Source organism: Dietzia sp. NPDC055343 (genome assembly GCF_053645265.1).
The window spans coordinates 1-86,203 of record NZ_JBSHMJ010000014.1 but is presented as its reverse complement, the minus strand read 5'-3'; the positions used below and the strand labels follow the sequence as shown (position 1 = coordinate 86,203).

Annotated in this window: 81 protein-coding genes, 3 tRNA genes and 1 pseudogene; 42 read left to right on the top strand and 43 right to left on the bottom strand. The window is 69.6% G+C overall.

Features of this window, described 5'->3' with window-relative positions:
- The 4 genes and pseudogenes from ACWIE7_RS08965 to ACWIE7_RS08950 form a co-directional block, all read left to right on the top strand.
- Nucleotides 1–193, top strand: a pseudogene (locus ACWIE7_RS08965) (MarR family transcriptional regulator); the annotation flags it as partial.
- Nucleotides 190–789, top strand: a complete 600-nt coding sequence (locus ACWIE7_RS08960; protein WP_454069061.1) for an SdpI family protein — start codon at nt 190–192, stop codon at nt 787–789. The pseudogene ACWIE7_RS08965 and the gene ACWIE7_RS08960, both read left to right, overlap by 4 nt.
- A 79-nt stretch (nt 790–868) precedes the next feature.
- Complete coding sequence (locus tag ACWIE7_RS08955) at nt 869–1,426, top strand: hemerythrin domain-containing protein (RefSeq protein WP_454069060.1); 558 nt, start codon at nt 869–871, stop codon at nt 1,424–1,426.
- A 39-nt stretch (nt 1,427–1,465) separates the two neighbouring features.
- Nucleotides 1,466–1,936 carry an SRPBCC family protein gene (locus tag ACWIE7_RS08950; RefSeq protein ID WP_454069059.1) on the top strand — a complete coding sequence of 157 codons (471 nt, stop codon included), beginning with the start codon at nt 1,466–1,468 and terminating at the stop codon, nt 1,934–1,936.
- 73 nt (nt 1,937–2,009) lie between these two features.
- Here ACWIE7_RS08950 and ACWIE7_RS08945 read toward each other — a convergent pair whose 3' ends face one another.
- Entirely contained in the window at nt 2,010–2,399 is a 390-nt protein-coding gene (locus tag ACWIE7_RS08945; RefSeq protein ID WP_452098274.1) for a DUF202 domain-containing protein, read from the bottom strand.
- The gene (locus ACWIE7_RS08940; RefSeq protein WP_452098275.1) at nt 2,396–2,779 is read right to left on the bottom strand and encodes a YidH family protein; all 384 of its coding nucleotides are present in this window, start codon (nt 2,777–2,779) and stop codon (nt 2,396–2,398) included. The genes ACWIE7_RS08945 and ACWIE7_RS08940 overlap by 4 nt, the downstream gene beginning before the upstream one ends.
- 91 nt (nt 2,780–2,870) lie before the next feature.
- On the opposite strand from ACWIE7_RS08940, the gene ACWIE7_RS08935 reads away from it, so the two are divergent.
- Entirely contained in the window at nt 2,871–3,860 is a 990-nt protein-coding gene (locus tag ACWIE7_RS08935) for a bile acid:sodium symporter family protein (protein ID WP_454069058.1), read from the top strand.
- A 3-nt stretch (nt 3,861–3,863) separates the two neighbouring features.
- Here the strand turns inward: ACWIE7_RS08935 and ACWIE7_RS08930 are convergent, their stop codons facing one another.
- Nucleotides 3,864–4,436: a VanZ family protein gene (locus tag ACWIE7_RS08930; RefSeq protein ID WP_452098277.1), complete on the bottom strand. Its 573-nt coding sequence runs from the start codon at nt 4,434–4,436 to the stop codon at nt 3,864–3,866.
- 98 nt (nt 4,437–4,534) lie between these two features.
- On the opposite strand from ACWIE7_RS08930, the gene ACWIE7_RS08925 reads away from it, so the two are divergent.
- From ACWIE7_RS08925 to ACWIE7_RS08910, 4 genes are all read left to right on the top strand, one after another.
- Entirely contained in the window at nt 4,535–5,104 is a 570-nt protein-coding gene (locus ACWIE7_RS08925; RefSeq protein ID WP_452098278.1) for a TetR/AcrR family transcriptional regulator, read from the top strand.
- On the top strand, nt 5,101–6,672 hold the full coding sequence (locus ACWIE7_RS08920) for an MFS transporter (protein WP_452098279.1): 1,572 nt from the start codon (nt 5,101–5,103) through the stop codon (nt 6,670–6,672). Before ACWIE7_RS08925 ends, ACWIE7_RS08920 begins: the two co-directional genes overlap by 4 nt.
- Before the next feature lie 895 nt (nt 6,673–7,567).
- Nucleotides 7,568–7,897, top strand: coding sequence for a hypothetical protein (locus ACWIE7_RS08915; protein ID WP_295648962.1), 330 nt, complete (start codon nt 7,568–7,570; stop codon nt 7,895–7,897).
- A gap of 74 nt (nt 7,898–7,971) precedes the next feature.
- Nucleotides 7,972–8,529: a GNAT family N-acetyltransferase gene (locus ACWIE7_RS08910; protein ID WP_454058017.1), complete on the top strand. Its 558-nt coding sequence runs from the start codon at nt 7,972–7,974 to the stop codon at nt 8,527–8,529.
- A 1-nt stretch (nt 8,530) separates the two neighbouring features.
- On the opposite strand, the gene ACWIE7_RS08905 is transcribed toward ACWIE7_RS08910, so the two are convergent.
- Nucleotides 8,531–8,983: a MarR family winged helix-turn-helix transcriptional regulator gene (locus ACWIE7_RS08905; protein ID WP_452098281.1), complete on the bottom strand. Its 453-nt coding sequence runs from the start codon at nt 8,981–8,983 to the stop codon at nt 8,531–8,533.
- 72 nt (nt 8,984–9,055) lie between these two features.
- Here ACWIE7_RS08905 and ACWIE7_RS08900 point away from each other — a divergent pair, with 72 nt between their 5' ends.
- Nucleotides 9,056–10,300, top strand: coding sequence for a cytochrome P450 (locus tag ACWIE7_RS08900; protein ID WP_452098282.1), 1,245 nt, complete (start codon nt 9,056–9,058; stop codon nt 10,298–10,300).
- Between the two features lie 21 nt (nt 10,301–10,321).
- On the opposite strand, the gene ACWIE7_RS08895 is transcribed toward ACWIE7_RS08900, so the two are convergent.
- Nucleotides 10,322–10,657: a branched-chain amino acid transporter permease gene (locus tag ACWIE7_RS08895; RefSeq protein ID WP_452098283.1), complete on the bottom strand. Its 336-nt coding sequence runs from the start codon at nt 10,655–10,657 to the stop codon at nt 10,322–10,324.
- Entirely contained in the window at nt 10,654–11,358 is a 705-nt protein-coding gene (locus ACWIE7_RS08890; protein WP_452098284.1) for an AzlC family ABC transporter permease, read from the bottom strand. Before ACWIE7_RS08890 ends, ACWIE7_RS08895 begins: the two co-directional genes overlap by 4 nt.
- Before the next feature lie 84 nt (nt 11,359–11,442).
- Between ACWIE7_RS08890 and ACWIE7_RS08885 the strand changes: the two genes are divergently transcribed.
- Nucleotides 11,443–11,862, top strand: a complete 420-nt coding sequence (locus tag ACWIE7_RS08885) for a VOC family protein (RefSeq protein ID WP_452098285.1) — start codon at nt 11,443–11,445, stop codon at nt 11,860–11,862.
- 14 nt (nt 11,863–11,876) lie between these two features.
- Here ACWIE7_RS08885 and ACWIE7_RS08880 read toward each other — a convergent pair whose 3' ends face one another.
- Complete coding sequence (locus tag ACWIE7_RS08880) at nt 11,877–13,142, bottom strand: MFS transporter (RefSeq protein ID WP_452098286.1); 1,266 nt, start codon at nt 13,140–13,142, stop codon at nt 11,877–11,879.
- 8 nt (nt 13,143–13,150) lie between these two features.
- A complete protein-coding gene (locus ACWIE7_RS08875) occupies nt 13,151–13,783 on the bottom strand; it encodes a YqgE/AlgH family protein (RefSeq protein WP_230929679.1) in 633 nt (210 codons plus the stop codon).
- 86 nt (nt 13,784–13,869) lie between these two features.
- On the opposite strand from ACWIE7_RS08875, the gene ACWIE7_RS08870 reads away from it, so the two are divergent.
- The gene (locus tag ACWIE7_RS08870) at nt 13,870–15,270 is read left to right on the top strand and encodes an MFS transporter (RefSeq protein WP_454058018.1); all 1,401 of its coding nucleotides are present in this window, start codon (nt 13,870–13,872) and stop codon (nt 15,268–15,270) included.
- On the opposite strand, the gene ACWIE7_RS08865 is transcribed toward ACWIE7_RS08870, so the two are convergent.
- From ACWIE7_RS08865 to ACWIE7_RS08855, 3 genes are all read right to left on the bottom strand, one after another.
- On the bottom strand, nt 15,226–16,380 hold the full coding sequence (locus ACWIE7_RS08865) for a hypothetical protein (RefSeq protein ID WP_454058019.1): 1,155 nt from the start codon (nt 16,378–16,380) through the stop codon (nt 15,226–15,228). The two genes, ACWIE7_RS08870 and ACWIE7_RS08865, sit on opposite strands and share 45 nt — an antisense overlap.
- 144 nt (nt 16,381–16,524) lie before the next feature.
- Complete coding sequence (locus ACWIE7_RS08860; protein ID WP_454069057.1) at nt 16,525–17,823, bottom strand: glycosyltransferase 87 family protein; 1,299 nt, start codon at nt 17,821–17,823, stop codon at nt 16,525–16,527.
- A complete protein-coding gene (locus ACWIE7_RS08855; protein ID WP_454058044.1) occupies nt 17,820–19,370 on the bottom strand; it encodes a CCA tRNA nucleotidyltransferase in 1,551 nt (516 codons plus the stop codon). Before ACWIE7_RS08855 ends, ACWIE7_RS08860 begins: the two co-directional genes overlap by 4 nt.
- Before the next feature lie 177 nt (nt 19,371–19,547).
- Between ACWIE7_RS08855 and ACWIE7_RS08850 the strand changes: the two genes are divergently transcribed.
- Nucleotides 19,548–20,612 carry a DUF3039 domain-containing protein gene (locus ACWIE7_RS08850; RefSeq protein ID WP_454069056.1) on the top strand — a complete coding sequence of 355 codons (1,065 nt, stop codon included), beginning with the start codon at nt 19,548–19,550 and terminating at the stop codon, nt 20,610–20,612.
- A 12-nt stretch (nt 20,613–20,624) separates the two neighbouring features.
- Here ACWIE7_RS08850 and ACWIE7_RS08845 read toward each other — a convergent pair whose 3' ends face one another.
- Nucleotides 20,625–21,047, bottom strand: coding sequence for a helix-turn-helix domain-containing protein (locus ACWIE7_RS08845; protein ID WP_452098291.1), 423 nt, complete (start codon nt 21,045–21,047; stop codon nt 20,625–20,627).
- A 66-nt stretch (nt 21,048–21,113) separates the two neighbouring features.
- Entirely contained in the window at nt 21,114–21,455 is a 342-nt protein-coding gene (locus ACWIE7_RS08840; protein WP_452098292.1) for a putative quinol monooxygenase, read from the bottom strand.
- A 99-nt stretch (nt 21,456–21,554) separates the two neighbouring features.
- Here ACWIE7_RS08840 and ACWIE7_RS08835 point away from each other — a divergent pair, with 99 nt between their 5' ends.
- The 9 genes from ACWIE7_RS08835 (at nt 21,555) to ACWIE7_RS08795 (ending at nt 34,088) form a co-directional block, all read left to right on the top strand.
- Nucleotides 21,555–22,619 carry an alpha/beta hydrolase gene (locus ACWIE7_RS08835; protein WP_452098293.1) on the top strand — a complete coding sequence of 355 codons (1,065 nt, stop codon included), beginning with the start codon at nt 21,555–21,557 and terminating at the stop codon, nt 22,617–22,619.
- A gap of 125 nt (nt 22,620–22,744) precedes the next feature.
- Nucleotides 22,745–24,124 carry an NUDIX hydrolase gene (locus tag ACWIE7_RS08830; RefSeq protein WP_454069055.1) on the top strand — a complete coding sequence of 460 codons (1,380 nt, stop codon included), beginning with the start codon at nt 22,745–22,747 and terminating at the stop codon, nt 24,122–24,124.
- Nucleotides 24,121–26,817, top strand: coding sequence for a hypothetical protein (locus tag ACWIE7_RS08825; RefSeq protein ID WP_452098295.1), 2,697 nt, complete (start codon nt 24,121–24,123; stop codon nt 26,815–26,817). The genes ACWIE7_RS08830 and ACWIE7_RS08825 overlap by 4 nt, the downstream gene beginning before the upstream one ends.
- Nucleotides 26,814–28,661 carry a murein biosynthesis integral membrane protein MurJ gene (gene murJ, locus ACWIE7_RS08820; RefSeq protein ID WP_454058025.1) on the top strand — a complete coding sequence of 616 codons (1,848 nt, stop codon included), beginning with the start codon at nt 26,814–26,816 and terminating at the stop codon, nt 28,659–28,661. The genes ACWIE7_RS08825 and murJ overlap by 4 nt, the downstream gene beginning before the upstream one ends.
- Before the next feature lie 89 nt (nt 28,662–28,750).
- Entirely contained in the window at nt 28,751–30,631 is a 1,881-nt protein-coding gene (locus ACWIE7_RS08815) for a protein kinase family protein (RefSeq protein ID WP_454069054.1), read from the top strand.
- 48 nt (nt 30,632–30,679) lie between these two features.
- Complete coding sequence (gene sigM, locus ACWIE7_RS08810; RefSeq protein ID WP_454058027.1) at nt 30,680–31,297, top strand: RNA polymerase sigma factor SigM; 618 nt, start codon at nt 30,680–30,682, stop codon at nt 31,295–31,297.
- A 148-nt stretch (nt 31,298–31,445) separates the two neighbouring features.
- Nucleotides 31,446–32,378, top strand: a complete 933-nt coding sequence (trxB, locus tag ACWIE7_RS08805; RefSeq protein ID WP_230929668.1) for a thioredoxin-disulfide reductase — start codon at nt 31,446–31,448, stop codon at nt 32,376–32,378.
- Nucleotides 32,379–32,410: 32 nt separating this feature from the next.
- Nucleotides 32,411–32,755, top strand: coding sequence for a thioredoxin (gene trxA / locus ACWIE7_RS08800; protein WP_454058028.1), 345 nt, complete (start codon nt 32,411–32,413; stop codon nt 32,753–32,755).
- Nucleotides 32,756–32,897: 142 nt separating this feature from the next.
- Nucleotides 32,898–34,088: a peptidoglycan-binding protein gene (locus ACWIE7_RS08795; protein WP_452098300.1), complete on the top strand. Its 1,191-nt coding sequence runs from the start codon at nt 32,898–32,900 to the stop codon at nt 34,086–34,088.
- Nucleotides 34,089–34,309: 221 nt separating this feature from the next.
- On the opposite strand, the gene ACWIE7_RS08790 is transcribed toward ACWIE7_RS08795, so the two are convergent.
- From ACWIE7_RS08790 to rpmH, 9 genes are all read right to left on the bottom strand, one after another.
- Nucleotides 34,310–34,981, bottom strand: a complete 672-nt coding sequence (locus tag ACWIE7_RS08790; RefSeq protein WP_452098301.1) for a hypothetical protein — start codon at nt 34,979–34,981, stop codon at nt 34,310–34,312.
- Nucleotides 34,978–36,075 carry a ParB/RepB/Spo0J family partition protein gene (locus ACWIE7_RS08785; RefSeq protein ID WP_454069053.1) on the bottom strand — a complete coding sequence of 366 codons (1,098 nt, stop codon included), beginning with the start codon at nt 36,073–36,075 and terminating at the stop codon, nt 34,978–34,980. The genes ACWIE7_RS08790 and ACWIE7_RS08785 overlap by 4 nt, the downstream gene beginning before the upstream one ends.
- The gene (locus ACWIE7_RS08780; protein ID WP_452098303.1) at nt 36,072–37,040 is read right to left on the bottom strand and encodes a ParA family protein; all 969 of its coding nucleotides are present in this window, start codon (nt 37,038–37,040) and stop codon (nt 36,072–36,074) included. Before ACWIE7_RS08780 ends, ACWIE7_RS08785 begins: the two co-directional genes overlap by 4 nt.
- A gap of 160 nt (nt 37,041–37,200) precedes the next feature.
- The gene (gene rsmG / locus ACWIE7_RS08775) at nt 37,201–37,950 is read right to left on the bottom strand and encodes a 16S rRNA (guanine(527)-N(7))-methyltransferase RsmG (protein WP_454069052.1); all 750 of its coding nucleotides are present in this window, start codon (nt 37,948–37,950) and stop codon (nt 37,201–37,203) included.
- Nucleotides 37,951–38,120: 170 nt separating this feature from the next.
- Nucleotides 38,121–38,609: a Jag family protein gene (locus ACWIE7_RS08770; RefSeq protein ID WP_454058032.1), complete on the bottom strand. Its 489-nt coding sequence runs from the start codon at nt 38,607–38,609 to the stop codon at nt 38,121–38,123.
- A gap of 129 nt (nt 38,610–38,738) precedes the next feature.
- Nucleotides 38,739–39,947 (bottom strand): membrane protein insertase YidC, encoded by a 1,209-nt coding sequence (gene yidC, locus ACWIE7_RS08765; RefSeq protein WP_452098306.1) that lies wholly within the window; start codon nt 39,945–39,947, stop codon nt 38,739–38,741.
- Between the two features lie 12 nt (nt 39,948–39,959).
- Nucleotides 39,960–40,256, bottom strand: coding sequence for a membrane protein insertion efficiency factor YidD (yidD, locus tag ACWIE7_RS08760; protein WP_344995606.1), 297 nt, complete (start codon nt 40,254–40,256; stop codon nt 39,960–39,962).
- Nucleotides 40,256–40,618, bottom strand: a complete 363-nt coding sequence (gene rnpA, locus ACWIE7_RS08755) for a ribonuclease P protein component (RefSeq protein ID WP_230929659.1) — start codon at nt 40,616–40,618, stop codon at nt 40,256–40,258. Before rnpA ends, yidD begins: the two co-directional genes overlap by 1 nt.
- Nucleotides 40,619–40,636: 18 nt before the next feature.
- A complete protein-coding gene (gene rpmH, locus ACWIE7_RS08750) occupies nt 40,637–40,780 on the bottom strand; it encodes a 50S ribosomal protein L34 (RefSeq protein ID WP_230929658.1) in 144 nt (47 codons plus the stop codon).
- A 547-nt stretch (nt 40,781–41,327) separates the two neighbouring features.
- On the opposite strand from rpmH, the gene dnaA reads away from it, so the two are divergent.
- The 6 genes from dnaA (at nt 41,328) to gyrB (ending at nt 49,767) form a co-directional block, all read left to right on the top strand.
- Nucleotides 41,328–42,833 carry a chromosomal replication initiator protein DnaA gene (gene dnaA / locus ACWIE7_RS08745; RefSeq protein WP_452098308.1) on the top strand — a complete coding sequence of 502 codons (1,506 nt, stop codon included), beginning with the start codon at nt 41,328–41,330 and terminating at the stop codon, nt 42,831–42,833.
- A gap of 124 nt (nt 42,834–42,957) precedes the next feature.
- The gene (locus ACWIE7_RS08740) at nt 42,958–44,061 is read left to right on the top strand and encodes an alpha/beta hydrolase (RefSeq protein WP_454069051.1); all 1,104 of its coding nucleotides are present in this window, start codon (nt 42,958–42,960) and stop codon (nt 44,059–44,061) included.
- 453 nt (nt 44,062–44,514) lie between these two features.
- Entirely contained in the window at nt 44,515–45,690 is a 1,176-nt protein-coding gene (gene dnaN / locus ACWIE7_RS08735) for a DNA polymerase III subunit beta (protein WP_452098310.1), read from the top strand.
- 18 nt (nt 45,691–45,708) lie between these two features.
- Entirely contained in the window at nt 45,709–47,007 is a 1,299-nt protein-coding gene (gene recF / locus ACWIE7_RS08730; RefSeq protein WP_452098311.1) for a DNA replication/repair protein RecF, read from the top strand.
- Entirely contained in the window at nt 47,004–47,558 is a 555-nt protein-coding gene (locus ACWIE7_RS08725; protein ID WP_344995625.1) for a DciA family protein, read from the top strand. Before recF ends, ACWIE7_RS08725 begins: the two co-directional genes overlap by 4 nt.
- 88 nt (nt 47,559–47,646) lie before the next feature.
- On the top strand, nt 47,647–49,767 hold the full coding sequence (gene gyrB / locus ACWIE7_RS08720; RefSeq protein ID WP_454069050.1) for a DNA topoisomerase (ATP-hydrolyzing) subunit B: 2,121 nt from the start codon (nt 47,647–47,649) through the stop codon (nt 49,765–49,767).
- A 57-nt stretch (nt 49,768–49,824) separates the two neighbouring features.
- On the opposite strand, the gene ACWIE7_RS08715 is transcribed toward gyrB, so the two are convergent.
- Complete coding sequence (locus ACWIE7_RS08715) at nt 49,825–51,171, bottom strand: alpha/beta fold hydrolase (protein WP_452098314.1); 1,347 nt, start codon at nt 51,169–51,171, stop codon at nt 49,825–49,827.
- 159 nt (nt 51,172–51,330) lie between these two features.
- Between ACWIE7_RS08715 and gyrA the strand changes: the two genes are divergently transcribed.
- The 5 genes from gyrA to ACWIE7_RS08690 all read left to right on the top strand — a co-directional run bounded on the left by gyrA (nt 51,331) and on the right by ACWIE7_RS08690 (nt 56,171).
- The gene (gyrA, locus tag ACWIE7_RS08710; protein WP_454069049.1) at nt 51,331–53,859 is read left to right on the top strand and encodes a DNA gyrase subunit A; all 2,529 of its coding nucleotides are present in this window, start codon (nt 51,331–51,333) and stop codon (nt 53,857–53,859) included.
- A 3-nt stretch (nt 53,860–53,862) separates the two neighbouring features.
- A complete protein-coding gene (locus tag ACWIE7_RS08705) occupies nt 53,863–54,552 on the top strand; it encodes a DUF3566 domain-containing protein (RefSeq protein ID WP_344995637.1) in 690 nt (229 codons plus the stop codon).
- Nucleotides 54,553–54,650: 98 nt separating this feature from the next.
- Nucleotides 54,651–54,724 (top strand) — tRNA-Ile (locus tag ACWIE7_RS08700).
- 83 nt (nt 54,725–54,807) lie between these two features.
- A tRNA-Ala gene (locus tag ACWIE7_RS08695) sits at nt 54,808–54,880 on the top strand.
- A gap of 79 nt (nt 54,881–54,959) precedes the next feature.
- Entirely contained in the window at nt 54,960–56,171 is a 1,212-nt protein-coding gene (locus tag ACWIE7_RS08690) for an MFS transporter (RefSeq protein ID WP_454069048.1), read from the top strand.
- 2 nt (nt 56,172–56,173) lie between these two features.
- Here the strand turns inward: ACWIE7_RS08690 and ACWIE7_RS08685 are convergent, their stop codons facing one another.
- From ACWIE7_RS08685 to ACWIE7_RS08675, 3 genes are all read right to left on the bottom strand, one after another.
- Nucleotides 56,174–57,859: an MFS transporter gene (locus ACWIE7_RS08685; RefSeq protein WP_454069047.1), complete on the bottom strand. Its 1,686-nt coding sequence runs from the start codon at nt 57,857–57,859 to the stop codon at nt 56,174–56,176.
- Between the two features lie 113 nt (nt 57,860–57,972).
- Nucleotides 57,973–58,440, bottom strand: a complete 468-nt coding sequence (locus ACWIE7_RS08680) for a hypothetical protein (protein ID WP_454069046.1) — start codon at nt 58,438–58,440, stop codon at nt 57,973–57,975.
- 10 nt (nt 58,441–58,450) lie between these two features.
- Complete coding sequence (locus ACWIE7_RS08675) at nt 58,451–59,005, bottom strand: nuclear transport factor 2 family protein (protein WP_454058039.1); 555 nt, start codon at nt 59,003–59,005, stop codon at nt 58,451–58,453.
- Nucleotides 59,006–59,058: 53 nt separating this feature from the next.
- Here ACWIE7_RS08675 and ACWIE7_RS08670 point away from each other — a divergent pair, with 53 nt between their 5' ends.
- From ACWIE7_RS08670 to ACWIE7_RS08660, 3 genes are read left to right on the top strand one after another with little or no spacing between them, the layout of a single operon-like run.
- Complete coding sequence (locus ACWIE7_RS08670) at nt 59,059–60,507, top strand: FAD-dependent oxidoreductase (protein WP_454069045.1); 1,449 nt, start codon at nt 59,059–59,061, stop codon at nt 60,505–60,507.
- A complete protein-coding gene (locus ACWIE7_RS08665; protein WP_344995655.1) occupies nt 60,498–61,232 on the top strand; it encodes a PaaI family thioesterase in 735 nt (244 codons plus the stop codon). Before ACWIE7_RS08670 ends, ACWIE7_RS08665 begins: the two co-directional genes overlap by 10 nt.
- 22 nt (nt 61,233–61,254) lie before the next feature.
- Nucleotides 61,255–61,950, top strand: coding sequence for a PaaI family thioesterase (locus ACWIE7_RS08660; protein WP_452098319.1), 696 nt, complete (start codon nt 61,255–61,257; stop codon nt 61,948–61,950).
- 149 nt (nt 61,951–62,099) lie between these two features.
- On the opposite strand, the gene ACWIE7_RS08655 is transcribed toward ACWIE7_RS08660, so the two are convergent.
- On the bottom strand, nt 62,100–62,918 hold the full coding sequence (locus tag ACWIE7_RS08655) for an SDR family NAD(P)-dependent oxidoreductase (RefSeq protein WP_344995661.1): 819 nt from the start codon (nt 62,916–62,918) through the stop codon (nt 62,100–62,102).
- Between the two features lie 11 nt (nt 62,919–62,929).
- Here ACWIE7_RS08655 and ACWIE7_RS08650 point away from each other — a divergent pair, with 11 nt between their 5' ends.
- A complete protein-coding gene (locus ACWIE7_RS08650; protein ID WP_454058842.1) occupies nt 62,930–63,691 on the top strand; it encodes a PaaI family thioesterase in 762 nt (253 codons plus the stop codon).
- A 3-nt stretch (nt 63,692–63,694) separates the two neighbouring features.
- On the opposite strand, the gene ACWIE7_RS08645 is transcribed toward ACWIE7_RS08650, so the two are convergent.
- The gene (locus ACWIE7_RS08645) at nt 63,695–64,330 is read right to left on the bottom strand and encodes a TetR/AcrR family transcriptional regulator (RefSeq protein WP_230929640.1); all 636 of its coding nucleotides are present in this window, start codon (nt 64,328–64,330) and stop codon (nt 63,695–63,697) included.
- A gap of 63 nt (nt 64,331–64,393) precedes the next feature.
- Nucleotides 64,394–65,998, bottom strand: coding sequence for a fatty acid desaturase (locus ACWIE7_RS08640; protein WP_454069044.1), 1,605 nt, complete (start codon nt 65,996–65,998; stop codon nt 64,394–64,396).
- A 244-nt stretch (nt 65,999–66,242) separates the two neighbouring features.
- On the opposite strand from ACWIE7_RS08640, the gene ACWIE7_RS08635 reads away from it, so the two are divergent.
- The gene (locus tag ACWIE7_RS08635; protein WP_454058849.1) at nt 66,243–68,108 is read left to right on the top strand and encodes an ABC transporter ATP-binding protein; all 1,866 of its coding nucleotides are present in this window, start codon (nt 66,243–66,245) and stop codon (nt 68,106–68,108) included.
- A 192-nt stretch (nt 68,109–68,300) separates the two neighbouring features.
- Here ACWIE7_RS08635 and ACWIE7_RS08630 read toward each other — a convergent pair whose 3' ends face one another.
- The 4 genes from ACWIE7_RS08630 to ACWIE7_RS08615 form a co-directional block, all read right to left on the bottom strand.
- Nucleotides 68,301–69,227 carry an SDR family oxidoreductase gene (locus ACWIE7_RS08630; protein WP_454069043.1) on the bottom strand — a complete coding sequence of 309 codons (927 nt, stop codon included), beginning with the start codon at nt 69,225–69,227 and terminating at the stop codon, nt 68,301–68,303.
- 81 nt (nt 69,228–69,308) lie between these two features.
- A complete protein-coding gene (locus ACWIE7_RS08625) occupies nt 69,309–70,631 on the bottom strand; it encodes a TrpB-like pyridoxal phosphate-dependent enzyme (protein WP_454069042.1) in 1,323 nt (440 codons plus the stop codon).
- Between the two features lie 39 nt (nt 70,632–70,670).
- Nucleotides 70,671–71,153, bottom strand: a complete 483-nt coding sequence (locus ACWIE7_RS08620) for a GNAT family N-acetyltransferase (protein ID WP_344995682.1) — start codon at nt 71,151–71,153, stop codon at nt 70,671–70,673.
- Entirely contained in the window at nt 71,150–71,836 is a 687-nt protein-coding gene (locus ACWIE7_RS08615) for a hypothetical protein (protein WP_454069041.1), read from the bottom strand. Before ACWIE7_RS08615 ends, ACWIE7_RS08620 begins: the two co-directional genes overlap by 4 nt.
- A 122-nt stretch (nt 71,837–71,958) precedes the next feature.
- Between ACWIE7_RS08615 and ACWIE7_RS08610 the strand changes: the two genes are divergently transcribed.
- Entirely contained in the window at nt 71,959–72,489 is a 531-nt protein-coding gene (locus ACWIE7_RS08610) for a peptidylprolyl isomerase (protein ID WP_344995688.1), read from the top strand.
- A 100-nt stretch (nt 72,490–72,589) separates the two neighbouring features.
- Nucleotides 72,590–73,336 (top strand): rhomboid family intramembrane serine protease, encoded by a 747-nt coding sequence (locus ACWIE7_RS08605; RefSeq protein ID WP_454069040.1) that lies wholly within the window; start codon nt 72,590–72,592, stop codon nt 73,334–73,336.
- Between the two features lie 33 nt (nt 73,337–73,369).
- On the opposite strand, the gene ACWIE7_RS08600 is transcribed toward ACWIE7_RS08605, so the two are convergent.
- Both ACWIE7_RS08600 and crgA read right to left on the bottom strand, forming a co-directional pair.
- Nucleotides 73,370–73,837 (bottom strand): PH domain-containing protein, encoded by a 468-nt coding sequence (locus tag ACWIE7_RS08600; RefSeq protein WP_452098323.1) that lies wholly within the window; start codon nt 73,835–73,837, stop codon nt 73,370–73,372.
- A 317-nt stretch (nt 73,838–74,154) separates the two neighbouring features.
- Nucleotides 74,155–74,421, bottom strand: a complete 267-nt coding sequence (gene crgA, locus ACWIE7_RS08595) for a cell division protein CrgA (protein WP_344995699.1) — start codon at nt 74,419–74,421, stop codon at nt 74,155–74,157.
- A 92-nt stretch (nt 74,422–74,513) separates the two neighbouring features.
- On the opposite strand from crgA, the gene ACWIE7_RS08590 reads away from it, so the two are divergent.
- Entirely contained in the window at nt 74,514–75,194 is a 681-nt protein-coding gene (locus ACWIE7_RS08590) for an aminodeoxychorismate/anthranilate synthase component II (protein WP_452098324.1), read from the top strand.
- A gap of 83 nt (nt 75,195–75,277) precedes the next feature.
- Here ACWIE7_RS08590 and pknB read toward each other — a convergent pair whose 3' ends face one another.
- The 7 genes from pknB to ACWIE7_RS08555 form a co-directional block, all read right to left on the bottom strand.
- Nucleotides 75,278–77,326, bottom strand: a complete 2,049-nt coding sequence (gene pknB / locus ACWIE7_RS08585; RefSeq protein ID WP_454058846.1) for a Stk1 family PASTA domain-containing Ser/Thr kinase — start codon at nt 77,324–77,326, stop codon at nt 75,278–75,280.
- Nucleotides 77,323–78,888 (bottom strand): protein kinase domain-containing protein, encoded by a 1,566-nt coding sequence (locus ACWIE7_RS08580; protein WP_454069039.1) that lies wholly within the window; start codon nt 78,886–78,888, stop codon nt 77,323–77,325. The genes pknB and ACWIE7_RS08580 overlap by 4 nt, the downstream gene beginning before the upstream one ends.
- The gene (locus ACWIE7_RS08575) at nt 78,885–80,357 is read right to left on the bottom strand and encodes a penicillin-binding transpeptidase domain-containing protein (protein WP_454069038.1); all 1,473 of its coding nucleotides are present in this window, start codon (nt 80,355–80,357) and stop codon (nt 78,885–78,887) included. The genes ACWIE7_RS08580 and ACWIE7_RS08575 overlap by 4 nt, the downstream gene beginning before the upstream one ends.
- A gap of 7 nt (nt 80,358–80,364) precedes the next feature.
- Nucleotides 80,365–81,825, bottom strand: a complete 1,461-nt coding sequence (locus ACWIE7_RS08570; RefSeq protein WP_452098328.1) for an FtsW/RodA/SpoVE family cell cycle protein — start codon at nt 81,823–81,825, stop codon at nt 80,365–80,367.
- Between the two features lie 2 nt (nt 81,826–81,827).
- Entirely contained in the window at nt 81,828–83,438 is a 1,611-nt protein-coding gene (locus tag ACWIE7_RS08565; protein ID WP_454069037.1) for a PP2C family protein-serine/threonine phosphatase, read from the bottom strand.
- A complete protein-coding gene (locus ACWIE7_RS08560) occupies nt 83,435–83,893 on the bottom strand; it encodes an FHA domain-containing protein FhaB/FipA (protein WP_452098330.1) in 459 nt (152 codons plus the stop codon). The genes ACWIE7_RS08565 and ACWIE7_RS08560 overlap by 4 nt, the downstream gene beginning before the upstream one ends.
- A gap of 89 nt (nt 83,894–83,982) precedes the next feature.
- Nucleotides 83,983–84,855, bottom strand: coding sequence for a DUF3662 and FHA domain-containing protein (locus ACWIE7_RS08555; protein ID WP_454058848.1), 873 nt, complete (start codon nt 84,853–84,855; stop codon nt 83,983–83,985).
- Between the two features lie 221 nt (nt 84,856–85,076).
- On the opposite strand from ACWIE7_RS08555, the gene ACWIE7_RS08550 reads away from it, so the two are divergent.
- Nucleotides 85,077–85,159, top strand: a tRNA-Leu gene (locus ACWIE7_RS08550).
- Between the two features lie 96 nt (nt 85,160–85,255).
- Here ACWIE7_RS08550 and ACWIE7_RS08545 read toward each other — a convergent pair.
- Nucleotides 85,256–86,203 (bottom strand): alpha-hydroxy acid oxidase (locus tag ACWIE7_RS08545; RefSeq protein ID WP_454069036.1); only part of this gene is annotated, 948 nt, incomplete at its 5' end.

Here is an 86,203-nt window from a genome sequence, read left to right as displayed (position 1 = left end):
CTTGCGCGAGATCGAGAAGGCCGCGCCGGACCACGTGCGAACCGTGCGGCGGGTCTTCCTGGATCGATTGGACGACGACGACAAGCGCGAACTCGGTCGAATCCTCGCACTGGTCGAGGGCAGCGGCGGGGGCACGCAGCAGGCTGACGCGACTCGGACTTCCGCGGCCACGGGCGTAACCTCTAAGGCGTGAACGCAGTGCTCGTGGTGGTCGTGGTGCTCCTCGCCGGGCTCGCCCTCCTGGTCGGGGGCACCGGCCTTCTCGCGCTGACCGGCAAGCTGCCCGGCAACGGCGTGCTGGGGGTCCGCACCCCGGAGACCCGGCGCTCGCTGGAGGCGTGGACGCTGGCCAACCGGGCCGCCGCACCCGCGTTCCTCGGCTCGGGCCTGACGCTCCTGCTCGGAACGCTCGCCCTGGGACTGATCGGCGGCTGGATCGGCGTTCTCGTCGTCGTCGTCGCACTCGTGGTCGCCCTCGCCCTGCTCAACGTGGCCGGCATGGCCGGGGCACGCGCGGCGGCCCTCTGGGAGGCCGACAACGGCGACGCGGGCGGCTGCGGTTGCGGCCCCGACGGCTGCGGCGGCCACTCCGACGCCTCGGAGGCCGGGGGCTGCTCCTCCGCCGGCGAGTCGGACGGCCCCGACGACTCCGGCTCGGGCGGCTGCTCCTCCGCCGCGACCGAAGGCCCGGACGGCGGCGCCGATCCCGCGGAGGACTGCGGCCTGACCGGCGGCTGCGGATCGTGCGCCCTGCAGGGCATGTGCGAAACGGAGTCCGCCGGCCGCTGAGGGGCCCTCCGGTGGCCGCCACCAGCGCGCGCCCCTACGGTGTGAATCCTCATCGCACCAGACCGTGAAGGAGTTCGCCATGGCCCAGAAGGACGTCGTTGACATCCTCACCGCCGACCACCGCGAGATGATCGGACTCCTCGAACTGATCGAGGAGACCACCGACCCCGCCGAACGGCGCGCACTCGCCGATGCCGCGACCGCCGAGATCGTGCGGCACTCCGTGGCCGAGGAGCTGTTCGTCTACCCCGTGTACACGCGGGAGGTCACCGGCGGCGCGGATGAGGTCGAGCACGACAAGGAAGAGCACCAGGAGCTCGAGGAGACGCTCGTCAAGCTCGAGGGCGTCGACTCGGAGGACGCTGACTTCCTGCGCCTGGTCCGCGAGCTCAAGGGCCAGCTCGACCACCACGTCGACGACGAGGAGTCCGACCAGTTCCCCAAGCTGCGGCGGGCCGTGTCCGCCGAGGAGCTGGTGGATCTGGGCCGCAAGGTGGAGGCCGCCAAGAAGGTCGCGCCGACCCGGCCGCACCCCGACTCACCCCACTCCGAGCTGTTCCACATGACGGTGGGCCTGGGCGTCGGGATGGTCGACCGGCTGCGGGACGCGCTGAGCGGTCGCATCGAGAACACCTGAGTGCGCGGTCGTGGGGCGTCCGCGCTGTAAAATCCCCGCATGAGCGCTGAGTTCTCGATCACCCGCACCGCCATCCTCGATGCCCCCGCGCCGGCCGTGTTCGCCCAGCTCGAGGACTTCCGCAAGTGGCGGAACTGGTCCTTCTGGGAGAAGACCGACCCGTCGATGGAGCGGACGTTCACCGGCGCCGAGCGGGGCGTCGGGGCGCGCTACGAGTGGTCGGGCAACGCCAAGGCCGGCGCGGGGTCCATGGAGATCACCGGGGCATCGGCGGGGCGGCGAGTCCTGATCGAGCTCCGGTTCCTCAAGCCGTTCAAGGCCACCAACCCCACGGTGATCACGCTCGAGCCGCTCGGGCCAGAGCGCACCGAGGTCACGTGGCAGATGACGGGGACCCGCGGCCCGGTGATGCGGGCGTTGACGCGCCTGGTGAAGATGGACGACGTGTTGGCGCGGCAGATCGACGAGGGGCTCGAGGCGCTGGGGCGCGCGGCCGCCGCGGAGGGCTAGACCGGCCCGGACTCCGGACGGCCTCGAGACCCAGCCCCCGGCCCGGCCCCGAGATCCAGCCCGGCACGGACTCTCAGCCCAGCGCCTGGACCAGCACCGCGGCGAGCCCACACGCGGAGATCACGATGATCATCGCCACCAGGCCCACGTTGTAGAGCGCCTGCGTCTGCTGGACCTCACCGGCACGGACGAACCGGCCCACGCGCCGCTCGTGCCCGCGCTGCACCCGGAGCAACGCGAGTAGCGGGACCACCGTGAGCAGGGAGAACGCCGACGCCCATAGCCACGAGAGCTCGCCCACCAGCTTGGCCACGAGCGTGATGTTGACCCCCACCACGGCCCAGGTACGGGCCCAGGACAGGCTGGTGCGCTCGGCCTGCAGGCCCGCATCCGGCGGGACCGCCGTGGGCGAGACACCGATCACCCGCGGGCGTCGGCGCGGCTGTGGCCGGGGGTCGGTCATGTGAACGTTCCGCTGAGGATCGCGACGATGAGGACCACGGCGCCGATCGAGATCCCCAGCGCCAGCAGGATCGACGCCTGGGGCATCGGCAACGGCTGCTTGTGCCGCATGGCGAACTCGATCCGGATCCAGCGGCGGAATGCCACGATCGCCAGCACCGCCGCCAGCACCAACAGGATGCAGGCGAGCGGGGTGCGGATGATCTCCGGGATCTCGTCGCCGGCGAACGCCTCGAGAGCCACCGCGCCGGCGGTCAGTCCGAGGCTCGTGCGGATCCAGGCCAGGAAGGTGCGCTCGTTGGCGAGCGTGAACCGTGGATCCGGCTCCTGACCATCTCTGAGTGCTCTGGGCCGCCAGCCCGACCCGCCATCGCCCGTCATGGGTCCGAGCCTATCGGGCGGGCCGAACCGGCCGCCCGATCCGGCCTCGGGCGAGCGACGACGGCGGGCGCCGAAGTGATGGAATGGGCGGATGGAGATTCTGCGCCGGCTGAGGATCGAACCGTTCATCTTGGCGATTCTGGCCGCGGTGGTCGTCGCCGCCTTCCTTCCCGCGACCGGCGGCGCCGCCACGACGCTGGGCTGGGTCACGACCATCGGCATCGCCGTGTTGTTCTTCCTCTACGGCGCCCGGCTCGAGCCGCGGGAGCTGCGGGCGGGCCTGCGGCACTGGCGGCTGCACTCGGTGGTGCTCGTGGCGACGTTCGTGGTGTTCCCGCTGCTCGGCCTGCTCGGCCAGTGGGTGCTGACCCCCGTGCTCGGCGCGTCTCTGGCCGCCGGCTTCCTCTTCACGACGCTGGTGCCCTCGACCGTGCAGTCGTCGATCACGTTCGTGGCGATCGCGCGCGGGCATGTCAGCGCCGCGGTGGTGTCGGCATCGGTATCGAATCTGCTGGGCGTGTTCCTCACGCCGCTGCTGGTGTTCGCGCTCATGACCACCGACGGCTCGGTGAAGATCACGTGGGATTCGGTCGGCACGATCGCACTGCAGCTGCTGCTGCCGTTCGTGCTGGGCCAGATCTTCCGGGACCGCATCCTGCCGATCACCAACAGGATCAAGCGTCTGGCCCTGTTCGACAAGACCGTGATCGTGCTCGTGGTCTACGCCGCGTTCTCCGAGGGCGTGGCCGAGGGGATCTGGACGATGGTCGGCGTGCCCCAGCTGGCGGGCCTGGTGGTGGCGTGCTGCGTCCTACTTGCTGTGGTCCTTGGTCTGACGGAGCTCGTCTCCCGCGCGCTCGGCTTCGAGGACCGGGACAAGCGCGTGGTGCAGTTCTGCGGCTCCAAGAAATCCCTGGCCACCGGCCTGCCGATGGCGGCGGTGCTGTTCGTGGGCCAGCCGCTCGGCCTGCTGGTGCTGCCGCTGATGATCTTCCACCAGATCCAGCTCATCGTCTGCGCGTGGCTGGCGGGCCGCTACGGCCGCGCCGAGGAGACCCCGGTCGCGCCGGCCGCCTCCTGAGTTCTACCCCGGCAACCCCATCGCCATGGACGTCTCCACGACCCTGTCCGGGTCGCCGAGCCGCGGGCCGAGGATCACCAGGACGGCGAACACGAGCGCGGCCGTCAACGCGAGCCCGATCCACACCGGGTACAGGCGCCGGCCTCCCAGCCGGGCGACCGTCGCGCCGACGAGGGCGCCGAGGACGTTGAACATCAGGTCGGAGACGTCCGAATGGCCCAGGGCGAAGACGTACTGGAGGGTCTCGACGGTGGCGCTGGTCAGCGCTCCGACGACGACGACGTGGGCCGTCGCCCGCCTGTGATGCTCCAGCACGATGAACAGCAGGACTCCGAGCGGGATGAAGAAGGCCATATTGCCGAGGTAGTCGAACAGCGGCCCGAACCAGGTCGTCGAGTTCCGATAGAGGGCGAACGGCTCCCATTCCATCGAGCGGTTCCGTTGCGCCTCGGGTCGCCACAGCATGCCGATCACGAAGAAGGCCTTGAGCATGGTCAGTGCCGCGACCACAGCCCCGTAGGCGACCAGCGCCACTGCCGCCCAGGCCCTGACCCGCGTACTCGTCGGTTCCGTCACGGGCACAGTCTTACCAGGTGATCGCGCCGATTCCGCGCTCGCATGGCGTTGTTGTACATTTGTACGCGTACGTTTGTACAGCAACGTGAGGAGCACCTGTGACGAGCGCCGGACGCACCCGCGATCCCGAGCAGCGGATCCGTGACATCGGGCAGGCCGCGGCCGAACTGATCGCCGAGGCCGGGCCCGCCGCGCTGACCCATCGTGCGGTCGCGGCGCGCGCCGGCGTCGCCGTCGGGACCACCACCCGGTACTTCTCGACGATCGACGACCTGCGCAGGCACGCGCTCGAGCACCTGGCCGCCGCGGTCGAGAGCGACCTGGACAAGATCCGGCGCGACCTCGCTGGCGCCCCCGACCCGATCGCCTACCTGGCCACCGCCGCGGCCGCCGGCTTCGAGGACCGGGGCGCGGTGCTCGCCGAATGCTCCCTCGCCTACGCGGGACTGTTTGAGGAGGACCTGCGCGAGCTGAGCCTGCGCTGGTTCACCGGACTCACCGAGATACTGTCCCCCTACTTCGGGAAGGTCCGCTCGGAAGTGCTGGCCATGTGCCTGGACGGGGCCGGCATCAACACCGCGCTCACAGGTACCGCACCCACCACCGCCCGACTCGAGGCCGTCATCCGGGCGATCTCGACCATGCCCGATGAGGACACCACCGCATGAGCGACACCACCGCACCCGCCCGGAGTGAGCTGCGGGCCGACCCGCACATCGTGGGCTCGTACGATCCGGCGCGCCGCTGGCTCGGTCTGGTCACGCTGACGTTCTCCCTGCTGGCCATCACCACGGACATGACGATCCTCAACGTGGCGATCCCGCAGATGTCGGCGGACCTGCAGCCCACCGCCTCCCAGCAGCTGTGGATCATCGATGCGTACTCGCTGGTCATGGCCGGACTGCTCATCTCCATGTCGTCGATCGCCGACCGCTGGGGCCGCAAACGAATGCTCATGCTGGGCTACATTCTCATCGCGCTCGCCTCGGTCCTCGTGCTCCTCGCGCACTCCCCCGGCTTCGTGATCGCGCTGCGCATCCTGCTCGGAATCGGCGCGGCGATGGTCATGCCGTCCACCCTGTCGCTGCTGCGGGTCACCTTCACCGACACCCGTGAGCGCGCGACCGCCCTGGCCGTGTGGGCCGCGGTCGCCGGCATCGGTGCGGCCGTCGGGCCACTGCTGGGCGGTTTCCTGCTCGAGACGTTCCACTGGCAGTCCGCGTTCCTGGTCAGCGTGCCGATGATGGTCATCGCGTTTGTCAGCGCCATCTTCACCGTTCCCGAGTCACGAGTGCCCGAGCCCGGGCCGTGGGACCCCTTCGCCGCCGCTCTCACGCTCGTCGGAATGTCGACAACCATCTGGGCCATCAAGAAGTTCAGCGAAGAGGCCTCGATGACCTACCTCCCGGCGTGGATCGCCTTCGTCGTGGGAGTGGCAGCCCTGGTCTGGTTCGTCCGGCGCTGCCTGAAGTCGACCTCTCCCCTGCTCGATGTGACGATGTTCCGCCACCGCATCTTCTCCGCGGGCGTCCTGGCCGCTCTCATCGCGAGCTTCTCCATGTCCGCCGGGCTGCTGTTGCTCGCGCAGTGGTTGCAGCTGGTCAACGGCGCGTCCGCGTTCGAGTCCGGGCTCCAGCTCATGCCGCTGGCGCTCGCCGCCGCCGTGACCTCTCTACTCGCGCCCGTCGCCTCGGAGCGGATCGGGATGCGCGCGACGATCTTCTTAGCGCTCTTCGTCGCCGGCGCCGGCATGCTCTTCCTGGGCATCCGGGGTGAGGATCTGGAGCTGACCTCGGTGTTCATCGCACTCGCCCTGATCGGCGCAGGCATCGGCGCGCTGGCCCTGGCCTCCTCGATGATCATGGGCGGCGTCCCGCGTTCCAAGGCCGGCAATGCGGCCGCCATGGAGGACACCTCGTATGAATTCGGCGCCGTGTTGGGTATCGCGATCCTGGGATCGTTGGCCTCGTTCCTCTACCGGCGGAACCTCGGCACCCCGGCCGAGGCGCTGATGCTGGGCGAGGAGGCCACGGAAGCGGCCCGCGACTCGCTCGGCGGGGCCATGGCGGTGGCCGACGCCGCGCAGCTTCCGGACCTGGCCGCGCGAGCCGGAGAGGCCTTCACCTCCGGCCTGGGCATGGCCGGACTGATCGGCGGGCTCATCCTGCTGGTGTTCGCGTTCGTGGTGTTCTACCTGACGCCGAAGGGCACGATGCTCGCTGACCTGGAGCACTGAACGGAAAGTGCATGGCCATCCGCTGCGATTCCGCGCGGCCCTACTGTGATCTAGCTCTCAGTAACCGCTGCACCTAATATATGTTCATTTGCACCTGATGTGACAGCAATTCACTTTGTCGACGCCCCTGCCTGTGCGTATCAGGAAATTATCATTCGGCGGCAATCAGCCCAGTTGAGAGCGGGTCTCGGCTATCGAATCCGTTAGCAACCCAAGCAATTGATGGGCCGCCCAAGGTTCCTTAATGTTCCCGCCGCACGGGCTGAGGCGGCCTGTGCAGGCGGGCACCGCGACGTGGCCCGACCGCAATGCACAGACCGGGAGGGGCAATCGTGGCCATAGATCGCACACGCCCATTTCTGTCGCCCATACGCGACGCCGGGTTCGCCGTCATCCTTCTCGCAGTAGTCGGTTTCGCGGGGGGCGCAAGTGTCGGCTGGTACTCCACTGACGCCAGCGGCGGAAGCCCGGACCAAGCGGATCGTTCCGCCCCAGTCCATCAGGCAGGGCTGACCCTCCCGCCGACCGCGGCATCTCCGGTCTCCACTTCACGGCCGGCTGGAGAGGTGGCGACATCAACCGCCCCGGTCAGCAGCGAGGTGCCGGCACCAAGGGAATCGACAGGTTCTTCCATCCGTGGATCAAACCCGGCCGCGGCGGCCGGGCAGCCCGGAGCCCGCGGACTTTCAGCGCCGGTTCCCCAACGTGTACCGGCTCCATACCGGCCCGCACCGGCGCCAGCTCCTGCTCCGGCTCCAGCCGTCGCGCCACTACCGGTCCCGCCACCAGCGATTGACATCCCGCTGATGCCCCTGAATCCAATATCGCCCATCCAACCCAAGCAGGTCACCATCGGCTGATGGCGACTACCTCGATACACCATCAAGGAGAAATCATGATCCCTGCCGCTTTCGTTGGCATCATCGGCACCCTCGCCGCCGCCATTACCGGCGGACTCGGCGTCCTTGGGCCCGGCGCTGCTTCTCTTGCCACCGCTGCAGGCGCTGCCAGCCCCGTGGCCGTGGTCGGAACGACCGCCGCCGCACTCGGGGGCGCGGGTGCTGTCGGTGCGCTGGGGTCCGGAGCAGCTGCTGCGGGTGCGAACCCGCATGTAGCAGGTGGCGTCAACAATGCCGGCGCAGCGATGTACAACGACGCAGTCGGCTCGGTCGCTGGTGCTGTCAACGACCTGAACATCCCCGGCATCCGTATCAACGTGAACTGACTCGGCCACTTGCACTCGAGCCCTCCCGCGCCGTAGGTCTTGGGCACGGGAGGGTTCGGTGCTTGAATAGCGCGATGACCAGCGTGACCTACCTGCAGCAGACCGCCGCCGACCAGCTCCGGCCCGCTGCCCCTGCAAATCTCACGATCAGCCGCGTCTTCCCCGCCGACCCCGCGTTCAACGCCCGGATGTACCGGGAGATCGGCGCCGACTGGAACTGGATCGACCGCCTCGCGTGGTCCGACGGGCACTGGGCGTCGTACGCCTCGGACCCGTGCATCAGCACCCTCCGGGCCGCGGTCGACGGTGAGGTCGTCGGATTCACCGAACTGCGTATGAGCCCCTGCGACCCGGCCGTCGACTCCTTCGCCACGGGCGCGAATGAGACCACGGACGACGGGGTCGACGTGGAGATCGTCTACTTCGGCATACTCCCCGAGTTCGCCGGCCATGGCCTGGGCGGATGGTTCCTGTCCGAGGTCTGCCGCATCGCCTGGAACGTGCCGGGCTGCCGCCGTGTCTGGCTACACACGTGTGATGACGACTCCCCTGCCGCGATCCCCAATTACGAGGCGCGCGGCTTCATGGAGTTCGCCCGCGAGAGCTCCGGTTGCGCCGCCTGTAGCGTCTGACTTACTGCTCGGGCAGCCGGACCAGGGAACGGCCACTCATCCGGGAGATGAGGCGTTCCGACATGGCTCCGAACGTCTGCAGCTCGTCGTCGTCGAGCCCCTCGAACAGCCACTCCGCCAGGGCGACGCGCGCCGACACCACCTCATCCACGATCCGACGCGACTCGGCGGTGAGATCGATCAGGCGAACCCGCCGGTCCTCCGGCGACATGGTGCGCTCCACGTGCCCACTCGCCTCCAGGCCATCCACGAGCGCGGTCACCTGGCGCGGGGAACAGTCCAGGTAGGCGGCCAATTCGACCTGCTTGCACTGGCCCTGCAGGCCCAGGACGAACAGCAGCTCCAGGCGAGGCACGGTGAGCCCGTAATTCGCCGCCGCGCGCTCGATCGAGCCGGACATCTCCTCCGACAGCATCAGAGCGCGGTCGAGAATCTCACTCGCAGATAGTGCCACGTGTATATAGTTACCACTATTCACGGTTTCAGTCCCGTCGGACCCGGCGGGCTACGAGGCGCAGGAGACACCATGGACGTGACCATCCCCGCGGGGTTCGACTTCACCGATCCCGAGCTCTTCGAGAAGCGACTCCCGCACGACGAGTGGCGCCAGCTGCGCCAATCCGAGCCGATCCGCCGCGTCGACAAGCGCCGCGGCATCGACGGGTTCGACGACGACCACTACTGGCTGGCCACCAAGCACGCGGACGTCAAGGAGATCTCCCGCGTCACGGGAGAGACCTTCTCCGCCGGCGAGAACACCATGATCCCGCGCTTCGCCGAGGGCACCGACCGCTCGATCATCGAGGCCCAGCGCGAAATGCTGGTCAACGAGGACGGCGAGATCCACAAGAAGCACCGCCGGATCATCTCGCGCGGATTCACCCCGCGCGGAGTGGCCGGCATGCGCGACGAACTCTCCGAACGCGCGCGCAAGATCGTCACCGAGGCCGCCGAGAACAACGCGGACGACTTCGTGACGGCCGTCGCCTCCGAGCTGCCGCTCCAGGCGATCGCCGATCTGCTGGGCGTGCCGCAGGAGGACCGGCACAAGATCTTCGAGTGGTCCAACACCATGACCAGCTACGACGCGCCCGGCGGCATGGACCTCGCCGCCGTGGCGTCCATGCAGCTCATCGAGTACTTCCACACGATGGCCGTGGACCGCGCCGAGAACCCGCAGGACGACATCGTCTCCAAGCTCGTCCAGGCCGACATCGACGGTGAACACCTCTCGCCCGAGGAGTTCGGCTGGTTCGTCACCCTGCTGGCCGTGGCCGGCAACGAGACCACCCGCAACGCCACCACCCACGGCATGGTCGCGATGCTCGAGAACCCTGACCAGTGGGAGTTGTTCAAGGCCGAGCGCCCGGAGACGGCCTACGACGAGATCCTGCGGTGGGCCTCGCCGATCACGCAGTTCCAGCGCACCGCCATGGAAGACGTGGAGATCGGGGGAGTCGCCATCCCCAAGGGAGACCGCGTGCTGCTCTGCTACGGCTCCGCGAACTTCGACGAGGAGGTGTTCGAGGACCCGTTCACCTTCAACATCCTGCGCGACCCGAACCCGCACGTGACCTTCGGTGGCCAGGGCCCGCACTACTGCATCGGCGCCAACCTGGCGAAGATGCAGCTGGAGCTGATCTTCAACGCGATCGCCGACCACCTGCCGGACCTCTCCTCGCTCGGCGACCCCAAGCGGCTGCGCTCGGGGTGGCTCAACGGGCTCACCGAGTGGAAGGTCGATCTGGGGACCTGTCCCGTCGCGAGCTGAGGCGGGAAGCTGGCACTCAGCTCAGCCCAGCCAGGCCTGCAGAAGCATGAATGCGGCGGTGCCCACCACGATGCTGATAGCCGCGCGTCGGAATGCCAGGTGCACGCCGAGGGTGAGTGCCAGCGCGGCCGAAGCCGGCACCCACGATCCGAACTCGGTCGTGGTGTCGCGCAGTGTGTAGACCACCAGCACCACCATCACGCCTGCGGGCATGGTGCGACCCAGGTAGCGGACCACCTGCGAGTCCCGAAGCCGGGTCAGGGCCACGAACGGAGCCGCACGCAGAGCGACCGTCACCAGGAACATCACGGCGAGTCCGGCCAGCAGGTAGCCGGTCGGCGGCACCGTGGCGCTCACGCCGCCTCCTGCCCGGATCGTGTTGCCCACGCGAACCGAACCAAGAGCAGCACCACGTAGGCCACGAGCCCCACCAGCAGCATCTGGTCGGGAGCCAGCCACGCCGCTGCCAGACCGCAGAGCAGCGCGATCACCGGCGCGGGCAGATCGCCGGAAGCGCGCCACGCGTCCACGGCGAGGACCGCGAACAGTGCGGTCAACGCGAACTGCAGCCCGTCCAGCCCGGGCGGCAGCGCGGCACCGATCAACCCACCGACGATTCCCGGCAGCACCCACAGCGACTGACACGTGACCGCGATGGTCATCGTGCGCGCGCCGGTCATCTCGCTGTGCCGCTTGGTCGCGGTGATCGCGTACACCTCGTCGGTCAATGCGTACACGGCGTACAGGCGGGCCAGGCGGGATCGGATCGACTCGATGGGAAAGCCGAGCCCGTAGAAGACGTGCCGGAAGTTCACCAGGAACGTCGCGGCCGCCAACGAGTACAGAGGGGAGACCGCGGTGAGCAGACCGATCGCCAGGAACTCCATCGACCCGGCATAGATCACGATCGAGAAGATCGGCGCCCACCACCAGTCGAACCCGGCCTGGGTGATCAGCACCCCGAACGCCAGGCCCAGCGGGATTAACCCGAGGCCCACCGGCGCGGCGTCGACGAGTCCCTTGCGGATCTCTGCGCTGGTGGAGGGGGCGGTCGACACGCCCGGCAGTCTATCCAGCGGCGACTCGCGATCACCCCCGTCAAGGGTCTTCCGTCGGCGGCCGTACCGGCGCACACTTGGTCAATGAGCGCACACGAAGTCGGCTCTCCACCCGTCCCGTCAGTCTGGCACTGTCTGCGGTGCTCGGACTCGCGCCGGGTGATCGACTGGCTGGTCGAGGCGCTGGGATTCGTCGAAACCGCCTGCCACACCGACGACGGGAGGATTGTCCACGCCGAGCTGCTCTGGCCCGAGGGCGGTGGGGTCATGCTCGGCGATTCCGGCCGCGGCTCCGCTGATCCGCACGCCGCGCCCCCGGGGTCGGGTCTGGCGTACGTGGTGACCGCGGACGCCGACGCCGTCTACGCGCGGGCGAACACCGCCGGCGCCGAGATCGTCATGGCCATGCACGACACGGACTACGGCGACCACACCTTCTCCGCCCGCGATCCGGAGGGCAACGTGTGGTCGGTGGGGCAGTACCGGGGCGAACCCGCTCCCTGACCACCGGGCGCCGGTCAGTCCCTGCGCTGGTCCGCACGCGGCACGAGCGGGATCGCCACCGCCGCGATCACGGCCGCGCCGGCGAACACCGGCCAGTAACCGAACGCCTCGATCACGGCAGCGATCAGGGGAGTCGCCAGCGACATCGTCACGAACTGCGAGGTGTTCTGCACCCCGAGCGCGCGCCCGGCCCACCGCGGCCCGGCGTACTCGGCCACGGCGGTGAAGGCCAGGCCGTTGTCCGAGACGGACAGGACGGTGGCCACCACGCCGAGCGTCACGGCCACCGCACCGGGCGCGCCGAGCGCCTCGGCCACGGCGAGCGCCGCAAGGCCGGCGGTCACCGAGATAGCCACGCCACGAATGGGTCTCATCCGTGATCCGACCCTGTCCGACACAGCTCCGGCCACGATCCGGGCGGCGGCCCCGAGGATCTGGCTCACGGTCACCACGACACCCGCGGACACCGCTGACCACCCGTGCCCGAGCACGAGCCACGCCAGCAGGAACGACTGCAGCATCCCCTGTGGCAACACCAGCAGCACCGAGACGCCGTGTACGCGCTGCAGGTAGTCCGCGCCGCGATAGGGCGAGCGGTCGGCCGTCGCGGTCGCACCACTCGCCGGGGCGCCCGATGCGCGGCCAGGCGACACCCCGGCGGGGTCGAGGTCGGTGGGCAGGCGAGGCGAGGTCGGGGCGGCAGGCGGGTCGGTGACGACGACGAAGGCCGCCACCGCCGAGACGACCGCCATCGCCAGGGGCATCGCGAAGGCCGCCGCCAGGCCGTACGACTGCGCCAGCAGCGGCATGGTCATCGCGGCGATGGCGGCCCCTACCGGCTGCGACATCTGCCGGATGCCCATGGCGAGCCCACGACGGTGCGGTGGGAACCACCCCACCACCAGACGTCCGCTCGCGGAGTTCCCGGAGGCGGTCGCCGCTCCGGCGAGCAGGAGGAAGACCGCCATCGCTCCGAACGAATGGGTGAACAGGAGAGCGGTGAGTGCCGCGGCGGCGGCGACCGAGCCGGAGACCAGCACCACTTTCTCACCGGCGCGGTCGACGAGCCAGCCCCACGCGATCAGCGCCAACGCCATGCCCACGGACGGCATCGCCACAAGCACGCCGGCCCGGGACAACGACATTCCCATGTCGGTGTTGAGGTGGGGGAGCAGGAAGCCGACGCCCACCACGAACGCCGACCCGGACGCGGCGACGAACGTCGCGACCGCCAGGATCAGCCAGGTCCGAGCCGTCACCGGCGCCGCTTCGGTGCTCACGGTCGCGTTCAGTTCACGTCTCCGTCGTCCACGTATGTCGCGTACAGCGGCAGCGGCATGTCCTGACGCCGGAGTACCGCGCCCCACACGTCGACCCGCGCGGGGGCCAGCAGGTCGCTGGGGAGACTGGGCGCCACGTACCAGTCACCGCGGTCGAGCTCGTCCTGCAGCTGTCCCGGTGCCCAGCCGGTGTAGCCGACGAACACGCGCATCCCGTCGATCCGATCGCGCAGCAGGTCGGGGTCGCTGTCCAGGTCCACCACGTGCACCCGACCCTCGATCTGTTGCAGCCCGGGGTTACGCGAGAGGTCGACGCCCGCGGAGAGCACGACCAGCGCGATCCCGGTGTCGGGTTTGACGGGCCCGCCGACGTGGAAGACCGGCGGCGCCGCGCACAGGTCGGCCCACCCGGGCAGGATCGTCTCGACATCGGTCTCGCTGGCCCGGGTGATCACCACGCCGAGCGAGCCGGAATGGTCGTGCTCGATCACGTAGATGATGGCCCGCCGGAAGTTGGGGTCGGGCATGTCGGGCGCGGCGATGAGCAGTGATCCGGCCATCGGGTCGCGTTTGTCCAGCGCGTCGTAGAGGCGGTCGCCGAAGAGGCCACCGCCGCCCAGATCGTCCGGTCCCGTGTCCATGCCCCCATGATGCCCCTGCGACCGCGCTCCCACACCCGCGTCCCCTCGAACGGGTCTCACCGCGGGTTCCTGGATACCGTGAGTGGGTGACCTCCCTGTCCGCCGATCCGGCCGAGCCCTCGGAATCGGTCGAGCCTCCGCGCGGCCGCCTGTCCGCAGCCCTTCGTGAATCCGACGGCCTGGGCCGGTTGTCCACCGCGCGGCTGGCCGCCCTGCTCAGCGAGGGAATCCACCAGGCCGCTCTCGGCGGGGTCGTGCTGTTCAGCCCGGAGGCCGCGACCACGCCGGCCGCGATCGCCGGCGGGTTCGCGGTGATGCTGCTGCCGTACTCGATCGTCGGCCCGTTCGCGGCCGCCGCCCTGGATCGATGGGACCGACGGGTGGTCGTGGCCGTCGCGGCCCTGGTCAGGACCCTGGCGATCGTCGCGACCATCGTCCTCATCGCCGCCGGAGCGGTGCGGACCGGCACGGGTCTCGCAGCACTGTTCGGACTCTCGCTGGTCGCGATCGGCCTCGGCCGCCTCATCAACACGGGGATGACCGCGGCCATGCCCAAGGTGGTGCCCGATCGCATTCTCGCCGCCACCAATTCGGTTCTGGTCACCGCGGGGTCGGTGATCACGGCGGTCGGTGCCGTCGCCGCGTTCGCCGTGCTCGCCGTACTGGGCGCCGGCGACGCCGCCGTGTCGTGGACACTGGCGCCGTCGGTGATCACGGCGCTGGTGGGGGTGTGGGCGATCCTGGCGCTGCCACGCCGCCACCTGGGACCCGACGACGACGAGATCGGCCGACACGACGATGCCCGCACGGCCCGCGATGCTGTCCGGGCATTCGGCGGCGGACTTGCCGAGGGCGTCCGGGCGGCGCGGTCCTCGCCGCTCGTGTGGGTGTCGTTGACCGGGGTGACACTCGGCCGGGCCGCGTTCGGTATCACCACGATGCTGGCGATCCTGCTCCTGCGTGACGTGGAATCCGCCAGCGCGGGTGGTGGCCCGGTCATCGCCGGAATGGGCGGCTTCGGACTGATGTCCGCCACGGTGGCGGCCGGAATGGGCGTGGCCGCGGCCGTGGCCCCGTGGGCCATGGCCCGCGCCCGCCGGATCCTCGTCGTGGCCGCAGGGGCCGTTCTGGCCGCCATCGCCCAGGCCGTGGTGGGCCCGACACTGAACCCCACCGCACTCGTGCTCGGCGCGATCGCGATCGGACTGGGGACGCAGGTGGTCAAGCTCGTCGCCGACAACGCGATGCAGACCGACGTGCCCGATACCCGGCGCGGCGGGATCTTCGCGTTGCAGGATGCGTTGTTCAACTCGGCGTTCGTCGTGGGAATGGTCGCGGTGCTGCCAGTGGTGCCGGCGGACGGGCGTTCGGTGTCGTTGATGCTGGTCCCGGCGGTGCTGTACGGGGTCTCCGCGACGATCGCGGTAGTGGTTGCCACGCGCTCAGAGGCCGAGCGATCCGGCGGCCAGCGAGCCACCGCCCACTGAACCGCCCCCGACAGAGCCGCCACCCACCGAGCCCACGCCCACGGATCCGCCGCCGACAGACCCTCCACCGACCGAGCCACCGGCAACAGAGCCGCCACCGACCGAGCCCGCACCCACTGAGCCGGCCGCAGCCGAGCCCGCAGCGGCGGAGCCGGCGGCAGCCGAACCGGCCGCGGCGGAACCCGCGACCGCACCGTGGTCGATGCCGCCGAGTGCGCCCGCGTCGAGGGAGCCCACCTCTACATGCGGGAGTTCGACGTGGGGGAGCTCGATGTTCGGCAGCTCCAGGGCGGGCGGATCGAAGGGCAGGGCCGCGTCGAGGAGGCCGTCGCCGTCGATGTCCGTCACCGACATCCAGCCGTCATCACTGTCCACGGTGATCGAGCCGTCGTCCTCGATGACCGGCTCAGCGGGCTCGGAGACCGTGCCTCCCTGGACCGGCGGCGGGGTGTGGGCCGCAGGGGGCGGGCCCGGCTCGGGCTCGACCACCGGGGGAGCGAACCAGCGGGACGAGTCGCCGATCGCCGCCGATCCGCTCTCCAATCCGCCGATCGCATCCGCGAGGAGTGATCCCCAGTCCGGCAGGTGCCCGAGCGACTCGGATCCCGTGGCCAGCGCGCCCTCGAAGCCGCCCCCTCCGGCATCGGCGAGTGCGGACCCGGCCGCCATCGAACCTGCTGCCAGCGAGCCGGCCCCCACCGAGCCCAGACCGACGGACCCGCCGCCCACGGACCCCACGCCGACCGAGCCACCACCTACCGAACCACCACCCACCGAGCCACCGCCGACAGAGCCGGCGCCCAGCGAACCCGCACCGGCAGAGCCGGCCCCGACCGAGCCCGCGGCGAGCGCACCGGCCCCGCCCGCGTAGGCGTTCCACACGCCCCGGCCGCCGTCATCGGCGTAGACCGCCTGGACCTCGGCGCCGACGTCCGTCACCACCCGATCGGCGATACCGTCGAGATCCGAATCCCACAGGGCATCGTCCGAGTGACCGTCGCCGTCGAAGTCCAACCACAGGGCGTCCGCGGCACCGGTGCCGAGGGTGAAGTCGGGCTCGCTCTGCCACTGCGTCGGCTCAGCGACGCCATCTCCGAAGAAGTAATCCATGTCCCGAATCGTGTCGCGGCCGCAAGCTCCGGACCAGCCCCGATTCTGGATCTGTGGAATGCGGAGCGGTTATCCACAGATGCGCGGCACCCCTTGACAGACGACCGGGCGGGGTCGGGACCGAGAGGATCGGTGCCCGGTGGGTCAGCGCGCGACGGCGTGGTCGAGCAGCGCCGACCTGGCGGGATCCCCGCCCAGGTCCGGCCGGCCGAGCCGGAACGCCCGGACGCCCATGACGACGAGCAGGATCAGCCCCCAGATCAGATACGAGTTGCCGATCAGATGCGCGATCGGACCCCAGCCGAGCTCGGCGTCGGCGTGGTTGGGGAACCACCACTGCGGGGTGGTCAGGAAGATCAGAAGCCCACTGATGCCCAACGCCAGCCAGATCCGCTCACCGTTGCGATCGCCGCCGTCCCCGGCACTACCGCGGGCCGCACGATCCGCCCACACCAGGGTGAGCACCACCGCCGGCACGGCCCACACCCAGTGGTGGCCCCACGACACCGGCGAGCAGAAGAGCGCCACGGTGCCCACCGCGATCGCCGCCGCGACCTCCTGGCCGGCCCGCAGCAACCGCCACGCGACCCACGCGATACCGAGCCCGATCACGCACGAGACTCCGAACCACACCACGGACGCAGCGGTGTCCTCGAGACCGATCCGGTGCACGAATCCGTTGACCGACTGGTTTGACGTGAACGCCAACCCGCCGATCCGGCCCGGATCGCGGATCGCGAACGTCCAGTAGCGGACCGAGTCGTCGGGGGCCAACAGGTGCCCGATGCCGGTGAACGCCAGCGCGGACACGATCGCGGTGGCCAGCCCCCGCCAGTCTCGCCGTAGGAAGAAATAGAGCAGGAAGACCGCCGGCGTGAGCTTGATGGCCATCGCCAACCCGACCAGCGTGCCTGACCACCAGCGCCCGCGGCCGCGGATCACGTCGACCAGCACCAGTGCCATCAGAAAGACGTTGACCTGCCCGAACCCGATGGTCTCGCGCACCGGTCCGAACCACATCGCGACCGCCATCACGGCGAGCGTGATCCACCACAGCTGGGCGACCGGCCGGTCGCAGGTGCGGGTGAGGACCAGTTGCACGACGAACGCCAGCACGATCAGCGTCGCGAGCGTGATGAGCACCGATGCCACGGGCAGCGGCACCAGCGTGAGCAGGGAGAAGATCTGCGCGGACAGCGGGGGATAGGTGAAGGGCAGGTGCGCGCCCTCGGCCAGCTGCGGCAGTTCGCCGTACAGGTCACCACCATCGCGGAAGACCTGCCCGCCGACGCGGTAGACGTCCAGGTCGATGCGGTAGGGCGGGAGTTTCTGCAGGCCCGGGATGCCGATGGTGTGCACGAAAGTGCCCAGGAGGGCGACGACGACGACGATCGCCCGCGCCACCGTCGACGAGAGGTAGCGGTCGACCGCGTTGCCGATCATTCCGAGTCACCCTTCTGACGGTCGGCGGCATCCGCCCCGCCCGCGTCTGCTCCGCCGTTCTGTTCCGCCCACCAGCGCAGGAGTTCGGCCTCGGCCTCGTCCCGGTCGAGCGGTCCGCGGTCCAGCCGCAGTTCCTTGAGGAACCCCCAGGCGCGGCCGACGTCCGGTCCCGGTCCCAGATCGAGGAGTTCCATGATCTCGTTGCCGTCGAGGTCCGGGCGCACCCTGGCCAGATCCTCCTTCTCCTCGATCTCCGAGATCCGGTTCTCCAGAGAGTCGTAGGTGGCCTGCAGCTTGGCCGCGCGCCGCTTGTTGCGCGTCGTGCAGTCGGCGCGCACGAGCCGGTGCAGGCGGGGAAGCAGATCGCCGGCATCCGAGACGTAGCGCCGCACCGCCGAGTCCGTCCACTGGCCGTCGCCGTAACCGTGGAACCGCAGGTGCAGAAACACCAGGCCGGAGACGTCCTCGACCATCTGCCGCGAGTACTTGAGCGTGCGCATCCGCTTGCGGACCATCTTGGCGCCCACCACCTCGTGGTGATGGAACGTCACGCCGCCGCCCGGCTTGGCCGCGCGGGTGGCCGGCTTTCCTATGTCATGCAGCAGGGCGGCCCAGCGCAACACCAGGTCCGGGCCCTCCGGCTCGAGGTCGATCGCCTGCTTGAGCACGGTCAGCGAATGCCAGTACACGTCCTTGTGCTGCATGTGCTCGTCGCGCTCGAGTTTCATACCAGGGACCTCGGGCAGCACATGGTCGGCCAGCCCGGTCTCGCACAGCATGTTGATCCCGTCGACCGGGTAGTCGCCGAGGATCATCTTGTCGAGCTCGACCCGCACCCGCTCGACGGTGATCCTGTCGATCTCCGCCGTCATCTCGGTCATGGCCCGGAAGACGCGCGGCGCGAGGGTGAAGCCCAGCTGGGAGACGAATCGACAGGCCCGCAGCATGCGCAGCGGGTCGTCGGCGAACGACTGCTCCGGGGTGGCCGGGGTGTCGAGCACACCCACCAGGAGGGCGTCCATCCCGCCCAGCGGGTCGACGAACTCGTGTCGCCCGTCGGGGAACAGCCGCACCGCCATGGCGTTGACCGTGAAGTCGCGCCGGACCAGGTCGCCCTCGAGCGTGTCACCGAACACGACCTCGGGATTGCGGCTCACGCCGTCATAGGTATCGGCACGGTAGGTGGTGATCTCGATCTGCTGCTCGATCCCGGACTCGTCCCGCTTCACCGCCGACAGGGTCCCGAACTCTATGCCGGTGTCCCAGACCGCGTCGGCGTACTCGTCGAGGATCGTGCGGACCACATCCGGACGGGCATCGGTGGTGAAGTCCAGGTCCGTGCCCAGCCGACCCAGCACCGCGTCCCGGACGCTGCCGCCGACCAGGTACAGGTCGTGCCCGGCCTCACCGAACGCCTTCGCGAGTGGCGACACCACGTCGGTCAGGTCATTGATCGTGCTCTGGGCACCGGCCAGGAGCCGCAGGCGGCGGGCCTCGAGCTCCTCCGCATTGGTGGGATCAGCCGCAGCACCCGGCCCGTCCTGCAAGCCCGAGAACACCGCGGCGTCATGTCGGTCGGAGAGGGCGCGGCGGTCGGGGGAAGGATCTCGGGCTGTCACAGCGCAGACTTTACCGAGTCACCCCGCCAGCTCCCGTTCCGTGCCTGAAGCAGCGGTAGTCGCATGGGTGCACTAGCCGCCATGGACAGTGGGTACCGTTTCTTTATGACCGAAGTTCGACCGACGCTCGAGGTGCTGAAAGAGCTGGAGAAGAGAGAGCTCCTTCCGCCGACCACGGCCAAGGCGCTGCGGCACGCCCGGAAGGTCGAGGACCCCGCAGCCAAGATGCGACTGTTGGCCGAGCTCGAATTGTCGTCCCTCGACATCCCGCTTCTGCGTGATGCACGGTCGCGGTTCTCCACCGGACGCCCCGACCGCCAAGACGAGATGACCGCCAAGGCCGGGCAGACGATCTACGAGGTCCGCGACCACAGCTCCGCGGGGTGGCGAGGTGCGGTGGTAGCTCCTGACGACGACTGCGCCTGGCTCGTCTACTTCGATGCCCATGACCGCTATCACAGCGCGGGGCCCACCACGATCAACACTAAGTCCAAGAACAATAAACTCGGGCCCAGCGCACTCGACCGCCGGATCCGCGGCCTCGAGCGCGATATCCGCCAGTCATCCCAGGCGCGCGCCGACCTGCTCGGCGCTCTCGTCGATTCACCGATCGCCTCGTCCCACACTACCGCCCGTGTGGTTGTCGAGACGCCGACCCGATTTGCCAGCGCACCCCTGTCTGTCCAGGTGACCGAGGCTCTGGACCCGGAGTGGGATCCCGTCGACGCCCATGAACAGGTGGGCGATCTCGTAGTGCGGATCGGGTTCGGATCGAGCGGGAGCGCCATCCGCGACGAGCTCATCCGGACCTGTGTGCCCTTTCTCCAGCCGGACAGTTCAATGCGGGAGTCAATCATCCGCGACGAGTTGATAGTCCAAATCCTCGTGACCCGGGCCAGCCTCATGCAGCTCCTTGCGACCGAGCGGCCACTACTCCCGGTCGAAGACCGCAAGCCACCCCCGCCGACGACACTGCATTACACGGCTAAGTGGAGCCTGACGGAAGCCTTTGTCACAGGACGGGCCGTCCGGGCGGTGTGCGGTCAGTGGTGGGTGCCTGTCGGTGACGAGTCCACCCACGCGGCCCTTCCGCTGTGCCCCGAGTGCGAGCAGGAAACCCCGTTCGCACAAACGGCACGGGATCTCATTCTCCGCCTCGGCAAGGACTAGAGATAGTCCAGATCAAAGCGCGTCCAGCTCCTCCTGCTCGGTCCCCGACAGCGGCAGGTCCTGCGCAACTCCGCCTCCACTGATCGCATTGGCGACGAGCTCCGCACCGGCCTCACGTGCAGCCATGAACTCTCGGAGATCCGTCATCTTGATCCGCCGGTGCGTTCCGACGCGGTAGAACCGCAGGTCCCCGCGATCCATGAACGACAACAGGTGCGGACGACTCATCTTGAGAAGCTCTGCCGCCTGATTGGGACTGAGTTCCGCATCGTCGGCCACCAAGCCGATGTCCGCCCCGCGCGCAGTCGCCGCGAGAACGTTCTGCAAGAACACCGACAGCGGAGAGTCCTGGTCGGCCGCGATGAACTTCTCCGCACGCCGACGATCGTCATCAGAGATCGAGGTGGCGGAAATGGTGGCAGCTGTCAGTGACATGAGGAACTCTCCAACGGTATTAAGTGTAATAACTGTAACTTCCGGGGGAAGGCCTGGCAAGTGTCCTCAGTCGGCGCCGCTCCCCGGCCCGGGCTCCTTGGACCACAGCGGCTCGACCGGCTCGACCTCCGGCGGCCCGCTCAACAGATGCCGGGACTCCTCGAGGTACCGAAGGTAGGCCGGGTTCCCGAGGAACTGCTGGGCCGCCGCGGCGTCCCGGTAGTGCTGGAAGATCAGCAGCTCGTCAGGATCCGAGTACGAGGCACACAGCACGTAGGCCACATGACCGTCGTTCTCGGTCACCGCCTCCGGCATGTTCCTGCGCCACGCCTCGATCAATTCGTTCCGCTTGCCCGAAATGGCGCGGTGGCGAAGGACCAGGGCGTGCGCCGGGGGAGCGGAACTCATACTTCGGACTCTAGCCGTACTGACCACGGACGTTGTGTCGCCGTTCGCCATGACGAGACGGGGTACGACCCCCAGGGGTCTGCAACTAGAGTGACGGGTGTGTCTCGTCGTCGTACTTCTCTCCTCCCGGTTCCCACCACCGTCGCGGTCACCGTGGCGGCGTCCCTCGCCCTGACCGGCGCAGGTCTGCCCGCCGCCGGCGCGCAGTCCGCCCGCGGCGTCGACACTTCGACGGCGCTCGGCTTCACCACCTCACCGCGCCCCACCGCGGCGCCGCCGGCCGACACCTCCCGGCCGCAGCTCCTGCGCGTCCAGCCGATCGAGGGCCGCAAGGTTCTCGCCGACGTGTGGTCGCCGTCCATGAACAAGGCCGTGCCCACCTTCCTGGTACTCCCGCCGAACCCCGGGCCGGCGCCGCTCCTGCTCCTACTCAACGGCGTCGGCGGCGGCGAGGATCACGTCGGCTGGGCCTATCACACGGATTACCAGGACTTCTTCGCCGACAAGCAGGTCCTCGTGGCCAGCCCCGAGGGCGGGCGCTTCAGCCTCTACACCGACTGGCAGCGGCCCGACCCGGTGCTCGGCGTGAACCGGTGGCACACCTTCCTCGACGACGAGCTGCCCGCCGCCCTCGCCAGCGGATACGCCCTGAACGGCACCCGCGGGGTGATCGGCGTGTCCATGTCGGGCGGGCCCGCGCTGACGCTCGCCGCGACCAGCCGGCACCACTACGCGGCGGCGGCCTCGCTCTCCGGGTTCCCGGAGGTCTCCACCCCGTTCGGCCGCGCCGCCATGACCGCGATGGTCGGCCGCGGCGGCGGCAACGTCCTCAACGCGTGGGGCCCGCCCGGCGACCCGGCGTGGGTGATCAACGACCCGTCCCACGACGTCGAACGACTCCGCGGCACCGCGCTGTACCTGGCGTCCGCGCCCGGTAACCCCGGCCCCAACGACCAGCCGGAGATCGGCTCGGCGACCTTCTCCATCGGCGCCGGGACCGAGCTCGCCTCCGACCTGGGGACCCGCCACATGGCCGAGGCGCTGCGGACGGGCGGCGTGCCGTTCACCTACGACCGATACGACAACGGCGCCCACACGTTCGCCCTGTTCAATCGGGAGCTGCGGGATTCGTGGCGGGTGGTCGGGCCGGCGCTGGGCGCCTGAGATCCCGGCCCGGGCCGCGGCCGAACCGGCGAGCGTATCGGGCATCCGCGCGCGCGGATGATGCGTTCGTGTGACCCACCGGCCGGGATTGCCGAACCTCAGACCGTGGCCGGTAGCATCGATGGGTGTCCGAAGCCGATCATCCCTCCGAACCGCGTGCCAACGCGTCGCGGCGGCGCCGTGCCCGTCGGCCCGCAGGTCCGGGAACGGGCGGCGGTAATTCCGCAGTTCAGCGCACCGATCGCGGCTCCGGTTCGGGCGGCGGGGGCCAGCGTCCGCACCAGGGCGAGAAGAAGAACCCGTCCGCACAGAACTCCTCCGGCGGTTCCGCGCAGCAGTCCGGCAAGGGTGACCAGCCGGGCAAGGGCGGCCAGTCCGGCCAGTCCGGCAAGGGCGCCTCGTCCGGCGCGGGCGCGGACGGACAGCCACGACAGGGGCGGCGGCGTCGGCGCGGCGGTCGGGGCCGTCGCGGTGGCCGCGGCCAGAACCGCCCGCTCGACACCCAGAAGCAGCAGGGTGGCGACAGTACCCACACGGTGAAATCCGGCGACGGCACCGCGGGCGCGACCTCCCGCCAGAGCGGCCGGCACCCCCGCAACTCCAACCGGCCCAAGGCTGGCTCGGGCTCGGGCTCAGCCCAAGCCGCCTCCGCCAGCACCACCCGGTCGGGTCCGCCCGCGCGCTCCGGCGCCAAGGCCGGCGCCAAGCCCGGTGGTAAGAACACCGGCAAGAATCCCCGCGGCGGGCGTGGGGGAGGGCGGCACCCGCGCAGCGGCCAGCGCCTGCGCACGGTCCTGGAGACCTCGGCCGGCGGCCTCGTCGTGCGCGGCCTCGCGCGGGCCGGGGGCGTCGAGCCCGATCCGGATCTGTCGCTGCTGGAGGTCGCGCTCATCGGTCGGCTCGACCGGCGCGGCCGCATGCTGTGGTCGATGCCCAAGGGGCATATCGAGCCGGACGAGACCGTGGCGGAGACTGCCCGGCGCGAGGTGCTCGAGGAGACGGGCGTTGACGGAACGGTCCTGGCTCCGCTCGGCACGATCGACTACTGGTTCGTGGCCGAGGGCCGCCGCATCCACAAGACGGTCCACCACCACCTCATCCGGTTCGACCACGGCGAGCTGTGCGACGAGGACCCGGAGATCACCGAGGTCGCGTGGGTGCCGTTCGAGGATCTGCCGCGGCGGCTGGCCTACCCGGACGAGCGTCGCCTGGTGGAGACCGCGCGGACGCTGCTGCCGGACCTCGCCCGCGCCGAACTCGCCGGGCGGAACCCCGGGGCCGGGGCCGCGCAGGTGGTCGATCCGTCGCGTCGCGCCGACGGACCCGAGCCGGTGCGGCACTCCGGACGCGGCCACGGCAGTCCCGCCGGCGCCCAGAACAACCGCAACAACGCCCGGCACGACGGCGGTGGCGGTGGCGGCGGCGGGCGCCGCGGTAAGCCGCACCCCCGGGTGCCCCGACCGTCCGCCTCCCGCGACGACGCGCCGGAGGAGTCGACGCCGTGACCCGCAGTCCGGGAGCGCGCGTCGTCCGGGCGCTCGTCCCGGTGACGCTCAGCGCCGCCCTGGCCGCGGCGCCCCTGTGGGGCGTGTCGCCGATCCCCTCCGCGCAGGCGATCACCCCGGAACAGGCGACGGCCGCGGGCTACATCCCCAACCCGGCCCCCGCGTTCGCGCGCATCGCGATCGACGAGATCACCCCGCGCGTGCTGGCCGGCAACACCTCCGGCGGCGGCATGGCGGCCGGCACGGAATCCGGCGTGCCGGTGGTGACGGTGTCCGGCACGGTGACCAATGTCGGTGACACTCCTCTCGAGGCCGTGGACGTGCGGCTCCAGCGTGGCCCCCGCGCCACCGACGCGTCGGCGGCGCGCGATGCGCTCGTGTGGTCCGAGCCGTCGTTCGGGGTGCGTGGCGAGTTCGAGCGGGTGTCGGAGTCGCTGGCCCCGGGGGAGTCGGTGCCGTTCTCCCTGTCCATGCCGGCCAGTGCCGTCCCGGGCGGAACAGACCCCGATCTGCAGCTCACGGAGCCGGGCGTCTATCCGCTTCTCGTCAATCTCAACGGCACACCGCAGGGCGCCGCCCCGGCGCGCCTCGACGACGCCCGCACCCTCCTCCCGGTGCTCGAGGCCCCACGTCCCTCGGGGCTGTCAGGGGTCGACGACGACGACGAGATCGCCCCCGCCCCACCCGCGGTGACTCCCGGACCGGCCCCCGCGTCGGTCCCGCTGACCCTCCTCTGGCCGCTGGCCTCGGCACCGACCCGGATCGCCGCGGTGCCGGGGGCGGACGGGCCGGACCCGGTGGTGATGCTCACCAACGGTTCGCTACTCGACGAGCTGTCCGACACGGGCCGGCTCACGGGTCTGGTCCGGGCGGCCGACGAGGCGTTCTCCGGGCCGGGCGGCCAGGAGCTCCGGCGCGCGACCTGCCTGGCGGTGGACCCGGACCTGGTGGGCACCGTGTCGCAGATCGCGGACGGGCGGACGGTACTGATCGACGACGGCAACGGACCCGTCGTGCCCGAGGAGGAGCGGTCCCGCTCCGGCAGGGAGGGCGAGCGCCGCCCCTCGACCCCGGCTGATCCCGGAACCGTCGCCGCCGACGCCGGGCGCTGGCTCGACGAGCTGCGGGCGCTCGCGGACGGCGGCTGCGTGGTGGCGCTGCCCACCGCGCAGGCCGATCTCGAGACCGTGGCGCAGGTCGGCTCGCCCGAGCTGACCCGGGCCGCTCTCGACCGCGGGGAGGTGATCGAACGGATCATCGGGGTAGAGCCCCTGTCGAACGTCGTGGTCCCGGCCTCGGGAACCCTCACGCCGGGGGCGGCCACCGCGCTGACGGGCCAGGGGTCCACCGCGATCGTGGCAGCGGCTTCGACCCGCACCGACACCGGGCTGATGCCGCCGCCGGGGATGGTCAGCCTGGCCGGGACGCCCGGGCAGCGGGCGTTGACGTACTCGGACACCGTCGGTTCGGCGCTGGCCGCGACCGGCGAGGTGCCGGAGAACCCCCGCTACTCGGATCCCACCACGCGGTACTGGCTGACCGCCGACTCCGCGCAGGCCCGCCTGCAGGACGCTCGCGCCAGCCTGTTGGCGCCGCTTGTGGACGTGGCCGATGCCACCCCGAGCGACGCCGGGTCCGCGGGGGACTCCGCCGCGAGCCCCGCCGGGACACTGGCCGACGCCGCCGGGGCCGCCCCGGCAGCCGGTGAGGATGCGTCGGACACCTCCGAGCCGACGACGTTCGTCCCCGGTACCCCCGCCGCCGAGGCGGTCGAGCAGGGGGTGCTGGCGGTGCCGCCGCAGGTGTGGTCGATCGACCGCGATTCCGCCGGCTCACTGCTGGAGACGCTCGGCGAGCAACTCAGCGCGGGCCGCATGCGCGCGACGCCACTGTCCGACCGGCTGAGCGGCCCCGTCACCGTGCCGGACGGCTCGCTGGCCCCGGACCCGACCGGCGCCACGGACCCCGGCGAGGTGGACCCGTTCGCCCAGGACCCGGGCGGATCGACCGCGCAGCGGCTGACCGCGGCGCTCGACGGGATCGGCACGCTGCGCTCGCTGGTCGACACCTCGGATCCCACCTCGTCGGGTGCCGCCGACCACCTCGACCCCCTCCTGGGCGACGCCCTGCGCGCGATCTCGGCGACGGGTCGGCGGGCCGGGGGAGACGGTGTGACCGTCGAATCCGGGACCGGCTCCGCCGCGCGGCTGCGTATCGTGAACCGGCTCGACCGGCTGCGCGACACCATCGACGCCTCGCTCGCCCGCGTGGACCTGCTGCCGCCGGGCAGCGTGTTCACCATGGCCAGCCCCAACAGCCCGCTGCTGCTGGTGATCCGCAACGGACTGCCGTTCCCGGTGCGAGTCGATGTCGACGTCGCCGCGCCGGAGGACCTGCACGTGGACCCCGTGGGCACGGTCCAGCTGCCGGCCGCCGGGTCGCGGACCCTCCAGGCGCCCACCCAGTCCGATGCCGGCGGTGGCGCCCGCCGCGCCGTGTCCTTCGCCCTCACCACCCCCGACGGCCGGCCGCTGTCGCAGCCGGTGGAGCTGTCCGTGCAGACCGGCGGCTACCCGGTGGCCCAGGGGTTCGCCCTCGCCGCGGCGACGCTCGCCCTCGTCCTCGGAGGCCGTCGGTACCTGCGCTACCGTCGGGGGATCCTCGATCCCGCGGATGAAGGGCACCGACCGTGAACGACGAGCAGGGTCCCCCCGAGCCCGGACTGCGCAGACCCGACCCCGGCCTCCGGGGCCGGCGGCGCGAGGCGGGCAGCAGTGTGGTGCCTTCGCGCCCCCTGGCCCCGCCGCCCGTCGCCGACTCGTTCTCCCCGGACGCCTTCTCGGCGCAACGAATGGCCCCGGCCCGCGAGGCCGCGGATCCCTCCGAGCCCCCCGGCGGCGGGATCGGCCGTCGGACACGCGACTCCTCCGACGCCTCCCTGATGCGGTCCACCGGCTCGATGGCCGTGGCCAACCTCGCCAGCCGCGTCACCGGCTTCGTGCGGATGATCCTCATCCTGACGGTGCTCGGCCCGGCCATCGCCTCGGCGTTCAACACCGCCAACACGCTTCCGAACATGATCACCGAGCTCGTCCTGGGCTCCGTGCTCACCGCCATGTTCATGCCGCTGCTGGCCAGATCCGCCCAGGAGGACCCGGACGGGGGAGTGTCGTTCATCAGACGACTACTCACCGTCACGTCGGTGTTGGCGCTGGTGGTGACGGTGATCGCGGTGGCGTGCGCGCCGCTGCTCACCGAACTGAACCTCGGCGACGGCGAGGTCAACACCTCCCTCGCCACCGCGTTCGCCTTCCTGCTGCTGCCGCAGATCTTCTTCTACGGCGTGTTCTCCGTGATGCTCGCGGTCCTCAACTACAACGGCGTGTTCAAGCCCGGGGCGTGGGCGCCGGTGTGGAACAACCTCGTGGCCATCGCCACGCTCGCCCTGTTCGCCGTGGTCGGCACCGGCATCGACGCGAACGCACCGGTGAACCTGCTCAGTGGGCCCATCCTGCTACTCGGTCTGGGCACCACCCTCGGTGTGGTCATCCAGGCCCTGGTGCTCGTCCCCGCCCTGCGCCGCGCGGGTGTCGACCTGCGTCCCCAGTGGGGCCTGGACCCCCGCATGAAGCAGTTCGGCGGGCACGCCCTGGCCGGCGTGACGTACGTGCTCGTCTCGCAGGTCGGTCTGGTCATGACCAACCGCATCGGGGCGGCCGCGGACGAGGCCGCCATCGCGATCTATCAGACCTACTGGCTCCTGCTGCAGGTGCCGTACGGGATCATCGGCGTCACCCTGCTCACCGCGATCAACCCGCGGCTCGCGGACAACGGCGTGGCCGGCCGCGACGACGCGGTGGTCCGGGACATCTCCCTCGGCACCCGCCTGTCCATGTTCGGTCTGCTGCCGATCATCGCGTTCATGACCGCGTTCGGTCCCGTCGTCGCCACCGGTTTGTTCCGCTACGGCAACTTCGACTCCCAGAGTGCCGACATCCTCGGCCTCACCCTGGCCTTCGGCGCGTTCACCCTCATCCCGTACGCGGTGGTCCTGCTGCAGCAACGCGTGTTCTACGCCCGCGAGGACTACTGGACGCCCACGATCATGATCCTGGCGATCACCGTCGTACGCGTGGTGCTGTCGTTGATCGTGCCGATGGTGGCCGACGAGCGCTCGCACGTCGTGGTCGGTCTGGCCCTGGCCAACGGCATCGGCTGGGTCGTGGGCGCGGCGGCGGGCTACATCCTGCTGCGCCGCGGCCTGGGCCCGCTGCGGGGCCGCGAGACCCTGCGCTCGGCGGCCTGGACGCTGGGCGCCTCGATCGCCGGTGCCCTGGTGGCGCTCCTGGTCGACCGGATACTGCCGATGGACGCCCTCACCGACGCGATGGGCAGCATCGGCTTCGTGATCCGCGCGGGGGTGGCCGGCGTGGTGACTCTGGTCGTGACCGGACTGATCCTGTCCCGCTCCCGACTTCCCGAGCTCGACACCGTCGCCCCCATCGTGCGCGGACTGGTGGGACGTCTGCGGCGATAGTCGATTAGGGGGCCGGGCGGTACGTACACTCGGGACGTCATAAGCGGTAGCGGCGGGCGGGCGGCCACGCCAGGCGAGGAGGGCTCCGGGTGGGCGAGAACACAGAGGGTCCGGCGCGCGGCACGCGCGGCGACGTCCCCACCCCGCCGCGACTGACGGTCGGGGGGCTCGTCGCGGGCGGCCGCTACGAGCTGCTGGAGCGCCACGGCGGGGTGGCCGGTCAGTCGTTCTGGAAGGCGCGGGACAAGCGCCTGGGCCGGACGGTCGCCCTGACGTTCGTCGATCCGCTGCCGGGGGAGACCCCGCCGGGCTCGGCGACCGGTGTGCTGGACCGGACAGTCGCGCTGACCGCCGTCTACTCCGATGGTCTCTCGCGGGTGCTCGACGTGATCCGCGGCCGCGCCGGGGGCATCGTGGTGACCGAGTGGATCCCCGGCACGAGCCTGGCCGCCGCCGTCGCGAACCCTGACCCCGGCTCCGCCGTCGGCGCGGTGTGGGGGCTGTCCGATGCCGCGACGCACACCGAGGAGGCGAACCTGGCCCTGGGCCTGGACTCCCCGGACCGGGTGCGCCTCACCGAGGACGGGCGCGCCGTCTTGGCCTTCCCCGGCGTGACCGCCGACGTCGACGCACGCAGCGACGTACGCGGATTGGGCGCCGTGCTGTACGCACTGCTCACCGGGGCGTGGCCCGCGGAACTTCCGGAGGGCACCGACGGGCACGAGCACGTCGACGGTCGGCCGGAGGCCGCCCCACGGGACGACGACGACGAGCTCGTCGACCCGACAGTCGTCAACCCGGATGTGCCGCCCGAGTCGGCGGTGCTGGCCATGCGCTCGCTCGACGGGTCGGCGGTGAGCTCGGCGGCCACCGTGCGGTCGATGGTCACCGACCGCACCGGCGGGCCGGTTCGGGCCCACCGCTCCGCGGCCGCCGGGGCCGCAGGTGTCGCCGGAGTCGCGAGTGTCGCGGGTGTCACTGGTGTCGCGGCCGGTGCGCGCGCCGCGGGCCTCGGGGGCCACGCCGGGGCGACGACGCCGGCCGCCACATCCGCATCCGCGTCCGGAGGGTCCGCGGGCGCGTACCCCGGGTCCTCGGCGGGTGCCGGGGGAGTGGGCGGGGACGCGGCGGCGGCCTCGTCGTCGTCGTCCTACCCCCCGGGGGCCGGATCCTCCTCGCCGCAGGATCCGGACCTGGGTTTCCCCGCGGACACCTCTGAGCGGTCCTGGTCCGACACGGCCGACGAGCCGGATCCGGATGTGCTGCGACGCCGCTGGCAGATCATGGCCGGTGCCGGCGCGGTGGCCGTGGTGGCCATCGTGCTGCTGTCGGTCTGGATGCTCGGCGCCCTCGGCAACGACCGGAACAACACGCCGCTCTCGCAGCAACTCGACGCGATCGAACGCGCCGCTCAGGCCAGCCGTTCCTCCGAGGCCGCGGCGCCGCCCGCCGAGGACGAGGGGACCGGTGGCTCCGGGGCCGACAGCGCCGAGAAGCAGGACGAGGCATCCCTGAGTCCCCTCCCGGTCACGACCGTCACCTCGTGGCAGCCGGCGTCATCCAACGGCACCGCGGAGAACTCGTCGAGCGCCCCGAACGTGATCGACGGCAACCCCTCGACCTCGTGGTCGACCGACACCTACCGCAACCAGTTCGGCAACTCGGCGTCGTCGTACAAGGCGGGCATCGGCCTGATGTTCACGCTCGACAGCGCCGAGAAGGTGCGGGAGCTCGAGATCTCCGCCGACGAGGACATCCGCTTCGAGATCCGGGCCGCCGAGAGCGCCTCGCCCACCTCCCTCGACGACACCACGCGCCTGGGCTCCGGCCGGGTCGAGGACGGGAAGGCGACCGTGACCATCGAGGACGCCGACGAGACCGAATACCTGCTCCTGTGGATCACCCGACTCGGGACCGTGGGACCGCAGGCGTACCAGGCCGCCGTCACCGAGGTCGACGTGCTGGGCTGACCGGCGGCGGGAACGTGACCTCCCCATACGCCGCGGGGGCGGAATATCGTGACGCCCGTGAACACTGGTGCCGTCGTCGCCCCTGGTGTGCGCACCACCCGCACCCCACTGGCCGCCGACTCCCCGCTGACCGACGCCGAGTTGCTGGACGCCCACGTCACCGGCGACCCGGACGCGTTCTCCGCCCTCGTCCGCCGACACTACGACTACCTGTGGCGGCTGGCGATCCGGACGTCCTTCAACCGCGATGACGCCGCGGAGGCACTGCAGGAGGCGCTCGTCTCGGCCTATCGCCGCGCCGACTCGTTCCGGCACGCCTGCCCGGTGCAGGGCTGGCTGTACCGGATCGTCGTCAACGCCTGCCTGGACAAGATGCGGGCCCAGCGGCTGCGCACCCACAGCCAGCTCACGCCGGCACTGCACGAGCAGGTCTCCCTGCGCGACCACTTCCATCAGGATCCGGCCTACGCGATCATCGTGGCCGAGGCACTCTCCGCGTTGCCGGGCGATCAGCGCGACGCCGTCGTCGTCGTCGACATGCTGCGGTGCTCCGTCGCCGAGGCCAGCCATCTCCTCAACGTCCCCCCAGGCACCGTCAAGAGCCGCTGCTCGCGGGGGCGCGCCAAGCTCAGCGTGCTCCTCGAGGGTGTCGCGGTCACGCGCTGAGCGCGAGGCACCGCCGCCGCCACCCCCGGCGGGAACAAGCCGAACGCGCCGGGTGTTATGCCGGGTGGAGTTCAGACGCGGTGATTCTGACTCCGACCGTCTGATCACCGTGCGCCCGACCGCCGCCCCGAAGGAGTCAGAAGAAGCAATGAGCGAGACCATCCACGACGTGATCATCGTCGGATCCGGCCCGGCCGGCTACACCGCCGCCATCTACTCCGCGCGCGCCGAGCTCAAGCCGCTGGTGTTCGAGGGTTCGCAGTTCGGTGGCGCGCTCATGACCACGACGGACGTCGAGAACTTCCCCGGTTTCGCCGAGGGCATGATGGGCCCCGACCTCATGATGCAGATGCGCGAGCAGGCCGAGAGGTTCGGCGCCGACCTGCGCATGGAGGACGTGACCGGCATGGACCTGGCCGGTGACGTCAAGATCGTGCGCGTGGGCGAGGACGAGTACCGCACCCGCTCCGTGATCCTCGCGATGGGCGCCGCCGCCCGCTACCTCGGCATCCCGGGGGAGCAGGAGTACCTCGGGCGCGGCGTCAGTTCCTGCGCCACGTGTGACGGCTTCTTCTTCCGCGACAAGCCGATCGTCGTGGTCGGTGGCGGAGACTCCGCGATGGAGGAGGCCACCTTCCTCACCAAGTTCGGCTCGTCGGTGACGATCGTCCACCGCCGCGAGGAGTTCCGCGCCTCCAAGATCATGCTCGAACGCGCCCGCGAGAACGAGAAGATCGACTTCATCCTCAACGCGGCCGTCGACGAGGTCATCGCGGGCCAGAACGGCTCGGTCGAGAAGCTGCGACTCCGCGACACCGTGACCGGCGAGACCCGTGAGCTGGAGACCGCCGCCATGTTCGTGGCCATTGGTCACGATCCGCGCTCCGAACTGGTCCGCGACCAGGTCGAGATCGACCAGGACGGCTACGTCCTCACCGGCGAGACCACCGTCACCTCCATCCCCGGCGTCTTCGCGTGTGGCGACCTCGTCGACCACCGCTACCGCCAGGCGATCACCGCAGCCGGCTCCGGCTGCTCCGCGTCCATCGACGCCGAGCGCTGGCTCGCCGAGCAGGCCTGACCACCCACCGCATCCCCGAAAGGACCACCACCATGGCCGCCACCCCCAACATCGTCGACGTGACCGAGACGGACTTCGCCGACTCCGTGCTCACCGCCAGCGGCTCCAAGCCCGTGCTGGTGGACTTCTGGGCGACCTGGTGCCGCCCGTGCACCATGATGGCGCCGGTTCTGGACGAGCTCGCCGGGGCCGAGGCCGACAAGCTGACGGTGGCCAAGGTGGACGTCGAGGCCAACCAGGAACTGGCCGCCGAGTATCAGATCACCGCCATCCCGGCGATGCTGCTCTTCTCCGGAGGCGAGGTCGTGAAGCGCATCACGGGCGCCAAGTCCAAGTCCGCTCTGCGCACCGAGCTCGGGGACGTTCTCGGTAGCTGATCAGCGCGTCTTTCGCGTCTGCGAGCACTTCGGGGCCGCATCGGCCGGGTGTCCCCACCCGACCGGTGCGGCCCCGGCATCCGGGCGCCTGAACCGGTAGGTTCGTCCTGGTACCCATCAGTAGACGTGCAGGAGGACCCCCATGGCGTGGCGACGTGGTGACCGCGGGCCCGAGGTGGCCGCTATCCGGGCCACGCTCGCGGGCATGGGACTGCTGCACAACATCGAATCCGTCGGCCTGACCGAGCCCGAGGCCGGCTCCGTCCTCGCCCGCACGGACGCCGTGTTCGACGCCGACCTGGAGGCCGCGGTCCTGGCCTTCCAGCAGGCCCGGGGCCTCATCTCCGACGGAATCGTCGGCCCCGCCACCCAGGCCGCACTCGCCGACGCCAGCTACGTCCTGGGCACCCGCGATCTCAGCTACATCGTCTCCAAGCCGATGGCCGGGGACGACGTCGCCCAGCTCCAGCGGCGGCTCGGTGAGCTCGGGTTCTACGCCGGGCTCGTCGACGGCACCTTCGGTGCCCTCACCCATGGGGCAGTCACCGACTTCCAGCGGGACTGTGGGCTGTCCGCGGACGGCGTCGTCGAGGTCGAGACCCTCGACACCCTCGGACGTTTCTCCACCCTGTTCAAGGGCGGCGACGTGGCATCGCTCGTGGAGAAGGAGCGGGCACGGACCTCCGGCCCCATGCTCGCCGGCAAGCGCATCGTCCTGGACCCCGGCCCGAGCGGTTCGGAGAACCCGATCCGGATCGACACCCCCTACGGGACCATCACCGACGCGGAACTGCTGTGGGACATCACCCAGCGGCTGTCGGAGCGGATGAACCAGGCGGGCGTCGAGGTGTTCCTCTCCCGCCCCGAGGCGATGATCCCCACCGATCCCGAGCGCGCCGAGATCGCCAACGCCTTCAACGCGGATCTCATCATCTCGCTGCGCCTGGACCGGCACCCGAATCCCGTCGGCAACGGCGTGGCCACGTTCTACTTCGGTAACTCACTCGGCTCCGAGTCGATGCTCGGTGAGGCACTGTCGGGTTTCGTGCAGCGGGAGATCGTGAGCCGGACAAGCCTGCGGGACTGCCGCACGCACGGCCGGAGCTGGCAACTGCTGAGGATGACCCGCATGCCGTCAGTGCAGATCTACCTCGGCTACGCCAACAGCGCCGGCGACCTGGAGATCCTCGGGGACCGGGCCGCGCAGGACACGATCATTGACTCGATCCTGGTGGGCGTCAAGCGCCTGTACCTCCTCGACGAGGACGATCACACGACCGGGTCGATGTCCGTCGACGACCTCATCAACTACGAGCAGGGCCAGCGGGGCTGACCGGCTCCTGCTCGCTCGTTCCGGCCGGTCCCGATCTCCAGGGCTGATCCGCTCCTGTTCACCTCGCCTGCCGGCTCTTCATCACCCGGAACCCGGATTGCCACGCGTATGGCCGCCCGGGCCGGCTCGCGCATAACAGGCCGGATTGGCTCGCTCCGGGCGTGAGCGCGCGGATCGGTGCCCGGGCTACCCCGGCGTCCTGCCGCTTCTCTGTGCGGCCCTCAGCGGCTCCGGATCATCGCCGAGGCACCGGAGAGGACTCCGAGCTCTCGGGTGACGATTCCGCGTTCGGCGAAGAGCTTGTCCAACGCGTGCTCGACGTCGGCCTTCCACTGATGCTCACTGTCGATGTCCAGGCGCAGTCGGGGGTACGTCTCGTGGTCGGCGACCACGGTGAACCCGTGCTCGACCAGGAAGCTCGCGGGTGGAACGCATGCGTCTGCGCCGCACCCGTCACGTGACGCTTCCGGGTCCGGGTTCTCGTTCGTGACCCCGAAGGCCTCGATCGCCTTGATTCCGCGACTGCGTAGGTCCACCACGACGGAATCCAGCAGGGCAGTGAGAGCACCCGCGGGCGCTCCGGACTCGACTGTCATTCCGGCCAGGAGAATGGCATCGGCGCCTACGGGCCCGGTGGGGAAGCAGGCCGCGCGGGGCACCATGCCCGGCGGCGCGTAGAAGACGGCGCCTGCCGCATGGTCCTCCTCGCTCGCGATCTGTCCGCACGCCCCCCATTCGAGACTGACATGGGAGATCCATGCCTCCTTCTCGAACTGCGGATCGCCGGGCGTCGCGGTGGCGTCGAGCCCGTCGGTCTGCCAGTAGACACAGCGTCGGCTCCTCGGCCCGAGTTGGTCCACTGCGGAGAGACTGAGTGTGCGGAGGGAGATCATCGCGAGGTTCCGGCCGACCCACCCTCGAGTAGTCCGAGGACGCGCTCGAGATCATCGGTGTCGCCCACGTCGATCGTGATCCGACCCTTCCGGCGACCCATCGAGACGGAGACCGTGGTCTCGAAGCGGTCCGAGAGCCGGCCGGCGACGGCCTCCAGCTCCGGATTCCGCTGACGACCCCGGGGCTCCGGACGGGGCTTCTTCTCCGAGCTGTCGCCCTCGCGGTTGGCGATCGTGACGATCTCTTCGGTGGCCCGGACAGAGAGCCCCTCGGCCACGATACGAGCCGCCAGCTCATCCTGCACTGCGGCTCCGGCCTCGAGCCCCAGAAGGGCACGCGCGTGGCCGGCAGAGAGGACCCCGGCTGCGACGCGACGCTGCACGGCGGTGGGGAGTTGCAGGAGCCGGATGCTGTTCGTGATCGCGGGACGCGACCGGCCGATCCTCGAAGCGAGCTCGGACTGCGTCACCTTGAACTCGTCGAGCAGCTGCTGATACGCCGCCGCCTCTTCGAGCGGGTTGAGCTGCACCCGGTGGATGTTCTCGAGAAGTGCATCCCGGAGGAGATCTTCGTCCTCGGTCTGGCGGACGATAGCGGGGATGGTGGGGAGTTCAGCCCGCTGGCTCGCTCGCCAACGTCGCTCACCCATGATGAGCTGATAGCGATCGTCGCCCAGTTCACGGACGACGATCGGCTGTAGCAGCCCGAACTCCTTGACCGAGTGGGACAGCTCGGCGAGCGCCTCCTCGTCAAAGTAGGTGCGCGGCTGCTTGGGGTTCGGCTCAATGGCTGCGGGAGAGATCTCTCGGTACACCGCACCCGGGTCGACGAGATCCGCTGTTTCACGTGAAACGCTCGACTCGGTCCCGGCATCGGTGGCAGAGCCCCGCTGGCCTGTCTTCGCCCGGGACTCCCCACGACCAGGAGACCCGCCTGCAGAACGCGGACGCGGGGGAGTGGTGCGCGGACCAGCGGACCGCGGTCCGAGAATGAGGTCCGCTGCGTCGTCCCCGAGTCGGGGGCCTTCGTCCGGGCCGGTGGGGATGAGCGCGGCAAGACCACGGCCCAGTCCGCCCTTACGCTGCTGACTCATCGGCCATCCTCCACGTTGCTCTCGCCGTCGCTCGCCGAAGCGACCGTAGCGTCCCGGTCAGGGTCGGCGTCCGGTGTCTGATCCTCGTCGCCCCCGAATCGTGGATCCCGACCATTGAGCTCTCGCGCCGCGTCGAGGTACGCGAGCGCTCCACGTGAGCCGGCGTCGTACTGGAGGATGGTCATTCCGAAGCCCGGGGCCTCCGACACCTTGACGCTTCGTGGGATCACGGTCTTGAGAACGCGGTCTCCGAAGTGGTTTCGAACCTCACCGGCAACCTGCTCCGCGAGCTTGGTGCGGCCGTCGTACATCGTCAGCATGATGGTGGAAATGTCGAGGCTCGGGTTGAGGTGCTGCTGAATCAGCTCGACGTTCCGAAGCAACTGACCGACGCCCTCGAGCGCGTAGTACTCACACTGAATAGGAATCAGCACCTCGTGGGCGGCCACCATGGCGTTGACGGTCAACAACCCGAGTGACGGGGGGCAGTCGATGAAGACGTAGTCGATCCCCAGGGACGCCAGGTCGTCCTTGTCCAGGACCTCGGCAAGCCGACGCTCACGGTAATCGAGACCGACGAGCTCGATCTCCGAGCCCGCCAGATCTATCGTGGCGGGAATGCAGAAGAGTCGCTCCGCGTGGGGGCTCTTCTGCATCAAGTCCTCCGCAGCCTGTTCCCACATGAGGAGCTCGTAGCTGGACGGCGTTCCCTCACGGTGATCTACGGCCAGAGCCGTGCTCGCGTTGCCCTGAGGATCCATATCGATCACCAGCACCCCCAGGCCACGCATCGCGAGAGCGGCCGCGAGATTGACGGTCGAGGTGGTCTTACCGACGCCGCCCTTCTGGTTGGCGATGGTGATGATCCTGGTCTCGGTCGGGCGCGGCAACGCAGGCGCGTCCCCGCGGAGCACCTCGCTCGCCTGCCTTGCGGCGGCGAAGATCGGGGTCTCGTGGTCGGACATCCGTCACCTTTCAAGTCTCTCAATCAGCGGGTGGTATTCCCGATCGTTTGGCCGCTCTGCGCCCCACCCGACTCGGCGAGCCCAGTGTTTCACGTGAAACCGACATTGTCTGGTCGGCAGGATTTCATTCGGGGCATGGTCCAACACGGCCGCGCCCAACTCACCGACGACGCTTGGCAGAGCCTCGCGAGCGAGCGTCCCGGCCCCCCATCTTAGTCCCCAGTGTGGCGATAACCAGCCTCGTCTCTTCGGCATCCGGAGCCGAGACGACTTCGACCCGGACGTCGGTGAAGCCCAACCGCGTCAGAGCGGCCCGGTCCCGTTCGATCTCCTCCACTGCCGAGGATCCCTTGAGCGCGACCATCCGGCCACCCACTCGGAGAAGCGGGGCGGACCAACCGGCAAGCTTGGCCAGCGGGGCAACAGCGCGAGAGGTCACGACGTCCGATTCTCCCGCTTCAGCAATGGCTACTTTCTCCTCAGCCCTGCCGCGGATCACCCGAACGTCAATACCAAGACTGCCGATGATCTCTTCCAAGAAGGTGACCCTCCGCAGTAGCGGCTCGACGAGCGTCATCTGAAGATCCGGCCGGGCCAGTGCGAGAGGAATGCCGGGCAGACCGGCACCGCTGCCGATATCGACCACCGACTCGCCGTCGGCGAGGTGGGACGCGGCGGCCGCACTGTTGAGTACGTGACGATCCCACAGCCGTGGCCGCTCGCGTGGACCCATCAGCCCCCGCTCGAGCCCGGCGGTGGAGAGGAAGTCGACGTACTGCTGTGCCAGACCCGACCTGTCGCCGAACACCGTCTCGACACTGGGTGGCGGGGGAGGGGTCGCGTCGTCGTCGCCGGGACCATTCGACTCGAAGCCGTCACGTGACGCTTCAGCACCTGTGGGTTCGGACATGGTCGATACGCCTCACAATCGGGTCGGGGGAGTGGTGTTTCACGTGAAACTCCACAGGGAATTACACAGCTGTGACTAACGGCCTAGTTCGCACCACAGCGCTGGATACCGGCCAAATAGCTCAGGGGTGCGGGTGTCACCCCGCACCCCCGGAACGCCATCGTCCATCGCTACGCCGGAAGAACGACGACCCGACGATTCGGCTCGACACCGGTCGAATCAGAGGAGACACCCTCGATCTCGGCGATCGCATCGTGGATGATCTTCCGCTCGAACGGACTCATCGGCTCCATCTCCTCGGAATCACCGGCCTCGAGAACACGTTGCGCCACCGCGCGGCCGGTTTCGGAGAGCGCCTCCCGCTTGTTCGCACGCCAGCCTGCGATATCCAGCATCAGACGGCTCCGGTCCCCGAGCTCCTGTTGCACGGCGAGTCGGGTCAACTCCTGAAGAGCATCGAGCACAGCGCCATCCGCACCGACGAGAGAGTCGAGATCCCCGCCGCCATCGATACTCACCATGGCGCGATCACCCTCGACGTCCAGATCGATGTCCCCATCGAAGTCCAGAATGTCGAGGAACTGTTCAAGGTAGTCGCCGGCGACCTCGCCCTCCTCGACCAAACGCTCCTCGGACACCTCGATGTTTCTCTTCGACATGGACCTGCCTCCGTCGTGAACGCCGATCGCCGCACATGCTCCGAGCGGCGAGTACCTACCCCAAGTATGGGACAAGGTCCCGGATGCCGGGGCATCGGGGACCTTGTCCGTGTGCGCAGTCCGTTCGGGTCAGCGCTTCTTCTTCTTTTTCTTGCTCTTCGGTTTGGAACCGGAGGCCTTCTGAGCCGGCCTGCTACGTTGCCCACCCGGCGCGTGCGGCTTCTGGCCGGGTCGGGGTTTGGCCCCCGGCGTCGACGCCGCGCCCGCAGGCGTCGCCTCCCCGTCGGCTGCGGAAGCCACATCGGTCTCCACATCGATCGTGGAGGTCGCGCCCTCCTGAGCACGCGACGCCGACCCCTGGGCGGATCCGGCCGGACGGGCGTTCTTGGCCTTGACCGGCTTGACACCGACCTTCGGCGCGAGCGACTTCTGCTCCTCGCGACGCTGCAGCGCAGCGGCGTCGTCCTCCTTGGCCATCTTCTCGTACAGGTAGTACTGCTGCGCGAGGGTCCACAGGTTGTTGGTGACCATGTAGACGAGGATCGCCATCGGCCAGAAAGCACCGGTCACCAGAATGCCGATGGGGAACGCCCACAGCATCAGCTGGTTCATGATCTTGGCCTGCGGATTGGCGGCGGCCTGCGGCGACTGGTGGGACAGCGACACTCGCGCGTTCAGGTGCGTGGTCACCGCCGAGACGACCATCAGCGGGATGGCCACGAGGAGGATGTTCCAGCGGGCGAAGTCAAGCATCGCCCCCGGCTCCACGAAGGCCTGGAACTGCTCGACCGGCTGCGAGATGAAGGACGAGAGCGGCGCACCGAACAGACGCGCGTCGAGGAAGCTCTGGACCTCGTCCGCACTGAAGACGTAGTTGCCGGTGTTACGGGTTTCCTCGGCCGTCATCCCCAGCGCGTTGAACTGGGTGCCCATCCGGTTGAACGACCGCAGCACGTGGAACAGCCCGAGGAACACGGGGATCTGGATGAACATCGGCAGGCAGCCGAGAAGCGGGTTGAACCCTTCGGACTTCTGCAGCTTGCGGGTCTCGACGGCCAGTTTCTCGCGGTCGTTCTTATACCGCTTCTGCAGCTCCTTCATCCTGGGCTGCATCTCCTGCATTTTGCGGGAGAAGCGGATCTGCTTGGCCGCCGGCCAGAACAGCATGATTCGCAGCGTGACGACGAGGAAGATCACCGACAGCGCCCAGATGATGCCGTTGGAGTCGGCGTTGTTCACCCACGGCAGGAGTCCGCCGAGGAACGCGAAGATCTTGTGCCAGAACCAGAGGATCCCGGAGATCGGGTAATAGACCAGAGGGTCCGTGATGAACGACATGGGTGGGGAGTCCTAGCTACGTTCGGAAGAAGTCGGATGCTCGGGGGGCGCGGAGCCGGGATCGGGCGCGCGTGGCTCGGGGACAGGATCCCAGCCGCCCGGGGTCCACGGGCCACAACGAAGGATGCGCCAGACCGAAAGCCATGTTCCGTACCAGGCACCGTGGACCCGGACCGCCTCCACCGCATAGCTGCTGCAGGACGGAACGAACCGACAACTCGGGGGCGTCAGCGGTGAGATGCCCTTCTGGTAGAAGTCCAGCATCCACAGAAGGACCCGGGCAACGGGTCCGGGGCGGGGTCCGGCCATCACCGCGAGCCTCTCGCCCGGGCGGACGCAGTCTCCAGGCCGGAGCGCAGATCGCGCACGAGATCCTCGTGCGTCGCGGTGGCCGATGCCGGGTTGGCGCGGATGACGACCATGAGATCGGGCTCGAGCCCGTCGATGAGATCGGCCGCGATATGACGAAGCCGCCGGCTGACGCGGTGACGGGTCACCGAGTCGCCGACGGCCTTACTCACGACGAGCCCGAAACGGGGACCGCCCACGCGGATCTCCGAGGAGTCCACGTGGGCGTGTACGACCATGGTCCGGCGGCCCTTCCTGGCACCCCGACGCACCACCGTCGCGAAATCAGCGGAACGGTGGAGCCGGTGCCGCCCGGGGAGCACCCGCCGACCCGGCCGGAATCAGGCCGTCAGCGCGGAACGGCCCTTGCGACGGCGAGCTGCGACGATGCCGCGACCGGCACGGGTCCGCATACGCAGACGGAAGCCGTGCACCTTGGCACGACGACGGTTGTTCGGCTGGAAGGTCCGCTTGCCCTTGGCCATGGTTGGCTCCTCACATTGATGTCGGCGCCGAAACCGGCACGCGATCGAGTTCGAGACGTCGTCGAAACACCGATGACGGCGGCACCACGACGCGCCGCACGCTCTTCAGGCGCGCGACAGACTGTTCAAGATTACGCGCAGTAGCCGCCCGCCACCAAACCGTGTGATCACATTCGTATCTCCCGTACCACTTCGCAGGCCATCGCGACACGCCAACGGCGATGATGCTTGACTTCCGGTCTCCACTTGATCTTGAGGGTTGCCCAGTCGTTCACAGTGTTGTTACCGTCGTTCATCATCGAGCCCTACAGGGCCGCGCAACCGAGAACTCAGGCGTCCCAGATCCCACCCCACCCGGTCGTCGACGAATCACAACCTCTGGCCCTGCAAGGGAGAGGTCTATTTACCCACAGCTGTGGACAACCGTGTGGATATCCCAGTGGACCTGGGATCACGCCTGTGGATAGAGTGTGGTTCCCGCACGAGACGGACAACGATCCGCCGGACCCGACGATCATCGACACCAAACGAGAGGAGACCGCTCACCGTGTCTCCTGAGCTCGAACACGTGTGGAGCGCCGTTCTCGACAGACTGACGGATCCGGACCTCGCGAGCGACGACAACCCGGCCCTGTCCCGCCAACAACAGGCCTGGCTCCGGCTGGTCCAGCCCATCGCCGTGGTCAACGGGTTCGCGATGCTCGCGGCACCGTCGGCATTCGCGCGCGACAACATCGAATCAGTGCTCCGCGGCCCCATCACCCGGGCGCTCAGCTCGCAGTTGGGCGAACCCGTCGATCTCGCGGTCAAGGTGGACACGTCGCTCGCCGGCGCCCAACAGCCGACGGATGACGCGGGCGAACCGGACATCGATGTGGACGAGATCCACCGCCCCGAGCCCGAGGACGAGGTGACCCCCTCGGCGCCGCGGCCCACCCGCATGACCGAGGAGCAGATCGCCGCCGAGCGGTTGCTCCACGGGAGCGATCGCGACGAGGCGCTGTCCGCCGCGACCGCTCCGGGCCTCAACGAGCGGTACACTTTCAGCGCGTTCGTCCAGGGCAACTCCAACCGGTTCGCCCGCGCGGCGGCCCTGGCCGTTGCCGAAGCGCCGGCCCGCGCGTACAACCCACTGTTCATCTGGGGCGAATCCGGGCTGGGCAAGACCCACCTGCTGCACGCAATCGGTCATTACTCCCTGCGGATGTACTCCGAACAGAAGGTCAAGTACGTCTCGACCGAGGAGTTCACGAACGATTTCATCAACTCCGTCCGTGACGGCCGCCAGAACATGTTCAAGAAGCGGTACCGCGAGGCGGACATCCTCCTGGTGGACGACATCCAGTTCCTCATCGGCAAGGAGCAGGTGCAGGAGGAGTTCTTCCACACCTTCAACACGATCCACAACGCCCAGAAGCAGATCGTCATCTCCTCGGACCGCCCGCCCAAGCAGCTGCAACCTCTCGAGGACCGGCTGCGCACGCGGTTCGAGTGGGGTCTGATCACCGACATCCAGCCACCCGAGCTCGAGACGCGGATCGCGATTCTCGACAAGAAGGCCAAATCCGAGGGGTACGAGGTTCCCCGCGATGTCCTCGAGCTGATCGCGACGCGTGTCCAGCGCAACATCCGCGAGCTCGAGGGCGCGCTGATCCGTGTGGTCGCATTCGCCTCGCTCAACGGTCACGAGATCGACGTCCCGCTCGCCGAGGTCGTCCTGCGTGACGTCGTCTCGGACGACGACTCGCTCCAGATCTCGGCCGCGACGATCATGGCGGTAACCGCGGAGTTCTTCTCGACGAGCATCGACGAGCTGTGCGGATCGTCCAAGACGCGGTCGCTGTCCCGGGCCCGTCAGATCGCGATGTACCTGTGCCGCGAGCTCACCGACCTGTCGTTGCCCAAGATCGGCGTGACGTTCGGCGGCAAGGACCACACCACCGTCATGTACGCCCAGCGCAAGATCCTCAAGGAGATCAAGGACGATCGGCGTACCTACGACCAGATCCAGGAACTGACCGCTCGCATCCGCGAACGCTCCCGCGCGATGTGAAGAAGTTTTTTCGCTAACCTCGACGGCATATGTTCCGCGCGGGGTGGCCCGCGCCCGTTCTTTCACCCGAGGGGGGAAGGGGTGTCAGGGCCGTGATCTCGGGCTCCGCGACTCCCCGGCAACAATGGTCATGGCCGATCGTCCAGAAGTTCAGACCGCGTCGCCGGCTGTCGCCGCGATCACGATGGTGGGTCTGGGTCAGAATCTCCTGACCGGACTCGCCCGCGTCCCGTTCGTCCGGCCGTGGCAGGGCCCGGGGAACATCGTCGACAACCTGGGCCAGTCCGTGACCCGCCAGACCATCCGGTCGTTCATGGGCTACTCACTCGGACTCCCGATCGAGGAGTTCCGGTCCATGGAGCAGGTGATCGACGGGATCTGTTCCGTCGTCCTGCCACCGTATGTCCGCGGGATCGACGGCGTGACGATCACCCGCGAGGTCATCGGGGGGGTCCCCGGCCTGTGGTGCCGCCGCAGCGCCGGCAAGAACGCGCAGGAACAGGTCGACGGCACCATCCTCTACCTGCACGGCGGTGGCTACATCGGAACCTCGCCCATGATGTACGCGGCCTTCGCCTCGGCCACCGCCAAGCGGGCCGGCTGCGACATCTTCATCGCCGACTACCGCATGGCCCCGGAATTCCCGTTCCCGGCCGGCGTCCTCGATGCCGCGAGCGTGTACGCGGCGCTCCTGGATCAGGGGATCAGGCCCGAGAACCTCATCATCGCCGGGGACTCCGGAGGCGGCGGGCTGGCCGCCTCCCTGATCTCGCACCTGAACGTCTCCGGCATGCCCGTGCCGGCGGCGCTCGCCCTGTTCTCCCCGGAGACAGATCTCGAACTGGACCAGCCATCCGTCTCGGACAACGCGCGGTACGACATCCTGCCGTGGAACGTGCCCACGGCCCCCTATCTGCAGGGAATCGCCCCGGGTGATCCACTGGTCTCGACCGTCAACGCGGCGCTGAGCCCTGACTGGTTCCCACCCACCTTCGTCACCTCGGGCGGGAACGAGATGTTCCGGGACGGGATCCGGGAGCTCGTGGCCCATCTGCGGGACGCGGACATCGAGGTCCACGCGATCGAGGCCGAGGGCATGTTCCACGTCTTCCCGATCCTCATGCCGTGGCTCGAGGTGTCCCGCCGGGTCTTCGAGGAACTGGACGAATTCGTCGACTCGCACGTCCGGTCACGGCGGTATATCGACATCGGCAGCGACGAGGACTGACTCACCCGCGCCCCGAATCACGCATTCTTGACCACCAACCACACCTTTCACAGCTGTGGACAAAGCTGTGGGATCTTGTGGACCAACGGTGGACAAGGGGTGGACCGGGTCTTGTGATTCCACCGGGGCTCCGAACCAAATCACAAGAATCAACGGATGCGTCCACACCACGAAATCGCGCTGGACCTGTAATGACAAGTCTCGGCTCACAATTTCACAGGACCTACTACTACCTCTTATCTCTTTAGATAGTTCTTGTTAGAAGTAGGGATGTGGAACGGCGAGTCCGCTTGACCGGGTTACACCCCTTCCGTGTGACCCGTGTCGGTGCGAGCGGTTACTCTCATGGAGACGTCTCGCCGCCCGGCGACGGGACGCGCCGCACGACCGCCCCACAAGACCACTCGTCCAGATACCCGAAGCGGTGTCAGCCCTGCCTGAAAGAGGTCATCGATGGAGATCACGGATCCGACGTTCCGCGTCACCCGCGAGGACTTCGCGGATTCCGTGGCCTGGGTGGCGCGAACGCTGCCGTCGCGCCCGTCGGTGCCGATCCTCGGCGGGGTGCTGCTCGAAGCAGATTCGGGACTGACCATCTCGGGGTTCGACTACGAGACGTCGGCCCAGGTCTCGGTTCCCGCCGAGGTCTCCGAGCCGGGTAGCACGCTCGTCTCCGGTCGACTGCTGGCCGACATCGCGCGGGCACTGCCGGATCGCCCTGTCGAGGTGACCGTGACCGCGCAGAAGATGTACATCACCTGCGGGTCCGCCAAGTTCACGCTGCCGACCATGCCGGTCGAGGACTACCCGCAGTTGCCGACCATGCCGGAGGTCACCGGTTCGGCGCAGGTCGACGCGTTCTCCGAAGCGGTCTCGCAGGTCGTCGTCGCGGCCGGCAAGGACGACACGCTGCCGATGCTGACCGGAATCCGGATGGAGATCGAGGGCCCGCGGGTCACGCTCATCGCCACCGACCGCTTTCGCCTCGCCATCCGCGAGTTCGAGTGGGAGCCGGCGCGCGATGACGTCGCGGTGGAGGTGCTCATCCCGGCCAAGGCGCTCTCGGAGGTCACGCGTTCGGCCGGTGCCGGCGGCCGCGTCGACCTGAGCCTGGGGGCCGGGTCCGAGGTGGGCGCCGAGGGAATCCTGGGGGTCCTGGTCTCGGGCCAGCGCACCACCACCCGCCTTCTCGACGCGGAGTTCCCCAAGGTCCGTCAGCTTCTGCCGCCGCAGCACAACTCGATCGCGGTGGTCGAGGTCGACGCCCTGATCCAGGCCATCAAGCGTGTCGCCCTGGTGGCGGACCGCGGTGTTCAGGTCCGGCTCGCGTTCAGCGAGGGTGAGCTCGCGCTCTCCGCCGGTGGCGACGACGCCGCGCAGGCCAACGAGACGCTCCCGGTCGACTTCGTCGGGGAGCCGCTGACCATCGCCTTCAACCCGGGCTACCTGCTCGACGGTCTGGGCAGCGTCCACTCCTCGCGCGTGGCGTTCGGGTTCACCCAGGCCAGCCGGCCGGCCGTTCTGCGCCCCGCGCCCGAGACGCTCCCGGAGCCCGACGCGGACGGTGCGATCGCCCCCGTCGACTCGAACCACACCTACCTCCTCATGCCCGTGCGCCTGCCGGGCTGACGTCAGCCGCGAGCCGGCATGCACCTGCGTCATCTGAGACTTCTGGATTTCCGCTCCTGGCCGCTGCTCGAGCTCGAGTTGGAGCCGGGGGTGACCACCCTCATCGGGCGCAACGGACACGGCAAGACCAACGTCCTCGAGGCGATCGGCGTGCTGGCCACCCTGCGTTCGCACCGGGTCGCCGCCGACGCGCCGATGATCAGGACGGGAGCGGAGACCGCCCTCGTCGGGGCACTGGCCCACAATGCCGGACGCGAGCTCACCGTCGAGCTCGCGCTCAATTCGGGCAAGGCCAACCGTGCGCGTCTGAACACGTCGCCGTGCCGGCGGCTCGGTGACATCCTCGGCGTGGTCCAGTCCGTGCTGTTCGCACCGGAGGACCTCGCCCTGGTCCGGGGCGAGCCCGCCGAACGTCGGAGGCTGCTCGACGAGCTGATGTCCCAGCGCCGGCCCGCACTCGGCGGCGATCTCGCGGACTACGCCTCGGTGCTCCGCCAGCGCACGGCTCTTCTCAAGTCGGCGTCGAGCGCACTTCGCCGGGGCCGACCGGAGGAATCCGCCGCCGCCCTGGACACTCTCGACGTGTGGGACGGCCGTCTGGCGGGGCTGGGGGCGCAGATCGTCGCCGGGCGGGTGACTCTCCTCGAGCAGCTGCGTCCCCTCGCCGTCGACGCCTATCGGACCCTCGCACCGGAGTCCCGCCCGGCCGCTCTCGCCTACCGGTTCCGGGTCGCGTCGCCCCCCGCGGAGTCGGAGCTGACCGATCCCGAGTTCGTCGAGGCGCTCCTGCTGAGCGAACTCGGGCGGCGCCGCCGTGAGGAGATCGAGCGCGGCCAGTCACTCGTCGGACCGCACCGGGACGACCTGATCCTCACCCTCGGCGAGGAGCCGGCGAAGGGCTTCGCGAGCCACGGCGAGACGTGGTCGTTCGCGCTCGCGCTACGCCTCGGATCGCTCGAACTGTTCCGTGCCGACGGCATCGAACCGGTCCTCCTACTCGACGACGTGTTCGCCGAACTCGACCGTCACCGCCGCGCCGCACTGGCTGATGTGGCGGCCGGCGTGGAGCAGGTTCTCATCACCGCGGCGGTCGGCGAGGACGTGCCGAGCGGGCTCCGCGGGGTGCGTCATGACGTCGTGATGACGGGCGAGGGAGCCGATCGTCACTCCGGGATGACACTGTCACAACGGCGGGACGACGACGTGGGTGGCCGGGACGGTGGCCCGGGTGATGAGGTGGGCGGCCCGGGCGCCGACGGGTATGACGACGACGGCGAGAGCCGCGACACCGATACCGGAAGTGGGGTTTCGCTGTGACGAACAGGCCGGGTGGGGATTCGGTAACACCGTCTGACCCGCCACAACGTGGTTATGACATCGCCAAGCAGGCGCTCGAGGAGGCGCGGGCCCGGGCGCGTGCCGAGGGCAAGCAGGTCGGTCGTGGCCGCTCCGCTCCGGTGGGCACCGGCCGACGTCTGCGCAAGCGCGGGTGGACAGGGTCCGGCGCCGACCCGTGGGATCCGCAGCCCCTCGGCAAGCTCTTCGGTCAGATCGCCAAGAAGCGCGGCTGGGACGACAAGGTCACGACCGGCCGGCTCTTCGCGGAGTGGGGGCGCATCGTCGGCGAGGACGTCTCGGCGCACGCGACGCCCGACCGGTTGGAGGAGGGGATCCTCTACGTCCGGGCCTCGAGCACCGCGTGGGCCACGCAGCTGCGACTGATGTCCGCGGACATCCTGCGCAAGATCGCGGCGGCGATGGGACCGGGGCACGTGCGCCGGCTCAAGATCGAGGGGCCGGAGAAGCCGAGCTGGCGCAAGGGGCCGTTGCACGTGTCCGGACGCGGTCCGCGCGATACGTACGGATAGGCCCCCGGGCGTGCCTGTGGGCCGTCCCGCGGTTCCCGCAGGTAGACTGGCACGGTCCCAGACCCGACGAGACGCGAGGAGTTCGCACGTGGCGGACGCCAAGAGCAAGAGCCCCAGTGAATACGGTGCATCCTCGATCACCGTCCTCGAGGGGCTCGAGGCCGTCCGGATGCGTCCGGGCATGTACATCGGCTCGACCGGCCCCCGGGGTCTGCACCACCTGATCTGGGAGGTCGTCGACAACTCGATCGACGAGGCCATGGCGGGCTACGCGAGCGGCGTCCAGGTCACGCTGCTCGAGGACGGCGGCGTCGAGGTCATCGACGACGGCCGCGGCATCCCCGTGGAGATGCACGAGCAGGGCATGCCGACCGTCCAGGTGGTCATGACCCAGCTGCACGCGGGCGGCAAGTTCGACTCGGACTCCTACGCGGTCTCCGGTGGTCTGCACGGTGTCGGCATCTCCGTGGTCAACGCGCTGTCGACCCGCGTCGAGGTGCAGGTCAAGCGCGACGGACGGCTGTGGCTCCAGGACTTCGATATGGCGGTGCCGGCGGAGATCGTCGACGCCGGCCCGGCGGAGGGCACAGGGACGCGCGTCCGTTTCTGGGCGGACCCGTCGATCTTCGAGACCACGGAGTACGACTTCGACGTGGTGGCCCGTCGCCTCCAGGAGATGGCGTTCCTCAACAAGGGCCTGACCATCACGCTCATCGACCGGCGCGCCCGTGCCCAGCGGGCGGCGGAACTCGACGCCATCGCGGACAGCGAGGGCGCCGGGGGCGACTCGGGTCCGGGCTCGGACGAGGCGTCGGATGTCGAGAACGCGGTCGACGCGGAGAAGGCGTTCAATGAGGGCGCCGAGGCGGCTGCTGCGGACGAGGCGGAGGTCGAGGTCGAGCCCGCCAAGGTCCGCGAGCGCAAGCGCACCTTCCACTACCCGGACGGGCTGAAGGACTACGTCACCGCGATCAACAAGTCCAAGACCTCGATCCACCCGACGATCCTCTACTTCGAGGGCAAGGGCACCGGCCACGAGGTCGAGGTCGCGATGCAGTGGAACTCCGGCTACTCGGAGTCGGTCCACACGTTCGCCAACACCATCAACACCCACGAGGGCGGCACCCACGAGGAGGGTTTCCGAGCGGCGCTGACCTCCCTGGTCAACAAGTATGCCCGCGACAAGAAGCTGCTCAAGGAGAAGGACCCCAACCTCACGGGTGACGACATCCGTGAGGGCCTGGCCGCGGTGCTGTCCGCCAAGATCGCCGACCCGCAGTTCGAGGGGCAGACCAAGACCAAGCTCGGCAACACCGAGGTCAAGGGGTTCGTGCAGCGCCAGGTCGCCGAGCACGTGGGGCACTGGTTCGAGGCCAACCCGGCGGAGGCCAAGACGATCGTCAACAAGGCGATCGCCTCGAGTCAGGCTCGCGTCGCCGCGCGCAAGGCCCGTGAGATGGTGCGCCGCAAGTCCGCCACCGATATCGGCGGTCTGCCCGGCAAGCTCGCCGACTGCCGCTCCAAGGATCCGTCCAAGTCCGAGCTGTACATCGTGGAGGGCGACTCCGCCGGCGGCTCGGCCAAGTCGGGCCGGGACTCGATGTTCCAGGCGATCCTGCCGCTGCGCGGAAAGATCATCAACGTCGAGAAGTCGCGAATCGACAAGGTCCTCAAGAACGCCGAGGTCCAGGCCATCATCACGGCCCTGGGCACCGGCATCCACGAGGAATTCGACATCGAGAAGCTGCGCTATCACAAGATCGTGCTCATGGCCGACGCCGACGTCGACGGCCAGCACATCGCGACGCTGCTGCTCACCCTGATCTTCCGGTTCATGAAGCCGCTCGTCGAGAACGGTCACGTCTACCTGGCGCGGCCGCCGCTGTACAAGCTCAAGTGGGGCAAGGGCGAGCCGGACTTCGCCTACTCGGACCGCGAGCGCGACGAGCTGCTCAAGATCGGCCTCGAGAACAAGCGCAAGATCAACGTCGACGACGGCATCCAGCGCTACAAGGGTCTCGGCGAGATGAACCCCAAGGAGCTGTGGGAAACCACCATGGATCCGACGGTCCGCACGCTGAGCCTGGTCACGCTCGACGACGCCGCTGCCGCGGACGAACTGTTCTCGATTCTCATGGGCGAGGATGTGGACGCGCGACGCAGCTTCATCACCCGCAACGCCCGCGACGTGCGCTTCCTGGACGTCTGACGCCGCGACCCCCGGGCAGGTCCACCGTGTCGGCGTGGGCCGATCCGGGGGTGTGGGTCAGAAGGCGCCGCAGTCGTCCGGGGCGGGGAGCCCGGCGAGCCGGTCATGGACGAACTGCAGCGCCAACGGGAAGTTGGTCACCGCCGCGGCGGCGTGGGTGACCCCCGCGACCGGCGGCGTCGTCTCGTGGTGGAAGTGCACGGTCGCACCCTTCGCACACCAGTCGCGACCCAACTGCTCGACCTGGCCGACGGGGATGATGTCGTCATTGACCCCGCCCGCCAGCATCACCGGGACCGAGGGCGCCGCGTTGCCGATGCGCTGGTGATCGAGTACGGCCAGCGCGGCCGGCTCCTCACGGATGACCTCGCCCAGGCGGCGTCCCGTGGACGTCCACTCGTCGGTGGTCCGGCCAGCGTAGGTCGACCGCAGATCGAGGGTGCACAGCCCGGAGATGTCGTCCAGTGCCGCGCGGCCGCTGTCGTTGATGTTGCGCTCGATCACGTCGCGCAGTGACGGGTAGCGGTCCACCATCCCGTTGATCGCGAATCCGATCGCGCCGGTGAGGGTGGAGCCGTCGATGTGATCGAGTACCGCGAGCAGGTCCGCCGGCGGCGCCGAGGCGTAGGCCGCCCGCAGATCGACGTCCGGGGCGTAGTCCGGCGCGAGTTCGGCGGCCGCGGCCGAAGCACCGCCGCCCTGGGAGTGGCCCCAGAACAGCACGGGTGCCTCACCCGCCAGGGATCGTGCCGCGCGGGCGCCGTCGAGCATGGCGTGTGCCTGCTCCACACGGTCGGAGTACGTGTGGACCCCCGGCGTGCCGAGACCGATGTAGTCGATGACCATCACCCGGAACCCCTGGGACGCGAGCGCGAGAGCGAACGCCTCCTCATACGACGGGACCGCACCACCGGTCTGCGGGTTGACGCCCACCGCGGATTTGATGTTCCGGGACGGCGCGCATGCGTCGCCCTGGCCCTGGGTCCCCGGCCCGATCACCACCGTCGGCCGCGGCCCGGCGCCCGTCCACGGGCCGGTGGAGTCGTACAGCGCCGCCGAGGTCGCGACGGGCGCGCCGTGGACGTCCGCGGTCTGGTAGATCAGCCGCTGGGCGCCGGCCGGTAGCGGCGAGGCCAGCGGTGGGAGCCCGGGGACCTCGACGGCCAGCGGCAACGAGGTGGGTTCAGTGCGCAGGACCGTGCCGGGTTCGGCGGCGGGCAGTCCGGAGGTGTCGTAGAAGCCGCCGGGCTGATCGAACCGCTCTCCGGGCGTGGCAGCGGCCGCTGCCGACGTTGTCGTCGTCGTCATCACGGCGGGCATGGCCGTCGCGCACAGGGTGAGGGACGCCGCCACGGCGACCCCCGCGCGGCGCCGTCGGCGGACCGGATTCGAGTGCTGGCTCATGCCCGGATGCTAGGACCGTCAACACCGCGCGGCAGGAGATCGAGGATATAGAGGACAGTGCCGCGTGCCCGTACGTGCTGTTTCCGCAGGACCTATAGACTGGACCGGTCGAAGTGACGCTTCCAGGCGCCGCTTCGAAAGCGAGACGAAGAGGAGCCCATGACGGACACCACGCTGCCGCCCGAAGCCGGGGGACACGACCGCATCGAGCCGGTCGACATCCAGGCCGAGATGCAGAGAAGCTACATCGACTACTCGATGAGCGTCATCGTCGGGCGCGCGTTGCCGGACGTTCGGGACGGCCTCAAGCCCGTGCACCGCCGCATCCTCTACGCGATGTGGGACAACGGCTACCGCCCGGACCGCAGTTACGTGAAGTCGGCCAAGCCGGTCGCCGACACGATGGGTAACTTCCACCCGCACGGCGACAAGGCGATCTACGACACGCTGGTGCGCCTGGCCCAGCCGTGGGCGATGCGCTATCCGATGGTCGACGGCCAGGGCAACTTCGGTTCCCGCGGCAACGACGGCGCGGCCGCCATGCGTTACACCGAGTGCAAGATGACCCCGCTCGCCATGGAGATGGTGCGGGACATCGAGAAGAACACGGTCGACTTCCAGCCGAACTACGACGGCAAGACGCAGGAGCCCGTGGTCCTGCCGTCCCGTGTTCCGAGCCTGTTGATCAACGGCTCGAGCGGTATCGCCGTGGGTATGGCCACCAAGATGCCGCCGCACAACCTGCGCGAGGTCGCGGAAGCGGTCTACTGGGTGCTCGAGCATCCTGACGCGACCGAGGAGGAGTCGCTCGAGGCGTGCATGGCACGCATCAAGGGCCCGGACTTCCCGACCGCCGGGTTCATCGTGGGTGACCAGGGGATCAAGGACGCCTACCGCACCGGACGCGGCTCGATCCGCATGCGGGGCAAGACCTCCATCGAGGAGGAGGGCAGCCGCACGGTCATCGTGATCACCGAGCTGCCGTACGAGGTCAACCCGGACAACATGATCCTGTCGATCGCGGAGCAGCTGCGCGACGGCAAGATCGCCGGCATCTCCAAGATCGACGACGAGTCCTCGGACCGCGTCGGCCTGCGCATCGTCATCACGCTCAAGCGGGACGCCGTCGCGAAGGTCGTCCTCAACAACCTGTACAAGCATTCGCAGCTGCAGACATCGTTCGGCGCCAACATGCTCTCGATCGTCGAGGGCGTCCCGCGGACCCTGCCCATCGACCAGCTGGTGCGCCTGTACGTCACGCACCAGATCGAAGTGATCGTCCGCCGCACCCAGTACCTGCTGGACGAGGCCGAGAAGCGCGCCCACATCCTGCGCGGTCTGGTCAAGGCACTCGACGCGCTGGACGAGGTGATCGCGCTGATCCGCCGGTCCGAGACCGTCGACATCGCGCGCCAGGGCCTCAAGGACCTCCTGGACATCGACGACGACCAGGCACAGGCGATCCTCGACATGCAGCTGCGGCGCCTCGCGGCGCTCGAGCGGCAGAAGATCATCGACCAGCTCGCATCCATCGAGCTCGAGATCGCGGACTACAAGGACATCCTCGCCCGGCCCGAGCGCCAGCGCGCGATCGTCGGCGACGAGCTCCGCGAGATCGTCGAGAAGTACGGCGACGACCGCCGTACGGTCATCATCCCGGCCGACGGCGACGTACGCGACGAGGACCTCATCGCCCGCGAGGACGTGGTGGTCACGATCACCGAGACCGGGTACGCCAAGCGGACCCGCACCGACCTGTACCGCGCCCAGAAGCGCGGCGGCAAGGGCGTGCGCGGTGCGGAGCTGAAGCAGGACGACATCGTCCGCCACTTCTTCGTCTCCTCGACACACGACTGGTTGCTGTTCTTCACCACCAAGGGCCGCGTCTACCGGATCAAGGCGTACGAGCTGCCGGAGGCCAACCGCACCGCGCGCGGCCAGCACGTGGCCAACCTGCTGGCGTTCCAGCCGGAGGAGCGGATCGCCAGCGTCATCCGGATCAAGGGCTACCAGGACGCCCCGTACCTGGTCCTGTCCACGCGGAACGGTCTGGTCAAGAAGTCGCGTCTCGAGGACTATGACTCCCCGCGTTCGGGCGGCCTCATCGCCGTCAACCTGCGTGATGGCGACGAGCTCGTCGGCGCGGCACTCGCCGGCCCCGACGACGACCTGCTGCTGGTCTCGGAGAAGGGCCAGTCGATCCGCTTCCACGCCAACGACGACACGCTACGCCCGATGGGCCGCGCCACGTCCGGTGTCATGGGCATGCGGTTCAACGACGGCGATGCACTGCTGAGCATGTCCGTCGTGCGGGCCGACACCTCGGACCAGGAGAAGTACTTCCTCCTGGTGGCCACCGAGCGCGGCTACTCCAAGCGCACCGCGCTGAACGAGTACACGGCGCAGGGACGCGGCGGCAAGGGCGTGCTCACGCTCATGTTCGATCCCAAGCGCGGCAAGCTCGTCGGTGCGACGATCGTGGAGTTGCAGGACGAGCTGTACGCCATCACCTCCAGCGGTGGCGTGATCCGTACGTTCGCCAAGCAGGTCCGCAAGGCGGGTCGCCAGACCAAGGGCGTGCGCCTGATGAACCTGGCCGAGGGCGACGCGTTGCTGGCCATCGCCCGTAACGCCGACGAGCCCGACGAAGAGGACCGGTCCGAGGCCGAGTCCGTCGAGGAGGCGTAAGCCATGACCGAGCCGACCGATCCGGCCGCCAGCGGCCCCACACCGAAGGGGTCCGCCCCGGCGCCCGGTTACGGCGCCTCGGGGGACACCTCCGCCACCGCGTCATCGGCCGGGTCGACGGCCTCGACGCCGGCGTTTTCGTCGTCGTCGGACCCGTCACCGGGCGCACCGGCGGTCGCCCCGACCGACACGACCCCGAGCAGTGCGGAAACCACCCGGTTCCCCGCCGCCACCCAGCACCGCGCCGAGGGCGGGTTCGGCGGGGTCTCCACGGCTCCCTCCGGCGGCGCCGCCGGACGCGCCGCACCGATCATCTCCCCGACGGACCGCCGCGGTCCGCTCGAGTCGGTCCTGGTGCTGCGCCGGATCGATCCGTGGTCCGCGTTCACCACGGTCCTGGGCCTGATGTTCGCGCTCTATCTCGTGTGGATGGTCGCGATCGGCGTGACGTACCTGCTGCTGTCCGGCATGGGCGTCTGGGATCGCCTCGGTGGGCTCCTGTCCGGCGTGGCGGGTGACGAGTCGGCGTCTGTCATCGGGCCGTCGACGATCTTCCTCTACAGCGGTGGAGTCGGCCTGCTCAACGTGCTGCTGTTGTCGATCCTGTGCACGCTGGCCGTGTTCATCTACAACCTCGCCGCCGGCCTGACCGGCGGAGGCGTGCAGGTGACGCTCGCCGACCGGCGAAACTGACCGTCTCGGATCGCGACTCCGGACCGCCGAAACGATGCAGGTCGGCGGCCGATTTGGGGTAATGCGAGGGCGTCGGGTAGATTAATCCATCGGTACGAGGGCCTATAGCTCAGGTGGTTAGAGCGCCAAACTGATAATTTGGAGGTCGGAGGTTCAAGTCCTCCTAGGCCCACTCCGACAGGCAGACGCCGGATCCGCAAAGCCGGGTCCGGCGTTTATGCTTGGAGGTACGCATCGGCCACCTCGCCGATGTGCGGGGCCTTAGCTCAGTTGGTAGAGCGCTGCCTTTGCAAGGCAGATGTCAGGGGTTCGAATCCCCTAGGCTCCACTGAAATCAGACGCGTCGCCCATGCCCCATGCCAGGCACGCAGTTCGCACGCCGCCCCCTTTCGGCGGAGAGGCAGACCGTGGAAACGACCCCTCGACCCTCGTGGCGCCCCTTCGTCCTGATCGCCCTCGTGGTGACCGTGGCGCTGGCCTCCAGCGCGACCCCCACCCCGCTCTACGTCGACTATCAACAGGCGTGGGGTACCAGCGGCACCATGATCACGGTCGTCTACGCCGTGTACGCCCTGGCCGTGCTGATCCCGCTGCTGTTTCTCGGCAGGCTCTCCGACGCGGTCGGGCGCCGGCCGGTCATCCTCGCCGGGCTCGTACTGCTGGCGGTGAGCATGGCGGTCCTCGCCGCCGCGCCGAACGTGGGCTGGCTCATCGCGGCCCGCATCACGCAGGGCGTGTCGGTCGGGCTGATCACCGGCCCCGCCGCGGCAGCGCTGATCGAGCTCCACCCACGCCGTGATTCCCGGATCGGCGCGCTCACCAGCAGCTCAACCACGAACTTCGGCATCGCCGGCGGTGTTCTCCTCTCGGGCGCGGTGGCCACGGTGTCGTCGTCGCCCCTGACCCTCCCGTACCAGGTGATCGCGGCGGCGACCCTGGCCCTGCTCGCCGCGGTGTGGGCGTGCGTGCCGGAGACCGCCGGCGGTTCCTCGACCGTGCGCGAGTCGTTGCGGCTGCGGCCGCCGACCGTGCCCGCGCGGATGAGGTCGACGTTCGCGCTGGCGGCGATCTGCGTGATCGTCTCGTGGTCGGTCGGCGGAGTGTTCCTGGGACTCGGCGGGGCCATAGCGCGCGATCTGCTGGGCCGATCCGATTACCTGGTCACCGGCCTGGTCGTGGCGGCGCTCCAGGGCGCCGCGGGCGTCGCGCAGTTGGTGTGGAACCTGCGCGCGGGGCCGGACCAGTGGCGGCGCGGCATGAGCGTCGGGGTGGCGCTGCTGCTGCCGGGGCTCGTCGTGGCCTCGTTCTCGCTGGAGTGGCGCACGGTGCCGGGATTCCTGCTCGCGGCCCTTCTCACCGGACTGGGGATGGGCCTGCTGTTCCTCATCGGCACCACGCTCGTGGCACAGAGCGCTCCCGCCGAGGCCCGGGGGCAGGTGTTCGCCGCGCTGTACCTCGTGGCGTACACCGCGCTTGGGGTGCCCGCCGTGCTCGCGGCGCTGGCCGCCGAGCGGATCGGACTGATCCCGGCGTATCACCTGTTGGCGGCGATCGTCGGTACGACCGGTCTCGTGGCACTGGCGGTGGTGGCTGTACGAGGTCGCGGGCGCGAGCGCTGACGCTACTGCGCGACGGGGGTCGCGGAGGCGCGTCGTAGGAAGGCGGCTCCGAGGAAGCCCAGGGCGAGGAACGCCGCGGCCACCAGCATCGCCCACCGGCTGGCGTCGGCGAACCCGTGGGCCAGTGCGTCCACGGCCGCGGCCGTGTGGTCCCCGAGCGGGCCGGCGTCACCGTGGTCGCGGAGCACACCGATGGTGCTGCCGGCGGACTGACGAGTCGACTCCGCGAGCTGATCGGCCGGGCCGCCGGCGAGGCCCGCGTTCTCGAGGGCCGCGGGCAGCGTTCGCGCCAACGAGATGGACAAGGCGGCGCCCGCGAAGGCGGTGCCGAGCGCCGAGCCGATCTGCCGGACCGTGCTCTGGGTGGCCGAGCCCTGCCCGGAGATGGCCACCGGCACGTCACGGAGCACCGTGCCCGTGAGTTGGGCGGAGGTCAGGCCCAGGCCCAGGCCGTACACGGTCAGCGGGATCGCGACCAGCCAGGCGTGGGTGTCGTCGCGGATGAGCAGGACCAGGGCCAGGACGCCGATCAGTTCCAGTCCCAGCCCGATGAGCACCGTCCCCGGGGAGCCGAACCTGGCGGCCAGATGGCGGGCCGAGGCACCGGACAGGAATGCGCCGAACGCCATCGCGGCCAGCACCAGGCCCGCGCTGATCACCTCGAGACCGAGCACGTTGACGAGGTAGAGCGGCAGGATGAACAGGAGTGCGAACTCGCCGACGGCCACCGTGCCGGCGGTGAGGTTGCCCCACGAGAAGGTGCGGAGAGAGAACAGCGACAGATCTAGTAGGGCCGACCGGTGGACCTTCTCGCGGTGGCGTTCCCACAGGACGAACAGTGTCAGGGCCACCGCGGCTATCGCGAGGGCGATCGGGGTCGCCGAGACAGGCGCGTCGGCCGGCCAGGTGAGGCCGAACAGGGACAGATCGGCCGTCGGCGTCCACCAGCCCAGGTCGGGGCCCTCGATGACGGCGAACACCAGGGCGCCGAACCCGATTGCGCTGAGCAGTGCGCCGTCGACGTCCACCCCGGGGCGGGCTTTCTCCCCGCGCGTCTCGGGAACCGTGAAGATCACCGCGACGAATAGGATCGCGCCCAACGGGAGGTTGACGAGGAAGATCCAGTGCCACGAGGCCCACTGGGTCAGCGCGCCGCCGAGCAGCGGCCCGATCGCCGCGGCGCCCGAGATCACCGCCCCCCACACCCCGAACGCCGCGGCCCGGTACCGGCCGCGGAAAAGCGTGTTCACCGATGAGAGGGTGGCGGGCATGATGAACGCGGCGCCGACCGCCTGCACCGCGCGGGCGGTGAGTAGCGGCCCCGCCGACGAGGCGGCCGCCGCCAGCAGGCTGCCGCCGACGAACACCACGATGCCGGCCAGGACGAGGCGCCGCCTACCGAGCCGGTCGGCGAGGGTGCCCGTCGAGAGCAGCAGGGCGGCGAGCAGGACGGCGTAAAGGCTGTTGACCCACTGCGCGTCGGTCAGGTCGAGGTTCAGGTCGAGGATGATCGTGGGCAGCGCCACGCCCACGATCGTGCCGTCCAGCACGATCAGTCCGAGGGCGATCGAGAGCATGGCCAGCCCGGCCCAGTCTCGGCGTGAGGGGGCGGCTACGTCCGCGAGGTCATCCGGCAGCGTCGAAGCCGGGGTGATGGCGCCGTCCCCACCAGGCGCATGCTTGGTCATGGCCCCATCTCATCATGTAGATGTCGCGTTCACATCGTGAAAGCGGATGATGTGGACCTCAACCGAAAGGTTGAGGCCCCGGCGGCGCGGCAGGGCTGGTCGAGCCGGGGCCGTCAGTTGCTGAGCGACTGGGCCGCGGCCACCATCCCGACGGCGGCCAGTCCGGTGCGCAGCCGGTCCGAGGCCATCAGTGCGGCGATCCGCGGCCGGGTGATCTGCTCCTGCGCGATGCTCGCGTGCAGCGGCACCACGCCGGCGGTGATGACCGGGCCGGCGAGGCTGCTCGCGCACGCCACCGCCGTGGCGACCCGCCCGGTGCGCTCGCCGGACCGCACGGACCCGTACGTCGCCCAGACGGCCGCACCCAGCGAGGTGGCGTAGAGCGTCAGCGCGACCGGCGCGATGCGTCGGGCGTGGTCGGACTGCCGTTTCGCGATGCCGTGGGTGGTGCCGTCGAACAGCTGGGGGTACACCACGGAGCTGACGATGGACTGGAACCCGAGCGTGATGGCCGAGGTGGTGAGCAGCGCGAGGCGGCCCGCACGCAGGGTCGGATCGGACGCGGGCCGACGACGCTTCATGCCCGCCAGGCTACCCCTCCCGTGACCGTGCCAGGAGCTGACGGCCCTCGCCGTCGTCGGTCACCGCACGTGCGGTGCGCAGCACGACGCGCCACCCTCGGTCGGGCGCGTCCACCGGGCCGCGTCGCTCCAGCTCCCACCTGCTGGCGGTGACCCGCAACACCGTGTAGCGGCCCGGCCGGGAGGACCGCACGACGAGCTGGGTGTACCCGGTGGCCACGGCGCGGTCGCCGCTGAGCAGCACCACCGGCAGGCTCGGGACGTGCCCGCAGCCGTGGGCGATGAGCCCCTGGTGGGCGTCGCCGTTGACCATCTCCATCAATCCGTCGTGGCCGTCCAGGCGACCGGTGTCGACGTCGTACACGCCGTCGGAGGTCCACAGCTCGGCCACGCCCTCGGCGTCGCCGGAGTCGACGCGGGGTGAGTAGGAGCCGAGGATCCGCAGGATCGCCAGCTCGTCTTCGGCGGCGGCCAGGCGGCCTTCGGTCTGGTCGATCCGGGCCTCGACGGAGGCGAGTCGCGCATCGAGCGCATCCATGCTTCGGGCATCCGGGGAAGAAGTCATGGGTTCCATATTAAAGCGCCGTCTCAATCGGTGAACACGTTATAGTTTTCTCCATGACGGACACTAATTCGGACACCGGTCCATCGATCGTCACGGCCGATGTCGTGGTGGTGGGGATGGGCATCGCCGGAGCGTGCGCGGCCATCGAGGCGGCCGAGGCCGGCTCGTCGGTGATCGTGCTGGAAGGCGCCTCCGGACCGGGCGGTTCGTCCGCGCAGTCCGGCGGCGAGGTCTACCTGGGCGGCGGCACCGCCACCCAGCAGGCGCTGGGCATCTCCGACACGGTGGAGGACATGCGCGCGTTCCTCACCGCGGCGCTCGGCCCGAACGCCGACGAGGACAAGATCGAGGCCTACTGCACCGGCGCGGTCGAGCACCACGACTGGCTCGTGGCGCACGGCGCGGTCTTCAACCACAAGCTGTGGGACACCCCCACCTGGATGCCCGGCGACGACTCGGGGCTGATGTGGATGGGCGAGCGCGCCGAGCCGTACGCCTCGGTCGCGAAGCCCGCCGCGCGCGGCCATCGCCCGCCCGGCCCGAACTTCGCCGGCAACCTTCTCATGGACGCGCTCGTGGCCACCGCCGAGAAGGCCGGGGTCACCCTCCAGTGCGACATCAAGGTCCGTTCGCTGATCGTTGAGGACGACGAGGTGGTGGGCGTGCGCGCCACCGAGTTCGGTGCGGAGCGCGAGTACCGCGCCACCGGCGGCGTCGTCCTGGCCACCGGCGGGTTCGTGGACAACGAGCGCATGATCGAGCAGTGGGCGCCCCAGCAGCTGGGCAAGGACGCGGTCTCCGACGGCCGCGACGACGGCTCGGGGATCGAGATGGGCATGGAGATCGGCGCCGCGGTGCGCCGCATGCACCAGACCGAGACCGCGATGCTCATCATCCCGCGCCTGGTCGTGGGCGCGATGCTCGTCGACGGCGACGGCCAGCGTTTCATCAACGAGGAGGTCTACCCGGGCCTGTACTGCCACGCCGCCGTGCATCATCGCCGGCCGCCGGTCTGGGTGATCATCGACGAGAAGGGCATCGAGGACGTCCCCGAGTCCGAGCTGTGGGGGATGCAGCCCATGCACGCTGCGGAGACCATCGAGGAACTGGCCGCGGACTGCGGCCTGCCCGCCGACGCGCTGGCCGACCAGCTCCGCCGCTACAACGCCGGCGCCGAGCGCGGCGAGGATCCGCAGTTCGGTAAGAGCGCGGGCTGGGTGCGGCCGCTCGAGCCGCCGTTCGGCGCGTACCCCACCGGCGCCGGCGGGCCGGACAGCTTCAACGGCCTGCCGCTCAAGGCGCAGGGCTTCACGCTCGGCGGCCTGCACACCGATCTGGACGCGCGGGTGCTCGACCGCGCCGGCGAGCCGATCCCGGGCCTGTTCGCGGCCGGGCGCTGCACGCACGGCCTGCACGGCGACGGCTACATCTCGGGTACGTCGCTGGGCGACGGCTCGTTCTTCGGCCGCCGCGCCGGTCGCGGGGCGGCCGCGTGCTCGTGAACGAGGTCGACGGGGTCGTGGCCGCGTCGGGCGGGGCCCCGGCGCCCGGGGCCGTGCGCAGGGCACGCCCCGAGATCGACCTGGGCCCCCTGGATCCAACACGTGGCCCCGGGGCACCCGTGGATCGTGCCGACGACGACGAGGCCGGGCTCTTCGCCTTGGTCGATCAGGTGCGTCGGATTCGTGCCCTGACCACCGGCGGGATCTTCGACACCGACCTGGGTCCGCTCACCGAGCGGCTCCGCGGGGTGGCCGACGAGTTGGAGGCCGCGTCGGCGACACCGCAGCACAGGTTGGAGACCATGTGGTCGAATCGTCGCTACATGACCAACTGCCCGGTGGTCGGACGCGCGAACCTGGTCGCCCTGCCGGCGGAGTACGAACTCCTCGAGGACGGCACGCTGCGGGCGGAGTTGACCCTCGGGATCGAGTACCAGGGCCCGCCCGGCCGCGTGCACGGGGGAATCGTCTCGCTGCTGTTCGACGCGGTCCTGGGTCGGGCGAACCATCACGCGGGCACCACCGGGATGACCATGTACCTGGACATCGACTACCGGGGCGCCACCCCGCTCCTGGAGCCCATCGTGGTGACGGGCCGTCCGGTGCGAGTGGAGGGCCGCAAGGTGTGGGCGCAGGGGGCGATCCACGCGGGCAACCGTCTCTGCGCCACCGCGGAGGGGCTGTTCGTGAGGCCCGAGGGCTGGGTTCGGGACGGCGGACACTGACCGTCCGAGTAGATTCGGACGCGTGACCGCCAGTAACGAAGCCGAACAGAACCAGGTCGGCACGGCCGATCCCGCCGCCGCGAGCAGCGAGGGGATACCGCTCCTGCCGCAGGACGAGACACCCTCCGGCTCCACGGAGCTCGCTCGCGAACTGCGGCGCCTCCGCGGCCTGGTCGCGGGCTCGGTGTACGAGGACGTCCATGACGCGGTCCGGACGGTCCGTGAGCTGGCCGATCATCTGGAGGCCGTGGGGAAGCCGGTCCGTCCGAAGGATTACGGAACCTGGGGCACGCCCGAGCACATCGGTGCCAACCCGGCGATCGGTCAGCGCAACCCGGTCTCACCGCCGCTGGAACCCGTGGTGTTCCCCGACGCGACTGTGCGCGCCGATCTCGAGCTCGGGATCGAGTATCAGGGCCCTCCCGGCTGCGTGCACGGCGGGATCGTGGCGCTGCTGTTCGACGAGATGCTGGGGCTGGCCAACGCCGCGTCCAAGAGCGTCGGCATGACCGCGGACCTGCGGATCACCTACTCCTCGCCCACGCCGCTCTATGCGCCGCTGCGGTTCGAGGCCCGGCAGGACCGCGTGGAGGGCCGCAAGATCTGGGCCAGTGCGACCCTGCATGCCGGGGACACGCTGTGTGCCAGCGCCGAGGGCCTGTTCGTCGAGCCCCGCGGCATCCGGGACGACGAGCGCAGCCGGCCCATCGAGGGCTGACCCGCGCGAGGGCCGGCCCATCGAGGGCTGACCCGCGCGAGGGCCGGCCCATCGAGGGCTGACCCGCGCCGTTGATAAGCGGGTTCCGCACAGGCCCTCTCGGCCGATATGGGCGGAACCCGCTTATCGACGGGGGGGGGCGGGGTGGGTTACTCCCCGCGCAGCGCTTTCATGCGCTTGTGGGCGCCGGCCACGATGCGGCCGCGGTTGACGCCGGAGGAGAACTCGACGCCCTTCTCATTGCCCTCGCCACCGCAGACGTGGACGGGGCCGTTGCCGATGGAGGCGATGACCTCGTCGGCGACCTCGTGCGGCTCGCTCACGGTCATGCCGGGCAGGTCCATGTCCAGGCCGGCGCGGATCATGGCGGGGGTGCGGGTGACGCCGAGGATGACCTCGACGACATCGACACCGTGCTCACGCATCTCGAGCCAGAGGCCCTCGACGAAGACACGGCTGAAGGCCTTGGCGGCGGAGTAGATGCTCATGTCGGCGTGACCGAGGTAGCCGGCCATGGAGCCCATCACCACGATGCCGCCCTTGCCGCGGGCCTTCAGGCCGGGGCCGAAGCGGCGGATGATCTGCATCGGCGAGGTGATGTTGAGGTCGATGACCTTCTGCACCTGCGCCATGTCGGACTCGACGAACTCGGCGCCGTAGGTGTTGGCGCCGGCGTTGAGCACGAGCAGGCCCAGATCGAGGCCGTCGCAGGCGGCGGCGATCTTGTCGGTCGAGTCGGACTCGGTCAGGTCCGCGGACACGACACGGCACTCGACACCCTTGGCGCGGACGGCCTCGGCGGTCTCCTCGAGGGCCTCGAGTTTGCGGGCGACGAGGACGGACGAGACACCCTGATCGGCGAGGCGGAACGCGATCTCGGCGCCCACGCCCTCGCTGCCGCCAACGACGAGGGCCCACGGGCCGTAGCTGGATGGATCGAAAGGTTTCGGATTGACAGGTGTCGACATACTCTCAGAGTATGACGACTGACAGCGATCGGCCAGGTTTCGGTGGAGTACCCCTGCCGGGGTTGAAGGCGGACGAGGTGTTCTCGTTCGAGGAGGCGCGCAAGCTCCTGGGGAATTCGTTCGATCCGATCCCCGTTCCGGCCCTTCCACCTGCGGATCCGGAACTCGACCGGGTCGTGTCCGAGCTGCGCCGGCTGCGGGAGGCCACCGCGGGGCTCGCCCACTCGGAGGTCGAGCTCGGCGACATCGCTGATCGTCTCGCCGAGGTGGCCGACCTGCTCGAACCGCGGGTGCCCAGCCCCTCCGATCGGCTCGCGAACATGTGGACGGGCGCCGGCACCCGTCGTTCGAACCCGGTATCCGGTCCGGAGAACCCGATCGCGCCACCCGTGGACTTCGTGGGTTGCGACGACGGCTCGGTCACGGCGACGGTCACGCTCGGTCCCGTCTACCAGGGCCCCCCCGGTTGTGTGCACGGTGGCATGAGCGCGCTGATCATCGACCACATGATGGGGCTGGCCAACCACTGGGGCGGCCGCTTCGGCATGACCGCTCACTACGAGCTCGACTACCGGTCGCCGACGCCGCTGCTGGTGCCGCTGACCTTCCGGTGCTGGGTGCACGAGACCGAGGGTCGCAAGACGTGGACGCACGGCACGATCCACGCCGGTGACCGGCTGTGTGTGGAGGCTCGTGGCCTGTTCCTCGAGGCCAGCGTGCCGGTGCCCGGCCAGCCCGGATCCCGCTCGACCGTCGCAGACGGCAGCGAGTAGGCCTCAGGCCTGCAGGTCCAGGTGAACGACCTCCCGAAGGTAGGGCGCGATCACCTCGGTCAGGCCGCTGGCGAGCTGGTCGGGATCCTCGGGCGGCAGCGAGATGAAGCTGATGCCGATGCGCGCGATGATCGAGGCGGCGAGCCGCGCCTGCTCGGGCGCGATCTGCATCCAGCTCTGGGACAGGGCCGGGGTCAGGACCTCGGTGGCCCGCTCGATGAGCGGGCCCGCCTCGGTGGTGATGATCCGCAGCAACTCCGGCTTGATATCGCCGGTGAGCAGCGCGCGGATGAGGGGATCACGGCTGCTGGAGAGCAGGAAGCCGTTGATCCCCTCACTCAGCGCCGTCTCGATCTCACCCGGGTTGCGGTTGATCGAGTCGCGGATCTCCCCGGCGAACCGCTCCGACAGCTGGAGCGCGTAGGCCTGCGCCAGCCCCTGCCTGTTGCCGAACGTGCTGTAGAGGGTCTGGCGGCTCAGCCCGGCGGCCTTGGCCACGTCCGACATGGTCACGGCCGACCAGTCGCGGTTCTCCAGCAGGCCGTGCATCGCGTCGAACACCGTGGAACGTAACGACCGACGCTCCGGGCGGTCCCCGGCGGGGGAGCGGCTGGCGGTGGTCGAGCGGTGACGCGGCATGGTGACCATTGTTCCCGAAGCGCGCGCGTCGCGTGGGCGGGGACCGTGTGACGGGCCGAACAACTAGGCGACGGGCAGGAAGTCGATCTTGTCGCGGACTCCGCAGTCCGAGCAGCTCCACGAGTCGGGGATGGCGGACCAGGGGGTGCCGGGCGGGAATCCCTCGCGGGGCAGGCCGGCGGCCTCCGAGTAGTGGTTTCCGCAGTTGGGGCAGACGTACTCGCCGGTCGCGGAGTTCTGCTCCGCGACTGCGGTGTCGGCGTCCGCGATGACCTGCTCCGCGGCCGAGGTCTCGGCGCCGCCGGGATCTCCGGCTGGGGTGGCAGCCTCGACCGTCGGACCCTCGACGGGGGTGGTGGCGTAGCGCGCGAGGATTTTGTCCCGCTTGGACGGCTGGATGTTGGCGCGGGTGATGTCGCCGTCATAGTGCGCGAGGACGCGCTTGTCCATGACCCTGCGCCACAGCGGCGGGATGTACGCCACGACCATCATCGCCGCGTAGCCGGACGGCAGCTGCGGGGCCTCGTCGAAGCTGCGCAACACCTGGTAGCGACGCATCGGGTTGGCGTGATGATCGGAGTGACGCTGCAGGTGATAGAGGAAGATGTTCGTGACCAGGTGGTCGGAGTTCCACGAGTGCTCGGGACGGCAGCGCTGGTAGCGGCCGGCCGAGGTCTTCTGCCGCAGCAGCCCGTAGTGCTCGAGGTAGTTGACGACCTCCAGGAGGGAGAAGCCGAAGACCGCCTGGACGATCAGCCACGGGGCCACCTGCCAGCCGAACACCGCGATCAGCGCGCCGTACAGCACGACGGTCATGAGCCAGGCGTTGAGATTGTCATTACGGAGGGTCCAGGGGCCCTTGCCCATTCGGCCCAGCCGCTCCTTCTCCAGCGCCCACGCGGACCGCGCCGAACCCACGACGCTGCGCGGCAGGAAGACCCAGAACGACTCGCCGAACCGCGAGCTGGCGGGGTCCTCCGGGGTGGCGACGCGCGCGTGGTGTCCGCGGTTGTGCTCGATGAAGAAGTGACCGTAGCCGGTGGTGGCGAGCGCGATCTTGGACAGCCACTTCTCGCTGCCGGAGATCTTGTGGCCGAGTTCGTGCGCGGTGTTGATGCCGATGCCGCCGGTGATCGCGACCGTCCACGCAACGCCGATCGACGCGGCGATGCCGAGCCCGCCGTCGTACCCGAGCCATGACAGGTCGTCGGCGCTCCACAGGTAGCAGGCCAGGATCAGCGCGCCGTACTGGAAGGGGAGGTACAGGTAGGTGCACCAGCGGTAGTACGGATCGGCCTCGAGCCGGTCCATCACCTCGTCCGGCGGGTTCTCGCCGTCGACACCGACGCGATAGTCACCCCACGGCACGGCCACGTAGACGAGGAACGGCAGCAGGTACCACGCGATGGTGGCGGCCACGCCCCAGCCGAGCGCGTTGAAGCCGGCCACCAGCGGAAGCGAGAGGAACAGCCCGGCCGCGGGGATGAGGCCGAGCAGCCAGAGGTACCGCTTGGCATCGGTCCACGCGTAGGGCTCCACCGCGTCATCGTGATCGTGCGCGCGGCCGTGCGCGTCGTTGTGTGTGTGGCCGTGAGCACCGGCGCTCTCGTCGTCATGACGGTCGGCGCCGTCCCCTCCGGCGGGTCGGATGTACTCGGTGCTCGACATGGCTGACGACCTTCCCCAGACTCACGACGGTGTGGCATATGCCACTCTGTTGCCTCGACTTTAGACAAATTGCCGGGCGATGTCTAGACACGCGGGGGTTCTTTGTCCAAAGAGTTCGCGCGGTACGACGACGACGAGGACCTCGATCACCCGCGCGAGCCGGAATATCTGAACCGCTGACCTGGTTGTACGGGCAGGTCGTCGGATCAGTCATCCGACCCGGAAGGAGTGGTCCGACGTGACGATGCAACAAGCAGCGATGCGCACTCTGATGCGGGCGGAGAACAACAACATCACGCTCGACCGGAGCGTGTTCACGAGGGAGAACTTCCGCAGGATCGGTCAGTTCGCCCGGCCGCACACCAGGCTGATCGTCGTCTTCCTGGTGCTCTCGGTCTTCGGGGCCTCGCTCGCGGTCCTCACCCCGCTGCTCGCGGGACGTGTGGTGACCGCGATCGTGGACCACCAGTCGGTCCGGATCGTGATCGGCCTCGCGGTGGCGATCGCCGCGATCGGCGTGATCGAGGCCGTGACCTCGGTGTTCACGCGGCTGTGGTCGGCGCGGATCGGCGAGGGCTTGATCCTGGATCTGCGGCGCTCGGTCTTCGACCACGTGCAGACCATGCCGATCGCCTTCTTCATGCGGACCCGGACCGGTGCGCTGGTCAGCCGCCTGAACAACGACGTCATGGGCGCACAACGCGCGTTCTCCGACACGCTGTCCGGCGTCGTGTCCAACCTCGTCCAGCTGATACTGACGCTCATCGTGATGGCCGGCATCAACTGGCAGCTCACGGTCCTGTCCGTGCTGCTGCTGCCGATCTTCCTGTTCCCGGCCCGGTACGTCGGACGTCGCCTGGCGACACTGCGACGCGAGGCCGCGGATCTCAACGCGTCGATGAACGACCAGATGACCGAGCGTTTCAACGCCGGCGGCGCCACCCTGGTCAAGCTGTTCGGCCGGCCCCACGCCGAGTCGGCGGAGTTCGCCGCTCGCGCCGGTCGCGTCCGCGGTATCGGGGTGCGCACCGCGCTGCTCATGAGCGTGTTCATGAACTCGCTGACCCTTGTCTCCACACTCGCGCTGGCGCTGGTCTACGGCCTGGGCGGCTGGTTTGCTCTCAACGGCGGCCTGGACGCCGGCTCGGTCGTGGCACTGGCGCTGCTGCTCACCCGGCTCTACGGCCCGCTCACGGCACTGGCCAACGCGCCCATGGACGTCGTCACCGCGATCGTCAGCTTCGAGCGGGTCTTCGAGGTGTTGGACCTCAAGCCCATGCTTGCCGATGCCCCCGACGCCGTGGACCTCCCGGAGGGGCCCGCGACCATCGAGTTCGACGACGTCCGCTTCTCCTACCCCTCCGCGGACAAGGTGTCACTGGCCTCGCTCGAGGAGGTCGCCGTGCTGGACACCCGCGGCGGGCAAGAGGTGCTCCACGGGATCTCCTTCCGCGCCGAGCCCGGCCAGATGGTGGCCCTCGTCGGTTCCTCCGGGGCGGGCAAATCCACCATCGCCTCGCTGCTGCCGCGGCTCTACGACGTGGATTCCGGCGCGGTCCGGGTATCCGGTCTGGACGTGCGAGAGGTCTCGTCGTCGTCGTTGCGTCGAACGGTGGGCATGGTCACGCAGGACGGCCACCTCTTCCATGACACGATCCGCGCCAACCTGGCGTTCGCGCGGCCCGAGGTCGGCGACGACGAGGTGTGGGACGCGCTGCGGCGCGCGCGGCTCGAGGACCTCGTCCGCGAGCTCCCCGACGGCCTGGACACGGTGATCGGCGACCGCGGGTACCGGCTGTCCGGCGGCGAGCGGCAGCGCCTGACCATCGCGCGGCTACTGCTGGCCGCTCCGGCGGTGGTGGTGCTCGACGAGGCCACGAGCGCGCTCGACTCGACCAACGAGTCCGCGGTGCAGGAGGCGCTCGGCGAGGCCATGGCGCACCGCACCTCGCTGGTGATCGCGCACCGGCTGTCCACCGTGCGGGCCGCCGACCGGATCCTCGTGCTGGAGGCCGGGCGCGTGGTGGAGTCCGGCACGCACGCCGAACTGCTCGCCGCGGGCGGCCGCTACACCGAGCTCTACGAGACTCAGTTCGCCGACCAGGAATAGGTTGCCCGGCCGGCCGCGCAATCCGCCAGCCTGAGCCCGCCCTGCGGACCAACGAAAAGAGCGTTCCGCACACCCTTACTCGGGCGATGTGTGCGGAACCCTCTTCTCGATGCGCGGAGCCGGGCGCGGGTGTGCGGGGGCGTGGGGCGGCGCGGGTGGCGGGGGCGTGGGGCGGCGCGGGCTGCGGTGGCCTCAGCTCTCCAGGTGCAGGCCCAGTTCACGCGCGGCCAGCGCCGCGTACTTCGAGGTCTGCTCGAAGGCCGACTCGAGCGGGTTGACGTCGTTCATGTCGGCGATCTCGGCCCAACGCTCGGCCACGACCTCGGGGGTGCGGGCACCGTCGGGCAGGTAGACGCCGCGCGACTCGACCATCTGGGAGACGGCGAACACGCCGGCGCCGGCGCCGAGGATCGTCTTTGTGGGGGCGTCGTCGCTGACCATGAACAGGGCGCCGGGGGCGATGGTCTCCGGGCCCATGATGTCCAGCACCCGCTGCGGAAGCAGGTCCTCGGTCATCCGGGTCGCGGCGGTCGGGGCGATCGAGTTGACCTTGATGTTCTTCTTGGCGCCCTCGATGGCGAGCACGTTCATCAGACCGACCAGGCCGGACTTGGCGGCCGCGTAGTTGGACTGGCCGAAGTTGCCGTAGATGCCGGAGGTGGAGGTGGTCATGAGGATGCGGCCGTAGCCGGCTTCGGCCATGTGGGGCCACACGGCCCTGGTGCAGTTGACCGAACCCATGAGGTGGACCTCGACGACCTTGCGGAAGTCGGCGGACTCCATCTTGGCGAAGGACTTGTCGCGCAGGATGCCCGCGTTGTTGATGAGGATGTCGATGCGGCCCCAGGTGTCCATGACGGTGGCGACCATCTGCTGGACGGAGGCCTCGTCGGTGATGTCGCTGCCGTCGACGATCGCCTCGCCGCCCGCGGCGGTGATCTCGTTGACGACCAGCTGGGCGGGGGAGGAGTCGCCGGCACCGCCGTGCACGTCGCCCCCGAGATCATTGACGACGACCTTGGCACCACGTTCGGCCAGGGCGAGGGCGTAGGCGCGGCCGAGGCCGCCGCCGGCACCGGTGATGATCGCGACGCGGTCGGTGAAGTCGATCGATGTCATGGGAGTTCTCCTGTTCGGATGGGCCGTCTCTTTTGTGGGACGACGGTGACGAGGGGGCGATTCGCCGCGTCGGCGGAGGGGTCAGCCCAGTTCGCCGCGGACGTAGGACTGGTAGGCGGGTAGATCGAGGAAGCCGTGGCCGGACAGTCCGATCACGATGGACGGGCCGGTACCGGCCTCCCCGGTGTGCTCGCGGGCCTTGGCGAGCGCGCCGGCGATGGCGTGGGTCGACTCGGGCGCGGGCACGACGCCTTCCGCCTTGGCGAACTCGACGCCCGCCTCGAACGCGACGTTCTGCTCCACCGCCATCGAGTCGATCAGCCCCAGGTGCTTGACGTGGCTGACCAGCGGCGCCATGCCGTGGTAGCGCAGGCCACCGGAATGGATGGGGTCCGGCACGAAGTCCTGACCGAGGGTGTACATCTTCATCAGGGGCGTCAGCCCGGCCACATCGCCGTGGTCATAGCGGAATTCGCCCTCGGTGAGCGACGGGCAGGCGGAGGGCTCGACGGCGATGATCTCGGTCGTGGCCCCGGCCAGGTTCTCCCGGATGAAGGGGAACGCGAGGCCGGCCAGGTTGGAGCCGCCGCCGGCGCAACCGTAGATGTAGTCCGGCGCGCCCTCGCCGAACATCGCGAGCTGCTTGATGGCCTCCTCACCGATCACGGTCTGGTGCAGGCACACGTGATTGAGCACGGAGCCCAGCGAGTAGCGGGCCTCCGGGTCCCCGGCCGCGACCTCGACGGCCTCCGACACGGCCATACCGAGCGAACCCGGGGTCTCGGGGTCCTTGGCGAGCATGGCGCGCCCGGACTCGGTGAGATCTGACGGGCTCGGGTGCACCGAGGCGCCGAAGGTCTCCATGAGCATGCGGCGGTACGGCTTGGACTCGAACGAGGCCTTGACCTGCCACACCTCGACCTCGATCCCGAAGGCCTGGCCGGCGAACGCGAGCGAGGCGCCCCACTGGCCGGCCCCTGTCTCCGTGGTGAGCTTGGTGATGCCCTCGGCGGCGTTGTAGTAGGCCTGCGCGACAGCGGTGTTGGGCTTGTGAGAGCCGACCGGGCTCGTACCCTCGTACTTGTAGTAGATCTGGGCGGACGTGCCCAGCGCCTTCTCGAGGCGGCGGGCCCGGATCAGCGGCGCGGGGCGCCACAGCCGGTAGATCTCCTGGACGGCCTCGGGGATCTCGACGTACCGCTCGCCGGTGACCTCCTGCTCGATGAGCGCCATGGGGAACAGTGGCGCCAGATCCTCCGGCCCCAATGGCTCCTTGGTGCCGGGGTGCAGGTGGGGAGCCATCGGCTCCGGGAGATCCGCCTGGATGTTGTACCAGTGGGTCGGCATCTCGCTCTCGGGCAGAAGTGCCTTGACCAGCGAACCTGCGGAGGCGTCAGACGTCATGTGTGGTCCTCGGATGGAGTGGGAGGGGTGATCTACACCTCATCCTAAGAGGTCACGCCGCATCGGAACGTGGGGGATCCGCCCATCGAGGTATTCGGGACCGGATCGCACGAAGCCGAACTGCTCGTACCACGGCTGCAGGTGCGCCTGTGCGCCGATCTCGACGGGCTGGCCGCCGCACAGGTCGAGCCCCATCCGGATGAGCCGCGCGGCCACGCCCCGGCCGCGCCACTGTGGGGCCGTGCACACCCGGCCCAGATGCATGACCTCGCCGCTGCCGTAGATGCGCAGCGTGGCCGCGAGCTCCGACCGCTCCGGGCCGGGGACCCGCGCCAGCAGGTGAGTGGTCGCGGGGTCCGCGTCGACCTCGTCGATCTCGGCATAGGGGCAGTCCTGCTCGGCCACGAAGACGTCCACGCGAAGCTTGTACAACGCGTGGACGTCCAGCGGTCCCAGCCGGTCGAGCGCCGAGGCCGCTATCCGCAGCTCGGGAGTCTCGGTCGACGGTGGGGCCTCGTTCACTCGTCCTCAAACGGCTGGGGGGCCGATCCGGCGGCGGGTCCGGGTACCGGGCTTCCGGCAGCCGGTGAGGTGTCGGCCTGCTGATCGGCCGGGCCCTCCGGATCCGCCGCGTCGATCGACACGTCCTCCCCGGTCGCGGGCTCCGCGGGATCACCGGCGGCCTCGGCGGGCTGCGGTGCGGATCCGGCGGCGGGGCCGGGCGCGGCGCTGCCGGCCGCGGGGGACTGGGCGGGGGCCGGGGCGGGCGCGGGCGTGGGCGCAGCGGAGGGAGCACCCGGGTCGCGCAGGAAGTAGGCGGTCGCGCCCGCGATAGCGGCGCCGCCGGCGAGTCCGGCGATCCACAGCGGGGCGAATCGGCGCAGTGGGCTCCGCTTCTGCGGCGGTGCCGCCAGGACGGACGTCTTCTCGCGCAGCGTGTCGGCGTGCTGCTTGGCGTCCGCCGCCAGCTCACCCAGGAGTTCGGCCTGCTCGGCGCGACGGTCCCGCACCACCTGGAGGCCACGGCTGGCACCGAAGAGGGCGAGGCCGACGGGGCCCCGGGTGGCGGCCACCGCGGCCTCGCCGAGGAAACGGGGATCCTTCAGGTCGAATGCCTTACGTGCGGCGGTACCGGCCTGCTTCAGGTCCTTCTCGGCCTGCTTGACGGCCCGACGTTCGGCAGCGCGATCGCTTCGTTTGCTCATATGACGATGGTGGCACAGCAGTCCGACAGCGACCACCAGTATCAGGCGGGAGCGGCCCGCTCACCGCGAACGTGGGGCTCTGATCGCGTCTCCGGCGATGAGCGTCTGCGCTGCGTGGCAGGATGGGGAGCGTGAGCATCGCAACGCAGAAGGCAACCATCCGCACCAATCGTGGCGACATCGTCGTCGAGCTGTTCGGTAACCATGCCCCGGAGACCGTCGGCAACTTCGTCGGCCTGGCCGACGGGTCCAAGGAGTACGCGCAGGCCAACGCCAAGGGCGAGAAGACCGGTCCGTTCTACGACGGCTCGATCTTCCACCGCGTCATCTCCGGTTTCATGATCCAGGGCGGCGACCCGACCGGCACCGGCCGTGGCGGCCCGGGCTACCAGTTCAAGGACGAGTTCCATCCCGAGCTCCAGTTCAACGAGCCCTACCTGCTGGCCATGGCCAACGCCGGGCCGGGCACCAACGGTTCGCAGTTCTTCATCACCGTGGGCCAGACCCCGCACCTGAACAACCGCCACACCATCTTCGGCAAGGTCGCCGACGACGCCTCGCGGAAGGTCGTCGACGAGATCGCGGCCACCCGCACGGGCGCGATGGACCGCCCGACCGAGGACGTCGTGATCGAGTCGATCGAGATCTCCTGACCGACCACCGCGGTCAGTCGGCGGCGCGGGAACCGGTTCGACCGGGCCCGCGCCGCCGTCGTATCCGCAGGGCCCTGCAGCACCCGAGCGACCGGACATCATGAGCACCCAGACCCGCCGCGGCGGCGCCATCGCACGCTTCTTCCGTCTCCAGCCCGTCACCGCGTGGCTGATCACCGCGAACCTCGCCGTCTATCTCGCGACTGTGGCCCAGTCGCGCAGCTTCATGGACAACCACCATTCGGCGCTGTTCGATGCCACCGCGCTCTTCCCGCCCGTGGTGGTGGTCCGTGATGAGTGGTGGCGGCTGCTCACCTCCGCGTTCCAGCACTTCGGGCCCATGCACCTGCTGCTCAACATGTACATGCTGTGGATCCTGGGCTACGGCATCGAGCGCAGCATCGGGCATCTCCGGTTCCTGGCGCTCTACCTGATATCGGCGATCGGTGGCTCCGTCGCCGTCCTACACTTCAGCCCGATCGCCCTCACCGCGGGCGCGTCCGGCGCGATCTTCGGCCTCATGGGCGCCTACGCGATCGTCGCGATGTCCATGAAGCTGGACGTCAAGGGGGTCGCCGTCCTGCTGGCCCTCAACATCGGCATCAGCATCGTCGTCCCCGGGATCTCACTCGCCGCCCACCTCGGGGGTCTGGTCGTGGGCGCGATCGCCGCGCTGGCCCTGGTCGTTCTGCCCCGCCTGCTGCCCTCCCGCACCGGCCGTGCGGGGCGTGAGGCCGCCTCGTGGACCGGCTACCTCGTGGTGGCCGTGCTGCTGGGCGTCGTGGCGTGGTTCTCCGCGCAGGCGCTGCTCTCCGAACTCGCGGGGGCCGCCCTGTCGGGCCTCTGACCCCTGGCGTCGACGCCGCGGCGCCGGCTCACGTCACTCGTCGGTGGGCCGGCCGCGGAAACCGAGGCCGGTCAGGGTCTCCACCACATCCCGGGGATCCGTCCCCAGGTCCAGACGGGTGAACACGTCGAGCTGCTCGCGCCCACGGTCATCCACATATTCCAGGCGCATGAGGTGCTGCCGCGCACCCCACCGGGCTACTCCCAGCGATCTCACCTCCACGACCTCCTCCCTGGGAACGAAGATCGTGCCGCTCAGCTTCCTGACCGCGAGCGAGCCGTCCACGACCTCCAGACGGGGCCGACGCAGCAGCTGTGAGACCGCGGTGGGGATGAGAATCAGTGCGGCCAAGCCCGTGAGCAGGAGCGCAAGGGGATCCTGACGCAGGAGACCCACCAGCACCAGGCCGAAGCCGATAACGATCTGAACGCTCGGCCACAGCACGCTCGGGGACCACGATGCGACCTTCGGCCCGGCGTCTGACGCGTCTCCACCACTCATGCCGCCCATCCTCCCTTATCCACAGGCTCTATCCACACTGTGGATGAATAACACGGGTGGAGTTCGAGTGCTGTTCGACCAGACGAGCGTCCGACCTGCGGCGGGGTCGTCGTCGTCGTCCATTTCTTGTAATCCACAGTGTGGAGGGAGTTATCCACAGCGTGTGAGGGCTGGGAAATTCGCAGGTCAACAGGCGGAACATTCACGTGAAGGCCTGTTGACCTGCATAAATGGTGGTAAGAGGTGAAAATGCAGGTCACCCCCCGCGTGTCGCGGGGGGTGACCTGTGGATGAAGCTGTGGATAAAAAGCGGGGCGTCAGCGCCAGTTCATCGTCATGAGCAGGCCCACGACCGCCAGACCGAAGCCGATCGCGAAATTCTGCCACGTCTCCAGAGCCATCATGAACGGGATCTGCTCACCGGCGAGGTAGTAGACCACCAGCCACGCCAGGCCGATGATCATCAGCCCGAGCATCACGACGAGGTACCAGCGCGGCGTCGGCGAGCCCTTGACCTTGACGGGCGTGCGGCTGACGGCCGCGTCGGTGTACTCGGTCTTCGACCGTACCTTTGACTTGGGCATTTCAGTCCTCGAACTGCTGGGGGATGTCTGGCGATACCCTACCAAGCCGCGCCCGGGACGTTCACCTCATCCGGGCGCAGTACGCTGCATCTATGCGCATCCTCGTCGTCGACAACTACGACAGCTTCGTCTACAACCTCGTCCAGTACCTGGGGCAGTTGGGCGCGGTGTGTGAGGTGTGGAGGAACGACGACGAGAGATTCTGCGGCCCGGAGGGTGTCAACGATCCGTCGGTCCTCCGGGACGTCGTGGCGGGGTTCGACGGCGTTCTGCTCAGCCCCGGGCCCGGTACTCCTGACCGCGCGGGCGTCACGATTCCGCTCATCGAGGTCTGTGGGCGGGCCGGCGTTCCGGTGCTCGGCGTCTGCCTGGGCCATCAGGCGATCGGCGCGGCCTTCGGCGCGACCGTCGACCGGGCCGCCGAGCTGATGCACGGCAAGACCAGCCAGGTCACCCATGACGATTCAGCTGTGCTCGCGGGGCTCCCCAGCCCGTTCACCGCCACCCGCTACCACTCGCTGACCGTCCTGCCGGAGACGCTTCCGGACGAGCTCATCGCCACGGCCTGGACGGAGTCTGGACTGCTCATGGGGATGCGGCACCGGGATCTGCCGATCCACGGCGTGCAGTTCCATCCGGAGTCGGTGATGAGCGACGGCGGCCACAGGATGCTCGCCAACTGGCTGGGGATATGTGGGGAGCGGCCGTCGGAGACGCTCGTGACGCGCCTCGAGACCGAACTCGACCGCACCCGCGGCGCCGCCCTCGCCTGAGCAGTGCACCTCCCGGCTGGCCCGGGCCGGGGGTGAGCCCAGAGCGGCAGGCCGGCGCCCAAGCGCGAGGTGGGCGGGCCGGCTCAGCCGGGCCCGGGGACCAGGCCGAATCGGATGACGCGGACCACGACCTGGTCGTTCACGCCCGCCTCACCCACCGGTGGCTGCTGGGAGTAGATCTGGCCGACCCGCGCGAGATCGGGATCGTTCTGGGGGAGCTCCACCAGCTGTCCACGGCCGCCGCGCCATCCGGCCTGCTCGAGCTTGGCCAGCGCCTCGTCGACTCTGTCGCCGACGATGTTCGGCATCTCGAACCGGTTGCCTGCGGACACCTGCACGGTGATGGTCGCGCCCTTGAGCTGGGTCTGGCCGGCCGAGGTCGACTGCTCGACGACCTGGCCCTCGGGGGCGGTGCCGTCGACGCGTCGGGTGTCCACCCGGAAGCCGGCGGCCTCGAGAGTCGCCCTGGCGGTGTTGGCGTTCTGACCCACCACGTCGGGGACCTGCACCTCTTCCGGTCCCGACCCGACGGTCAGGCGGACGGGCCGGTCGGAGGGGACCTGCGAGCCCGGCGACGGGTCGGTGTCGACGACCTTGTCCTGGTCCTCGATCGTCGACGGTCGGGCCTCGTTGTCCGGAACCACCTGGAAGCCGGCCTCTTCGAGGGCGCGGCGGGCGTCGACCGGGGACATCCCCATGACGTTCGGCACGGACAGGATCGGCTTACCGGTGGAGACCACCAGCGTGATCTCCGAGCCGACCGCCAGCCGCTTGCCGGCGATGGGATCCGACGAGATCACATGACCCACGGGGATCTGCGGATCGGTCTGCGGGACCTGTACCGGCTCCAGTCCGAGAGCGGTGAGCTCCTCGACGACCTCCTCCACGGGCCGCTGCGCGACCTCGGGGATGGAGACCTCCTGTTGCGGACGCGAGAAACCGGTGCCTCCGTCTCCGGTCGCCCAGATCGACACCCCCGCGATCACACCCAGGACGAGCAAAGCGGACAGCGCGATGATGACGGCGCGCGGACGCTTACTCTCCCCGCGCCCGGAGCCCCGGTTACCGGAGGAGGGCGCTGCGGTCGACGCCGCCGCGACCCCGGCGCCGCCCGCCGCCGCGCCGTCACCGGGAGTCCCGCCGAGATCGTGCGCCTCGGTCAGGGTCTCGGACGGCGACGACCAGTCCGACCGCCCCGAACCGAAACCGGCGCCGGTGAAGCCGTGCGGGGCGTCGGGCCGCTGGTCGTCGTCGAGTTCGTCGTCGGACAGGACCAGCGGCGCGGACGGTCGACCGCCCGACAGCACGGCGAGCAGGTCCGAGCGCATCTCTCCGGCCGAGGCGTACCGGTTCTCCGGGTTCTTGGCCATCGCCTGCATGATCACCGCGTCGACGTACCGACTGACCTGCGGGTTCACCGAGGACGGCGGCTGGGGGGTCTCGCGCACGTGCTGGTACGCCACGGCGACCGGAGATTCACCCGTGAAGGGCGGCTCGCCGGTCACCATCTCGTAGAGCACACAGCCCGCCGAGTACAGATCCGAGCGGGCGTCGACGGTCTCCCCGCGGGCCTGCTCCGGGCTCAGGTACTGGGCGGTGCCCAGGACCGAGGACGTCTTGGTGAGTGTCGAGGTGGCGTCGCTGACCGCGCGCGCGATCCCGAAGTCCATGACCTTCACCGCGCCGTCGCGGGAGATCATGATGTTCGCGGGTTTGACGTCGCGGTGGATGATGCCCTTCTTGTGCGAGAAGTCCAGCGCCCCGCAGACATCGGCCATGACACCCAGGGAGCGGTCGATGTCCATCGCGCCGTCCATCTTGACGATGTCGCGCAGGGTGTCGCCCTCGACGATCTCCATCACGATGTACGGCAGGGCGCCGTCGGCCGTCGGCTCCTCGCCCTGGTCGTAGATCGCGACGATCGAGGGATGGTTGAGCGACGCCGAATTCTGGGCCTCGCGTCGGAACCGCTGATAGAAGCTCTCGTCGCGGGCGAGCTCGGGCCGCATGATCTTCACGGCGACGTCCCGGCCGAGGACGGTGTCGCGGCCGCGGCGGACCTCGGACATGCCGCCGAAGCCGAGGGCGTCACCGATCTCGTAGCGCCCGGCGAGGATCGAGGGAGTGGTCATCCGCGCTCTCCTCCGCCTTGTCCGCCCGCGCCCGGAACGCTCTGTCCCTGCTGGCCCTGTCCCTGCTGGTCCTGGCCCTGCCCGGGCTGCGGCACCAGCGAGTTGAACTCCGAGGTGATCGAATCGAGCATGTCGTTCAGGTCCGGTGGCGGTGGGACATCGGAGGTCGTCGGGCTCGGCTCGGGCGTCGGCGAGGGTGACGGCGTGGGAGTCGGCTGCTGGGTGGGTTCCTGCGTGGTGGTGACGGTGACCGGCGGGGACGTCGGCGTGGTGGGGGTGGTGGTGGAGCCACCGAACAGTCCGCCCGGGCCGAAGACGCCCGCGTTGGACAGGGCGACCACAGCGGCGACGGCGATAGCCGCCACCAGGAGGAACACGACGAGGAACCAGCCCACGCACCCGCTGTTCGACCGGCGCTTCGGCGCCCGGGTGGTGGCCGGCGGCGCGGCGACCCGCTGCGTGGACGTCTGTGCGGCCCCGGGGCGGACGCCCGCCTGCGGTGGGCGCTGCCCCCGGGCGGTGCCGGGATAACCGGCGGCCCCGGGCTGCATCTGCGTGAACTGCCGGGTGGGCGTGGGCCCCTGCTGCTGAGTCGGTGGTTGGCCGCCCGGGCCGTCGGATAGGACGGTGGTCGCCGCGGTGTCACCGGCCAAGTACCCGGCGGCCGCGCCCGCGGCCCCGGCAACACCTGCCGCGGTGATGAACGCACTCGCCGGCCTGGGGTCCCGGCCGGCCCGCACGTCGGAGATGGCGTCGGCGAAGGCACCGCCGTCGGGATAACGGCGGGCGGGGTCCTTGGCCATGGCCTCGGCGAGGACCCGGCGCACGGGTTCGGGCACGGAGTCCGGCAACGGCTCGGGGGTGTCGCGGACGTGCATCATCGCGATGGTCACAGGGGAATCGGCCACGAACGGCCGCCGCCCGGCCAGGCATTCGTAGCCCACCACCCCGAGTGAGTACACGTCGCCGGCCGGGGAGGTGTGGTGGCCCATTGCCTGCTCGGGTGAGATGTACTGGGCCGTGCCCACGACCATGCCGGTCTGGGTGACGGCCGAGGCGCCCATTGACTTGGCGATCCCGAAGTCGGTGAGTTTCACCTGCCCGGCCGGCGTGATGAGGATGTTGCCGGGTTTGACGTCGCGATGGACCAGGCCGATCGCGTGCGCGGCGTTGAGGGCCCGGCCGGTCTGCTCGAGCATGTCCAGGGTGTGTCGCAGCGGCAGCCTGCCCTCGCGGGCCAACACGTCCGACAATGGCTCGCCCACGACGAGCTCCATGACCAGGTAGGACAGCGGGCTGCCGGAGGCGGGGTCCTCCACTTGACCGTAGTCGTAGACCGTCGCGATCCCCGGATGCGAGATCCGCGCCGTGACCTTGGCCTCGGAGCGGAATCGTTCCACGAACTCGGGGTCGGAGGAGAACTCGGGCTTGAGGATCTTCACCGCGACCCGCCGGTCGAGTACGGCGTCGTCGGCTTCCCACACCTGGCCCATGCCGCCGGTGGCGATCAGCCGCAGCAGTCGATAGCGGCCGGACAGCACCGCGCCGGAGTTCAAGCTCACGGCGTACCCCCCATCAGCGCGCCCAGGACCTCGCGGCCGATGGGTGCGGCGTAGGTTGCGCCGACGGTGTCGCGCGTGATGCCGGGGCCCGACTCGAGCGCCACGGCCACGGCGATGTCCTGGCCGGGTACGAACGCGATGTACCAGGTGTAGGGGATCGACTCGGAGGAGTCGGCGCCGTGCTCGGCGGTGCCGGTCTTGGAGGCAATGGTGACCCCGGGCAGACCACCGCCGGCGTGAGCCTCGGCGCCCACCATCAGCTCGGTCATGGTGGCGGCCTGCTCGTCGGTGAGGGCGCGGCCGGCGTCGCGGGGGGTGAAGCCCTCGATCACCGAGAGGTCTGGCGCGGTGAGGGCCTTGATGAGCTGCGGCTGCATCCGCACGCCGCCGTTGGAGACGGTTGCGGCGACCATCGCGTTCTGCAGGGTCGTCATGCGGACGTCACTCTGCCCGATGGAGCTCATCGCCAACTGGGCGGCGTCGTCCATCTCGCCGAGGCCGGACGGCGCGACGGGGAGACCGAAGTTGTCCGGAGCGGTGCCGTCGACGCCGAATCGGGCGGACATGACGGTGAAGGCCTCGTCGCCGATGTCCTGGCTGAGTTCGACGAACGGCACATTGCAGGACAGCTCGAACGCGGTGCGCAGGGTGACGGTTCCGCCACCGCAGGTCTGGCCCGCGTAGTTCTGCAGGTAGGTGGAGGTGCCCGGCAGGAGGGTGCGGTCGGCGCCGGAGACCGGGGTCTCGGGGCCGATGCCCTGCTCGAGGGCGGCGGCGGTGGTGATGACCTTCATGGTCGAGCCGGGCGGCAGTGACTGCTGGGTGGCGTGGTTGAGCAGGGGACGATCGGGGCTCGCCTCGATACGTTGCATGGCGTCCGTGCGCACGGCTTGGTCCTGGCTGGACAGCTCGCCTGGATCGTAGGACGGGCTCGAGACCAGGGACAGAACCTCGCCGGTCGAGGGCCGCACGGCGGCGACCGAGCCGACGAAGGGGCCCTGCCCGGCGCCGCGCTGGAGGGCCTGGAAGGCGACCTCCTGGGCCGCCGGGTCGAGGGTCAGTTCGACGTTGCCGCCCTGCGGGGTGCGGCCGGAGATGAGCCCGGTGATGCGCTGGGACAGCAGCCGCGGGTCGGAGCCGTTGAGGAACGCGTCCTGGGAATGCTCGATGCCGGCGGTGGCGTACTGCAGCGAGTAGTAGCCGACCGTGGGCCCGAACGAGTACGGGGCGGTGGGGTAGGTGCGCTCGAACTCGAAGCGCCCGTCCGAGGGCAGCGACATGGCCAGCACGCGCCCGCCCGCGGTGATCTGCCCGCGCTGCCGCGAGTACTCGTCGAGGAGCATGCGCGTGTTGCGGGAGTCGGCGCGCAGTTCGTCGGCACGGAAGACCTGCACCCAGGTGAGCTGGAGGAGCAGCGCCACGACCATGACCATGGCGGCGACGGCGACTCTGCGGATAGCGGTGTTCATACGGCGCTCACCCGTTCCTGCGGTCGGACGCGCGGCCCGGTGACAGCCGCGGCGCGCGCATCATGCCGGTGGCGGCATCGGCCAGTGCCGGGGCCTGGCGCGGGGTGGGCAGGGGACGACGGGCGTCGTTGGACAGCCGCAGCAGGACCGCGAGCAGCGCATAGTTGGCGAGCAGACTCGACCCGCCGTACGCCATGAACGGCAGCGTCAGGCCGGTCAGTGGGATGAGGGTGGACACGCCGCCCACCACCACGAACACCTGGATCACGACGGTGAACGCCAGGCCCACGGCCACGAGCTTGCCGAAGCTGTCGCGGATGGTCAGCCCCACGCGGATCCCGCGCAGCACGAGGATCAGGTACACCATCAGGACGGCGGCCAGGCCGATCAGGCCCAGTTCCTCGCCGACGGTGGAGGTGATGAAGTCGGTGTTCGCGAACGGCACCTGGTCGGGCCGACCATTGCCGAGCCCGGTGCCACCCATCCCGCCGGACGCGAGCCCGAACAGCGCCTGCGAGCTCTGGTAGCCGCCCGTGTCGAAGTAGGCGAACGGGTCCTGCCAGATCTGGAACCGCACCCGCACGTGCCCGAACAGGGCGTACGCGAGCACACCGCCGATCGCCACCAGCACCACGCCGATGAGCAGCCAGCTCACGCGCTCGGTGGCCACGTACAGCATCGTCAGCACGGTGGCGAAGATCAGCAGCGCCATGCCGAGGTCGGTGTTGAACACCAGCACGCCCAGCGACAAGAACCAGGCCACGATGATCGGCCCGAGGTCACGCGCACGCGGCAGGTCCACGCCGAGCACGCGCTTACCGGCAGTGGTGAACAGCTCCCGCTTCTCCACGAGGATCGACGCGAAGAACACGATGAGCAGGATCTTGGCGAACTCGCCGGGCTGGATGGTGAAGCCGGGCAGGATGATCCAGTTCTTGGCGCCGTTGATCTCGGAGAACCGGGCGGGCAGCACCGCGGGGATCGCCAGCAGCAGCAGTCCCGCGAAGCCGGTGGTGTAGCCGTATCGGGCCAGCACGCGGTGGTCGCGCAGGAAGAAGAGCACGCCGGCCATCACGGCGAGACCGATGAACGTCCACAGCAGTTGGCGGGTGACGTCCATGCCGGGCGGGTCGTTGCCGTTCGCGACGGCGCGTGACGCGTAGGCGAGGTCGAGCCGGTAGATGAGGACCAGCCCCAGCCCGTTGAGCAGCGCGACCCCGGGCAGCAGGACGGGATCGGCGTAGGGGGCCAACCAGCGGATGAGCAGGTGCGCGCCGCCGGTCAGGCCGAAGAACGCGAGCGTGATCCACAGCAGCGCGAGCGAGAGCTCCTGCTCCTGGGCGAGCTGGACGATGAGCAGCGAGAAGCCGACGATCACCGTGGCGGCGATCAGGAGGACGAGCTCCTTGCCGCGGCGCGGTCGGTCGGGGATCGCCTGCCCGCGGGGGTTGGTTGCGGGACCGGTCATGGTCAGCTCACCGCCCGGCAGTTCTCCCCGGGGACCTGCGGTGGGGCGGGACGCGCCGTGGGAGACGGCTCGCCGCCGTCCCTGCCGGGTGCGGGGTCGGCCGGCTCGGCGGCGGGATCGTCGGTGCCGCGCGGAGGAGCGTCGGCACCCGGCTCGGGATCGGCGGGATCGGGGGTCGGAGCGGGCGACGACGACGGCGCGTCGCCGGCACCGCCCTCGCCCGCGCGGGCCTGCTCCTCCACGGGCTCGCAGGGGGGCAGGAGATTGTCCTGAGCGAGCCGGAGGACCTGGGAGTTGGCCTCGGACAGGCTGCCCGAGGGCATGCCGGCGCGGACGGTCTCCCTGGCGGGCTCACGGAGGTCACCGAGGGTGAACACGTCGCAGCCGGAGGGGATCGAATCCGGCTCGTGCATCGTCAGCATGCCCTCGGGGGTCAGGCATGCGACACGGCTGACGGAGGACAGGGCGATCCCGAACACGTCCCCGGAAATGCCCCGCTTGACCACGACCTGGCTCTCCTGATCGGTGACGAAATAGTTGCTGCGCACCAGCAGCGTCGAGACGCCCACGATCCCGGCGATCACGACGAGCACCCCGACCACGCTCAGGGCGAATCGCCAGCGGCTGCCGCGGGGCGGGTCGGCGTCGGCTTCGTCGTCGGACTCGGACCCGGCGCGCCCGGTGCTTCCGGCCTGCCCGCCCGAACGTCCGTCACCAGCGCCGTCGGCGCTGTCACCGTCGGCGCCCTCGCCGTTCCGGGAGGCGACCCGGGAGCGTGAGAACGCGGCGGCCTTGCCCGCCGCGGTGGCGGAGTAGGGATCGGCGGCGGGGTCCACGACGCCCGGCTCGTCCGAGGAGGCGGCACCCACGACCACCGGGATGACAGGGGTGTCGCGGGCGGACTCGACCACGTCGGCCACCACGACGGTGATGTTGTCCGGCCCGCCCGAGCGCAGCGCCAACTGCACCAAACGGTCGGCGGCCTCGTCGACGGAGCCGGCGGCGAGGGTCTCCGAGATCGTCGCGGTGCTCACCGGGTCGGAGAGGCCGTCCGAGCACAGCAGGTAGCGGTCGCCGATCCGCGCCTCGCGCGTGACCACGGTCGGCTCGACCGGTTCGCCGGTGAGCGCCTTGAGGATCAGTGAGCGGCGCGGATGCGAGTGGGCATCGTCCTCCGACAGTTCACCGCGGTCGACCAGCGACTGCACGAAGGTGTCGTCTTTGGTGATCTGCGACAGCTCGCCGTCGCGCAACAGGTAGGCACGCGAATCACCGACGTGGATCAGGCCCATGCGGCGGCCGTCGAACAGGAGCGCCGTAGCCGTGCAACCCATGCCGTCGGTCTCCGGGTGGGCGTTCACGTGCGCGGCGATCGCGCTGTTGCCGACGGTGAGGGCCCTGCTCAGGGTGCCGGTGAGGTCCTGCCCGGGCTCGTCCTCGTCCAACTTGGCCAGGGCCGCCACCACGAACTGGCTGGCTATCTCGCCGGCCGCGTGGCCACCCATCCCGTCGGCGAGCGCGAGAAGCCGGGGACCGGCGTAGGCCGAGTCCTCGTTGTTCTCCCGCACCATCCCCAGATGGGACCGCGCCGTGTAGACGAGTGCCGGCGTCACGCGCGTAGCTCGATCACGGTCTTGCCGATACGGATCGGCGTCCCGGCCTCCACCTTGACCGGGGTGGTGACCCTCGATCTGTCCAGATAGGTCCCGTTTGTCGACCCGAGGTCCTCGAGGAACCAGTCAGGGCCGTGTGGAGACAGTCTGGCGTGTTGGTTCGACGCGTAATCGTCGTCGATCACCAGCGTGCACGAGTCGGCCCGGCCCAACAGGACCGGTTGCTCGGACAGCGTGATGCGGGTGCCCGCCAGGGCGCCCTGCGTGACCACCAGGTGCCGGATCGTCTTGGAACCGCGGCTGAGGAAACCCCCCGTGCGGTCACCGCGACCGCCCGAGCGCATCCCCACATTTCCGAACACGTCGGTCCTGAGCGCGCGCAACGTCAGATAGATGAACAGCCACAGCAAGACCAGCAGAAGGCCACGCGAAAGCTGCAGAACGAGTCCCTGCATCGCTGTTGTCCTCCCCTCGCCGGTCTGTCACCTCTACCAACGTGTCATCGTCCCCCGGGGTTCCGGGGGACATTCCGCTGTAGTGGAGGCTAGTCGAACCGTACGACGATCTCCGAGTGCCCGACGCGGATCACATCCCCGTCGGCCAATTGCCAATCCTGCACCGGTCCACCGTTGACCGTGGTGCCGTTGGTCGAACCGAGGTCGGTCAGGAGTGCCTCGCGGCCGTCGAACCGGATGTCCGCGTGCTGCCGCGACACACCGGTGTCCGGCAGGCGGAACGCCGCATCCTGACCGCGGCCGAGCAGGTTGGAACCCCGCTGCAGGCGGAAGGTGCGGCCGGAGCCGTCCTCGAGGTGCAGCGTCACCGTCAGCGATGATCGGCCCTGGGTTATCCGGGTCGGGGCGTCGGACGGGCCACCCCAGCCGGCGCCCTGGTCGGGCTGCCGTGCCGAGACGGGATAGTTGGACGCGGGTGCCTGCATGTCGTTGCTCTCCTTGCTCGCCCACGACGAATCGGACGCGGGCGACGACGGCGCCGGATGATCCGGGGCCGGAGCCGGCGCGGCGGCCGAGATGTGGAACGGAACGGCATCGGGATCCACGACCCCGTCGATGCGCATCTGTCCGGTGTGGAGATCGTCACGCTCGACGAATGTCACGGCCACCGGACCGTATGTCTCCCAGCCCTGCTCGCCGATGTGGTCCGAGAGATGGCGGGAGAAGGTCTTGACGGCCAGCGCCTCGTCCTCGGTGAACGACGCGTAGTCGGACCGGGCCAGGGTGATGGTGTAGCTGTTCGACACCAACAGGTGGCCGTCGACCACCTTGAGGGAGGCCTCCGCCTGCTTGCGTAGCTGGGCCTCCACCTCGGCCGCGACCACCTTGCCGCCGAAGAGACGGGCGAACGCGTCGCCCACAGCGCCCTGCAGGGTCCGTTCGAACTTGCCGACTATGCCCACGTCGCGCCTCCTCTCTCTCCACATGTCGTGGCCTCTCGGGCACGACCGGTCGGGCCGCCCTCGGCGGCATCCGGTCGATCATAGAGGCGGAGGCCGCTCTAAGCACGCGCCAGAGCCGTGACCACTGATTCCGCGATCTTCGTCCTGGCGGCTCCCACCCGCTCCCACCTGCTGATTAGTGGGGATCGAACGGGCCGTGTTAACGTATTCGAGCGTTACTCGGGCGAGTGGCGGAATGGCAGACGCGCTGGCTTCAGGTGCCAGTGTCCTTCGGGACGTGGGGGTTCAAGTCCCCCTTCGCCCACAGACGAAATGTCCCGGCTCATCGTTCGTAGATGGCCCGGGACATTCCTCATTCGTGGGCTTCACGGCTCGTCAGGCCGGGTCGTGGGGTGCTGCGCTACACCGGCCTCCGCGCGCCGTGTTCGATCGGCACGAGTGAGCGCAGCTGGGTGACGTGCCGCGGCTCGAGCTCCTCCACGGACCCCACCTGCAGCAGCTTCATAGTGCGCCGGACCTCGGAAGACAGAATCTCGATCGCCCGGTCCACGCCCTCGCGGCCCCCGGCCATGAGGCCGTAGAGGTAGGCCCTGCCGACGAGGGTGAACGAAGCGCCCATCGCGATGGCGGCGACGATGTCGGCGCCGTGCATGATGCCGGTGTCGATGATGATGTCCACGTCGTCCCCGACCGCCTTCCTGACCTCCGGGAGCAGGTGGAACGGCACCGGCGCGGTGTCGAGCTGGCGGCCACCGTGGTTGGACAGGATGATGGCGTCCACACCCAGGTCCACGAGCTTTCGGGCGTCCTGGACGTTCTGGACCCCCTTGATGGCGAGCTTCCCGGGCCACATCCGGCGGATCTCTGCGAGGTCGTCGAAGTCGATCGACGGGTCCATCGCGCTGTCGAGCAACTGACCGACCGTGCCGCCGGTGGTCGTGAGCGAGGCGAACTCCAACTTCGGCGTGGTGAGGAAGTCCCACCACCACCAGGGCCGCGGGATGGCGTCGAGGATCGTCTTGGCGGTGAGCTGCGGCGGGATGGAGAACCCGTTGCGCGCGTCCCGCATGCGGTTGCCGGCGATCGGTGTGTCGACGGTGAAGAGCAGGGTGTCGAACCCGGCCGCGGCCGCGCGGTCGACCAGGCCGTAGGAGATGTCGCGGTCCTTCATCACGTAGAGCTGGTACCAGAGGCGACCGTCCGGCGCGGTGGCGCGGACGTCCTCGATCGACGTGGTTCCCAGGGTGGAGAGGGAGAACGGGATACCGGCAGCGGCCGCAGCCCCGGCTCCGGCGATCTCGCCCTCGGTCTGCATGAGCCGGGTGAACCCGATCGGCGCGATGCCGAA

Coding starts and splice junctions, on each gene's coding strand:
- ACWIE7_RS08615 (WP_454069041.1), bottom strand. CDS start 71,836: ATGAGCAAACGAAGCGATCGCGCTGCCGAACGTCGGGCCGTCAAGCAG.
- ACWIE7_RS08635 (WP_454058849.1), top strand. CDS start 66,243: ATGCAACAAGCAGCGATGCGCACTCTGATGCGGGCGGAGAACAACAAC.
- trxB (WP_230929668.1), top strand. CDS start 31,446: ATGAGCGAGACCATCCACGACGTGATCATCGTCGGATCCGGCCCGGCC.
- ACWIE7_RS08770 (WP_454058032.1), bottom strand. CDS start 38,609: ATGTCGAAGAGAAACATCGAGGTGTCCGAGGAGCGTTTGGTCGAGGAG.
- ACWIE7_RS08935 (WP_454069058.1), top strand. CDS start 2,871: ATGGAGATTCTGCGCCGGCTGAGGATCGAACCGTTCATCTTGGCGATT.
- ACWIE7_RS08740 (WP_454069051.1), top strand. CDS start 42,958: ATGGTCATGGCCGATCGTCCAGAAGTTCAGACCGCGTCGCCGGCTGTC.
- gyrA (WP_454069049.1), top strand. CDS start 51,331: ATGACGGACACCACGCTGCCGCCCGAAGCCGGGGGACACGACCGCATC.
- ACWIE7_RS08900 (WP_452098282.1), top strand. CDS start 9,056: ATGGACGTGACCATCCCCGCGGGGTTCGACTTCACCGATCCCGAGCTC.
- ACWIE7_RS08940 (WP_452098275.1), bottom strand. CDS start 2,779: ATGACGGGCGATGGCGGGTCGGGCTGGCGGCCCAGAGCACTCAGAGAT.
- ACWIE7_RS08645 (WP_230929640.1), bottom strand. CDS start 64,330: ATGCCGCGTCACCGCTCGACCACCGCCAGCCGCTCCCCCGCCGGGGAC.
- pknB (WP_454058846.1), bottom strand. CDS start 77,326: ATGACCACTCCCTCGATCCTCGCCGGGCGCTACGAGATCGGTGACGCC.
- ACWIE7_RS08650 (WP_454058842.1), top strand. CDS start 62,930: ATGACGACTGACAGCGATCGGCCAGGTTTCGGTGGAGTACCCCTGCCG.
- ACWIE7_RS08845 (WP_452098291.1), bottom strand. CDS start 21,047: ATGTCACTGACAGCTGCCACCATTTCCGCCACCTCGATCTCTGATGAC.
- ACWIE7_RS08875 (WP_230929679.1), bottom strand. CDS start 13,783: ATGGACACGGGACCGGACGATCTGGGCGGCGGTGGCCTCTTCGGCGAC.
- ACWIE7_RS08610 (WP_344995688.1), top strand. CDS start 71,959: ATGGGGAGCGTGAGCATCGCAACGCAGAAGGCAACCATCCGCACCAAT.
- rpmH (WP_230929658.1), bottom strand. CDS start 40,780: ATGGCCAAGGGCAAGCGGACCTTCCAGCCGAACAACCGTCGTCGTGCC.
- ACWIE7_RS08570 (WP_452098328.1), bottom strand. CDS start 81,825: ATGACCGGTCCCGCAACCAACCCCCGCGGGCAGGCGATCCCCGACCGA.
- rsmG (WP_454069052.1), bottom strand. CDS start 37,950: ATGTCCGAACCCACAGGTGCTGAAGCGTCACGTGACGGCTTCGAGTCG.
- ACWIE7_RS08575 (WP_454069038.1), bottom strand. CDS start 80,357: ATGAACACCGCTATCCGCAGAGTCGCCGTCGCCGCCATGGTCATGGTC.
- trxA (WP_454058028.1), top strand. CDS start 32,411: ATGGCCGCCACCCCCAACATCGTCGACGTGACCGAGACGGACTTCGCC.
- ACWIE7_RS08680 (WP_454069046.1), bottom strand. CDS start 58,440: ATGAAGCGTCGTCGGCCCGCGTCCGATCCGACCCTGCGTGCGGGCCGC.
- ACWIE7_RS08715 (WP_452098314.1), bottom strand. CDS start 51,171: ATGAGCCAGCACTCGAATCCGGTCCGCCGACGGCGCCGCGCGGGGGTC.
- ACWIE7_RS08885 (WP_452098285.1), top strand. CDS start 11,443: ATGAGCGCACACGAAGTCGGCTCTCCACCCGTCCCGTCAGTCTGGCAC.
- ACWIE7_RS08670 (WP_454069045.1), top strand. CDS start 59,059: ATGACGGACACTAATTCGGACACCGGTCCATCGATCGTCACGGCCGAT.
- ACWIE7_RS08640 (WP_454069044.1), bottom strand. CDS start 65,998: ATGTCGAGCACCGAGTACATCCGACCCGCCGGAGGGGACGGCGCCGAC.
- ACWIE7_RS08785 (WP_454069053.1), bottom strand. CDS start 36,075: ATGAGTCAGCAGCGTAAGGGCGGACTGGGCCGTGGTCTTGCCGCGCTC.
- ACWIE7_RS08910 (WP_454058017.1), top strand. CDS start 7,972: ATGACCAGCGTGACCTACCTGCAGCAGACCGCCGCCGACCAGCTCCGG.
- ACWIE7_RS08840 (WP_452098292.1), bottom strand. CDS start 21,455: ATGAGTTCCGCTCCCCCGGCGCACGCCCTGGTCCTTCGCCACCGCGCC.
- ACWIE7_RS08915 (WP_295648962.1), top strand. CDS start 7,568: ATGATCCCTGCCGCTTTCGTTGGCATCATCGGCACCCTCGCCGCCGCC.
- ACWIE7_RS08945 (WP_452098274.1), bottom strand. CDS start 2,399: ATGACCGACCCCCGGCCACAGCCGCGCCGACGCCCGCGGGTGATCGGT.
- yidC (WP_452098306.1), bottom strand. CDS start 39,947: ATGTCGTTCATCACGGACCCTCTGGTCTATTACCCGATCTCCGGGATC.
- ACWIE7_RS08625 (WP_454069042.1), bottom strand. CDS start 70,631: ATGACGTCTGACGCCTCCGCAGGTTCGCTGGTCAAGGCACTTCTGCCC.
- ACWIE7_RS08655 (WP_344995661.1), bottom strand. CDS start 62,918: ATGTCGACACCTGTCAATCCGAAACCTTTCGATCCATCCAGCTACGGC.
- ACWIE7_RS08560 (WP_452098330.1), bottom strand. CDS start 83,893: ATGCAGGGACTCGTTCTGCAGCTTTCGCGTGGCCTTCTGCTGGTCTTG.
- ACWIE7_RS08865 (WP_454058019.1), bottom strand. CDS start 16,380: ATGGATTACTTCTTCGGAGATGGCGTCGCTGAGCCGACGCAGTGGCAG.
- ACWIE7_RS08790 (WP_452098301.1), bottom strand. CDS start 34,981: ATGATCTCCCTCCGCACACTCAGTCTCTCCGCAGTGGACCAACTCGGG.
- ACWIE7_RS08685 (WP_454069047.1), bottom strand. CDS start 57,859: ATGACCAAGCATGCGCCTGGTGGGGACGGCGCCATCACCCCGGCTTCG.
- ACWIE7_RS08920 (WP_452098279.1), top strand. CDS start 5,101: ATGAGCGACACCACCGCACCCGCCCGGAGTGAGCTGCGGGCCGACCCG.
- ACWIE7_RS08950 (WP_454069059.1), top strand. CDS start 1,466: ATGAGCGCTGAGTTCTCGATCACCCGCACCGCCATCCTCGATGCCCCC.
- ACWIE7_RS08675 (WP_454058039.1), bottom strand. CDS start 59,005: ATGACTTCTTCCCCGGATGCCCGAAGCATGGATGCGCTCGATGCGCGA.
- ACWIE7_RS08600 (WP_452098323.1), bottom strand. CDS start 73,837: ATGAGTGGTGGAGACGCGTCAGACGCCGGGCCGAAGGTCGCATCGTGG.
- ACWIE7_RS08860 (WP_454069057.1), bottom strand. CDS start 17,823: ATGATCGGCAACGCGGTCGACCGCTACCTCTCGTCGACGGTGGCGCGG.
- ACWIE7_RS08705 (WP_344995637.1), top strand. CDS start 53,863: ATGACCGAGCCGACCGATCCGGCCGCCAGCGGCCCCACACCGAAGGGG.
- recF (WP_452098311.1), top strand. CDS start 45,709: ATGCACCTGCGTCATCTGAGACTTCTGGATTTCCGCTCCTGGCCGCTG.
- ACWIE7_RS08955 (WP_454069060.1), top strand. CDS start 869: ATGGCCCAGAAGGACGTCGTTGACATCCTCACCGCCGACCACCGCGAG.
- ACWIE7_RS08850 (WP_454069056.1), top strand. CDS start 19,548: ATGACCGAAGTTCGACCGACGCTCGAGGTGCTGAAAGAGCTGGAGAAG.
- ACWIE7_RS08605 (WP_454069040.1), top strand. CDS start 72,590: ATGAGCACCCAGACCCGCCGCGGCGGCGCCATCGCACGCTTCTTCCGT.
- yidD (WP_344995606.1), bottom strand. CDS start 40,256: ATGGCCGGACCCCGCCCCGGACCCGTTGCCCGGGTCCTTCTGTGGATG.
- crgA (WP_344995699.1), bottom strand. CDS start 74,421: ATGCCCAAGTCAAAGGTACGGTCGAAGACCGAGTACACCGACGCGGCC.
- ACWIE7_RS08780 (WP_452098303.1), bottom strand. CDS start 37,040: ATGTCCGACCACGAGACCCCGATCTTCGCCGCCGCAAGGCAGGCGAGC.
- ACWIE7_RS08630 (WP_454069043.1), bottom strand. CDS start 69,227: ATGACATCGATCGACTTCACCGACCGCGTCGCGATCATCACCGGTGCC.
- ACWIE7_RS08795 (WP_452098300.1), top strand. CDS start 32,898: ATGGCGTGGCGACGTGGTGACCGCGGGCCCGAGGTGGCCGCTATCCGG.
- ACWIE7_RS08590 (WP_452098324.1), top strand. CDS start 74,514: ATGCGCATCCTCGTCGTCGACAACTACGACAGCTTCGTCTACAACCTC.
- dnaN (WP_452098310.1), top strand. CDS start 44,515: ATGGAGATCACGGATCCGACGTTCCGCGTCACCCGCGAGGACTTCGCG.